Origin of the sequence: Clostridium sp. C1 (assembly GCF_018223625.1) — a bacterium.
Taxonomy (GTDB): Bacteria; Bacillota_I; Bacilli_A; order Erysipelotrichales; family Coprobacillaceae; genus Allocoprobacillus.
In genome coordinates, this window is sequence record NZ_CP073631.1 from 689,718 (window position 1) to 805,060 (window position 115,343).

Annotated in this window: 141 protein-coding genes, 1 tRNA gene, 1 other RNA gene and 1 pseudogene (1 of these 144 only partly in view); 87 read left to right on the plus strand and 57 right to left on the minus strand. The window is 32.3% G+C overall.

The genetic code is table 11. From position 1 onward, the window contains the following. From KEC48_RS03710 to KEC48_RS03780, 15 genes are all read left to right on the plus strand, one after another. On the plus strand, positions 1-107 hold the final stretch of the coding sequence (locus KEC48_RS03710; protein ID WP_211964460.1) for a hypothetical protein. The gene continues 289 nt to the left of window position 1, outside the view; the window shows 107 of its 396 coding nt (coding positions 290-396); its start codon lies off the left edge, out of view; it ends in the stop codon at positions 105-107. A gap of 12 nt (positions 108-119) precedes the next feature. After that, complete coding sequence (locus KEC48_RS03715; protein ID WP_211964462.1) at positions 120-365, plus strand: hypothetical protein; 246 nt, start codon at positions 120-122, stop codon at positions 363-365. Between the two features lie 9 nt (positions 366-374). Beyond that, a complete protein-coding gene (locus KEC48_RS03720) occupies positions 375-695 on the plus strand; it encodes a helix-turn-helix domain-containing protein (protein ID WP_211964464.1) in 321 nt (106 codons plus the stop codon). A 73-nt stretch (positions 696-768) separates the two neighbouring features. Continuing rightward, on the plus strand, positions 769-927 hold the full coding sequence (locus tag KEC48_RS03725; RefSeq protein WP_211964466.1) for a hypothetical protein: 159 nt from the start codon (positions 769-771) through the stop codon (positions 925-927). Beyond that, positions 924-1,091: a hypothetical protein gene (locus KEC48_RS03730; protein WP_211964468.1), complete on the plus strand. Its 168-nt coding sequence runs from the start codon at positions 924-926 to the stop codon at positions 1,089-1,091. The genes KEC48_RS03725 and KEC48_RS03730 overlap by 4 nt, the downstream gene beginning before the upstream one ends. Beyond that, a complete protein-coding gene (locus KEC48_RS03735) occupies positions 1,092-1,358 on the plus strand; it encodes a hypothetical protein (protein WP_211964470.1) in 267 nt (88 codons plus the stop codon). It abuts the gene before it with no gap. Beyond that, a complete protein-coding gene (locus KEC48_RS03740) occupies positions 1,339-1,641 on the plus strand; it encodes a hypothetical protein (protein WP_211964472.1) in 303 nt (100 codons plus the stop codon). Before KEC48_RS03735 ends, KEC48_RS03740 begins: the two co-directional genes overlap by 20 nt. Positions 1,642-1,668: 27 nt before the next feature. Beyond that, a complete protein-coding gene (locus KEC48_RS03745) occupies positions 1,669-3,627 on the plus strand; it encodes an ATP-binding protein (protein ID WP_211964474.1) in 1,959 nt (652 codons plus the stop codon). A gap of 13 nt (positions 3,628-3,640) precedes the next feature. Further along, positions 3,641-4,696 carry a recombinase RecT gene (locus KEC48_RS03750; protein WP_211964476.1) on the plus strand — a complete coding sequence of 352 codons (1,056 nt, stop codon included), beginning with the start codon at positions 3,641-3,643 and terminating at the stop codon, positions 4,694-4,696. Then, the gene (locus tag KEC48_RS03755; RefSeq protein ID WP_211964478.1) at positions 4,696-5,397 is read left to right on the plus strand and encodes an MBL fold metallo-hydrolase; all 702 of its coding nucleotides are present in this window, start codon (positions 4,696-4,698) and stop codon (positions 5,395-5,397) included. Before KEC48_RS03750 ends, KEC48_RS03755 begins: the two co-directional genes overlap by 1 nt. Then, positions 5,397-5,534, plus strand: coding sequence for a hypothetical protein (locus tag KEC48_RS03760; protein WP_211964480.1), 138 nt, complete (start codon positions 5,397-5,399; stop codon positions 5,532-5,534). The genes KEC48_RS03755 and KEC48_RS03760 overlap by 1 nt, the downstream gene beginning before the upstream one ends. Next, the gene (locus tag KEC48_RS03765) at positions 5,524-5,928 is read left to right on the plus strand and encodes a hypothetical protein (protein ID WP_211964482.1); all 405 of its coding nucleotides are present in this window, start codon (positions 5,524-5,526) and stop codon (positions 5,926-5,928) included. Before KEC48_RS03760 ends, KEC48_RS03765 begins: the two co-directional genes overlap by 11 nt. Continuing rightward, on the plus strand, positions 5,916-6,269 hold the full coding sequence (locus KEC48_RS03770; RefSeq protein ID WP_211964484.1) for a hypothetical protein: 354 nt from the start codon (positions 5,916-5,918) through the stop codon (positions 6,267-6,269). The genes KEC48_RS03765 and KEC48_RS03770 overlap by 13 nt, the downstream gene beginning before the upstream one ends. A 5-nt stretch (positions 6,270-6,274) precedes the next feature. Further along, positions 6,275-6,835 (plus strand): hypothetical protein, encoded by a 561-nt coding sequence (locus KEC48_RS03775; RefSeq protein ID WP_211964486.1) that lies wholly within the window; start codon positions 6,275-6,277, stop codon positions 6,833-6,835. Next, positions 6,817-7,110 (plus strand): hypothetical protein, encoded by a 294-nt coding sequence (locus tag KEC48_RS03780; RefSeq protein ID WP_211964488.1) that lies wholly within the window; start codon positions 6,817-6,819, stop codon positions 7,108-7,110. Before KEC48_RS03775 ends, KEC48_RS03780 begins: the two co-directional genes overlap by 19 nt. On the opposite strand, the gene KEC48_RS03785 is transcribed toward KEC48_RS03780, so the two are convergent. Next, complete coding sequence (locus tag KEC48_RS03785) at positions 7,091-7,423, minus strand: hypothetical protein (RefSeq protein ID WP_211964490.1); 333 nt, start codon at positions 7,421-7,423, stop codon at positions 7,091-7,093. The genes KEC48_RS03780 and KEC48_RS03785 overlap by 20 nt on opposite strands. A 72-nt stretch (positions 7,424-7,495) precedes the next feature. On the opposite strand from KEC48_RS03785, the gene KEC48_RS03790 reads away from it, so the two are divergent. The 12 genes from KEC48_RS03790 to KEC48_RS16150 all read left to right on the plus strand — a co-directional run bounded on the left by KEC48_RS03790 (position 7,496) and on the right by KEC48_RS16150 (position 13,357). Continuing rightward, positions 7,496-8,377, plus strand: coding sequence for a hypothetical protein (locus KEC48_RS03790; protein ID WP_211964492.1), 882 nt, complete (start codon positions 7,496-7,498; stop codon positions 8,375-8,377). After that, positions 8,377-8,670, plus strand: coding sequence for a hypothetical protein (locus KEC48_RS03795; protein ID WP_211964494.1), 294 nt, complete (start codon positions 8,377-8,379; stop codon positions 8,668-8,670). Before KEC48_RS03790 ends, KEC48_RS03795 begins: the two co-directional genes overlap by 1 nt. Next, positions 8,671-9,036, plus strand: coding sequence for a DUF1064 domain-containing protein (locus KEC48_RS03800; RefSeq protein ID WP_211964496.1), 366 nt, complete (start codon positions 8,671-8,673; stop codon positions 9,034-9,036). It begins immediately after the preceding gene. A 35-nt stretch (positions 9,037-9,071) separates the two neighbouring features. Beyond that, positions 9,072-10,016: a hypothetical protein gene (locus KEC48_RS03805; protein ID WP_211964498.1), complete on the plus strand. Its 945-nt coding sequence runs from the start codon at positions 9,072-9,074 to the stop codon at positions 10,014-10,016. Between the two features lie 38 nt (positions 10,017-10,054). Then, the gene (locus KEC48_RS03810; RefSeq protein WP_211964500.1) at positions 10,055-10,291 is read left to right on the plus strand and encodes a hypothetical protein; all 237 of its coding nucleotides are present in this window, start codon (positions 10,055-10,057) and stop codon (positions 10,289-10,291) included. Beyond that, complete coding sequence (locus KEC48_RS03815; RefSeq protein WP_211964502.1) at positions 10,288-11,085, plus strand: HNH endonuclease signature motif containing protein; 798 nt, start codon at positions 10,288-10,290, stop codon at positions 11,083-11,085. The genes KEC48_RS03810 and KEC48_RS03815 overlap by 4 nt, the downstream gene beginning before the upstream one ends. An 83-nt stretch (positions 11,086-11,168) precedes the next feature. Next, positions 11,169-11,456: a hypothetical protein gene (locus KEC48_RS03820; RefSeq protein WP_211964504.1), complete on the plus strand. Its 288-nt coding sequence runs from the start codon at positions 11,169-11,171 to the stop codon at positions 11,454-11,456. After that, on the plus strand, positions 11,453-11,722 hold the full coding sequence (locus KEC48_RS03825) for a hypothetical protein (protein WP_211964506.1): 270 nt from the start codon (positions 11,453-11,455) through the stop codon (positions 11,720-11,722). Before KEC48_RS03820 ends, KEC48_RS03825 begins: the two co-directional genes overlap by 4 nt. Further along, on the plus strand, positions 11,719-11,955 hold the full coding sequence (locus KEC48_RS03830; RefSeq protein ID WP_211964508.1) for a hypothetical protein: 237 nt from the start codon (positions 11,719-11,721) through the stop codon (positions 11,953-11,955). The genes KEC48_RS03825 and KEC48_RS03830 overlap by 4 nt, the downstream gene beginning before the upstream one ends. Then, on the plus strand, positions 11,952-12,326 hold the full coding sequence (locus KEC48_RS03835; RefSeq protein ID WP_211964510.1) for a hypothetical protein: 375 nt from the start codon (positions 11,952-11,954) through the stop codon (positions 12,324-12,326). The genes KEC48_RS03830 and KEC48_RS03835 overlap by 4 nt, the downstream gene beginning before the upstream one ends. 168 nt (positions 12,327-12,494) lie before the next feature. Then, complete coding sequence (locus tag KEC48_RS03840; RefSeq protein ID WP_211964512.1) at positions 12,495-12,776, plus strand: hypothetical protein; 282 nt, start codon at positions 12,495-12,497, stop codon at positions 12,774-12,776. Between the two features lie 14 nt (positions 12,777-12,790). Further along, a complete protein-coding gene (locus KEC48_RS16150; protein WP_249191400.1) occupies positions 12,791-13,357 on the plus strand; it encodes a hypothetical protein in 567 nt (188 codons plus the stop codon). A gap of 162 nt (positions 13,358-13,519) precedes the next feature. On the opposite strand, the gene KEC48_RS03855 is transcribed toward KEC48_RS16150, so the two are convergent. Next, positions 13,520-14,770 (minus strand): DNA/RNA non-specific endonuclease, encoded by a 1,251-nt coding sequence (locus tag KEC48_RS03855; RefSeq protein ID WP_211964514.1) that lies wholly within the window; start codon positions 14,768-14,770, stop codon positions 13,520-13,522. A gap of 253 nt (positions 14,771-15,023) precedes the next feature. Here KEC48_RS03855 and KEC48_RS03860 point away from each other — a divergent pair, with 253 nt between their 5' ends. The 54 genes from KEC48_RS03860 (at position 15,024) to KEC48_RS04120 (ending at position 54,990) form a co-directional block, all read left to right on the plus strand. After that, positions 15,024-15,530 (plus strand): hypothetical protein, encoded by a 507-nt coding sequence (locus KEC48_RS03860; RefSeq protein WP_211964516.1) that lies wholly within the window; start codon positions 15,024-15,026, stop codon positions 15,528-15,530. A 384-nt stretch (positions 15,531-15,914) separates the two neighbouring features. After that, entirely contained in the window at positions 15,915-16,478 is a 564-nt protein-coding gene (locus KEC48_RS03865) for a hypothetical protein (RefSeq protein WP_211964517.1), read from the plus strand. Between the two features lie 20 nt (positions 16,479-16,498). Further along, entirely contained in the window at positions 16,499-17,248 is a 750-nt protein-coding gene (locus KEC48_RS03870; protein WP_249191401.1) for a terminase small subunit, read from the plus strand. 76 nt (positions 17,249-17,324) lie between these two features. Further along, complete coding sequence (locus KEC48_RS03875) at positions 17,325-18,605, plus strand: PBSX family phage terminase large subunit (RefSeq protein ID WP_249191402.1); 1,281 nt, start codon at positions 17,325-17,327, stop codon at positions 18,603-18,605. Next, positions 18,606-20,024: a phage portal protein gene (locus tag KEC48_RS03880; protein ID WP_211964522.1), complete on the plus strand. Its 1,419-nt coding sequence runs from the start codon at positions 18,606-18,608 to the stop codon at positions 20,022-20,024. Beyond that, entirely contained in the window at positions 20,024-21,724 is a 1,701-nt protein-coding gene (locus KEC48_RS03885) for a phage minor capsid protein (protein ID WP_211964531.1), read from the plus strand. The genes KEC48_RS03880 and KEC48_RS03885 overlap by 1 nt, the downstream gene beginning before the upstream one ends. Further along, positions 21,705-21,887, plus strand: coding sequence for a hypothetical protein (locus tag KEC48_RS03890; protein WP_211964533.1), 183 nt, complete (start codon positions 21,705-21,707; stop codon positions 21,885-21,887). Before KEC48_RS03885 ends, KEC48_RS03890 begins: the two co-directional genes overlap by 20 nt. A 449-nt stretch (positions 21,888-22,336) precedes the next feature. Then, a complete protein-coding gene (locus KEC48_RS03895) occupies positions 22,337-22,987 on the plus strand; it encodes a hypothetical protein (protein ID WP_211964535.1) in 651 nt (216 codons plus the stop codon). A gap of 9 nt (positions 22,988-22,996) precedes the next feature. Then, entirely contained in the window at positions 22,997-23,857 is an 861-nt protein-coding gene (locus KEC48_RS03900; protein WP_211964537.1) for a hypothetical protein, read from the plus strand. Positions 23,858-23,868: 11 nt separating this feature from the next. After that, a complete protein-coding gene (locus tag KEC48_RS03905) occupies positions 23,869-24,270 on the plus strand; it encodes a hypothetical protein (protein WP_211964539.1) in 402 nt (133 codons plus the stop codon). Between the two features lie 2 nt (positions 24,271-24,272). After that, complete coding sequence (locus KEC48_RS03910) at positions 24,273-24,680, plus strand: hypothetical protein (RefSeq protein ID WP_211964541.1); 408 nt, start codon at positions 24,273-24,275, stop codon at positions 24,678-24,680. Beyond that, a complete protein-coding gene (locus tag KEC48_RS03915; protein WP_211964546.1) occupies positions 24,673-25,065 on the plus strand; it encodes a putative minor capsid protein in 393 nt (130 codons plus the stop codon). Before KEC48_RS03910 ends, KEC48_RS03915 begins: the two co-directional genes overlap by 8 nt. Continuing rightward, positions 25,058-25,468 carry a minor capsid protein gene (locus KEC48_RS03920; RefSeq protein ID WP_211964548.1) on the plus strand — a complete coding sequence of 137 codons (411 nt, stop codon included), beginning with the start codon at positions 25,058-25,060 and terminating at the stop codon, positions 25,466-25,468. Before KEC48_RS03915 ends, KEC48_RS03920 begins: the two co-directional genes overlap by 8 nt. Before the next feature lie 9 nt (positions 25,469-25,477). Then, a complete protein-coding gene (locus KEC48_RS03925) occupies positions 25,478-25,954 on the plus strand; it encodes a hypothetical protein (protein WP_211964550.1) in 477 nt (158 codons plus the stop codon). Next, positions 25,955-26,482: a hypothetical protein gene (locus KEC48_RS03930; RefSeq protein ID WP_211964551.1), complete on the plus strand. Its 528-nt coding sequence runs from the start codon at positions 25,955-25,957 to the stop codon at positions 26,480-26,482. A 30-nt stretch (positions 26,483-26,512) separates the two neighbouring features. Next, positions 26,513-27,055 (plus strand): hypothetical protein, encoded by a 543-nt coding sequence (locus KEC48_RS03935; protein WP_211964553.1) that lies wholly within the window; start codon positions 26,513-26,515, stop codon positions 27,053-27,055. Continuing rightward, positions 27,006-27,596 (plus strand): Gp15 family bacteriophage protein, encoded by a 591-nt coding sequence (locus KEC48_RS03940; RefSeq protein WP_211964555.1) that lies wholly within the window; start codon positions 27,006-27,008, stop codon positions 27,594-27,596. The genes KEC48_RS03935 and KEC48_RS03940 overlap by 50 nt, the downstream gene beginning before the upstream one ends. Positions 27,597-27,612: 16 nt before the next feature. Further along, entirely contained in the window at positions 27,613-30,453 is a 2,841-nt protein-coding gene (locus tag KEC48_RS03945) for a phage tail tape measure protein (protein WP_211964557.1), read from the plus strand. Position 30,454: 1 nt separating this feature from the next. Continuing rightward, positions 30,455-31,261, plus strand: coding sequence for a hypothetical protein (locus tag KEC48_RS03950; RefSeq protein ID WP_211964559.1), 807 nt, complete (start codon positions 30,455-30,457; stop codon positions 31,259-31,261). Then, entirely contained in the window at positions 31,252-32,256 is a 1,005-nt protein-coding gene (locus KEC48_RS03955) for a hypothetical protein (protein WP_211964561.1), read from the plus strand. Before KEC48_RS03950 ends, KEC48_RS03955 begins: the two co-directional genes overlap by 10 nt. Before the next feature lie 18 nt (positions 32,257-32,274). Continuing rightward, complete coding sequence (locus KEC48_RS03960) at positions 32,275-32,826, plus strand: hypothetical protein (RefSeq protein ID WP_211964563.1); 552 nt, start codon at positions 32,275-32,277, stop codon at positions 32,824-32,826. 139 nt (positions 32,827-32,965) lie between these two features. Continuing rightward, positions 32,966-33,298 carry a hypothetical protein gene (locus KEC48_RS03965; RefSeq protein WP_211964565.1) on the plus strand — a complete coding sequence of 111 codons (333 nt, stop codon included), beginning with the start codon at positions 32,966-32,968 and terminating at the stop codon, positions 33,296-33,298. A gap of 174 nt (positions 33,299-33,472) precedes the next feature. Continuing rightward, positions 33,473-33,778, plus strand: a complete 306-nt coding sequence (locus KEC48_RS03970; RefSeq protein ID WP_211964567.1) for a hypothetical protein — start codon at positions 33,473-33,475, stop codon at positions 33,776-33,778. A 23-nt stretch (positions 33,779-33,801) separates the two neighbouring features. Further along, positions 33,802-34,143 (plus strand): hypothetical protein, encoded by a 342-nt coding sequence (locus tag KEC48_RS03975; RefSeq protein ID WP_211964569.1) that lies wholly within the window; start codon positions 33,802-33,804, stop codon positions 34,141-34,143. 81 nt (positions 34,144-34,224) lie between these two features. Continuing rightward, positions 34,225-34,545 carry a hypothetical protein gene (locus KEC48_RS03980; RefSeq protein ID WP_211964571.1) on the plus strand — a complete coding sequence of 107 codons (321 nt, stop codon included), beginning with the start codon at positions 34,225-34,227 and terminating at the stop codon, positions 34,543-34,545. Positions 34,546-34,734: 189 nt separating this feature from the next. Continuing rightward, positions 34,735-35,043 carry a hypothetical protein gene (locus KEC48_RS03985; protein ID WP_211964573.1) on the plus strand — a complete coding sequence of 103 codons (309 nt, stop codon included), beginning with the start codon at positions 34,735-34,737 and terminating at the stop codon, positions 35,041-35,043. A 27-nt stretch (positions 35,044-35,070) separates the two neighbouring features. After that, on the plus strand, positions 35,071-35,454 hold the full coding sequence (locus KEC48_RS03990; protein WP_211964575.1) for a hypothetical protein: 384 nt from the start codon (positions 35,071-35,073) through the stop codon (positions 35,452-35,454). Between the two features lie 129 nt (positions 35,455-35,583). Then, positions 35,584-36,033 carry a phage holin family protein gene (locus tag KEC48_RS03995; RefSeq protein WP_211965390.1) on the plus strand — a complete coding sequence of 150 codons (450 nt, stop codon included), beginning with the start codon at positions 35,584-35,586 and terminating at the stop codon, positions 36,031-36,033. A gap of 46 nt (positions 36,034-36,079) precedes the next feature. Then, positions 36,080-36,205 (plus strand): hypothetical protein, encoded by a 126-nt coding sequence (locus tag KEC48_RS16305; RefSeq protein ID WP_255374724.1) that lies wholly within the window; start codon positions 36,080-36,082, stop codon positions 36,203-36,205. Next, positions 36,205-37,416 (plus strand): N-acetylmuramoyl-L-alanine amidase, encoded by a 1,212-nt coding sequence (locus KEC48_RS04000; protein WP_211964577.1) that lies wholly within the window; start codon positions 36,205-36,207, stop codon positions 37,414-37,416. Before KEC48_RS16305 ends, KEC48_RS04000 begins: the two co-directional genes overlap by 1 nt. A gap of 315 nt (positions 37,417-37,731) precedes the next feature. Then, entirely contained in the window at positions 37,732-37,917 is a 186-nt protein-coding gene (locus KEC48_RS04005) for a hypothetical protein (protein ID WP_211964580.1), read from the plus strand. Between the two features lie 148 nt (positions 37,918-38,065). After that, on the plus strand, positions 38,066-38,362 hold the full coding sequence (locus tag KEC48_RS04010) for a hypothetical protein (RefSeq protein ID WP_211964581.1): 297 nt from the start codon (positions 38,066-38,068) through the stop codon (positions 38,360-38,362). Then, positions 38,352-38,747 (plus strand): competence type IV pilus minor pilin ComGD, encoded by a 396-nt coding sequence (gene comGD / locus KEC48_RS04015; RefSeq protein WP_283092235.1) that lies wholly within the window; start codon positions 38,352-38,354, stop codon positions 38,745-38,747. The genes KEC48_RS04010 and comGD overlap by 11 nt, the downstream gene beginning before the upstream one ends. Next, entirely contained in the window at positions 38,737-38,946 is a 210-nt protein-coding gene (locus tag KEC48_RS04020; RefSeq protein WP_211964583.1) for a hypothetical protein, read from the plus strand. Before comGD ends, KEC48_RS04020 begins: the two co-directional genes overlap by 11 nt. Positions 38,947-39,134: 188 nt before the next feature. Further along, entirely contained in the window at positions 39,135-39,377 is a 243-nt protein-coding gene (locus tag KEC48_RS16155) for a hypothetical protein (protein WP_249191403.1), read from the plus strand. Further along, on the plus strand, positions 39,343-39,744 hold the full coding sequence (locus KEC48_RS04030; RefSeq protein ID WP_211964584.1) for a hypothetical protein: 402 nt from the start codon (positions 39,343-39,345) through the stop codon (positions 39,742-39,744). Before KEC48_RS16155 ends, KEC48_RS04030 begins: the two co-directional genes overlap by 35 nt. Then, positions 39,741-39,896: a hypothetical protein gene (locus tag KEC48_RS04035; RefSeq protein ID WP_162607629.1), complete on the plus strand. Its 156-nt coding sequence runs from the start codon at positions 39,741-39,743 to the stop codon at positions 39,894-39,896. Before KEC48_RS04030 ends, KEC48_RS04035 begins: the two co-directional genes overlap by 4 nt. Positions 39,897-39,980: 84 nt before the next feature. Next, a complete protein-coding gene (efp, locus tag KEC48_RS04040; protein ID WP_087357435.1) occupies positions 39,981-40,541 on the plus strand; it encodes an elongation factor P in 561 nt (186 codons plus the stop codon). A 63-nt stretch (positions 40,542-40,604) separates the two neighbouring features. Next, positions 40,605-41,063: a SpoIIIAH-like family protein gene (locus KEC48_RS04045; protein WP_211964586.1), complete on the plus strand. Its 459-nt coding sequence runs from the start codon at positions 40,605-40,607 to the stop codon at positions 41,061-41,063. Between the two features lie 56 nt (positions 41,064-41,119). Next, complete coding sequence (locus tag KEC48_RS04050; RefSeq protein ID WP_211964588.1) at positions 41,120-41,467, plus strand: Asp23/Gls24 family envelope stress response protein; 348 nt, start codon at positions 41,120-41,122, stop codon at positions 41,465-41,467. Between the two features lie 100 nt (positions 41,468-41,567). Beyond that, entirely contained in the window at positions 41,568-41,972 is a 405-nt protein-coding gene (gene nusB, locus KEC48_RS04055) for a transcription antitermination factor NusB (RefSeq protein ID WP_211964590.1), read from the plus strand. Next, positions 41,972-43,225, plus strand: a complete 1,254-nt coding sequence (gene xseA / locus KEC48_RS04060; RefSeq protein ID WP_211964592.1) for an exodeoxyribonuclease VII large subunit — start codon at positions 41,972-41,974, stop codon at positions 43,223-43,225. The genes nusB and xseA overlap by 1 nt, the downstream gene beginning before the upstream one ends. Before the next feature lie 9 nt (positions 43,226-43,234). Next, complete coding sequence (xseB, locus tag KEC48_RS04065; protein ID WP_087359680.1) at positions 43,235-43,453, plus strand: exodeoxyribonuclease VII small subunit; 219 nt, start codon at positions 43,235-43,237, stop codon at positions 43,451-43,453. Position 43,454: 1 nt separating this feature from the next. Continuing rightward, positions 43,455-44,303, plus strand: coding sequence for a polyprenyl synthetase family protein (locus KEC48_RS04070; RefSeq protein WP_249191404.1), 849 nt, complete (start codon positions 43,455-43,457; stop codon positions 44,301-44,303). Continuing rightward, positions 44,304-46,178 carry a 1-deoxy-D-xylulose-5-phosphate synthase gene (gene dxs / locus KEC48_RS04075; protein ID WP_211964593.1) on the plus strand — a complete coding sequence of 625 codons (1,875 nt, stop codon included), beginning with the start codon at positions 44,304-44,306 and terminating at the stop codon, positions 46,176-46,178. Beyond that, positions 46,159-46,962 (plus strand): TlyA family RNA methyltransferase, encoded by an 804-nt coding sequence (locus KEC48_RS04080; protein ID WP_087359672.1) that lies wholly within the window; start codon positions 46,159-46,161, stop codon positions 46,960-46,962. The genes dxs and KEC48_RS04080 overlap by 20 nt, the downstream gene beginning before the upstream one ends. Before the next feature lie 9 nt (positions 46,963-46,971). Continuing rightward, positions 46,972-48,621 carry a DNA repair protein RecN gene (gene recN, locus KEC48_RS04085; protein ID WP_211964594.1) on the plus strand — a complete coding sequence of 550 codons (1,650 nt, stop codon included), beginning with the start codon at positions 46,972-46,974 and terminating at the stop codon, positions 48,619-48,621. A gap of 61 nt (positions 48,622-48,682) precedes the next feature. Beyond that, positions 48,683-49,675, plus strand: a complete 993-nt coding sequence (locus KEC48_RS04090; RefSeq protein ID WP_211964595.1) for a SpoIVB peptidase S55 domain-containing protein — start codon at positions 48,683-48,685, stop codon at positions 49,673-49,675. Between the two features lie 209 nt (positions 49,676-49,884). Continuing rightward, positions 49,885-50,709, plus strand: a complete 825-nt coding sequence (gene spo0A / locus KEC48_RS04095) for a sporulation transcription factor Spo0A (protein ID WP_211964596.1) — start codon at positions 49,885-49,887, stop codon at positions 50,707-50,709. A gap of 24 nt (positions 50,710-50,733) precedes the next feature. Further along, positions 50,734-51,948, plus strand: coding sequence for a DNA polymerase IV (locus KEC48_RS04100; protein WP_205088776.1), 1,215 nt, complete (start codon positions 50,734-50,736; stop codon positions 51,946-51,948). A gap of 38 nt (positions 51,949-51,986) precedes the next feature. Further along, positions 51,987-52,556, plus strand: a complete 570-nt coding sequence (locus KEC48_RS04105; RefSeq protein ID WP_087359663.1) for a hypothetical protein — start codon at positions 51,987-51,989, stop codon at positions 52,554-52,556. A gap of 58 nt (positions 52,557-52,614) precedes the next feature. After that, the gene (gene xerD, locus KEC48_RS04110) at positions 52,615-53,538 is read left to right on the plus strand and encodes a site-specific tyrosine recombinase XerD (protein ID WP_087359660.1); all 924 of its coding nucleotides are present in this window, start codon (positions 52,615-52,617) and stop codon (positions 53,536-53,538) included. Further along, positions 53,525-54,709 carry a phosphopentomutase gene (locus tag KEC48_RS04115; RefSeq protein WP_211964600.1) on the plus strand — a complete coding sequence of 395 codons (1,185 nt, stop codon included), beginning with the start codon at positions 53,525-53,527 and terminating at the stop codon, positions 54,707-54,709. Before xerD ends, KEC48_RS04115 begins: the two co-directional genes overlap by 14 nt. 11 nt (positions 54,710-54,720) lie before the next feature. After that, positions 54,721-54,990: a hypothetical protein gene (locus tag KEC48_RS04120; protein ID WP_087359654.1), complete on the plus strand. Its 270-nt coding sequence runs from the start codon at positions 54,721-54,723 to the stop codon at positions 54,988-54,990. Positions 54,991-55,130: 140 nt separating this feature from the next. On the opposite strand, the gene KEC48_RS04125 is transcribed toward KEC48_RS04120, so the two are convergent. The 5 genes from KEC48_RS04125 to KEC48_RS04145 all read right to left on the minus strand — a co-directional run bounded on the left by KEC48_RS04125 (position 55,131) and on the right by KEC48_RS04145 (position 60,157). Beyond that, on the minus strand, positions 55,131-56,840 hold the full coding sequence (locus tag KEC48_RS04125) for a GNAT family N-acetyltransferase (protein ID WP_211964602.1): 1,710 nt from the start codon (positions 56,838-56,840) through the stop codon (positions 55,131-55,133). After that, on the minus strand, positions 56,837-58,066 hold the full coding sequence (locus KEC48_RS04130) for an ATP-binding protein (protein ID WP_205088771.1): 1,230 nt from the start codon (positions 58,064-58,066) through the stop codon (positions 56,837-56,839). The genes KEC48_RS04125 and KEC48_RS04130 overlap by 4 nt, the downstream gene beginning before the upstream one ends. 44 nt (positions 58,067-58,110) lie before the next feature. Further along, positions 58,111-59,475, minus strand: a complete 1,365-nt coding sequence (locus KEC48_RS04135; RefSeq protein WP_205088770.1) for a PFL family protein — start codon at positions 59,473-59,475, stop codon at positions 58,111-58,113. An 11-nt stretch (positions 59,476-59,486) separates the two neighbouring features. Next, positions 59,487-59,759: an ACT domain-containing protein gene (locus KEC48_RS04140; RefSeq protein WP_087359643.1), complete on the minus strand. Its 273-nt coding sequence runs from the start codon at positions 59,757-59,759 to the stop codon at positions 59,487-59,489. An 83-nt stretch (positions 59,760-59,842) separates the two neighbouring features. Beyond that, entirely contained in the window at positions 59,843-60,157 is a 315-nt protein-coding gene (locus KEC48_RS04145) for a PTS sugar transporter subunit IIB (protein WP_087244016.1), read from the minus strand. A gap of 174 nt (positions 60,158-60,331) precedes the next feature. On the opposite strand from KEC48_RS04145, the gene KEC48_RS04150 reads away from it, so the two are divergent. Beyond that, positions 60,332-60,868, plus strand: coding sequence for a YfcE family phosphodiesterase (locus KEC48_RS04150; protein WP_211964605.1), 537 nt, complete (start codon positions 60,332-60,334; stop codon positions 60,866-60,868). A gap of 29 nt (positions 60,869-60,897) precedes the next feature. Here the strand turns inward: KEC48_RS04150 and KEC48_RS04155 are convergent, their stop codons facing one another. The 8 genes from KEC48_RS04155 to yqeH all read right to left on the minus strand — a co-directional run bounded on the left by KEC48_RS04155 (position 60,898) and on the right by yqeH (position 67,954). Next, entirely contained in the window at positions 60,898-61,239 is a 342-nt protein-coding gene (locus tag KEC48_RS04155) for a helix-turn-helix transcriptional regulator (protein WP_087360053.1), read from the minus strand. Positions 61,240-61,343: 104 nt separating this feature from the next. After that, positions 61,344-63,668: a U32 family peptidase gene (locus tag KEC48_RS04160; protein ID WP_211964607.1), complete on the minus strand. Its 2,325-nt coding sequence runs from the start codon at positions 63,666-63,668 to the stop codon at positions 61,344-61,346. A gap of 33 nt (positions 63,669-63,701) precedes the next feature. Further along, a complete protein-coding gene (locus tag KEC48_RS04165; RefSeq protein WP_211964609.1) occupies positions 63,702-64,397 on the minus strand; it encodes a 5'-methylthioadenosine/adenosylhomocysteine nucleosidase in 696 nt (231 codons plus the stop codon). After that, positions 64,394-65,113: a class I SAM-dependent methyltransferase gene (locus KEC48_RS04170; protein ID WP_211964611.1), complete on the minus strand. Its 720-nt coding sequence runs from the start codon at positions 65,111-65,113 to the stop codon at positions 64,394-64,396. Before KEC48_RS04170 ends, KEC48_RS04165 begins: the two co-directional genes overlap by 4 nt. Beyond that, positions 65,110-65,457 (minus strand): ribosome silencing factor, encoded by a 348-nt coding sequence (gene rsfS, locus KEC48_RS04175; RefSeq protein ID WP_087360041.1) that lies wholly within the window; start codon positions 65,455-65,457, stop codon positions 65,110-65,112. Before rsfS ends, KEC48_RS04170 begins: the two co-directional genes overlap by 4 nt. Then, a complete protein-coding gene (locus KEC48_RS04180) occupies positions 65,458-66,558 on the minus strand; it encodes a nicotinate-nucleotide adenylyltransferase (RefSeq protein ID WP_211964612.1) in 1,101 nt (366 codons plus the stop codon). It abuts the gene before it with no gap. Beyond that, positions 66,555-66,842 (minus strand): ribosome assembly RNA-binding protein YhbY, encoded by a 288-nt coding sequence (yhbY, locus tag KEC48_RS04185; RefSeq protein ID WP_211964613.1) that lies wholly within the window; start codon positions 66,840-66,842, stop codon positions 66,555-66,557. Before yhbY ends, KEC48_RS04180 begins: the two co-directional genes overlap by 4 nt. Positions 66,843-66,853: 11 nt before the next feature. After that, complete coding sequence (gene yqeH, locus KEC48_RS04190; protein ID WP_211964614.1) at positions 66,854-67,954, minus strand: ribosome biogenesis GTPase YqeH; 1,101 nt, start codon at positions 67,952-67,954, stop codon at positions 66,854-66,856. Positions 67,955-68,053: 99 nt separating this feature from the next. Between yqeH and sigK the strand changes: the two genes are divergently transcribed. After that, the gene (gene sigK, locus KEC48_RS04195; protein ID WP_205088765.1) at positions 68,054-68,737 is read left to right on the plus strand and encodes an RNA polymerase sporulation sigma factor SigK; all 684 of its coding nucleotides are present in this window, start codon (positions 68,054-68,056) and stop codon (positions 68,735-68,737) included. A gap of 2 nt (positions 68,738-68,739) precedes the next feature. On the opposite strand, the gene parC is transcribed toward sigK, so the two are convergent. Continuing rightward, positions 68,740-71,271 (minus strand): DNA topoisomerase IV subunit A, encoded by a 2,532-nt coding sequence (parC, locus tag KEC48_RS04200; RefSeq protein WP_211964615.1) that lies wholly within the window; start codon positions 71,269-71,271, stop codon positions 68,740-68,742. A gap of 11 nt (positions 71,272-71,282) precedes the next feature. After that, positions 71,283-73,211, minus strand: coding sequence for a DNA topoisomerase IV subunit B (gene parE, locus KEC48_RS04205; protein ID WP_211964616.1), 1,929 nt, complete (start codon positions 73,209-73,211; stop codon positions 71,283-71,285). A 160-nt stretch (positions 73,212-73,371) separates the two neighbouring features. On the opposite strand from parE, the gene plsY reads away from it, so the two are divergent. Beyond that, a complete protein-coding gene (gene plsY, locus KEC48_RS04210) occupies positions 73,372-73,980 on the plus strand; it encodes a glycerol-3-phosphate 1-O-acyltransferase PlsY (RefSeq protein ID WP_087360021.1) in 609 nt (202 codons plus the stop codon). 28 nt (positions 73,981-74,008) lie between these two features. Here the strand turns inward: plsY and KEC48_RS04215 are convergent, their stop codons facing one another. From KEC48_RS04215 to KEC48_RS04295, 17 genes are all read right to left on the minus strand, one after another. Further along, complete coding sequence (locus tag KEC48_RS04215; protein ID WP_205088762.1) at positions 74,009-74,650, minus strand: histidine phosphatase family protein; 642 nt, start codon at positions 74,648-74,650, stop codon at positions 74,009-74,011. A 24-nt stretch (positions 74,651-74,674) separates the two neighbouring features. Further along, positions 74,675-74,875 carry a YneF family protein gene (locus tag KEC48_RS04220; protein ID WP_087360015.1) on the minus strand — a complete coding sequence of 67 codons (201 nt, stop codon included), beginning with the start codon at positions 74,873-74,875 and terminating at the stop codon, positions 74,675-74,677. A gap of 65 nt (positions 74,876-74,940) precedes the next feature. Further along, positions 74,941-75,291 carry a hypothetical protein gene (locus tag KEC48_RS04225; RefSeq protein WP_087360012.1) on the minus strand — a complete coding sequence of 117 codons (351 nt, stop codon included), beginning with the start codon at positions 75,289-75,291 and terminating at the stop codon, positions 74,941-74,943. A 71-nt stretch (positions 75,292-75,362) separates the two neighbouring features. After that, entirely contained in the window at positions 75,363-77,336 is a 1,974-nt protein-coding gene (gene tkt / locus KEC48_RS04230) for a transketolase (RefSeq protein WP_211964618.1), read from the minus strand. A gap of 77 nt (positions 77,337-77,413) precedes the next feature. Further along, positions 77,414-77,641, minus strand: coding sequence for a DUF896 domain-containing protein (locus KEC48_RS04235; RefSeq protein ID WP_087359493.1), 228 nt, complete (start codon positions 77,639-77,641; stop codon positions 77,414-77,416). Between the two features lie 17 nt (positions 77,642-77,658). Continuing rightward, positions 77,659-77,819: non-coding RNA, 6S RNA (gene ssrS / locus KEC48_RS04240), on the minus strand. Positions 77,820-77,889: 70 nt separating this feature from the next. Further along, a complete protein-coding gene (locus tag KEC48_RS04245) occupies positions 77,890-79,176 on the minus strand; it encodes a pitrilysin family protein (protein ID WP_211964620.1) in 1,287 nt (428 codons plus the stop codon). Then, positions 79,163-80,437 carry a pitrilysin family protein gene (locus KEC48_RS04250; protein ID WP_211964622.1) on the minus strand — a complete coding sequence of 425 codons (1,275 nt, stop codon included), beginning with the start codon at positions 80,435-80,437 and terminating at the stop codon, positions 79,163-79,165. The genes KEC48_RS04245 and KEC48_RS04250 overlap by 14 nt, the downstream gene beginning before the upstream one ends. Before the next feature lie 84 nt (positions 80,438-80,521). After that, complete coding sequence (locus tag KEC48_RS04255) at positions 80,522-81,484, minus strand: ABC transporter permease (RefSeq protein WP_087359487.1); 963 nt, start codon at positions 81,482-81,484, stop codon at positions 80,522-80,524. After that, entirely contained in the window at positions 81,481-82,590 is a 1,110-nt protein-coding gene (locus KEC48_RS04260; protein WP_087359486.1) for an ABC transporter permease, read from the minus strand. Before KEC48_RS04260 ends, KEC48_RS04255 begins: the two co-directional genes overlap by 4 nt. After that, the gene (locus KEC48_RS04265) at positions 82,580-84,094 is read right to left on the minus strand and encodes an ABC transporter ATP-binding protein (RefSeq protein WP_349291055.1); all 1,515 of its coding nucleotides are present in this window, start codon (positions 84,092-84,094) and stop codon (positions 82,580-82,582) included. Before KEC48_RS04265 ends, KEC48_RS04260 begins: the two co-directional genes overlap by 11 nt. Before the next feature lie 85 nt (positions 84,095-84,179). After that, entirely contained in the window at positions 84,180-85,274 is a 1,095-nt protein-coding gene (locus tag KEC48_RS04270; protein ID WP_211964624.1) for a BMP family ABC transporter substrate-binding protein, read from the minus strand. Between the two features lie 136 nt (positions 85,275-85,410). Further along, complete coding sequence (locus KEC48_RS04275; protein ID WP_211964626.1) at positions 85,411-87,663, minus strand: DNA translocase FtsK; 2,253 nt, start codon at positions 87,661-87,663, stop codon at positions 85,411-85,413. Between the two features lie 76 nt (positions 87,664-87,739). Then, on the minus strand, positions 87,740-89,434 hold the full coding sequence (locus KEC48_RS04280; protein WP_283092211.1) for a ribonuclease J: 1,695 nt from the start codon (positions 89,432-89,434) through the stop codon (positions 87,740-87,742). Between the two features lie 216 nt (positions 89,435-89,650). Continuing rightward, a complete protein-coding gene (locus tag KEC48_RS04285; RefSeq protein WP_211964629.1) occupies positions 89,651-90,229 on the minus strand; it encodes a dipicolinate synthase subunit B in 579 nt (192 codons plus the stop codon). After that, on the minus strand, positions 90,222-91,019 hold the full coding sequence (locus KEC48_RS04290) for a hypothetical protein (RefSeq protein ID WP_211964631.1): 798 nt from the start codon (positions 91,017-91,019) through the stop codon (positions 90,222-90,224). The genes KEC48_RS04285 and KEC48_RS04290 overlap by 8 nt, the downstream gene beginning before the upstream one ends. A gap of 51 nt (positions 91,020-91,070) precedes the next feature. Further along, positions 91,071-91,391: a hypothetical protein gene (locus tag KEC48_RS04295; protein ID WP_211964633.1), complete on the minus strand. Its 321-nt coding sequence runs from the start codon at positions 91,389-91,391 to the stop codon at positions 91,071-91,073. A 93-nt stretch (positions 91,392-91,484) separates the two neighbouring features. On the opposite strand from KEC48_RS04295, the gene KEC48_RS04300 reads away from it, so the two are divergent. Continuing rightward, a complete protein-coding gene (locus KEC48_RS04300) occupies positions 91,485-92,060 on the plus strand; it encodes a hypothetical protein (protein ID WP_211964634.1) in 576 nt (191 codons plus the stop codon). Here the strand turns inward: KEC48_RS04300 and KEC48_RS04305 are convergent. From KEC48_RS04305 to KEC48_RS04355, 11 genes are all read right to left on the minus strand, one after another. Continuing rightward, complete coding sequence (locus KEC48_RS04305; RefSeq protein WP_211964635.1) at positions 92,028-92,384, minus strand: diacylglycerol kinase family protein; 357 nt, start codon at positions 92,382-92,384, stop codon at positions 92,028-92,030. The genes KEC48_RS04300 and KEC48_RS04305 overlap by 33 nt on opposite strands. Before the next feature lie 295 nt (positions 92,385-92,679). Further along, positions 92,680-92,756: transfer RNA gene (locus KEC48_RS04310), tRNA-Arg, on the minus strand. 131 nt (positions 92,757-92,887) lie between these two features. Next, a complete protein-coding gene (locus KEC48_RS04315; RefSeq protein ID WP_211964637.1) occupies positions 92,888-93,814 on the minus strand; it encodes a hypothetical protein in 927 nt (308 codons plus the stop codon). A 56-nt stretch (positions 93,815-93,870) separates the two neighbouring features. Further along, a complete protein-coding gene (locus tag KEC48_RS04320) occupies positions 93,871-94,341 on the minus strand; it encodes a metallophosphoesterase (protein WP_087359465.1) in 471 nt (156 codons plus the stop codon). A gap of 34 nt (positions 94,342-94,375) precedes the next feature. Beyond that, positions 94,376-95,260, minus strand: coding sequence for a GerMN domain-containing protein (locus KEC48_RS04325; RefSeq protein WP_211964638.1), 885 nt, complete (start codon positions 95,258-95,260; stop codon positions 94,376-94,378). Positions 95,261-95,331: 71 nt separating this feature from the next. After that, a complete protein-coding gene (gene murI, locus KEC48_RS04330) occupies positions 95,332-96,117 on the minus strand; it encodes a glutamate racemase (RefSeq protein WP_087359461.1) in 786 nt (261 codons plus the stop codon). A 2-nt stretch (positions 96,118-96,119) separates the two neighbouring features. After that, positions 96,120-97,268: a M15 family metallopeptidase gene (locus KEC48_RS04335; protein ID WP_211964639.1), complete on the minus strand. Its 1,149-nt coding sequence runs from the start codon at positions 97,266-97,268 to the stop codon at positions 96,120-96,122. 70 nt (positions 97,269-97,338) lie between these two features. Next, positions 97,339-97,542 (minus strand): LuxR C-terminal-related transcriptional regulator, encoded by a 204-nt coding sequence (locus KEC48_RS04340; RefSeq protein WP_211964640.1) that lies wholly within the window; start codon positions 97,540-97,542, stop codon positions 97,339-97,341. 33 nt (positions 97,543-97,575) lie between these two features. Then, positions 97,576-99,351, minus strand: a complete 1,776-nt coding sequence (gene uvrC, locus KEC48_RS04345; RefSeq protein ID WP_211964641.1) for an excinuclease ABC subunit UvrC — start codon at positions 99,349-99,351, stop codon at positions 97,576-97,578. Further along, on the minus strand, positions 99,351-101,660 hold the full coding sequence (locus KEC48_RS04350) for an endonuclease MutS2 (protein ID WP_211964642.1): 2,310 nt from the start codon (positions 101,658-101,660) through the stop codon (positions 99,351-99,353). Before KEC48_RS04350 ends, uvrC begins: the two co-directional genes overlap by 1 nt. A 4-nt stretch (positions 101,661-101,664) precedes the next feature. Continuing rightward, entirely contained in the window at positions 101,665-102,441 is a 777-nt protein-coding gene (locus KEC48_RS04355; RefSeq protein WP_211964644.1) for a CvpA family protein, read from the minus strand. A gap of 96 nt (positions 102,442-102,537) precedes the next feature. On the opposite strand from KEC48_RS04355, the gene rnhC reads away from it, so the two are divergent. Further along, entirely contained in the window at positions 102,538-103,446 is a 909-nt protein-coding gene (gene rnhC, locus KEC48_RS04360; RefSeq protein ID WP_087359449.1) for a ribonuclease HIII, read from the plus strand. Positions 103,447-103,540: 94 nt separating this feature from the next. On the opposite strand, the gene KEC48_RS04365 is transcribed toward rnhC, so the two are convergent. From KEC48_RS04365 to KEC48_RS04380, 4 genes are all read right to left on the minus strand, one after another. Then, the gene (locus KEC48_RS04365; RefSeq protein WP_087360120.1) at positions 103,541-104,005 is read right to left on the minus strand and encodes a dCMP deaminase family protein; all 465 of its coding nucleotides are present in this window, start codon (positions 104,003-104,005) and stop codon (positions 103,541-103,543) included. 3 nt (positions 104,006-104,008) lie between these two features. Further along, entirely contained in the window at positions 104,009-104,929 is a 921-nt protein-coding gene (locus KEC48_RS04370) for an RluA family pseudouridine synthase (RefSeq protein WP_211964646.1), read from the minus strand. After that, positions 104,905-105,411 (minus strand): signal peptidase II, encoded by a 507-nt coding sequence (lspA, locus tag KEC48_RS04375; protein ID WP_087360126.1) that lies wholly within the window; start codon positions 105,409-105,411, stop codon positions 104,905-104,907. Before lspA ends, KEC48_RS04370 begins: the two co-directional genes overlap by 25 nt. A 71-nt stretch (positions 105,412-105,482) precedes the next feature. Then, a complete protein-coding gene (locus KEC48_RS04380) occupies positions 105,483-106,133 on the minus strand; it encodes a hemolysin III family protein (RefSeq protein WP_087360129.1) in 651 nt (216 codons plus the stop codon). A gap of 128 nt (positions 106,134-106,261) precedes the next feature. Between KEC48_RS04380 and KEC48_RS04385 the strand changes: the two genes are divergently transcribed. Then, positions 106,262-106,816, plus strand: a complete 555-nt coding sequence (locus KEC48_RS04385; RefSeq protein ID WP_087360131.1) for a DUF1836 domain-containing protein — start codon at positions 106,262-106,264, stop codon at positions 106,814-106,816. A gap of 178 nt (positions 106,817-106,994) precedes the next feature. Here the strand turns inward: KEC48_RS04385 and KEC48_RS04390 are convergent. The 8 genes and pseudogenes from KEC48_RS04390 to KEC48_RS04425 all read right to left on the minus strand — a co-directional run. Continuing rightward, positions 106,995-108,359 (minus strand): annotated as a pseudogene (locus KEC48_RS04390) (IS1182 family transposase); the annotation flags it as partial. A gap of 222 nt (positions 108,360-108,581) precedes the next feature. Beyond that, complete coding sequence (locus tag KEC48_RS04395) at positions 108,582-109,229, minus strand: hemolysin III family protein (protein ID WP_087360134.1); 648 nt, start codon at positions 109,227-109,229, stop codon at positions 108,582-108,584. Positions 109,230-109,244: 15 nt separating this feature from the next. Beyond that, positions 109,245-111,005 carry a hypothetical protein gene (locus tag KEC48_RS04400; protein ID WP_211964647.1) on the minus strand — a complete coding sequence of 587 codons (1,761 nt, stop codon included), beginning with the start codon at positions 111,003-111,005 and terminating at the stop codon, positions 109,245-109,247. Further along, the gene (locus tag KEC48_RS04405; RefSeq protein ID WP_087360140.1) at positions 111,002-111,484 is read right to left on the minus strand and encodes a GNAT family N-acetyltransferase; all 483 of its coding nucleotides are present in this window, start codon (positions 111,482-111,484) and stop codon (positions 111,002-111,004) included. The genes KEC48_RS04400 and KEC48_RS04405 overlap by 4 nt, the downstream gene beginning before the upstream one ends. 44 nt (positions 111,485-111,528) lie before the next feature. Then, positions 111,529-112,380, minus strand: coding sequence for an undecaprenyl-diphosphate phosphatase (locus KEC48_RS04410; RefSeq protein ID WP_211964648.1), 852 nt, complete (start codon positions 112,378-112,380; stop codon positions 111,529-111,531). A 272-nt stretch (positions 112,381-112,652) separates the two neighbouring features. Further along, positions 112,653-114,458: a recombinase family protein gene (locus KEC48_RS04415; protein ID WP_211964649.1), complete on the minus strand. Its 1,806-nt coding sequence runs from the start codon at positions 114,456-114,458 to the stop codon at positions 112,653-112,655. A gap of 213 nt (positions 114,459-114,671) precedes the next feature. Further along, entirely contained in the window at positions 114,672-115,028 is a 357-nt protein-coding gene (locus KEC48_RS04420) for a type II toxin-antitoxin system PemK/MazF family toxin (RefSeq protein WP_138269475.1), read from the minus strand. Then, positions 115,015-115,233: a hypothetical protein gene (locus KEC48_RS04425; RefSeq protein WP_211964650.1), complete on the minus strand. Its 219-nt coding sequence runs from the start codon at positions 115,231-115,233 to the stop codon at positions 115,015-115,017. Before KEC48_RS04425 ends, KEC48_RS04420 begins: the two co-directional genes overlap by 14 nt. Positions 115,234-115,343: the final 110 nt, after the last annotated feature.

A 115,343-nucleotide genomic window follows, 5' to 3' on the forward strand; every position in this document is an offset into this window, starting at 1 on the left:
TTCCAGATTATCAAGAAGGATTTTTGAACTGCTCATTCATCTACAGTGAGGAAGAATGGAAAGAAACAAACATGAAGAATTCAGTCTGTCATGAAATCATTATCTAGGAGGTGATACAGATGCAGGTCAATGTTTCAGAAAAGCTTGAAAGAATTCATGTGATTCTTGAAAAAGGTGTTGATTTTGATGAGGGTGATCTTGAAAGAAAGTATCAGACGTCACTTGGCCATCGCAGATTCACGAAAAAGTTTATTGAAGAATTTCCTAAGACTGTTGGCTATGATGAAATCACAAAGATTGGGATGTGTTCTGAAGATCATATCTTCGTCAATGCAACGTTAATTAGATATTTGCAGGAAGGGTAGGTGAATGAAATGCAAAGACCAACAATCAACCAGATACTCGCGGAACGTCTGGAAGAAATGAATAACGCCATAGCCATGCAGGACCCATTAAGATACTTCACAGCCGAGGAAGTGGCAAATTATTTTTTGAACACTGGAAGCAGAAAGCTTGTTGATTACGCTAGAGAATTTGGACTCATAAAGGCAACAAGAATAGGACAGTCATTTTTATACAATCGCAAGGCAATAGAAGATTTCTTAAAGGTTGCTGATGGGTGTGAGATGAGAAATCGTGATGACATGAGAAAAATCGCAGAAAAAATAAAAGGACCATGTGATTGTGCCACATGATCCAGCGAATTGATTAATTAAAAGTGAAAAATTAATCGTCTTAATTATAGACGATTGGAGAGGAGAATTCAAGATGAGAAAAGGAATCTATAAAAGTGATGTGGTTTTTATTCTGATGCTCATTGCTGCCTTGATTACAGTTGTAAGTGGATATTATAACGGAAATCTATCTCTTATGTTTGGAACAATTACATTTTTACTGGCACTGTTGCTTGGGAGATTTGAAGAATGAAACAACAAAATGTAAGAAAAAGAAACATTCAAAGACCTGACCTTATTGTTCCGTACTTTAAGGAACCACTCATGCATAGAGCATTACCATATCTTATTTTTGGTGGAATTATAGCAATCACAATCATAACCATAGTTGTGATCAGCATGAAAGGAGCAAGATAGATGGAAGATAGATTCAAGAAAGGGCAGCTTGTAGCTTACTGTCCAACAGACTCAAGAGGAAAGATTTATAAAGTTGAGATTGGAGTTTTTAGCAAGTATACAAAAGACAAAAGAGGTGCATTCATCTGGTATCACATGGATGGAACATGTGCATGTACACCATTGCAACATTTATATCCAGTAGAAAATGACAACTATATTGTCATTGGGCACACATTCAATAGTTTAGACAAGGAGGGAAATGAAAATGGGAATGAAAACACTTAGTGGTAAAAAAGCGGCAAGAACGCTTGAAAGCATGGAAAAAACAGAATTGATTAATTTCACTTTCTTCATAACTGAAAATGGGTACGCTGCTCAAATTCAGGTTGAAGATGAATTTTCGATGATTCTCAGTCACTTGGAGAACCGCAATGAAATAAAGGAAAAGCTAAGAATAAGCAGTGAGTTCTTTACAAAACAGCTTGAGGACATTGTTGACAAATTTGTCAAGCAAGCAACAGATGAAATGGAAAGAGAAATCGAAAACAGAAAGAAGTCTGTTTCGTAGATTTCATAAAAAAGAGGAGGAACTGTAATGAAACTAATTAACATGAAATTAGAAAATTTCAAGGGAATCAGACATCTTGAAATTTCTTTCAATGGACTCAACAGAGTCTTTAGAGGAACGAATGGTGCTGGTAAATCAACCATTGCTGATGCACAGAGCTGGCTTCTTACTGGAAAAAAGTCTGATGCAAATGAAAATCTAGATCCAAAGACTATTGGACCAGAAGGGTATATACATAATCTTGAACATTCAGTGGAATGCAAATACGAGCTTGATGATAGATCGTTAATTACATTAAAGAAAGTATTCAAAGAAAAATATACGAAGAAAAGAGGATCAACAACATCGGAATTTAGTGGGCATGTCGTTGAATACTACATGGATGATGTGCCTGTCAAACAAAAACAATTCGATGAATACTTGGCCAATATTTTCAAAAGTGCAGAAAACATTCTCATGCTTTCAAACATCAATTATTTTGCAAACATGGACTGGAAAAAGAGAAGAAAGATCTTGCTGGAAATGTGCGGTGATTACAGTGATGACTATATCATTGCTAACAATCCAGAACTTATTGAATTGAAAGGCGTTCTTTTGAAAGATGGAACGAACGATCAATATTACACTGTAGACGAATTCATGAAGATGACAAAGGAAAGAATGAAGAAAACAAATGCTGACATTCAAATGATTCCCGCACGAATAGATGAAGCCAGTCGTGCAATACCTGATGTTTCTTCACTGGATAAGGATTCAATTCAAAACCAAATTGATGGTATTGAGGCTAAAATCAATGAATTAAACATTGAAAAATTATCATTGTCTTCTTCTGATCATGAAAGAATGAAGCAGGAACGCATTCATGAAATTCAGATGGAAATCAAGGATGCACGTATTGCTTTTGCTGATGAACAGTCCAAGAAATCAAGAAAGGCACAGGAAAATATCAATCTTCTTTCTTCAAAGATAAATGATCTTCAGATTAGACTCAGCAGTATAGATTCAAGAAAGAGAAATGCTGAGAATGATATGAACTATATGATCAATCAGCGCAATAAACTTCTTGAGGAATATAAAGAGGTTCAAATGAAAGAATGGGATACCTCCAAAGAGGTGTGTCCAACATGCGGTCGTGAACTTCCTGCAGAGCAGATAGATGAGCTAAAAGCAAAGTTCAATTTAGATAAGCATAATAAATTAACTGAAATCAATAAAAGAGGACAATCTGTTTCTAAGGGAGCCATTGAAGAACAGAAGGCAGCCATTGCTAAATTAGACAAAGAAAAGGAAATTGCTGGATCTGAAATCATTCTATATAAAAAGCAATTGTCTAAACTTGAAGAATCAAAACCTAAGGCTGAATTGTTTGAAAACACTGAAATGTATCATGTTCTCAATCAGAAGCTCCAGGAAGCACAGAACATGATTGTTGATGATTTGAACATTGCAAGAAAACAGGAATTAGAAGATGATATTTCAAATCTTAATGAAGAAAAGAAACTTCGTGAAAAGGAGCTAAGCTTATTTTCAACTGTTGACTATCAAAACAAACGCATTGATGAACTCAAGAAAACACAGAAGATTCTTTCTGAAAATTACGAAAATATGGAATTCGAAATCCATCTATGCGAAGAGTTCATAAAGACAAAGGTCAACATGATTACTGAGAATATCAACCAGTATTTCAATAATGTAAGATTCAAGCTATTTGAAACACAGATCAATGGTGGCCTTAAGGAATGCTGCGATGTCATGGTACCTGCAAAGGGTGGTGCCTATGTTCCATTCAATAACGGGTCAAACAGGGGTGCCAACATGAATGCTGGGATTGAGATGATCTCTGTATTAAGCAGATATATTGGAGCAGAGCTTCCTGTATTTGTAGATAATGCGGAATCAGTTGTGGATTTAAATAGCTATGACAACATGCAGATTATCAAGCTTGTGGTTGATGGAAATTATAAGACTTTAACAATGACAGAATAGGGAGGAACAATTTATGGAAAACAAGAAGAACACAATCGTAAAAAGCAATAGCGAGGTATTTACCAATACAGTCATGAGAGCATTTGCTACAGGTGGGATGGAAATCGATCCTACTCAAAAGCAAAAGGAGCTTGTACAAGGTTATTTTATTGTAATAGATAAAATGCTTGCTGATACAGAGGAAAAAAGAATTCAAAAAAATAAGAATAACAAGGATCATGCATATGATAACAATCTTCCATATACATGGGACAATGTCAACCTAAAGCAACTTGCTTTGGATGTCATGCATTATTCAAAGATGGGCTTGGATATTCAACAAAAGAATATGATTCATGCTATTCCATTCAAGAACAATAGAACTGGCAAATATGACATCAATTTAATGGAAGGATATAACGGTATCAAATTCAAGGCAGAAAAATATGCTCTTGACAAGCCTAAGAATATTGTGCTCGAACTTGTATATTCTTCAGATACATTCAGATTGATCAAAAAGGATTCACTTCACCATGTTGAAGGTTATGAATTCCAGATTAATAATCCTTTTGAGAGAGGAGAGTTCTTAGGTGGATTTGGTTACTATGAATTTGATGATCCATCTAAAAATAAAGTGGTATTCATGACTAAGAAAGATATTGAAAAACGCAAACCTGATAAAGCGGCAGCTGAATTCTGGGGTGGTACTAAAACTGAATATGTAAATGGTCAAAGACAGCAGGTGGAAACAGATGGATGGTATGAGGAAATGTGCCTCAAGACACTGAAAAGATTTGTCTACTCAGAAGCCAATCTTCCTCTCGATCCGATGAAAATTGATGATCATTATCTTTACATAAAAGAACGTGAAATGCAGATGGAAAAGCAAAGCGTTGATCAGGAAATCAAAGATAATGCTAACAAGGAAGTATTTGAAGCTGATTTCACAGAAAAGAAGGAACCAGAAGCAATCGAAGAAGCTTCGTCTTCTCCAACAGTTAATATCAATACTGGAGAGATCATTCAAGGTAAGATGGCCGAGAATTCTCTTAAAGCTGAAGAAAAGGTAATGGGAGGACCAGATTTCTGATGAACATCAAATGCGTTGGTTCGGGTTCTAAAGGCAATGCCTATCTTGTAACTGATGGATTTACCACACTCCTTATCGAGTGTGGACTTCCATTCAGAAAGATACAGGAAGCTTGCAAATTCAAGACATCACAGATTGTTGCATGCTTGATTACACATGAGCATAAGGATCATTGCCTTTGTGTTAAAGAAGTCCTGAAGCGTGGAATTGAAACAATTGCAACATGTGGTACATGGCAGGCTCTTGATATAGATCCATTTCATACACCATATACTTCAATGGTCATTCCATATAAGACAATCAGAAAACGTGGAACATTTGAAATCATGGCGTTCGATACGCAGCATGATGCAGCTCAGCCATGTGGTTATCTAATCTATAGCATCGAAACAGGAGAAAAGCTTCTTTATCTTACCGATTCATATTACTGCAAGTATAGATTTGAAGGTCTAACCGACATCATAATTGAATGCAATTATGATGATCAGACGTTGTTCAATAGCAATGATGTTGCTTCACTGAAAAAGCGTGTCCTTCATTCTCACCTGTCTTTAGATAATTGCATTGAATTCCTGAAATCAAACGATATTAAGGGAGTTGACTGCATTCATCTCATTCATTTGAGTGACAGAAACAGTGATGAAGAAAGAATGAAATCAAAGGTGGCCGAAGCTACTGGCAAAAGGGTGGTGGTGTTCTGATGAAATATAAATTTGTGAAGGAGTATGAACATTTTAATCTTTGGATCAATACAAGAAACGGATGTCATGAGTGCTTCTGGAAAGAGATTGATCCAAACAAGAAGCCTATAAAGAAAGAGAGTGAAAATGATGGATAAAATATACAATAACGTATTAACTGGAAAACTCATTGGCTGTGGAAAACACAAAGGTTTTAAATACTACATAGTAACCTTTGGCACTCATCCATGTGCCTATGTAATGATACATCCAGGAAATGATCTATATGGAGTTGACTATACATATATCAACAGAATTGCCTGTCATGGGGGACTAACTTATTCCGATAACTTTGTCCAGATTAAAGATATGAAATTGGTAGGTGGATGGTTCATTGGATGGGATTATGCTCATGCAGGCGATTTTGTCAACTGTACTCCTTTTTCCGAAGAAATTGGTGGAAAGAAATGGACAATAGATGAAATAAAAATGGAATGCATTAGTGTTATCAATCAGATTATTAGAGGAGATTATGAGATATGGAAGGATTAGAAAGAAGAATATATTCACCTTGGGCTTTTACAGAAAATGAGTTTGAAAAAGGACGTATGAATCATGATATTTATAACGAGCTAAAGTCAAAATATATAATTTTTAGAAGTGATTTTAAAAACAAAATAATTGATGGTGTTGATATTTGTTTCGATGACTATGACATTGTCATTGGAAGAAAGCCTGGATATCATCATTCTGTGTATTATGTATATAAAAACGCACCTAAATTAAGCGTAGCTGAATTAGCGCTGATTTGTGATGGTGGAAATCTATGCTTTGGATATAGCCTTGAAGGTAACCATAACGGCATCATGATAATACGTGTTTCAGAGGATTGATATTTATGTGTTACACAATCAGCAATCACGCAAAGGAAAGATACGCTCAGCGCATCATGAGTCGTGATAACATAACCGACATCAGAAAGTTTGTCAGTGATCATGACACTGATATAGAAAAATGGATCAATGAGATGATTGAGCATGGAGAAAGCATTTATACTGGGTCTCTTCTAAAAAACAACTATGTTGAGGTTTTCATGAATGGCTATTGGGTTATAGTTACAGGTCCAACAAAGAAAATCGTTGTCACTTTATACAAGATTGACTTTGGAGATGATGAATTCAACGAACTATTTGTCAAGAAGATGAGAGAAAAGATTGATCAATCACATAAGGATATCGAAGCTGCAGAAATATCGTCATCAGGACTTGTAAGCAGTTATCAGGATGTCATTGATCATAACAATGAAGACATTTCATACATGAAAAAGCAGATAAGAAATCTTGAAGAAATCAATGAGGCATATGAAACATTGAAGAATAACTCTTTAATAGATTTGTCAGATGAAAAGAGAAACCTGAGAAAGCTGGTTGAACAGCTCATATGCAAGCAGGAGTTTTAGAGGTGGATGTAATGATGAAAAATTATTCATATTTAAGAAAGAAATCAGTTATGGAATTATGTGAAATTTATGATTCCGTAAACAGCAAATGTAATGCTACCGTTGAGGAAATGAATATGCTTAAAATCATCCACTATATTGTTGGTGACAGAAATATTTCATATTACTATGCTGTACATAAATACAAAGAGATAAAAGAAAAGGATTTTGATGAATGGTACTCACAAAATCCAACAAAATTAACAATCGGGGATGTTAAAGCAAACCTATTATAGCAATTATTACAGCTATTATTGAAAATATCAGAGTAAGAATGCTGATTATATAGGTTTTATGATTTAACTTTCTATCTTTAATATCTTGCTCATAATTTGATATGTATTCATAACCTTGAAGAAGTAAACAATATGCCTGTTTTGTTTCACCGTTTATTGTTTTAGATCCTTTGGTTATATATCTATCAAAATATATAAGGTCATTATCGGTTATCGTTTTTCCTAGCGAAGAAGATATTTCATCGGCAGTAACTAGAGTATCAAATGAAGAATTGATATTTTGAATAGCTTTTAAAACTTTATAGGTGTCCATTTTATTCCCTCCTATATTGAAATTATATAACCTTTTCAAAAACAATCAAACAAAAAGAAAGGAGTCAGCGTAATGAACAGATACGATAAGGGCTACATATCACTGTATCGAAAATTTAAGAATTGGCGTTTTTACAAGAATGATAATATCAAATCCGTGTTCATTCACTGTCTTCTTTCAGCTTCCTGGAAAGATGAGGTCATAACTGAATATGATGGAAAACCTATACAACCCATCAAAATAAAGGCCGGAAGCTTTATAACTTCAAGACCAAAAATGGCTAGAGAACTTGGTAAGACTGAAGGTGAAATTCAACAAGCATTAAGAAAGCTTTCGGGTTATAAAAGATGCACCAACAAAAGCACCAGGTCTTACACCAACAATGATGGAGAAGAAATTTCACTACTTTGCACCAACAAATATACTATAGTTACAGTCAATAATTTCAACGATTTTCAAGAGTTTTTAAATAGTGTTGCACCAACAAAAATAAAACATGAAAATAATGATATTGCACCAACAGTTGCACCAGCTCGTGTACCACATATAAATAATATAAATATAAATAAAGATAAAAAAGATATAAAAGATATAAAAGATAGAAGCACTGGCGTGCATTCAAATTTCAATTCTTTAACATTTAAATTATTAAAAAATGGATTCATCAATGATGATGATATTCCTGAAGTCTTTGATGAGATGATAAATGAATTTCTTGAGGAATATTCATTCAATCATGTTGCTGTAGTTCTTAATTATGTTCTTCGCAAGACAAAGAACAAACAGATCAATCATAAATATACATATCTCAAGAAATCTCTTACGGATAATCTAGCCAAGATGCAGAAGATGATTGACCAGGAAAATGCATCTGAAGAAAGTCAGGCACCAATCAAAATGAACAATGAAGAATTAAACGATCTTCTGGATCAGCTAAGGGAGGGAAAACTATAATGGCAAATGTAACTCTAGCAACAAGGAGCTTATTTAATGACCTTAAAAAGAATATAGAAGACTGCCAAAAGGGCATTGTAAAACATGATGAGATGCTTGATGCACAGTTAGAATTTATTCGCAAACTACATTCAAATGACAAAATGTTTACATCAATCATAGCAGATATTATAAACGTTCAGAGAAAGCACATGAGAGAAATTAAGTTATTGAAAGGTTTTCTTCTCTTAAATTTCATAATTCTAGCAGCTGTCTTTGGAGTCCTGATGCTTATTATGTTGGAGGTGTTATAGATGAGTGGATACTTCAACTATCGCGGCCAGAGACGCTATAGCAAGTACAGAAATGAAAAAGTCTATCTGGATGGCGTCAAGTTCGACAGCAACCGCGAATGCCAGCGCTACATTGAACTCAAAACAATGTTAAATGCCGGCCTCATAAAGGACCTGGAACTGCAGAAGAGGTTTGTCCTTCAGGATGGATATGTAATGCAGGGAAAGAAAATCAGACCAATTACATATGTTGCTGATTTTGTGTACTTTGATATCGAAAAGAATAAGACAGTTGTCGAGGATGTCAAAGGAATGCGTACAGATGTTTATAAAATGAAAAAGAAGATGTTCGAGTATAGATATCAGATACCAATCACTGAAATATAAAAACTAATAAAAAACAGAAATGGAGGAACTTAAATATGAAAGGATTAAAGGAAGCAGTCAAGATTACCGTCAGAAAAGCGAACAGAGAGCTTTACAATTTCTGTGATCTCGCGTTCAAGATTATGAAAGATGATCATACAGCCAAGATCATCAACATCAACAAGCAGCTTTATGTCGTTGGATATAATCATGCTATGAAGTTGTACATCAATCGTGAAAGCAAGTTCATGGATGAAGTGCTGTTCGAAAGTGCAGGATACTACCATCTTTCGAAGAATGCAGACAACACATATGAATTAACTCTGGACAAGGTCATTGTGTACGAGGCCATGCTAGGAAAGTATTCTAAATTCAATGAAGAACTTATCATCGAGAAGATTGATCATGTCATTCAGAATATGTCCAGTCCACAGACATGTCAGTTTACAAAGGTTAGCGATTTGAAGGTAGCAACCATTGCGACAATCTTAGGACTTTGGGTAAAGGACAATGATGTCAAGTATCTCAATGTTCTTTCACCAGTGGAGGGATTCAAGTATGAAAACATGCTTATCCTTGAACACAGTATTGAAACAGGACCTGCAGAGGTTACACATACATACTTTATCATGAACTTTGACAATACGCCTGTCGTTCCAGAAGTGAACTATGAGGAACAGATGCAGCTTGCTCTTGATGATCATCCGGAAGAAAATCTTCAAAGCGAAGAATACATCAAGGAAGTTGAAGGTGAAAGCGTTCAGTATGAATCCGATGAAAATGTAGACTATCCGGAAATGAATGATGACCAGGAGGAAACATTCGATGATCAACACAATATCGATGATGCTGAAGACATTGCCGACATGATGAATCAGCTTGAATATGATAGTAATACGGATTCCATTTCATTCGATGATGGACCTATGGATGATGACATTGCTCAGCCATCAATATTCAACGACAGTCTTGATCCATTCATGGATGGGCCAACGTTTTAAGAATTGTTAATTTTTTGGATGAAAGGATGGTAGAATTGATGAAAAACAATCTAGAGGCACTGAATAATCACTTGTTTGAAGAGATGGAAAGATTAAATGATGATGATCTTACAGCTGAGCAGCTGCAGCAGGAAATCGAAAGATCCAAGGCAATGGCCAATATTGCAACCAAAATCATTGATAACGCCAATCTGGGGCTGGCAGCTGAAAAATTAAAGGTTGAATATGGAAGAAGAGATATCGTTCTTCCTGTCATGCTGGAGCATAAGGAATGATGCGATATACGCAGGAGATGTGTCAGTATATAAGAGAGATTGCCGGGGGCAGATTGTGCAAGGAAATTGCTGATATGTTCAATGAAAGATTTGGGACAAATGTTACTGCATCTCAAATCAAGAACTTCAAGTCAAATCATGGAATCATATCTGATAGATCAAACATCGACTATAAAAAGAAGGTCTACTACAATAGAATTCTTACCGATGAGCAGATTGCCTATCTGAAGTCCATTTATAAAGGCATAAGCAATAGGGAGTGCACCAGGATGATGAATGAAAAATTCAATCTCAACCTAAGCTGCGATCAGATAAAGGCTCAAAAGGCTAGATTGAAACTTAATTCAGGACTTAGTGGAAGATTCGAGAAAGGATACAAGTCTGATTATCGTTTCAAAAAAGGTGAAAGAAACTCTATAGATACAGAATTCAAAAAAGGGAACAAGCCTCATAATTGGTGTCCTGTTGGAACTGAAAGAGTAAAGGCGGATGGCTATGTTTATGTAAAAGTAAAAGATGAACGCGGAACGAAAAATGGCCATAAGATTAATTGGAAGCAAAAACATATAATCCTATGGGAAGAAGCGTATGGACCTGTTCCAGAAGGATCGTGTTTGATATTCCTGGATAACAATAAGCTGAATGTTAGTCTTGATAATCTTGCCTGTGTCACACTCGCTGAAAGATTGATAATGTGTAAAAAGCATCTAATATATGATGATCCTGATCTAACAAAAGCTGGAATAAGCATAGCAAAACTACTTTCAGCGACCTATAAGAAGCAAAAGGATTAAGGAATTAAGGTTAATGAACGCTAACAACCTCTCACTAACCTTTCTTCTACCTCGCATTATAATGAAAGGAATGGGGAAGATAAATGGGAATTTGGATTAGAAGTCAAGACAAAGATGATTTATTTTATGCTAAAACAGTAGAAATTTGCAAACGCAAAAATGATTATGCTGTTTTATTGAATGGCATTGAAAAAGGAAGATACTCAAGCAAAGAAAAAGTAATAAAAGTGATTGATATGATTAACGAGAAAATAGAAATGAACGAAGCAATTAAAATTATAGGAAATATTGGTTTGAATTATTTGGAATCAAATGGCATTCATTATAACTTTGTTTTCCAAATGCCACAAGATGATGAGGTAAAAGTATGAATGAAATCATTGAAAGATTAAGACGTTTAAGTAAAAGTTTAAAAGAAATGAAATGCATTGATCATATTGAACAATTAGATAAAGATATTGATGAAATAGAAAAGATATTTGATAAAACAACACCAAAGAGAGCTATTATTATTTCAAATGATAAAAATATATTGATATTTGATTGTCCAAAATGCGGCAAACGAACGCATACAAATTTTCAAAGAAATTATTGTGGCGAATGCGGACAGAAATTAGATTGGAGCGATGAAGAATGAAAGCCGAAGAAATGTTTGAATCGTTAGGCTTTAGAAAAAATAAGTCAGCATGTTATAACAATGGACATATTTTATATGAAAAATCTGTTATGAATGGAACGGATATATTTACTGTTGAATTCAAAGATGGTTATGTTGTTTATACAGATTTATGCATGAGATGTATCAAGATGAGTGTAGAACTTTTAAAAGCAATAAATAAACAATGTGAAGAATTGGGGTGGATTGAATGAAGATGTTGACTAAAGAAGAATATGAAAAGGCATTAAGTAAATTATGGGATAACACTTTTGGAACTGATTGCATAACAGGCGAAGATTTAGACAAATATGTAGATATAATTGATGGTTTGATTCAATACGTATTTAATCCACAACCATACAAATTTGAATACCTTCATAAAGGTATGTGGGTGTGGGACGATAAATCAAAATGTTGTTTTAAGTGTAATCCTGCAATAAGCACAGATATGGCTCAATGTGTAACTTATAATGCTTTTTGGTATAACTGTGGAGAAGATGAAGATGAATTCTTTGAAGAATATGATGAATTTGAAGAAGGGCGTTTCTTCCCATTAACAAAAGCTATGGAGCATCAAGAATGACAGAATTATATACAACATTTTATTCTTTGATAATTATTATATGTATTGTATGGTTCATTGTTGCAATAGTTTTATTATTTGCAGGTTGATTAATCCTATATGAATTACTGATTGAACCAATATATGAGATAATTCGTGAATATTTAGATAATAAAAGGAAGTGAAAGAATGACGAAAGAACAGTTTGAATTTTATAGGAAAATAGAAAATGAAATTGAAGATATTAGAAAATTCTTATTTTGGTGTGGAAAAAGGTATCATGGAAAATGTGTATCAAAATTCGGATTTAATTTTCTAACAAAAGGTAAAGAACTGTTTATTCATAGAAATAGCAGTTTAAGCACATCAGAGGAAAACACTTTTAATATTCCAATAAAATTACAAGAAAGAATTATAGAAGTGGTTGAAAATTATCTAGATGAAAAAGAAGAAGAATTAAGAAAAATATAAGGAAGTGAAAGATCATGAAGTACAGAAAGAAACCAGTAGAAGTTGAAGCTATCCAATGGAATGGTATTAATTTAACGGAAATAAAAGAATTTGTAGGAAATGATTTGGACTGTATAATTTTAGATGATGCATGGAAAGTTGGTCATGGTATTCCTCATGTTATTATGCATATTCATACTCTTGAAGGTGATATGAAAGTAAGCAGAAATGATTACATTATTAAAGGTGTAAATGGGGAATTTTACCCGTGTAAACCAGACATATTTGAAAAGACTTATGAGATATCTTCGGACACTGTAAATTATAGTAATATTTATGAAAAAGCAATTAATACATATGGTGAAAACGCTCAATTGGACATGGTTATTGAAGAAATGTCAGAGCTTATAAAAGAAATCTGTAAAAAGAAACGTGGCAAAGACAATCATGATGCTATCGTTGAAGAAATAGTGGATGTAGAAATTATGTTGGAGCAGTTGAAGATTATATGTGATATTGATAATGTTGATTTAGATAATGCTAAAAAATATAAGATTAATCGCCTTATGGCAAGATTGGAAGTGCATGATAAAAATGAATAAGCAAGAATTGATGAAACAACTCATTGATCTGTATCAACAGAGAGAATTTGTAAAACTTCCATGTACCCAAATTATCATTGATCAGTACATAAAGAAACTTGAGCTAAAATTAAAAGCATTGCTGTAAAAATAAAAAAATCGAGAGATTACTCTCGATTTAACTTAGAAGCATTTACTGCATGGCTCAAATCCTCTTGATTTAGCTTCACTTAAACTTATCTGTCTGGCTTTATTAGGATCCATTCTTCCGCAGTTTGGTTTGTTGTGATATTTAGAACCAGTAGCAGAAATCCAAACCTGTCCTCCAACTGGAGTGCTTTCTACACTGCTGTTAGAAGAACTGTTGCTTTTTGATTTATTTGAATTACTGCTTTTGTTTGATGATGAGCTTGATTTTGAAGTATTGCTTGACTTCTTGCTTGAACTTGATGATTTTGAAGAGTTTTTCTTATTGCTTGTTGAACTGGATTTAGATGAACTCTTGTTGTAAAACTCAGTCTTTACGACCTTTCCATTTAATGTGTATGTATAAGCATAGTGACTTGGTGTCATTGTACTTGTGTTTGGATATGTAATAATTGCAGTGAAGTCTGTGCATCCACCAGCGTTTCTGATTGATTCTTCCATGTCTGCTTGCTTTCCAGTACGATTTAAGGTGCTGTTCTGTGGCGTTATGTTATATGCGTTTGAGACACCACCTAATGAATCGGCAATGACATGGCCTTCATCAAGATCAGATGCTTCAACCCCAGGAACTTTTGCTTCATCTCCACAATACCTTCCTGAAGAGTTGACATCTTCAGTATTATCGTTCTGTGGTACTATCTTTTTTGCAACAACCTTAACAAGCTGTCCGTGTTCATTTGTGAAAGCCCAGTATTCTCTATCACCGTAGCCGATGTCAACGGCCACGTTTGCCTGTCTGCCTCCAGAAAGGCTGCAGTAATTCACGTCAACGATTTTATAACCATCAAACATATCATCGTTTGAAGTCGTACTATTTGATGTTGATTTATCAGATGATGTTGCATTGTCTGCAGAAGAGTTCTTTGTAGATTCTGTTTTCTCCTTAGCATCCTCTGTATTGTTGCTTGTTTTATCTTCCTTATCAACAGAAACATTTTCAGTCTGAGGATCATCTGCTGTTGTGATTTCAGTGGCTTCAGGAGTCCATGGACTTACACCAACAAAAACTAGAGAAGCTACAACAATTGCTGATAATATCCCATACAGTTTCTTTCTTGAAAGAGCTAAAATATCTTTCTTTTTAGCGTATACAAGAACCGCAACAGGGACAAACAGGCATCCAATCATAAGGATTGGCTGATTCAATCCCATAGAAATGCTTGTGACAATCAATAATAATAGAAAAATTGTTATGATTGCCCTTAAAATAACCTTTAATTTTCTCATGAATATTCCTCCCATACTTTCACATGATAGCATGGATAGAATGAAAATAAAAGAAATATCAAAAATTGACAAAGGAGTTGAATTCATATATGAATCATTTTGTTTTATATGCTTTTGCTGCATTAGGCATTATCGAAACGGCAATCTTGGTCGTTGGTGGAATCATCATAGTCGCTTCTATAAAGAATGCCAAAGAAGAATAAAATCATCTGTTTCATATCTAATTAAAATATAGAATCCAGGAGGTAGTGGAATGTCAAAGTGGTATAGTGATGAAGAAAAACAAATCATTGAAAAGGTAAAGGAATATCTTAAATGCATTAGAACTCTAAAACAGGAGAGGCTGTCACTGAAGTACGAATATGATGATATTCCATTGCCTCAGTCACCGAATATTGGTGATGAAATGTTTGGAGGTTCTATCAGATCAAAAGATCATCAGTTGAATTCGAGAATAATGCGACGAGAGCTGCTGCTAAAACGTATAGAAATGTTTGATGAAGTGATTGATAGATTTACATATACGCTCTATCTTCTGAAAGGTGGGCAGAGAACCATCATCAACTGTTTTGTTGATTCGAGGGGATATGGTGAGATGATTCAAAAGCTGGAAGAAATGTATTTTATAAACGAACGAGCATATTCGAGAAATATTAATAACATATGTTTGGAACTATCAAAGTATATCGATTATGAAAATCCACCTAGAATTGAAGATTTGAATAGGAAATTTAATGAAATGATATGGGAGAAAAAATAATACAATTAAACAGAATCTTTTTTACATATATAGAATTTATGAATAGGTTTTCTTTCATTCGTAAGAAAAATGACTCATTTTGTCCGTACTTTGTCCGTAGATTGTCCGTAAAATGTCCGTAGTTTGTCTGTAGATTGTCAGTGCTAAAGTATGCTATTATGCTATTGTAGAAAAAATTCTACAGGACAGTTCCTCTCATCTGTTCCTAAGAGATCATCATAATATCGATGATCTTTTTATTTTATAAGACGACATCACTTTGAGCAGTAAATAAATTACATGCAACAATTAAAAATATGTCATTTTTCCAACTTAAAAACAAAATTAATATTTATTTCGCATGTGGTGTCGTTTTATAATATAAGAAGCATTGGAGGAATGACTATGGATAATTTGAAAAGAAATTACGGAATAGCAGATAGAATAGAGGAAATATATAAATGTCTTGATTCAAAATTATGGCAAAGTGCTCTAGCTTTATCTTTAACGATTCCTGATATATGTGGACAGATTGAATTTAAAGAAATGAAAACAAAAGATGGGAGAAGGTTAGTTGGTAAACAATATAAAGCATGGTTTGAAAAATATGTATTAGATTATTTTTGTGTTCATAACGAATCGATTAACCCTAAATATTATTTTACAGAAGAAATGTGTTGGGAATTGAGAAATTCTTTTCTGCATTCTGGAATGGATGATATTTCCAAGGTGGAATATAGATTTACTTTAAGAATTAATTCATGTGATAGCTATAGTATAAAAGATGATAATGCTATAACTCATGTGGATGTTGATATTGAAAAATTATGTATGTCTATATGTGAAGGAGCAAGATGCTTTTGTGAACAATGGGAAGATAAACATGAATTGCTTGATAAAAGTTGTTCATGGGAGGATGTTAAAGAGTATACAAAGATGTTGCAATCATTTTATGATGAAAACAAATGATCAGGAGGTGGTGATATGACTTGAAAGACAAACAGGAGATGGCGTATGAAGATTACATAAATGGGATGAAGTATAAAGATATCGCCAAGAAGTATGATGTTTCTATAAGTGCTGTTAAGTCATGGAAATCACGATACTGGAAAGATAAAAAGTTGCAACCAAAAAAGCAAAGGTTGCAACCAAAAAAAGTTGCAAAGAAACAGGCTGAAAAGATAGCCGAAAACATGGTTTATGAAAATGGAGAGCTGGATGAAGAACGCCAGCTCTTTTGCATTTACTATCTGAAATATTTCAACCAGGTAAAAGCTCTGCTTAAGATTCGACCGGATTATAAATATGAATCAGCATGCGTCATAGCCAACAGACTTATGAAGGAAGAAGCAGTTCAAAAGGAAATCAGGAGGCTTAAAAAGGAAATGTTCACGGAAGCACTTCTTGATCCGCACGACATTGTTCAAAAATACATAGATATTGCATTCTATGATGCTACTGATTACGCAACTTTTGATGGAAACAAAGTAAGGCTTAAAGATAGTTCTAAAGTTGATGGAACAATCATCCAGGAAGTGAAACAGGGTCGTGATGGTATTTCAATAAAGTTTGCTGACAGGATGAAAGCATTGGATTGGTTAACCAAGCACCTGGATATGGCCAATGACGAACAGAGAGCCAAGATTGAACTGATTAAAGCACAAACTGAGAAGCTCAATCGTGATTCATCAGGTGATGATCCAGAAGATGATGGAGTGATTATTATCAATGACATCTAATGGTAGTAAAAAAACAGTAAGATTATCTGACATTATCATTCCCAAGTATCAGCCACTTGTAAATGATAAGGAGCACATGCACAAAATCATTGATTCAGGACGTGCAGGTACAAAATCTTCTTTCATTGCCATTCTTGCCGTATGGATGATTGTTTCAACGCCACAGACAGCTGTTATCTTCATGCGTAAGCATCACAACAAGTTGAGAAAAACAGTCTATAAGGAAGTCATTCGTGCAATCAAGCGTCTTGGATTGAGCAAGAAAATGTTCATCATCAAGAAAAGCCCGATGGAAATTACTTACAAAAAGAATGGCAACACAATCTACTTTACTGGTTCCGATTCTATTGATGACACCAAAGGTATGATTGATGAAGAAAGAGTCATTCGTATGGTTTGCTTGGATGAGCTTACAGAATTCTTCGACAGTGGTGAGGGAGAAGATGAATTATCTAATATAGAAGCTACATTCGTTCGTGGTAATGATGAGCATTTTGACATGTATTATCTTTTCAATCCGCCAAAAAATGCCAATGCACCTATCATGAGATGGGTCAAGAGAATGGAAAAGCGTGAAGACTGCATTCACATTCACAGCGATTATAGAGATGTTCCGATTGAATGGCTTGGTAAAAAGCTGATTGCAGCTGCTGAAGCAATGAAGAAAGCTAATCAGACACTTTACGAGTGGATTTGGTTGGGATTGTGTTCTGGATCAGCTGAAACAGTATATTACATGTTTAAAAAAGAGATGATCATCAATTCAAAGAGTTTTGAAGATCTCATTCATGTTGGAATTTCTATTGACTATGGTCAGCTGAATGCAACAACATACCAGGCATTCGGATTAAATCAATCAACAATGAAAATTGAAGGCATGGATGAATACTATCACAGTGGTCGTGAAAGTGGAACACAGAAGCCACCAAGTGAATATGCCAAAGATTTTGTATCATTCTATAAATATATTGAAGATCTCATGAATGGTGGAAAGACTGGTGGCCAGAGAAAGAAGATAGAGGCAGTATTCATAGATCCATCAGCAAGAGGACTTGCTGAAGAAATAAAAAGAATACTTCCTGAAGCAAGAATTGTTCCAGCAGACAATAGAGTTGCTTTGGGAATCGAGAGAACACAAAAGATGTTTTCTTTTTTTAAGCTCTTTTTAAACAGGACTCAGGAGCATCTTATTGATGAGATGGACCTGTACAAATATAACAAGGATTTGCTGGATAAAGGCAAGGAAGAAGTCATCAAGCAGAATGACCACTGCTGTGATGCACTTAGATATTACATCATGGGTATGTGGAAATATCTTAAGATGCTGCTTCCATACACGGAAAGGGGTGATAAATAGGTGAATATAAAAGACAGTACTAAAAAAGACTATCTAAAGGAAAGAACAGGAATCCAAATGGCTGTTTCATCAAAAATGATGGAAGCCCTGAGAAAATGGAAAAAAGCTTATATAAATGAATCAGAATGGGTCAGTGAGAAAATTCCAAGTCTTGAGCTTCCGTCCTCTATCGCAAGCGAAGTTGCTCGTCTTGTGACAGTGGAAAGCGAAGTCAATCTATCTGGATCAGCAAAAGCTGACTATATTAGTTCTTGCTTGGAACAGTATACAAGCAATAAAAAGAACATTATCGAAACAGCCTGCTCAATTGGTGGGATGTATTTCAAGCCATTCTTTGATGGAGATGAAGTTCTTATTGATTTTGTTTACCAGGATGAAGCTATTCCTTTCAGATTTGATGGAAAAGGAAATGTAACAGGAGTCATATTTCCAACGTTTCTATTCAAGAACAATAAGCGCTATACAAAACTTGAAATTCATGACTTCCAAAAAGATAAATATATTATTGAAAATCGTGCATTTGTATCCAAGGAAAAGGATATTACAGATCTGTTTGTTGGTGACCCAGGACATGAAATATCTTTGACGGATGTTGAAGAATGGCAGAATATAGAGCCTAAGATACAGGTTAATGGTACAGAACATCCGTTTTATTCTTACTTCAGGGTCCCTCTGGCAAACAACACTGATAGAAAATCACCTCTTGGTGTATCTGTTTATGCAAGGGCATTGAAAGATATCAAAAAGGCCGACATTCAAATGTCACGACTCGACTGGGAATTCGAGAGCAAGGAAACTGCTATTGAACTGGATGAAAGCTATCTGCAGCAAGATATTTACGGACAGACATTTCTTCCAAAAGGAAAGGAGAGAATGTTCAGAACATATCAATCACAAGATGGTTTTGATAAAGAAAAGTTATTTGAACATTTCAGTCCCGAAATTCGTGATCAGTCATTTATCAATGGTTTGAATAAATATCTTCAGCAGATAGAATTCAAGTGCGGGTTAGCATATGGAACTCTTAGTGATCCACAACAGGTTGATAAGACTGCAGAGGAAATCAAAACATCTAAACAGCGTTCATATCAACTGATCAGTGATATACAGGGTTCATTGGAGAATGCGCTTAGGGGATTGATCAATTCTATAGATGATCTTTGCATTGCTAATGGACTCTTTGATGGTGGTGAAATCAACGTTGCATTTACATGGGATGATTCAATTATCATCGATGCCGCTAAGGAAAAGCAACAGGATATCCAGGATATCAATACTGGTGTATTGAACAAGTACGAATATCGCATGAAATGGTATGGTGAAGATGAAGAAACAGCAAAGGCAAAGATTGCAGAAATGAATTCATCTCGACCTGGAATAACATCTGCCTTCATGAGGGATGATGTCGGTGAAGAATAATGCTTGATCCAGATTATTTGAAGGACTGTACTCATGATCTAGAAAATTACTGGTACAATCTTGAAACGCAGATACTTTGCGATATTGCTGAAAGAATCAAGCTCAATGAAAATAAGTTGACTTCTACTGCCAATCATGAAATAGCCATTGCTCAAAACATGGGGGTCACAATTGATAGACTTAATACATATCTTTCTGAAGCATTGGATATCACAACCGAAGAGGCTTCAAGATTGATTGAAGATTCTTCATATATGTCCGTTGAAAATGATAATAAGCTGTTTGAAGAAGCCTATGAAAAGGGATTAATTGATCATTTCAGTTATGACAAAGAAAGCTTTAAAGGCATTATTAATGAAGGAATAGCTTTAACTGTTAATGATATAACCAATCTATGCAATACGACTGCCCAGACTGCTCAGGAAAAGCTATACGAATCACTCAATTCTGCCTACATGATGGCGCAGAGCGGAGCATTTGGGAGTGATGTGATTGTTGATAGGGTTGTATCGAAACTCTCGCGAGAGGGTCTGGAATGGGTTGATTATGACACAGGAGTTCATAGAAGATTAGATACTGTTGTAAGAATGGCAGTAAGAACTTCAATTAATCAGACTGCTGCAAAATGTCAGGAAAAGAACCTGGATGATTTGGAATGCAATCTTGTAGAAACAAGCGCTCACGCTGGTGCCAGACCAAGTCATGCCGAATGGCAAGGTCAGATATTCTATCGAAACAAGCCATATAAGGATTATTCAAACTTCTATGATGCAACTGGGTATGGAACAGCTGGAGGATTATGTGGAGTAAACTGTAGACATAGCTTCTATCCCTATATCGAGGGAATAAGTACACCGTCGTTTGAAAAAGTTGATTCCAGAGAAAACAACGAGCTTTATGAAAAGCAGCAGGAACAGCGATACAATGAACGTCATATCCGTGAATGGAAAAGACGTCAGAAAGTCGGTGAAGCTGCTGGAGTTGATGTCACAAAGGAAAAAGCAAAGGTTCGAGAGTGGACCAAGAGGAATCAGGAACTTATCGCATCAGATTCAAGACTTAAGAGAAATTATGGCAGAGAACGTATCAACGTCAATTCAAAATCAAGAACATTCAATCAAGAGTCTTTCAAATCAAATAAAGTATTCTTTCAGGATATAATTCCTGATACTTTTAAATTTTCAGAGAAAAAAGAAGAAAATATGATAAATACTTATATTGCTATTGATAAAGCATATCTGAGCGATAAAAAAGAACATCTTTCATTAAATGATGCACAAACCGGAAAACAATTGTTCAATTTATTTTCATCAGGAAGCGAAAACTATGTACAACCTTCAAAAAAAGCTATGCAGTATATTGAAAGTGCTCTAAAAAATAGCATAACAACAGTACATAATCATCCCAAAGGTGGAACATTCTCTGTAGGTGATATCATTACTCAACTAACTACAGATTCATTCAAGGAATCAATAGTTATTACAAAAGATGCAGAAGTATTCTTTTTTTCACAAGGTAAAGGTGATAGAATACCATTAAGTAATGAAAGACAGGAAAAAGTGTTTGCAAGATATGTAAATTTAGTACGTTTATCAATAAAAAATGATAATCCTGAATTACCTACTAAAGAAATTAGACATATGGCATGGATTGAAATATGCAAGAAAAGAGGATGGGAATATGGCTATAAAAAATTTTGATGATTATATTAAAATGAAAAGAAAACATCCATATGCATTTATAGAGTATGATGGTGATGATTCATATGAGAATGATGATGAAGACATTGATATACCTTCAAACAAGGAAAGCCTATTTGAAAAGTATAAAAAAGAGTTAGATGCTAAAAGTAATAAAGAATAAACTATGGAAGTGAAATGATATCCAGCGAGTAGAAATACTCGCTTTTATTATGCCAAAAAACAGGAGGTGAGACTATTGTCTGAAGGGTTGAAACCACATTATCATCAATATTACCTTTATGATATCAAACGATATTTTGATAGATATAAGAATTGCATGATAAAGCATGTGACTTTTAGATGCATGATCTGTGGCAAAGAATATCATGAAAGATATGAGTATAAGCCACCTCCAAGAAAAGAAAAAAATAAAGATAAAGTCCTATGCAAAAATAGAAGAAAACATAGCAACCGAAATTAAGGTTGCTTTTTATTTTGTCCAATCGCAGTTACGACATGAAACTGTCCTGAAGAACATGGTGAGACACACCTAAAACAGGAATATAGTGAGCTACACTCAAAACTTGAAATATTATCGTGTGACACACGTAAAACAGGAGGAATTTATTTATGACACAAGACTTTTTGAAATACCCATTGAATATTCAGTTGTTTGCAAATCCTAGCAATGATGGCGGAGACGGAGGGGATGGAACTAATCCAACTGTTGTTGATACAAATCCATCTCAATTGAATTTTGACTATGACAAATTAGCCGAAGCAATTGCAAAGAGAAATGCTTCTCATGAAACAGCTGTTCTAAAAGGTATGCTGAAGGAACAGGGGCTAACTAAAGAAGAGGTCGATGAAGCCGTTAAGCAATATAAGCAAAATCAGGCAAACAAAGCAAAAGAAGAGCAAAAGAGAATTGATGATATTCTTGCAGAAAACCAACGCTATAAGGAAGCTGAGATTGCTAAGCAAGTTAATGATGAAGCTTCAAAGATTGCCAAAGAACTTGGTGTGCGTGATGATCGAGTTGAAACGCTTATTGCATTATGTGACAGAAGCAAATTCACTGATGACAAAGGAGCTATTATCAAAGAAGAAATGAAAAAGGAACTTGAAGCAAAATTGAATACCGTTCCTGAATTTAAGAACAAAAAGCAGGTAACTATTCAATCAGTCAAAGGTAGTAGTCAAGTATCGCATGAAATGACTGATGAAGAAGCATATCTTCAAAGAAAATATGGTAAAAATAAATATTTCAATAAAAACTAGGAGGTAATTATGAATTACGGAAATACTAATGTTGATGAAAGATATAGTTCAATCGTTGAACCAAACTTATATTTTGATAACATCTTTGAACCAGGAATCACTTATAACGATACATATCAAGGTGATGCTAATTCTGGATTAGTAAAAATCTATAAAGAAGAATCAGATGGTGCGGTTGGTGCTGGTACACCAGCTGGTGATTTTACTGATGAGGATACTAAAAACTCTTTATTAGATTTACGCTTGAACAATGCATTCAGAAAATCTAAAAAAATCTATAAAGTAACAGCCAATGCAGTTTCATATCAGCTAGGTGATCAAACGCTATCTACTGCTATCAAGGACTGTCAACAGGGAGAAATGGCAGCTGGATTAGCCTGTTTAACACATGAAGGAACTGATTTAGGAGATACAACTTCAATCACTTCTAAAAACGTGAAATCAATGATCTTGAAAGCGCGTGTGAAAGCAAGAAAAGGAAAAGCTTCACCAAACGTAGTATTAGCAAGCGTTGATGTATTTTCTGCAATGCTCGAAGCTGCAGGTGATCAATTCACTCCAGTGTACAATGATGAAACTGTTAGAACTGGGCAGGTTGGTTACTGGTTAGGTATGTTATGGAAAGAAGCTAACGCAATGGAAACAACTGAAGCTACTTATTATGATCACGCAGGTACTAAGCAAACTGAAGATCTAACAAAAGTAGATTTCATTATGTACGACTGGAAAGCGTTCCATAAAGTTGACAACTTGGAAGAAATTCGTGTAATTGATTCAGAAAGATTTGTTGGATCATTAGCACAGGTTGAATTCAATGATGGGTTCCGTGTATCAAATGCCGCTCGTGTTATTGTAAAAAAAAACAGCTAACTGAGGGTGAAATGAAAGACAATGCAGGAATTGCTTCTAATCTATCAGCTGTTGATGCAGAAACTGACTGCTACGGGAAGCAAGCATCAGAACTAGGTACTGTTACATTTGATGGTAAAATCCTTTCAGGAACTTTAAACAAGGTTACTGGATATACAGGATTTAACTCATCTGTCGTAGAAGAACAGTCTGGATACTATTTGCCATTCCTTTATGATGGAACAGACAACTTGAAAATGTATGTCAAGACTGCTGAAAAGCAGGCAACAGTAGATAAGGCTCCAACAGTCAATGTTGCATTCCTAGGGGCTGATAAAGCCACTGCAGAAAAAGCTATCCTTCATCTTGTGAAGGAAGATGGTGCCATGACTGAAGTGTACATGACTGGAATCACATTCAATGAAGGTGAGTAGCCATGATTAAATATGATCAATATACAGAAACTTTTGATGATGACATTGATAAAGGGGAGTTTGACTCCCTTTTATTGAATGCCACGACTTTTCTGCAAAGCTATTGTGAAGAATTCATATTTCAATTCAAGCTGAAGGATAATTTCGAGGACTATGGATTGAATATCGATGATGCAATCATGCAGCAGATTCATTTTTCGTTCGAGAACGGTGGCGATGCTATCTATTCAGGACAATCAGACATGGATGTTACACAGGTTTCAACTTCTGGGTTTTCCTTTTCCTATGGATCAGGAGGCAATGAGAAGATTACATTCTTTAACGGAATACCAGTTTCACCTATGGCCAAGATGTTGATCAACAAAGAGCTTAGAAAGAAAGGATATCTAAATAGGTGGGTATATGCCTAGAAGTCCAAGATTTTTAAGACCACATTCTGTAATCGTTAGACATAAGCTTGGTGAAAACGATAATTTTGAACCTGTTTATGAAGAAACGACATTGAAATATGTCAAATTTGAAAATGACAAGTCCTTGAATCAGTCTGATCAAGGAAAAGAAGATACCGCTACTTCATTATTGGTTATTGATTGCAATGATCTATATGCTAAGAAAAATGGCCTAAAATGCAGATATATCAATTCAAATAAATACGTTCCTGAAGATGGAAAGTTTTCTATCTTTGTTGGTGATACGATTGTATTTGACGGAATTGAATATGTCGTGACATCTGTTAAGGAAATAAAGCCTTTTGGAAATAGACCAGAGTTTATTGAGGTTAACTGCAATGGCTAAGGACAATAATGTAAAAATTGATATTGACTTTTCTGCCGGTGCTGTAACAAAAAGATACAGAAACAAAGGCAACCTGGCTTTGACAACTTTGAAAAATGAAATCATCAAGGATACAGATCCATATGTTCCAATGCGTGATGGTGGCTTGAAAAAATCTGTATTAAGCAGTACAGGAACGAAAAAGATGCAGATTGTATATCGAAAAGTATATGCAAAATTTCTATATTACGGAAAGGTCATGGTAGGTATTACAACACGTCGTTCCTGGGCCAAAAAAGGCGAAACAAAGGAAACAATCAATCGAAATCTGACATATTCATATGGTGGCCCAGAGTGGTTTGAAAAATCGAAGAAAAAGAATCTGAATAAATGGATAGATATTGCAAAAAAACTGTTCAAGTAGGTGAAAGAAATGGGCGAAAAGAAATTTGTTGATTCAGCTGAACTCACTCAGCTGGGAATTGACCTTTACAATTATGTGAGAAAGCTAGATGTTGGTACAAAAGCAAAGTGGCATAACGAATATCTGGAAGCAAATGAAATTCCATGCATTGCTTTTAAGAAGGAATCAGCAACTGTTGAAAAATTGAACGCAAACATTAAGGGAGGATATGAAGCGGAAATACCTTTTGTTGTTTACTATCGTGACGAGGTAAAGGATACGAAGGCGACGCTTAACATTGTTCAGCCATTGAATATGCTTGCGGATTTGTTTAATGAGGAAACCGACAATGGTTTTCCTAATCTAAAAATAACAAATGAAAAGATAGAGCCAGTATCATTGGAGATGACAGCCACTCCAAGTGATGCAACTGGTGTTGAAAATAATAGAGCTACATTTGTAGCGTCTTATAGATTTACTTATAGAAAGAAAGGAGATTTTGAATAAATGGCAGTTACATTACCAAAAAGAGAATTGAAAACAGAAGAAAATCTTCATTATGTAAAGCCTTTGACTGAAATTACTGGTGTAACATTTGAATCCTATGTATTGGCCGGAGATGGATTGACTGACTGGACACAGTCATCTAATCCAAATACAGAAGACGGACAATACATCCATGAAAAGACTCAGCATTCAAACATGCTGGGATATGCTGGATCAGTATCTTACTCTGGGATTGCATATCCGTCTGATCCATTCAACTATTGGATCTATTTAATCGGTAAAAACGAAATTGTCGGTGCTCAGTTTGAAGAAATTGAGATTGAAACATGGAACAGCACTGAAACAGGCAAATATAAGGCTTATAAGCACATCTATGAAGTGCAGCCTGATAACCCAGGATCAGGAGAAGGTGGAGCAAAACTTGCAATCGAAGGAACTTTTGCTCAACAGGGCTCAGTTGTTCCTGGAGTTTTTGACATCAGCACAAAAACATTTACTGCTGATAGTGAACAACAGGATGAATTATAAAATTTAAAGAAACAGTAGGAGGAATATGAAATGAAAGAGAATACTCAAGAGATGAATCAAGTTGAAAATCAGAAAATTGATGAAACTATCACTTTATCACTTAGCAAGAATGTTAAGACCATCGTTATTGATGGTATTAGATTTGAAATGGATCTAGATGATCCAGATGTGTTCAAGGCATTATTGGAATTCAAGGAGAATCACAATGATCATCCTGCCAATATCGAAACTGATGTTGACGGATTACTGGATGACTGTGCAGATGTCATTGATACTGTTCTTGGTGAGGGAACTTGCAGTAAGCTTTTCAAAGGTCCTGACATGAAGATGTATCTTCTTGTTAATGAGTTGGCCAAAATCTATTTGGATAATTTCATGAAAGAAGAGCGTGAAGCAGCCGAAGCAAGAAACAAAGAAGAAATGGAGAGACTAAAGGAAATCATTAACTCCATGACCAAGATTGCTGACATGGCCAAATACGCTGACAACAAATATGGAAATAAGAATAGAGGTATGAGAAATTATGTCCGCAATAAGAAATCTTCCCAGAAGTATAAGAATAAAAAGAAATAGTTATAAATTGAGGACTGATTTTCGTACATGGATTGACGTTGAGAGAATTCTCATGGATGATAACATTCCTCCAAATTTTAAGATATATGTTATGTCGAATAATCTTGATTTGTTCTTTGGAAATGAAAATATATTTGATGAACCAATGGATGCCATAATGTCTGGCATCCTTTCTTTTTGGAGACTTTTCAAAAACGATGATAAATCGACTGAAACCAAGAAAACCAATACCGATATTGCCTATGACTATGATGAAGATTACGACCTTATCTGTGCTGCGTTCATGCAGCAGTATGGCATAAACCTAAGACGTGCGCGACTGCACTGGTTTGAGTACAAATCGCTTTTTGATGGTCTTACTAGAGAGACACAGTTTGTCAAGATTGTCGGATATCGAACAACCGATATCAATAAACTTCCAAAGGAACAGAGAAAAGAGGCTCGACATCTTAAGGAACTCTATGCAATCAGGAAGAATCAGCCTCCAAAAAGAACGCAAAAGGAGATTGAAGCTGAACTGCTTGCAAAACTAAAAGAGTAGAAAGGCAGGTGGATACATGCCTAGTAATACGGCTGATGGTTATATTTATATAGACCTTCAGTTGAGACAAGATGAGTTTGAAAAAAGATTAGCGCAAGTTGAGGGTAAAACTTCAAGCTTCGCTTCTAAAGTTAAAAAGACCTTATTAGCTATTGGAATCGGAGCAATGGCTAAGCAGGCAGCGGGATACATTTATAACGTTGGTGCAGAATTCGAAGCAGCAATGTCAAGAGTGCAGGCTATCAGTGGTGCTACTGGTAAGGATCTGGAAGCCTTGACTGAAAAGGCCAAGGAGCTTGGAGCTAGCACAAAATATAGTGCTCCAGAAGTTGCTGCAGCCATGGAAGAAATGGCAAAGGCAGGATGGAACACTCAGCAGATACTTGAAGGTATGGAAGGTGTCCTTGATGCTGCAGCTGCAAGTGGTGAGGGACTCGCTACAACATCAACTATCGTTGCCGATGCAATAACTGGTTTTGGTCTAGCAGCTAAAGACTCTACAAGAGTAGCTGACTTGCTTACTCAAGCAGCAAATGCAGGAACCATTGATATTGCTGATCTAGGCGAAACATTCAAATATATAGCTCCTGTTGCCAGAACGATGGGTCTATCAATCGAGGATGTCACAACCGCTGTATCTGCTATGTCAATGGCAGGTATCAAAGGGTCACAAGCAGGTACATCATTAAGAACAGTTCTAACGAGAATGGTTAAGCCGACGGAATCTGTTTCAGTCGCAATGAATGATCTTGGCATAAGCCTTACTAATCAAGATGGATCATTCAAATCTCTTGATCAGATTGTAAAGGAAATGCGTAAATCATTCAGTGGATTGACTGATGAACAGAAAACATATTATGGAGCAATTCTTGCTGGGCAGGAAGGAATGTCAGGACTTCTTGCATTGCTCAACCTTTCGCAAGATGAGTACGATGCAATTGCAGAAAGCATGGATAACTGTAATGGTGTTGCAAAGGAAACAGCGGCAGTCATGCAGCAGAATCTTTCATCGGCAATGGAACAGCTTGGTGGTGGATTAGAAACAATCGCAATAAGCATCTACGAAAAGGTAGCTCCAGCATTAACAGAATTCGTAAATTATATTACTAATAATGTCTTACCGGTTATTAATGATTTCATTGTCAATATCGAAGAATGGTATCCAACCATCAACAGAATAATTGGAATTTTAGCTGGTCTGACATCTGGTTTTATTGCATTCAAGTCGGCTCTGGCCGTCAAGGGTGCTATAAAGAATGTCAAAACCTTATACAATACATTCAGTGGTTTAAGAAGTCTTGGATTTTCTAATATTACTTCATTTTTAGGAATATTGGAAAAAGGAAAAGGAATATTCGCAACTCTTGCTGCAAACGCAATAAGTGCGGGTGGCGGATTAAAAGGATTAGGATCTGCACTTGTATCAATGGCAGGTGGTCCTGTCATGATAGCCATTGCAGCTATTACAGCTATAGTTGCAGCAATCATTTATTTCTGGAATACTTCAGAAGACTTCAGAAACTTTGTTATCAGCTGCTGGAATTCGATACTATCTGCGTTGGGTTCTGCTGCTACGGCAATTGCAGGATTCTTTACAGAAACCATTCCAAGTGCATTTTACTCATTCGTGGAATTGCTAAAATCATTTGGAAACAGTATAGCCTCTTTTTTCACACAGACAATTCCAAATGCGTTTAATTCTGTAGTCACGTGGTTTTCTCAGCTTCCTGGTGTAATCGGAACGTGGTTGACAAACACATGGAGCAACATAGTTTTATGGGGCCAGAATTTATTAGCAAAAGCCATAGAAATAGGGTCTAATTTCCTAAATGGAATTATTAATTTCTTCAATCAACTTCCATACATGATCGGTTATGTAATCGGTCTTGCATTAGGACAGATCATTCAATGGGGTATAGATCTTTATAATTTTGCTACTGTTGATATACCAAACTTTATAAGCATGGTGGCTGAATGGTTTGCACAGCTTCCAGACAAAATAAAGGAAACAGTAGATATTATGATTGCCACTGTAACAAAATGGCTGACTGATATGTATAACTCAGCGGTGCAGTGGATTTCGCAAACTGTAAATTCTATTATTAGTTGGTTTAGTCAGCTCCCAGGAAAAGTCGCTACATGGTTATCTAATACATACACAAGAGTGACAACTTGGGGAAGCAATATGCTGAATAAGGCAAAAAGCATTGCCTCAAATTTCATAAATGGCATTATCAACTATATCAAGCAGCTACCTGGTAAAATTGCCACATGGCTAACAAGTGCAGCTTCTAAGGTTGTTTCTTGGGGTTCTAGCCTTGCAAGCAAAGGAAAGGCTGCAGCTACAAAATTATTGAATGCTGTTGTTAATGGTGTCAAGTCTATTCCATCAAAGATGGCATCTATCGGGTCTGACCTTGTCAAAGGTCTATGGAACGGGATCAATGATATGGTTGGATGGATTGGTAACAAGATCAAGTCGTTTGGAAAAGGAGTCCTTGATGGAATCAAGAGCTTCTTTGGAATCCATTCTCCATCTAAGCTTATGGCCGATGAGGTCGGTAAATATCTTCCTAAAGGTATTGCAGTTGGATTTGAAGCAGAAATGCCTAACACAGAAAATGAAATGGTTTCTAATACTAGAAGAATGGTAGACAACTTCAAAAACGAAGTTAATACTAGCGTGAATAGAAATCAGGGCAATGGTCCATATAACCCTGGTCTAGGTACACCTGGAAATGATCCAATAGATTACACAAGGCTAGGAAATGAAATGGTCAATGCATTCAGTAAGGCCGGAATAACTGTTTCGTTGAACCAGAGAGAATTTGGAAGAGTCGTCAAGGAGGTGCAATAGAATGAGCAATATTTACTATATCAATACTGCCAATCAGAAGGTTGACTTCATCGAGGACCTTCCACTTACGAATATTGATGATATGTTCAGCAATACATTTACGAATGTTACCACTGATGACAGCATTACTTCCTTCAAGACCGCGATAACAAATTATACTCTCGAGGGAGATATTGATGTAAACAAATTCGATGAAGCAAGTGATGTGTTTGATTATGATGTCTATGCAAATGAGAGAGGAAGATTCTATATTGGGGAATACTTCCTCTTTTGCAATATTATTGCTGTTGCTAACAATGATGTAAATCTGAATAGAAAGAGACTGAAAGTTAAGCTTACGGTTACCACTGATTTTCCACTATGGAGAAGAGAACTAAGCTATACATTGAATCAACAGCAGATTGATGAAAAGAATACAGGCATCAAGATGTATGAATACAAATATCCATATATCTATAGCAACAATAGAAGTTCGCTCAGCATTAATAATGATGTTGCAATATCTTCTGATGTCATCATCCGTATGTTCGGCCCTGCAGTCAATCCGTTCGTGAAGATTGGAGATATCATCTATCAAATTATGTCATCAATCAGCAACAGCGAGTATTTTGAAATAAATACTGAAACCAAGAAGATTACAAAAGTTTCTTCATTTGGAACTGTAACGAATGCTTTCATGTATAGATCCAAGGAACGTTCTGATTTCTTCTCTAAGATTCCTCCGGGAACAGTACAGGTGACATGGGATGGAATTGATACTGGTGAACTTATATTCATCGAGAAAAGGAGCAAACCGAAATGGCTATAGAATTTACTTATACAGATAGAAACTACACTGAACTCGGCTATATATCGAAGGGATCTATTGATATCGAAAACGGTAAATATGAAGTGGCAAGCAATGATTTCGAGATTACACTGAACAAGTTAAATTGGGATAATCAATTTAATAAAGGATCTATATTCTTTGGCAATGAATCAGAATATGGTGGTATAGTTGATTCATTCAAAATTGAAACATCGAACAATGAAGTTGTATTAAAGGGGCCTACATTTAGAGGACTTCTGGAAAAGGAATATATCCAGCCACCAAATGGGCAATCCTATCTGGTACTTAACAAGGAAGCGAATACTGCTATCCAGGAACTTATAAGTGGGAGATTTGATGATCTCTATGTTGTTGACAATGTTGGTCTAAGTGACATAACCGTGAACTATCAAATAAGGGATTATAATTTGCTTGAGGCACTTGAAACTATGCTGTATAGAGCTAACATTCCTTCGAGGCTGGATATTAAGTTTTATGACGGAAAGGTACATCTTCAGGCATTGCCTATCATTGACCTTTCTGAATTGCTTCAGGTTGATGACAGCTACGGTCTATCAATGACGGTTGAAACACCTAAAAGATCATACAATCATATTTTGTGTCTTGGAAAAGGTGAAATGACAGAAAGACTTAGAATTAATCTTTATCTAAAATCTGATGGTACATGGACTACTACAGAATCTGAAGCAGCATATACTGGCCTGAATCTAAACACCTACAAATATGAAGATACAAACCAGGAAAATGCTACTGAATTGACTAACAGTGCAATAAAGAAAGTCGCTGAAGAAAATGGTACAGATAGTGTTTCTATCAATTTCACATCCGACGATGCTGAATTGTTTGATATCGTTGGTGCAAAAGAAGAAATAACTGGTATTTCATTCAAGGAACAAATTACAAAGAAGATATTAAGAGCAACGCTGAATGATAATATTCAGTCTGTGAAAATAGAGTACAAGGTAGGTGATTAAATGCTAGAAGCTATTACATTGGATGGCAGCAACGTCAGTGCGGAGATAGATGCTTATCTGCATCATCTTACATGGGGATACGATGGAGTGTTTAAATATGGCAATCAATTAGATGCGGAAATCGTAACCAACAATCTTATTAAAATTAAAGATGGATTGCTAATAAATCAGGGGCGCTTCATGCGAATTGTTCCAGGAAGCTATGAAGAAATTGCAATAGAAAACGGTCTTACTGGTGTGAATCGTACAGATCTTATTGTTGCGCATTTTGAAACGGATGGAATAACTGAAACATTTGACATTCGTGTCATAAGAGGAACAAATGATGCTGGAGAACCTGATTATACAACAGGAGATACATTCACAGGTGCGACAGTGAATGAACTTCCTTTGTATGCTGTCAATATCGAAGGAATCAACATCACTTCGATAAACAAGAAATTCAAATATATTCAGTCGCAGAAGGAGACGAATGATGCATTGATTGCATTACAGGAAAGAATGCCTTTCTTCTTGCAAAATGATGCAGACAGTCTTTTAGATGATTTAAATCCTAACAGAGAGGAGTAATAAACAATGAAACTTAACATCAAAAAATTCATCGGGGGGGTACAAAATCTAGTAGAAATTCTAGTGCTTGTATTCTCCCAAAAGAAAGGAGGGAAGATTGCTTAATCTTCTCTTCTTTCTTAGAAAGAGATGATTGGCTATGAGTCAAACTGTATATGATAAAAACGGAAATTTAAGTGCTATTGCAAATATAAAATTAATTGAAACAGATTTGTCAAAAGGTGAATCCATTGATTTAAGAAATTATGGCATTCCAGAAAATAACCAAAATAAAATCATATTTGTATTTGGAAAGTTATCATCAAACGAGATATTTAAAGGTGTTATTGGTGGTTTTACAGGAGGATATGTTTTAAATCATAGTGATTCTCTAATTAATTTAGAATTATCATATAATAATGTTTTAAAATATGTTAGTAATAGCATAAATGATAATTCTCTGCTTATTCAAAAGATAATTGTCATTTATTAAAACCATAGCCAAGCAATCGAAAAATTTGAAAAAACAAAATATTAAATTTTACGCGGGGGGGGGTTGCTTTTTAGCAATTACCCTTATAAAGAAAGTAGGTGTTCTATTAGATAGAGAGCACCGTGATGATTATTGAAAACGGTCTGTGAAAAGAATGGAAACACTGTTAATTTGTTGCAGGATAGTGATATTAAAGGCGATAGAGGTTATGTACAATATCCAGATGGAACAATGATTTTATATGGTGTTGGAAAAATTGAGAATACAGGTGAAGCATCGATACATATAAATTTTCCAAAAAATTTTATAGATTCTGGATACTCTGTATCAATACAGAATATTTTCTCTTATAATTCGGAAATTATATATAGCATTGCTGGTATTAATACAAATGGATTTGATTTATATGCCAGTAAAGCAATAGATGTAAATACAAAGTCTATAGATTTCAAATGGATTGCCATAGGTCGTTGGAAATAATCTCTCTATTTAATAGAGAAAATATGATAAATGTTTTTGATAAATTAGGCAACAAAAAAGAGTTGTTGGAGGATGACGATATACAAAGTGGAAATAACTATATCAAATTTCCAGATGGAACAATGATATGTTGGTTTCATGTATATTTAGAAGCTGGAACAGAATTAAAGAAATGTTCTTTCCCAGAACCATTTATAAGTGCACCTGAATGTTTTGCTTTCCATGAGTATGCACATCAGGCGTATGGTTTTGCAACGACTGGAGCAGCAACGAATGTAAGTGTTAATGTTTACTTAAAGGATGAAACTGAAGGATTCAGGTTAGAAAGAAATGGATCTGTAATAGCAATCGGACGATGGAAATAACCTACTTTCTTTTATTGCTTTAAAGCGTAAAAAATGAGAGTTTTCAATAAAAATGGAAATGAAATAAATCTAATACAAGGCATGAAAGATATAGTTATAACTCCTAATCCTGGATATGAATTATTGTATAATTATAGTTATGCAACAGATGAATTAGCGTTTATTATTGCAGGTATAAAAAAGAATAATGGAGTTTTTACTGTAGAAGATGACTATGTTGCATACGCAGATAATAATTTTATATTAGGCACTAGTTACTGTGGATTAGGTAATGCAACAAACTGGAATGTCAATTCTATTGGCTATACATTTGTTAGTTCAAATTCTATTATTGTAAGTGATAGAAACGAATTAGGAACGCAAGACAGGGCATATATAAATCTTGTATGTAGATTAAGTTGATACAAGCACAAAAAACTGGATTTTGTATTCTTTCCGAATAAATGGAAAGGAGAATAAAAATGTTTAACAAGAAAATGTGCGGGGGGGTACAAAAGTACCTCTCTATTACAAAATCCTTACGAAGGGAGGCTACAGATGTAGTTTCCTTGAAAGGTGGTGTCAATCTTTAGATTTGGCACGTGATTGGTTATGTTAGAAGTATATGGTAAAGATGGAACATTAAAGCAAATTGTAGAGAAAGAAGAGGTAGATTTAAAGCTTGGTAAAAATGCAGTAACGATAAGCGAATTGCCTCTAAATTATAATGATTCAAGTCTTTTCTTTTATGTTGGAAAGGATATAACTATTGAATCAGTTACAATTCCTGTATTTAGTAGAGGTGTTTTAATAAACAATGGAGCATCAAACGATATGGTTTTATTGGCTGTTGATCCACTAAAAAATCTATATATTGGTTTTAGAAATAATTTGAAATGGACATCTATTAGAAAAATATAAACAATCACAAAACAATCTAAAGTTCTTATGGAGAATGTATATAAGAAAGATGGCACTGAACTTAAAATCATGACGGAAGAAGATGAAAAGTTAATCGACATAAAAGATAAATTAAATCTTAATGATTGGTATGATGTGCATAATGCATATTGTTCAAATGGAATTGTGTATATAACTTTAATGATTCGTAGTGGTGATAGTTCTAGTGAAAAAGAATCTCAACTTATAAATGATAGTCGATATTATCCGTATGGAAATGCATATGGATTTGTGAGCATTCAATCATCCGAATCAGATGTTAATAAAATAATGAATACAATGATAAAGAGTTCGGGAAAAGTATATGCATGGATTCCAAAAGTTTTAACTTATGGAGAGATTGTCACTTTCATCTATCCTCTTAAGTCATAAGCTACATCGAAATAAGATGGAAGTATTATTGCTTTTACTATTATCTGGTTAGAAAAGAAATAATTAGTTCTCATGCACTTTATTTTTAATAGAGTGCTTTTTATATATAAAAATAAGAAGGTGAGGTATATGAAGAAAATGAATTACATGGATACATACAATGCCATTGTTGGTGGTATTGTAGCAGTTCTAAGCTTTGTGTTTGGCGAACATTGGATTTTGTTCGCTATTTTCTTGTTGTTTAATATCGCTGACTGGATAACAGGATGGATGAAATCCAGAATGGCTGGAAAAGAAAATAGCATGAAAGGGTGGCAAGGAGTATTAAAGAAGCTAGGATACTGGTTGATGATCCTTGTTGCCTTTGCAGCAAGTGCAGTCTTTATCGAGATTGGTAACACTTTAGGAATGGACCTAGGCGTTACAACATTATTAGGTTACTTTGTTCTTGCTTCTCTGTTGGTTAATGAATTGAGAAGTATTCTAGAAAACTTTGTTGAGGCAGGATACAATGTCCCAACAGTATTAGTTAAAGGGTTAGAAGTTGCTGATAAAGTTGTTAATCAGGAACAAGAGTAGTCGATTTGACTACTCTTTTAAATTAGAAAAATTAGGAGGAAATTGTATGGCAGAAAATTACGAATTTATTGAAGAAGAAGTTGAATTTGATGAAGAACTTTATCATCAGAACATGCAGGAAAATGACTTCTCAGCTTGGGATGATGAAGTTGGTAAAGGAGATGATCAATAATGGCTAAAACTATTACATGGACTAAAATGCTTGTACCAAGTTCAAAATATGATATTAAATGTCCTTACTCGATGAATCCTAGTGCAGTAACACGTCATGATACTGCCAATGATGCATCTGCAATGTCAGAAATTTCATACATGATTGGTAATAGTCTTGAAGTTTCTTATCACGTTGCTGTAGATGATTACAGAGCTGTTCAGGGGTTGCCATTTAATAGAAATGGTTGGCATGCTGGAGATGGTTCTAAAGCTACTGGTGGTAATAGAACATCTATCGGAGTAGAAACTTGCTACTCAAAATCAGGTGGAGACAGATATGTCAAGGCGTGTGATAATGCATTAACAGTTATTGCTAAGATCTGTCATGATGAAGGTATTCCAGTAACTCGTGTTTTCTATCATAAACATTGGAGTGGAAAGAACTGCCCTCACAGATTAATTTCTCAAGGAGTTAGTGAATCTGAATATAGAACATTAGTACAAAACAGATACAATGAAATGTATGGTGGTGGGAATGTAGTCAATACAAGCAAGCCATCTACTTCTGCATCAGGATTAAAACATAAGGTGGGTGAAACTGTATCATTCAAAGGACTTGCCACTTCATCTACTGCAAGCTCTCATACAACTAATATTGCAGTAAAGAAAGGTAAGATTACAAGAATTGTATCAGGAGCTAAATATCCTTACTTGATTAATGGTGGTACAGGATGGGTTAATGACTCATTAATTACTTCTGGATCATCATCAAGTACTAGCTCATCTTCTACTTCATATTACAAAAAATATACTGGAAACAGTACATCATTGGATACTATTCTTAAAGATATTGGAGTACCAAGTACATACTATGGTAATTGGGAAAAGAGAAAACCTTTAGCAAAAGCTAATGGAATTAGTAATTATTCTGGTACTGCAAGCCAAAATGAAAAATTAAAATCCTTAGCTAAGACTGGAAAGCTTAAAAAAGTAGGCTCTTCTAGCTCTAGTAGTAATGGATCATCTTCTTACTACAAGAAATACACAGGCAGCAGCAATTCATTAAATGCCATTTTTAAAGCTATTGGTGTTCCAAGCAGTTATTATGGCAGCTGGGAAAAACGTAGACCAGTGGCGAAAGCCAACGGTATTTCTAATTACACTGGTACTGCATCACAGAACGAAAAACTTAAATCACTTGCGAAATCTGGCAAACTCAAAAAGGCTTAAGATATGGTAAAATACATTTTTGTAAAGATAGAATATCTAGCTCCAACAGTGGATGGAGATCATATGGAATTATGGTTATACTCTCGTCCATTGTATGTTATCAAAGAGACACCAGATACTGTCATTGTTAGATACAATAATTCCGCATTTTATACCTACGAATTCGACAAGAAATATATAGAAAAAAGCCTCTAGCCATTGTGGTTAGAGGTGTTTTTTTGTGTTTTTAAAAATTTTTAAACTTTTTTGCAAATAAAAAAAGAAAAATGAAAAATTTTTGCGTATATAAATAGTAGAGGGGAGGTGTAGACTACTATGAATATATATGTTCAGGAACTTCAGAAGATAAGCAATGAGTTACAATTACATAATTCTATTTTAAACTTAATTTGCAATGTAAAAGATGATGTAGAAGTAGAAGATATTCAAATTGTCTTAGACTACTTTGCAGATCGTCTAATGTGTTTAGATGATGAAGTTCAATCAGTATTAGAGTTCTAGCTAGTGCTAGAACTTTTTTGTCATCACAAACGTTTTTTTGTCATCAATTTGTTAACAAATTATATTTATATCATATTTATACCAAGATACCATAGCATTACAAAAGCTATGTATATCAAGTAGAATAGGGAAATATATTAATATCGTATTGCTATCAAAATACAATGCACAAATTCTTTTTTGTATTAGTGTTATACTTATTATTTTATTACTTGTTATTCCTAATGTGACATCTAAAAATACAGTTGTCAAAAATAAAGGATGTGATGCTCAAATTGAAGTTGTCAATTCACAAATTTTACTTTATGAAATTGAAAATGGTAAATTACCTAGAAACATCTCTGATTTAACAAGTGGCAGTCAACCCTATCTGACAGAAAAACAAGGTGTCTGTCCAAATGGCAAAAAAATCGCTATTAAAAATGGTCAAGCCTATGTTAAATAAAGGTGGTTTTACAATGATTGAAACACTTTTTGTACTTGTTATTATCTGTATGATGTTTTGTATTTCAATGCGTATTCATGTTCCACAAAAAAGTGATACTATCAAAATCAATGAAATGATTCAATTTCTTTATCAGGCAAAACTCACAGCCATGACGCAAAAAACACAGGTTGATGTTTTATTTTCAAAGCAAAATATTGTTTATAGATGGAATCAGTCAAAAGAAACATTACAGCTTGATGATAATGATTCATTTGAATCACATCAATTGAGTTTTAATGAAAATGGAAATATTCAAGGTGCAAAAACATTGATTTACTACTGTGGAAGTCAGCGTTATGAATTTGTTTATCAGATTGGAAGTGGAACTTTTTATGTCCGATAATCATGGAGCAACATTAATTGAGAGTTTACTGGCGTTTGAAATTTTTATTACTGTTATTATCGTTTTTGTAGGATTATTTTCTGTTTTATATCAAAAAGAAAGGCATATTCAAGACAATTATCAAACGATTTTAGAAAAGGAGAGTGAGTACACATATTCTCAAGATTACATCAGCATCATAGAAATGGTTTTACGTTAGTAGAGGTATTATTATCACTGTCTATTACGCTTATTATTCTTTTATCATTAACAAGTCTTTTTCAGCTTATACGATATGCCTATACACATCATACGCAAAATAATGAAGATATTTACATAGCTGCAAAACAATGTAGTCAATATACACTAGGGTGTGCATATTTAGAAGCTGGTGATACTTTTCGTTATATGAATTTTGAAGAAGAAGAAACATCTTTACAGTTGGATCAAAAAAGACTGGTTAAAAAACCTGGATTTGAAATATTATTGTTTGATATTGATGATGTTTCTTTTTCTGTAGAAAATGATTTCGTTTATATACATATGACAAGAGATCATCAAAATTACACATTTTTACTAACATATGCCAATATGCATCAAGAAGCAGAGGAAACAGATGAAAATATATCAGAGATTATTCCAGAATCATAGTGGATCTGTTTTGCAGATTGTTTTAATTGTTTTCATGATGTTGACATTCGCATTATCTATAACAGCATTTTCTATTTTGCAATCAGGTCGTAATTTGAAATCTATTGATACACTTATGAAACAAAAAAATCTAGAAATATTTCTTGTGAAATATTATAGTGACAGTGTTCAAAATGATATTTTATTAAGTGATGATTATTCTTTTCAAAATTATCAAATTGAAACAACGGTAGATGATTTGGGTGATCATTATGAAGTGGTTACCACTATTGAAACAATAGATTATCAGTATCAATTTTTAACAGAAATTGAAGTAGAAACAGGCACTGTCTTGAATTTTGAATATATTGAGGGAGGTTACATATGATTTATTATATTGTTTTTGGTTTATTGATTTTATGCTTTTTATTAACCTGTTATCGTGAAAAAGCACCTATTGATGATCATAAGAAACAAAAGCTGAAAATACTTGTTTATTGTCTATTGGCTTTTGATTTTATGATTGTCTTATTCTGTTAAAAGATGATATTCCCATATGATTTATTTACAACATGATAGAAATTTGCTATAATTCTAAAGAATAATAGCAAAGGAGAGAAAATTATGGCTGTTAATATCAAAGAATTAAAAGCAGGAAATGCATATACAGAAAATAATGATTTATTTTTATGTATTTCTAATGAACAGAATAAACAAGGACGTTTATCAGGAAAATATATGGTAAAAAGAAAAAACTTGAGAACAAGTGCAATTACAGAAGTTTCTTATAATCCTACTGCCAAAGTTGATTTAGCGATGATTGAAAAAAGAAAAATGCAATATCTTTATGATTCAGGAGATATGCTTGTTTTCATGGATAATGAAACTTTTGAACAAATTGAAATTCCTGGTAGTCGTCTGGAATGGGAAAAGAACTTTTTAAAACCATCTGATGAAGTTGAAGTTACAAGTTATCAAAGTGAAGTTTTGGGTGTCCAATTACCAGTCAATGTGGCTTTCCAGATAACTGAAACAGAACCAGCAGTGAAAGGTGATACAGCAACAGGGGCAACAAAAAATGCAACAATTGAAACAGGATATCAAATCAAAGTGCCTTTATTTATTAATGAAGGTGAAATGGTTCTTGTCAATACTGTAGATGGGAAATATCAAGGAAGAGCGTAAGCTCTTTTTTTTCATAATTAAGTCTGTTTGTTCATATAGTATATAGAAAAAAGGAGAATGAATATGAATAAACAGGCTTTTACATTTTTAACATTATTTAGTCTTATTCTTGTGTTATCCATCTATTATATTATGTTGCCACCGACATCTGAAAATGAGGTTGTACAAAATGATATATCTACCATTGAACAATTACAGAATCAATTAGATCAAAAAAGAGAAGATATTATTACAAAGAACAATGAAATTATTGCAAAAGAATCAAGTACATCTGAATCTATTAATGAGGCTTTAGAAACAATCAGTGAAACGAAGAATGTAACTGAAAAAGAAAAATCAATTGTATCAAAACTTAAAGAAATGGGCTATGCGGAAAGTTATGTTGAAATTGATCAGCAGACAATTAAAATAACAATTTTAAAAAAAGATGCAACTCAAACGGATGCCTCAAAGGTTATCAAAGAAGTATTGAATTTAGTTGGTGATTCTTATCAGGTGGAAGTTAAATTTATTGAAGAATAAAACTTGTATTTTTGTCACTTTTTATATACAATAGTAGATAGAAAAGAGGTAATGTTATGGCACATAATGAATATTATACTTATACACAAGGACGCGTTAATGGAAAAATTCTTATGAATGTTCAAGTGTTTGATGAAATTACAAAAAGAACTGTTAATGAAATGAGAAATGTTTCTTTAGATACATCTAAGGGGATTCAAATTCCGGGTACAAAGAAAGTTGTGAATTGTACAATTAAGGATAATGAGGTTTATATTTGTATCCATGTACGTATTAAATATGGTGTCAATATTTCATCAATTACAAAAGAAATTCAGGAAAAAATAGCTGTAGCTATTAAACAGATGACAGATGTTGATGTTCAACACATTAATATTGAAGTTGATAATATTGAATTTGATTAAACAAGTAAGAAATGATTTTCTTACTTTTCTTTTGTTTATTTTTAGCACTAATTGTGGTAGAATGTAATATATTTGAAAATTGTGGAGGCAACTTATTAATATGGAAAAAACACATCGTAAAATAGCAAGAGAAATTGCGACAATATGTATTTATCAAAATTTATTAGTTGGAGCATCTCTTGATGATATGCATACTTATATATCAGAAAATAAAGAACTTTCATCAAGTGAAGATTCTTTGAAATTTACATTATGGCTGGTAGAAACTACTTTACAAAATAAAGCATCTTATCAGCAATTATTAGAGAGATATTTGAAGAAAGGTTGGACATTTGAACGTTTAAGTGTCATGGAAAGAGCAATCCTCTTTATCGCAACATGTGAACTGCTGGAATCTGATTTACCTAAGACAATCGTTGTGAATGAAGCTGTAGTGAATGCGAAAAAGTTCTGTGATGATGATTCCTATAAATTTATTAATGGTATTTTAGGAAATGTTGGATAATGGATATACAAAAATACATTAGTGTTCAAACTTTAAACAAATATATAAAAGCCAAATTTGATCAGGATGCTTCGTTAAGAAATGTCTATATTACAGGTGAGATTTCAAACTTCAGACCACATCCTAGTGGTCATCTTTATTTCACTTTAAAAGATGATCATGCAAGAGTTTCAGCCATCATGTTTTATTCAAATGCAAGAAAACTTTCGTTTCAGGTTGAAAATGGAATGAAAGTCTATATTCGTGCATATGTTTCTGTCTATGAACCTTCTGGGGATTATCAGTTATATGTACAATCAATGGAACAGGATGGTTTAGGAAAGCTATATGTTGAATTTGAAAATTTAAAGAAGAAGTTATCACAAGAAGGATTATTTGATGCCCAGCATAAAAAATCAATTCCTCCATTTCCTAAAGCAATAGCTGTTTTATCAGCTAAGAATGGAGATGCTGTGCAAGATTTTATTAAAATTTCACATGATCGTTTTCCTTTTACGAGAATTGTTTTATTTCCTATTCCAGTACAGGGAAAAAATGCATATTTGAAGATTATCCAGACGTTATCTCAAGTTGATTCACTGGGCTTTGATTTCATTGTGATAACACGTGGTGGTGGAACTATTGAGGATTTATGGAATTTTAACGAGGAAGCTTTGGCTCGACAAATTTATGCTTGTCAAACGCCCATTATAAGTGCTGTTGGACATGAAATGGATTTTACTATTTGTGATTTTGTTAGTGATGTTCGTTGTGCGACACCTTCTGAAGCAGCCATGTTTGCGACACCTGATCAAAAAGAATTAAAGAAACATCTTTATGAATTACAGCAACAGCTGACATATCGTATGAAACAATATTTACATATTCATCAACAAAAATTGGATCGACTGAAAAATTCTTATTTCTTAAACACGCCAGAAGCTCTGTATTCTCAAGAAATATTACGTTTAACGCATTTGAAAGATCAACTGTTTTATCATTTTAAGGTTCTTGATTTGAAAGTTTATCAACAGTTGTTAGAATATCAAAAACTTTTAAAACAAAAGATGGATCAGAAAATTCAACAACAAAACTATAAAACACAACAACTGATTGTTCAACTTGATGCATTCAGTCCTTTAAAAGTCATGCAAAGAGGTTATACTCTGATCAAAAAGGATCAAAAACTAATGAAATCAAAAAATGATGTTCAAACAGATGATATTGTTGATATACAATTTTATGATGGAGTAAGAAAAGCACAAATAAAGTAGGTGAGAAAAATGGAAAAAATGACATATGAACAGGCAATTTTGCGTTTGGAGGAAATAGTGAATAGTCTTGAAAATAATGAAATACCATTGGAAGATAGTATTGCTTTATTTCAAGAAGGAGTGACACTTTGTCAATATTGTGATAATAAATTAAAGAACATTCAAGAAAAGGTTGCACAAATCTATGAAGATGGACAGTTAAAGGATTTTAAAGAGGGAGAATCTTAATATGAAAGAAATGAAAGAGGAAATTAATCAACGCTTACTGGAATTATGTCAGCCTCTTAAAGAGGGAAAAGTCAAAGATGCTATGATTTACTCTTTATTGGCACCGGGTAAACGTTTAAGACCAATGCTATTTTTAACCGTTTTAAAATCTTATCAGTTAGATTATCGTTCTTATATGGATGTGGCATGTGCCATTGAAATGATTCATACATATTCATTGATTCATGATGATTTACCAGGAATGGATAATGATGATTTAAGAAGGGGTAGAAAAACTTGTCATAAGCAATTTGATGAAGCAACAGCTATTCTTGCAGGAGATGCTTTATTAAATTTAGGTGTTAATGTGATTTTACAGACAACATTGAATGATTCATTGAAAGTTCAACTGACGAATTTGCTTTATCAGGCAAGTGGTGTCAATGGTATGATTTATGGTCAACAACAAGATTTATATTTTGAAAATCATCAAGCCTCTTTAGAAGAACTCCAAGATATTCATTATCATAAAACAGGAGATTTGATTTCCGTCAGTCTTCAAATGGCTGCCTGTATAGCAAAAAAAGATGATTTGGAACATTGGAAACAGCTAGGATATGATTTAGGATTGGCTTTTCAAATTCAAGATGATATTTTGGATATCACATCGACAACTGAGCAGTTAGGAAAAATGGTAGGAAGTGATATTGAAAATCATAAATCTACTTATGTGTCATTGCTGGGAATTGAAGCTTCACAAAAGAAAGTGGATGAATTGTTTAAAAAATGTTATGAAAGAATATATGCTATGCAGATTAATCATGGCTTAATTTTAGAATTATTGGTAAAAATTTTGAAAAGGGTGAGTTAAATGAAGCTAGAACAAATCAAAGATCCTCAATTTTTAAAACAAATGAATATTGAGGAATTGGAAGAATTAGCTCAAGATATCAGAACATTTATAATTCAAAATGTTTCTCAAACAGGGGGACATTTTTCCAGTAATTTGGGGGTCGTTGAACTAACGATAGCTTTACATTATATTTTTAATTCACCAACAGATAAAATTATTTTTGATGTTGGACATCAATCATATGTTCATAAAATTTTAACTGGTCGTGCCGGACAATTTTCGACATTAAGACAGTTTCATGGATTAAGTGGTTTTCAAAAGCGTAAAGAAAGTATTCATGATGCATGGGAAGCAGGACATTCTTCAACGGCTTTATCAGCTTCAGCTGGAATGGCTGTTGCTAGAGATTTAAATCATGAAAAAGGAGAAATCATTTGTGTTGTAGGAGATGCCGCTTTAATGAGTGGTGAGTCTTTTGAAGCATTGAATTATTTAGGATCCATATCTTCTAAGGTGATTATTATCTTGAATGATAATAATATGTCTATTTCTAAAAATGTAGGTGGTTTAAGTAATTTCTTTTCTGATGTGAGAATGTCTACTCAATATAAAAATGCTCGTAATAATTATATTTCTTTTTTAAGTAAATCAAATTTAGGAAAAAAAGTTTATAAAATGACTAAGAAAATCAAAGATCAAATAAAAAATAATGTGATTAATGATCATATTTTTGGAGAATTTGGTTTAGATTATATTGGTCCGATTAATGGACATGATTTTCATGATCTTTTGAGTGCTTTGGCTCTGGCCTCTGAAATGGATCATAGTGTTGTTATTCATGTACATACAGTCAAAGGAAAAGGTTATCCACTTGCTGAAAATGATTACTATGGTGTTTATCATGGTGTGCCTCCTTTTGACTATCGTGAAGGGATTCGTCATCAAGAAAGTTCTACAATCAGCTGGAGTGAAGTTGTAGCCCGTCACATTGAAAAATGGATGCATAAAGATGAAGATATTGTGACAATCACACCAGCCATGATTTCTGGAAGTTGTTTACGTTCGATTTTTGAAACCTTTCCTGATCGTTCTTTTGATGTCGGTATCGCAGAAGAACATGCGATGACATTTGCTGCAGGTTTATCGAATGCACAAAAAAAACCATTTATTACTATTTATTCATCATTTTTACAACGCTGTTATGATCAGATTAATCATGATATTGCAAGAATGAATTTACCATGTCTGATTGGTGTTGATCGTAGTGGCTTGGTTGGGGCTGATGGTGAAACGCATCATGGTGTTTTTGATATAAGTTTTTTATCAGCCATTCCTCATCTTGTAATTATGTCACCCAAAGATGCTCAAGAGTTAAAAAAGATGATCAATACAGTTTTTCATCATTTTGATTCTCCTTATATTTTAAGATTTCCTAAAGGATCAACGGAAGATATGAATGTAGATTTGGATAAGGAAATTGATATAGGAACATGGGAAAAAATCATTTTCAATGATAATAATCCTTTAACTATTTTAACTTATGATGCTAAAGTGTATCAGGTTTCTCAATTTTTGATACAGGAAAAATTGCCAGTGAATCTGATTAATGCCAGATTTATCAAACCTCTGGATGAAAAAATGTTAGATGAACTTTTTGATTTACATCAGCATTTACTCATATATGAAACAGATCTGATGACTGGATCATTAGGAAGTTTAATTGCTTATTATTATTCTCAAAAACATATGCCTATAACCATTGATTATATGGGTATTGATGATCATTATACGCCACAGGGACAATTAGATGAATTATTAAAATTAGAACATATTCATATTGATGATTTAAAGCAAAAAGTAAAGGAGATACTTCATGAAAAAAGAAAGAGTTGATGTTCTTTGCGTGGAACAGGGTTTATTTGATTCACGCGAAAAAGCCAAAAGAGCGATTATGGCTGGCATTGTACGTGATGATTATGATTATATTGATAAACCCGGAACCAAAATACCGATTGATTCACATTTATATATAAAGGGTGAAAAGTTACGTTATGTATCACGAGGTGGATTAAAATTAGAAAAAGCATTACAGGTTTTTCATTTGCAATTAGATCATCTCTTGATGCTGGATATTGGTTCTTCGACAGGAGGTTTTACAGATTGTGCTTTGCAACATGGAGCTAGAGAAGTTTATGCATTGGATGTGGGCACAAATCAGCTTGTCTGGAAGTTAAGGAATGATCCACGTGTTCATGTTTTAGAACAAACTAACTTTCGTTATGCTTCATTGGAATTGTTTCAATATGGACAACCTGAATTTGCCAGTATTGATGTATCCTTTATTTCGTTAAAACATATTTTTCCAGCATTATCAAAAATTCTTAAAAAAGGGGCTTACTGTGTTGCTTTAATCAAACCACAGTTTGAAGCAGGGAGAGATGATGTGGGAAAACACGGGATTGTATCTCAACCAGAAATTCATCAACGTGTAATACAAGAAGTCATTAAATATGCTCATGAACATGGTTTTTCTTTACAGGGATTAACTTATTCACCGATTACGGGTGGGGAAGGAAATATTGAATTTTTAGGTTGCTTCCTTTATGAGGACAAGGCAGATTTGGATATTGATATTGAAGCTGTTGTCAATGAAGCACATAGTCATTTTCAAAGGTAGGTGAAATAGATGTTAAAAAGTTTATATGTTTCATCATTTGTTATTATTGATAAAATCAAAGTAGATTTTTCTGAGGGTATGAGTGTTTTGACAGGAGAAACAGGAGCCGGGAAATCCATTATTATTGACGCTATTGGCCAATTATGTGGTCAGCGTTCTTCTGCTTCATTTGTCAAAAAAGGATGTCAAGAAGCCATTATCGAAGGAGTCTTTGATGTGGAAGTGACCTCTCAATTAGAAGAAGTCTGTCAACAACTACATATTGATGCTGAAAATGAATTTATTATTACAAAACATATTCAAAGCAATGGAAAAAGCCAAGTGAAGATTAATTATCAATCTGCCACACATAATGCTTTAAAATTATTAATGCCTTTTTTCATTGATATTCATTCTCAGTTTGAAACACAAAAACTTTTTGCTGAAAAGAATCACATTCATCTTTTAGATGAATATGCCAAAGAAGATTTGCAATTCCTTTTAGATGATTATCAAAAAGAATATCAAGAATATAAACATATTCAAAATCAACTCCAACAGACTATTCAAGAAGATATGTCTGATGAACAATTAGAATTTTTAAAAAGTCAGTTAGAAGAAATTGATGAATGTCCTTATACTGATGAAGAAATTGATGGATATGAAGAAGAATTAAAAATTTTACAAAATTATGAAAAAATGAATGAACATATTCAAAATTTTGAACAATTAATGAATAATCATCAAGGCGTTTTGCCAAAATTAAAAGAAGCGACTTTTGAATTACAGTCATTATCTTCTTATAATGAATTTGAAAAACATATTGAACAAATTCATAATATCTATTATAACCTGTTAGATGAAGTTGAAAGTATTTTAGATGTTTATCGTTCTTTTCAATTTGATGAATATCGTTTTAATGAATTGCAGGACCTTTTATTTCAAGCTAATCGTCTAAAAAGAAAATATGGTTTTACAATGGCCAGTATTCAAGATTACCGTGAAGAACTGCTGCAAAAAATCAATGCCATTGAAAATCGAGAAGAACATATTTTACAGTTACAACAACAATTAACGCAACAAGAAAGGAAAGCAAAAGAACTGGCTTTGAAAATGCACAAAGTACGTATACAGTATGCTCATCGATTTGAAAGTGAAATTCAAAAAGAATTAAAAGATGTCTATTTAGACAAAGCTATATTTAAAGTTGAAATCAATGAAACATCACTTCAGCCATTGGGATGTAGTGATGTGAAATTTAAGGTCGCAATGAATCAAGGACAAGATTTAAGCCTGTTGAATGAAACAGCCAGTGGTGGTGAAATTTCACGTTTGATGCTTGTAATAAAAACAACAATATTAGAATATAATCATATTGATACTGTTATTTTTGATGAAATTGATACAGGTGTCAGTGGTAAAGTCGCAACTAAGATTGGTGAAAAAATGAAAAAAACAGCTTTGAAAAAACAAGTCATCTGTATTACACATTTACCACAGGTTGCAGCATTGGCTGATCATCATTATAGCATTGAAAAACAATCGCTCAATGATGATACAGTCACTTCTATTCGCCATTTAGATACAAAGCAAAGAGTGATGGAAATTGCTAAAATGTTATCGGGAGAAGTCATGACAGAAGAAGCTATTGCTAATGCTAAGAAATTATTGAACGTATAAAATCAAGCATATATGCCAAAATAAAATGTAATCATTTAGATTACAGGGAGGTGTATATGCTTTGCTTTTGAAAAAGTTGAGTATATCACTCATCACTGTCGTTTCTTTATTATGTCCATCCTTTCAAGTTTTTGCAGCAGATGTTATTCTTGGTGGTCAATCCATTGGTATTGAACTTGATTATGAGGGTGTAATGATTACCGGTACTTATGAAATTTCTATTGACAATCACCCTTATGATCCAGCCAGTGATGGTTTTATGTCAGGTGATTTGATTACAAAGGTTAATCATCAGGATGTTGAATCTATTCAGGAATTAATGGATGAAATCAAAGCCTGTGTTGAAAAGAAACAAGAGATTATTTTAACACTTCAACGTCAAAAACAAACCTTTGAAAAAGAACTCAAATTTCAAACCAAAGATCATCAATTTACAACGGGTTTATATGTTCAAGACGGTTTAACGGGTATTGGAACAATGACTTATTATAATCCTCAAAATCATCATTTTGGAGCATTAGGACATATGATGTGTGACACTTCATTATCAAGTGATATAAGTGTTAAAAATGGAACTATCTATCATTCTTATGTGAAAAATATTAAACCTTCACAGAATGGAAATCCGGGTGAAAAAATAGCTGATATTGGTTCCATTGAAATAGGAACATTATTCGATAATAATAATTATGGAATATATGGTCAATATACAAATCTTTCTGGGAAAAATCAGACAATTTCTACTGCTTCCATTGATGAAGTAGAACTAGGAGATGCTTATTTTTTAACAGTTCTCGATGGACATACAATGAGTCGCTGCTCTATTCGTATTACTCATCTTAAGAAACAAAGTGAACCTGATATTAAAGGAATAACATTTGAAATAACCGACAACGAAGTTCTATCATTAACAAATGGGATTGTTCAAGGAATGAGTGGTTCACCAATCATTCAAAACAACAAACTGATTGGGTGTGTAACCCATGTGGATATGAACAATGTTCATCAAGGTTATGGCTTATATATTGATTGGATGCTCAAAAACGACAAATAGAAAGAGAATCCTTCTTGATTCTCTTTTTCTTATTTCAACACAATTAGACTTTTTAATAAACTTTCTGTCGAAAAAGACAGTGAGAAATTTGACGAATAGGTGTAAATTCATTTTTTCAAATTTATTTTTTGTAGAAAGACTAGGAATATCGTTTTGACACATATATAATAAATTTGCTGATGAGAATAAATCAAAAGGAAATATTGGAAATGATGAAAACATTTATTGCGATTGATCAACCAGATTTATTGGAAAATATAAAATTCAATTTAGAAAAATCAAATAAATTTACAATTGTTGGTTCAACAAGCAATGGAACAGAATGTTTGAATTTCTTTAATCAAAAGAGTTGCGATTTACTTATATTGGACTTGATGTTATCAGAAATTGATGGACTTGGTGTCTTAAAAAGATTAAAAGAAATGAACAAACAGACTTTTCAAAAAGTCATCTGTATTACACAATTTACAAATCAGACAATTTGTAATATGTTAGAAGAATTAGGGGTGACTTATTGCTTTAAATATCCTTTTGATATACATCATTTTGTTCAATCTACTTTATATATTGCAGCTTCAGAACTTCAAAAACCCGATTTAATGGATCAGGATGAATCTGAAAAATATAAAAAAGTAAAAATAGAAAATGAGATTACAGAAATCTTACATGAAGTGGGAATTCCTGCTCATATTAAAGGTTATATGTATTTAAGAACAGCCATTTTAACGACTTACTATAACATTGAAATTTTAGGACAGGTCACTAAGGTTTTATATCCCGACATAGCAAGAATGTATAATACGACTTCATCTCGTGTGGAAAGGGCGATTCGTCATGCTATTGAAGTGGCATGGAACAGAGGCAATACAGATGCTATTGATGATATCTTTGGCTATACTGTTTCGGCTGTTAAAGCAAAGCCTACCAATTCAGAATTTATTGCAATGATTGCTGATAAATTAAGACTTGCTCATAAAACTGACCATGTCAAGAAAGAAAGTCTTTATAACTATAAAAATTATATGTTAAAATAGGGGTGGAAAGTTGAGGTGATATCTTTGCAGATTATATTTCATATTGATTTAAATGCTTTTTTTGCCAGTGCAGAGATTTCTCAAAATCCTCAACTTGTTGGCAAACCTATTGTCGTTTGTCGTGAATCTCGACGTAGTATTATTACAACAGCTTCCTATGAGGCTCGAAAATATGGTATTCATTCTGCTATGCCTTTATTTCAAGCCAAAAAACTCTGTCCACAGCTTATCACTGTACCCCCACATTTTGCTTTATATAAAACATTATCTCAAGAATTTTTTCAAATCATTTCTACTTTTTCTAAAAAACTTGAAGTTGCCAGTATTGATGAATGTTATGTTGATATGACTGAATATATTCAAGAACATCATTTACAGCCTTATCAGGTTGCTCAAAATATTCAAAAAAAGGTTTATAATACATTAAATTTACAATGTTCTATAGGTATTGCTCCTAATAAATTTTTAGCCAAAATGGCAAGTGATATGAAAAAACCAATGGGGATTACGATATTAACAAAACGCAATTTTAAAGAAAAACTCTGGCATCTTCCGGTCGGTCAGATGCATGGTATTGGAAAGAAAACAGTTCCTAAGCTAGAACAGCATGGTATTTATACTATTGGTGATTTAGCAAAATATGAAAACTATGAGAAAATAAGAACAGTTTTTCAAAAAAATACTTTTATTATATATCAAAGGGCTAATGGCAAAGATTTTTCAAAAATTAATTATGAAAAAAATGAATTAAAGTCAGTAGGTAATTCGACTACCTTTGAAAATGATAGTCATGATGAGGAATTTATTAAATCTGTTTTTCATTCTTTATCAAAAGAAGTTTCTGCCAGAGCTAAAAAAAGAGATCTTGTATCCAACTCTATTTCGATTACATTAAAATATACACGTGAAAAATCTAAAACAAAACAGACAGTTATCGATCAATATACAAATGATTTTGATATTATTTATGCAACGGCTTTGTTGTTGTTTGAAAGTATTTATCATGGTGAAAATTTAAGACTTGTAGGTGTCAGTTTGAACAATGTTGTGCATCTTCAGGATATTAATATCCAATTATCTTTATTTCACTCCACACAAAGTCAAATACAAAAAGAAACTCCAACTGATCAACTGATTTCACAATTGAATGAAAATCTTTCTGATACAAAAGTCATGAAAGCTTCTTCACTTATTAAAAATCAAGATATTCAAAAAAAATATCTTAAAAATAATGAATAACTTTAAAGAACGCTCATATGTTTTATAGAGGTGATAACATGAGTGTTTTTTTACAACGTTTTATTCAAGATAAGAAGTATTTCCTTATAGTGATAACGACAACTATCATAATGGGATTTTTATTTGGTTTTTATCAATATAAACATACACAGCCTATGATTCAACAATTCTTTCATTCTTTCTTTTATTTTAATATAGAAAATTATCAAAATCATTATCAATTATATCTTATTCAAAGTGGTATAATGATTTTTATATGTACATATTTAAGTACAAGTTATATGGGTCAAATAGGTTTATTATTTATTTGTTTTCTAAAAGGACTTCAGATTTCTTTTTCAATGCAATATGTTGTTATGAATGTTCAAATCCAGTTTATGATTGTTTTATTGATGTTATGTGAAATGATTTTAGAATTGATGATAGTATATGTCATTACTTATATTGGATTATATATTTCTAGTTATGTTACTTTGGTGAATTTTTATATCGAACAGAATTTTCATATTCAAAGTATTTTAAATTATAGACTTAATTTTATAATAGCAACACTTATTCTTTTAACGCTTTCACTAGCTTTTCGATTATATGTTGTTCCTCTATTTTAAAGGTATCTTTAGTGGTTTTTTATGACAAAAATTGTTATAATATGAATGGTGATGTATTTTGAAATGCAAGGATGCCCTGAGAGAATATCATGAATATATGATTGTTGAAAAAAATTATAGCCAACATACTGTAGCTGCCTATCAAAGAGATATCAGCCATTTTCTTGATTTTGTTTATCAGACCTATCAAATTCAGTCTATTGAAGATGTCACTCAAGATCATGTTTATGCCTATTTGAAACGACTTCATCAAAAACACAGTGATACGACGATTGATCGACATATGATTTCATTAAGACAATTTTATCAATTTTTGATGAAAGAAAAAATAATTTCTAAAAATATGATGAGTGCTTTTGATATGCCTAAACGTAAGAAATATCTACCACAAGTTTTAAGTGAAAAGGAAGTCATGGCTTTATTAGATTCAATAGAAGTTAAAGATGCTACTTCATCTCGAAATCGCTGTATGGTAGAAATTTTATATGCCTGTGGTTTGCGTGTGAGTGAAATGTGCCATTTAACATTGCAAAATGTCAATATTCAAAAAGGCTTTGTCAGATGTATAGGGAAAGGAAATAAAGAAAGAATTGTGCCAATGAATAATCAATGTTGTGTTCTTTTAAAAGAATACATTGAAAATTATCGTGATACATTATGTTTATATGGTTCAAGTCCTTATCTGTTTCTAACTCAAAAAGGAAAACCAATGACAAGAGATGATTTTTATCATATCCTGCAAAGAATTGTACAAAAAAGTCCTTTATCAAAACATATTAGTCCTCATACATTACGACATACTTTTGCGACACATTTGCTTGAACATGATGCAGATTTACGTTCTATTCAAGAAATGCTTGGACATAGTGATATTTCAACAACAACGATATATACACATGTTTCTCAAAGAAAAACTATCGAAGACTATCGACAATTACATCCAAGAATGCAAGAAAGGAATAAGAAAAATGAAAAAATATAAACGTGTATTTTTAATTGTGTTAGATTCATTAGGTATTGGTGATGCACATGATGCCCAACAATTTGATGATTTAGGAGCCAATACACTTGGTCATATTTGTGAAAAAGTAGGGGGATTGGATGTTCCCTGTTTAGAAGGTATGGGATTAGGAAATATTGGAAACTTTAAAGGAATTCATGCTTTAAAGAATCAACTTGCCTATACAGCCCGTCTTGAAGAAGTATCTAATGGGAAGGATACAATGACAGGTCACTGGGAAATGATGGGATTACATATTACAAAACCATTTAAAACATTTACAGAAACAGGTTTTCCTAAAGAATTCATTGAATTATTTGAAGAAAAGACCGGACGTAAATGTGTTGGAAATTATGCAGAAAGTGGAACAAAAATTTTAGATGACTGGGGTGAACATCAGATTCAAACAGGGGACTGGATTGTTTATACATCTGCAGATTCTGTTTTTCAAATCGCTGCTAATGAAGATATTATTCCATTAGATGAACTTTATCGTGCCTGTGAAATTGCAAGGGAAATTGCAATGGATGAAAGATGGAAAGTAGGACGTATCATTGCTAGACCTTATGTAGGAAAAAAGAAAGGCGAATTTGTGAGAACGGCAAATCGCCATGATTTAGCTTTAAAACCTTTTGGGAAGACTGTTTTAGATAGCTTAAAGGAAAATCAGATTGAAGTCATCGGAATAGGAAAAATACCAGATATTTTTGTGGATCAGGGAATTACACGTAAAGTCAAAACTGTTTCTAATCATGATGGTATGGAAAAGGCAATAGAAATTGCTAAAGAAGATTTTACAGGGTTAGCTTTCTTGAATTTAGTTGATTTCGATGCGGTTTATGGACATCGTAGAAATCCTGAAGGATATGGACAAGCTATTGTAGAATTTGATCATCAATTAGAACAGTTGTTATATCATTTGGATAGTGATGATTTACTTATGATTACAGCAGATCATGGTAATGATCCAACTTATAAAGGAACTGATCATACACGTGAAAATGTACCACTCATTATATATAGCAAATCATTACAAATGCCAAAACACTTAGGATTGCTCAAAAGCTATGCTGTGATAGGTGCAACGATTGCTGATAATTTCCAAGTTGAAAATCCTGGAATTGGTGATTCACTTCTAGATCGAATTATTTAGAGGATTAAAAAATGAATATAAAGGAAATCAGACGTGCCATCATGATAACTCTTGGTGGCACTTTAATAGGAACATTACTTTTTATTTTTGGATTATCATTGAATAATCTGTTCTTTATAACAATACAATATATTATTGCTTTATTGTTATATATCTGTTCTTTTTTAGCTGCATATCGTCAATATCAAAAGAATCATAGCTATATCTTTATATATATTGTTTTACTTATCATTATTATAACAATAATAACGACATATGCTTTCATTATGAAATGTCTATAAAAATCACATAATATATATTATGCGAAGTTATATATATTTTAAAAAGTCTTAACAAAGACTTTTTTTTATTATGTTCCAAATAACTCCCCTAAATAAGTAGACTTTACATAAAAAAAAAGAAGCATTTTTTTGCTTCTTCATTAGTATACTTCGTTAATATAATAATGTGAGTCTTGTCTATCTTGATTCAAATGATTATTCATCATTGTTATGATATAACGAGATTTACATGGTAAATCAACAGTTAAATCACATTCTAATTCTATATTTTGTGATGATCCTTTAAAATATGATAACATTTGAATTAATGCTTTTTGATGAAGATAAATAGCTTCACTGATATAAATGGTTTCTTCACTCTTATGATATATTAAATATCCTAAATCTTTAAATATAATCACATGATCTTCAAAACTTTCACATCTTTTGATAAAAAGATTCCAGTATGATTCATCACGAATACGATATTCATCAAAATGTTTGGTAAACTGTCTGTAATAGTCTTCTAATAAATGGTAATCATGGCTGATATTCCATTTTTCTTGATCTTGTAAAATGTCTTGATCAATAGTGATAATCTGATGATAATGCGATGCATTAAAGCCAAATGGACGATAAATTTCTGGATGATAAGCTTGTAAGTAGATATCTTGATTATCATATTCCTTTAAAACATATTGCATTAACTGCTTCATCATTCCTTGTTTTTGGTATGCAGGATGTGTACAGACTCCTAATATAAAATAACAATTCTTTGGCGTATTGTTTTTCATAATTGGCATAGGAACAATCTGTAAAGCTGATATAATTTGTGAATTGTTTTTTAAAATATAAGTATGATTTTCGTTATATAAATACTGAAAATAGAAATATGTAGATTTTTCTGTTTCATCTAAAAAACATGTTTTCCATAAGTCTATAATTTGTTGCTGATCTTCTTCTTTGGCTTTCTGAATTGTTATATTTCTTTCATATATTCGATATTTTTTCACCATTTTTACAGGATGAAGTGATTGCTTAGAACGTCTTAAATTTTCTAATCCCATATCTTCTTCCCTATTTACCCATTTTTCTTCATGATAATGATGTTCAAGAAGCTCTTTTAATATGGCTGGATATAAACCTCTTATATCTTTATTGGCTTTTTCAACATGAATTTGTATTGTTGAATGATTTAATCGAGAAGCAATAATAAATGCTTCTAGTTGATGATTAATAAAAATGCCACCAATATGTATTGGTAAAAGATGTTTAGATGAAAGTAATGACATAATTCCTCTGACTTCACTTGTCATTGATTCACTGATTCCTTCTTTTTCCCCTTCCCATCTATTCAAACATGATAAAATAGTATCAAAATCATTCGTCATATCTAAATCACGGTATTCATAATCAGGATAATTTTTGAGGAAAGCATTATAATGATTACGTCTTTTTTGCATTTTCTTACCAGATAAAGTTTGAAGCATTTCTTTATCATAAATGTAATCATCATTATAGGGTGTTCTTTCAAATAAATATTGTAAAGAAAAATCACTGTTTTGAATGGTTGAAACAAAACTTTCTATAGCACAGTCAATCATCAAAGGAAAACCATGATCATGACTATATTGTTTCATATATTCCAAAGCTTCCTGATAATATTCAGGGGTCGTAAAAGGCATAGCCCAAAAATAAGTATCTTTATAATGATGCAGCATGACTAAAAAATGCTCATGGATTTCATATTGAATATGATATTCGTGATTCCACATCATCATCGTTACAAAATTAGAGTTATAACCTTCATAATTGGCTTTATCTAAATAAGGTTGAATAATTGCATAATCTTCTAATGTTAATTGTTTCATGATTGTTGAGAAAGTAGCATATGAATAAATTGTTTTGCTGTTCTTCCTGAAAAACCTCCGTTTCTTATTTCCCATTGTAATGCTAATTCATGTAACTGGTCAACAGGCATGTTTAAATGATATGCTTGAGCTAAAGCATCTATAATATCTAAATAATGCTGTTTGTCTGGGTGAATATACATAATTTGAACACCGAATCGAGAAACTAACGATAATTTTTCCTGCATAGCATCATTGTTGTTGATTTCCTGATCATGTTGACGGTCATTCCATGTTTCTTTAATAAGATGTCTACGATTGCTGGTTGCATAGATGAGGATATTATCTGGCTTCTTCTCCAATCCCCCTTCAATAACAGCTTTTAAATATTTATACTCAACTTCAAATTCTTCAAAAGACAAATCATCCATAAAAATAATAAAACGATAATGTCTGTTTTGTAATTCATTAATAATTTGAGGTAAAGATATAAACTGATGTTTATAAACTTCAACCATTCTTAAACCATCTTTATAATAACGATTTAAAAGAGCTTTAATACTGCTTGATTTCCCAGTTCCACTATCACCATACAATAAAACATTATTGGCTTTATGTCCTTTTAAAAATGCTTCTGTATTTGCTGTTAAACGTTCTTTTTGACTTTCATAGCCAATTAACTGTTCTAAAGTATTATTGCCAATATGATCAATTGGTATAATTTGATTATTTAAATAACGAAAGGCTTTATTTAAACCATATTTTCCAACACCATATTGATAATAATGATTATATAATATCTGGTAAAATTCTTCCACTGATGTGCTTTGTGAAAGCTGTGTCTGAAGATGAGATAACAAATCAAAGATTTCTTGATTGATAATATGAGAACTATTTATAAAATGAAAAAATAAATCTTTATATAATGAATCTATATGTGAAAAATCATAATGAAAAATACGGAAAAGATATTCAAAATCATGACAAACGACTTTTTTTAATGAATCGGGTATCTCTTTTTTTCTTTCTAATGCTAAAGTAAATGTATTTTCATGATAAGCCAATAAATATGTTAATAAACTTTGAAATAATTGTCCATGTAATTCATACTTTTCAGCAAGGATCAAAAGTTGAGATATAAATTCAGATTCATTAATAAGTGATTCATCTTCTACAAAAGATAAGCATTTTAAAACATCAACATCCTGTGAAATATTTTTATAAATAATCAATTGATCTATTTGCATTATTAATCCTCCTTGTAAAAAAAGACGAAATTATCGTCTTTTTGTTAATTTTTAAAACTATGAATAGGTGCAGGAATGCGTCCACCTCTATCAATAAATTCATCACAAGAAAATGGATTGACAGGCATAATAGGTGCATATCCTAGCAAACCACCAAACTCAACTTTTTCTCCAACATCTTTTCCAATCACAGGAATAATACGAACAGCTGTTGTTTTTTGGTTGATCATTCCAATAGCCATTTCATCTGCGATAATACCAGCAATAGTCTTGGCAGAAGTTTTACCGGGAATAGCAATCATATCTAAGCCTACAGAGCATACACAAGTCATAGCTTCTAATTTTTCTAATGTTAATGCTCCGGCTTCTACAGCATCAATCATTCCCTGATCCTCACTGACGGGTATAAAAGCCCCAGAAAGTCCACCAACGTAAGAAGATGCCATGACTCCACCTTTTTTAACTTGATCATTTAAAATAGCTAATGCTGCAGTTGTTCCGGGTGCTCCTACTCTTTCTAAGCCCATTTCTGTTAAGCAATCCGCAATACTATCTCCAATGGCAGGAGTAGGTGCTAAAGATAAATCAATAATCCCAAAAGGAATATTTAAAGAAGCAGATGCTTCTCTGGCAACAAGTTGACCTACTCTTGTAATTTTAAAAGCTGTTTTTTTCACAATTTCACATAATTCTCCAAAATCTTTTCCTTTTGCACTTTGAATAGCTTTTCTAACAACACCAGGTCCACTGACTCCAACATTAATAATAGCATCTGTTTCACTGACACCATGAAAAGCTCCAGCCATAAACGGATTATCATCAGGAGCATTACAGAAGACAACAAATTTAGCACAACCTATAGAATCCTGTTCTTTTGTTAATGAAGCAGTTTCCTTAATAATCTCACCAATTAATTTCACAGCATCCATATTGATTCCTGTCTTAGTAGAACCTACATTAACAGAACTACATACAAGTTCTGTTTCTTTCATGGCTTGAGGAATAGATTGAATGAGTAGCTTTTCAGCTTTTGTCATTCCTTTAGAAACAATAGCACTATATCCCCCTATGAAATTCACACCGACTTGACGAGCACATTGATCTAAAGTCTTAGCGATTTTTACAAAATCATCTGTTGTCTGACATGCTGCAGCACCAATGAGTCCAATTGGTGTTACAGAAATTCTTTTATTCACAATGGGAATACCATATTTTTTTTCAATATCCTCCCCTGTTTTTACCAAATCAGCAGCAACACTTGTAATTTTTTGATAAATATTGTGACATAAAACATCTATATTGGCATCTATGCAATCAATAAGACTGATTCCAATTGTAATGGTACGAACATCTAAATTTTCTTGTTCAATCATCTTATTTGTTTCATTTACTTCAAATAAATTAATCATCTTATGCCTCCTTAAATTCTATGCATCTTATTAAAAATATCTTCATGCTGTAATTTAATATAAACCCCAATATTCTCTCCTAATTTTTCTAATTGTTCACTAACATTTGCAAAGGGTTCTTTTGAAGAAGACATATCTACAATCATCATCATATTAAAATAACCATCTAATATTGTTTGTGAAATATCTAAAATATTGATATTTGTTTGTGCCAAAGACTGGCAAACTTGAGCAATAATCCCCACTTGATCTTTTCCCACAACTGTTATAATTGCTTTTTCCATTTTTCATCCTCCTAATTTTAAACATTATAGCAAACTCTCCATAAAAAAGAAAGAAAAAAAGGAGCCTATGCTCCTTTAAGGGATTATTTTAATAAAGATAAAGCTTTTTCAAATACGGCTTTACCGTTCATTGTTCCATAATCTCTCATATCGATGACATCTACAGGGATAGGTCCAGCTTTTCTTCCAGCAGCTAATTTTTCAATAGCAGCTTTTTGGAATCTAACTTGAGGCCCAAGTAAGATGCAGTCAACTTCTTCTAATACTCTTGGTGCATCAGAGAATGGTAATGCAAAGATTTTGCATTCTACACCAGCATCTTTAGCAGCAGCTTCCATTTTTGTAACTAATAAACTTGTAGACATTCCTGCAGAACATACTAATAAAATAGTTTTCATATTTCTTACTCCCTTTCTTATTATTACAATATATATTGTAACAATTTTTATGCGAATTGTAAACACTTACGAGCAAAAAATTTCTATTTCAGAAAATCGCTTGATTTTATCAATATAAATATGTATTTATAAAAAGAATATGCTAAAATAATCATAAAGAAAGAGATGATCGAAGTGAAATTATTAGTTGTTAGTGACAGTCATTTGTATGCTGACCATTTGCAAAGAGTTGTTAATCATTACATGACAAAAGTCGATTATATGATTCATTGTGGTGATTCTTCACTGCCTCTCAATGATTCATATATTCAAAAATTTGATGTCGTTGTCAAAGGCAATCATGATGATGCACCCTTCCCTATTTATCAGACATTCCAGCATATATGTGTCACTCACGGACATTATTATGGGGTATATTATGGATATGAGCAGTTAATTCACCTTTGTCAAGAAGAAAACTGTTATTTATGTCTTCATGGACATACTCATGTACCAACGATTCAAAAACATCAGGATATTACATTTGTCAATCCCGGAAGCTTAATGATGAATCGAGGAAGCTATGGATATGGAACATATGCTTTGATTGATGTCAATGGTAAGGATATCCATGTAGAATTCCATCATTGTATCACGGATGCATTATGTCAACAAGATATTCTGGATGAAGGTATGGAATTATTAGAAGAATTTAAACAATTATTGAAATAAAAAGAAATTAGTCAAAAGCTAATTTCTTTTTATTGATGATTTTTATTTTTTTCTTCTACTCTTTTACGCTTATACTCAATAATAAACATAACCTCTTTTAAGTCTTCATCTGGTAGTTCAGTGAGTAAACGGGCAATATTTGCAATATTATAATAATCGTATTTTTTACCACTCATAATTTCTTCAACACTTCGTCCATAAAGATGAGAAAGTATTTTCAATTCACTAACAGTGACATCTCTTTTTCCATTTTCTATATCTGAAATAGCGGAATGTGGAACATTTAAATGTGAAGCCACTTCTTTTTGAGTCAGGTGTTTAAAATTACGATAGACTTTCAATCTTTTTGCCAAATCCATATCTATTGCCATAAATTCACCTCCATAATTTTATTATATCATGAATAAATAACGATAGCAATTTAGAGTATGAAAAAAATATTTTTGTGAAAGACATAAATATCAATATTTAAACATTATTCTTTAAAATAACCTGAAGTTAATTTTGCTATTTGTCGAATCTTGTCTGGAGATGACTGAAAGATAAAATGTTCCATGATAATTTGAACCTTTTGTAAATCTTCATGAGTCAAGTTAATCAAATAGCCTCCTACTGGTAATTGCTTCCATTGATCATAAAACAATGTATGAGCATTTAATAGATGCATACGACAATGTTCATCAACCATAATGTCAAACACTTCTTTTTTACGATCTTTTAATGCAAAATGTCCTTGTTGACACATTTGACAATGTTTATTTTGATAACCAAAATAATACTGTGAAATTGGACAATAATCACTAATCATATTTGTTGTTTTTCCAAAGACTTGAACAATACATTTTGATAAATCAGTTTTTAAGTTTTTGATTTCTTGAGCAGACATTTCTAAAGATGTTAAAAATAATTCATGATAATGATGAGCAGCATAGGAATTATGAATATTTAAACCATGACCAATGATTAACTCTTTCTTTTGAAAGGCTCTATAAGTTCCATAATCATTAACTAAAATTGTTTGTATATCATTATAGATTTTAGAATGAAGAATATCTTTTATTTCATCATCTTTGATAACTGGTGATGTCATCATCACCATCTTTTTATGATATTTCAAACACATCTGATAAGCCATTTCAATATCCTTTTGATAAGGATAAATAATAACTTCAACAGGATATTGAAGAACAGCTTCTAATTGTTGAAGGGAATGCACACAAACATAGAGTTGAGAGTGAAATAATGATTGATGAATTGTAAGTTGTGGAATATCATGTATTATCTGATGATGAATCTTTTGATGAGAAAGTATCTCTATGAATTGATTACAGGCTTTTCTTCGCATTTCATTAATGTCTTTGATAGGCATAGATATTTTTTCATCACTGTCAATATACAGATTGTTGATGATAAATGGTGTCGATCCTAGTTTTGATAATTGCTGTGCTATACGATTATCATCTAGTGGTGTTTGATGTGCTATTTCAACATCTTGACTAGATTCGACAATCACACTATGATCTTCTTTTTGAATTTTTAATTTTGCTTTTTTTCCTATTTTTGCTTCAAAAGACATATCAATTTCAATTTTTCTTGTTGATATCTGATATGTTTTTTGCATTCTCTCAACAACTTGTTTATCCAATGTTTTTCTTACTAAGCCACGATCCACATAATAATCAAATTCTATCTCTATGATATCTTGAGGCTGACCTGTTTTGACCAGTTTATGCTTATGATAAATCTTATTGACTGGGCGTCCTTTATCAATATCTTCAAAAACAATACTATCACCCTGTAAAAGTGGTTGTGTTAAACGAATACCAACTCTCTTTTGTTTTTTATGATAATATACAACTTCTCCAATAATATAACCTTTATGACCGGGATAATCTCCATCAACAATTTTTAAATCATGATGTAAATATCCAGATGTATAATTACGATTAAACATAGCTGACATATCTTGAATATAAGGTTGAAAATCTATTTTTTTATTTTGATAATAGGCATCTATAGCCTCTCGATAAGCTCTTGTTACACTTGCGACATACTCTGGTCTTTTCATTCGCCCTTCTATTTTTAAAGAAGATACTCCTGCTTCAATGAGTTCACCTAAATATTCAATGGTCATGATATCTTTAGGTGATAATAAATATGGATGTTTTTCTGGTAAGGATTGACCATCTTTAAGTAATTGATATTGTAAACGACATGGCTGAGCACATTGACCTCTGTTTCCACTACGTTTACCAATCATACTACTCATTAAACATTGTCCAGAATAACAGACACACATTGCTCCATGTACAAAGACTTCGATTTCTAAGTTTGTCTGACGACATATGTTTTGTATTTCTTCTAAAGTGTTTTCACGTGCTAGAACAACACGATGAGCGCCATTTTCTTCAAAATAACGTGTTCCATAGCTATTCATCACAGATGCTTGAGTACTGATATGAATTTCAAAATCTGGATACAATGTGCGAATCAAATCAAATAAACCAATATCTTGAACAATTAAAGCATCAACTTGCAGTTCATATAATTTTGTCACATAAGATGTCAAAGCATTCATTTCTTTATCTTTATATAATGTATTTATTGTGACATAAACTTTAACTCCATATAAATGAGCATATGAAACAGCCCATTGCAAATCTTCATCATTAAAATTTTTTGCATTGGCTCTGGCACTAAATAATGTTCCACCTAAGTAAATCGCATCTGCTCCATTTTGCAAGGCAGCAATAAATGATTCTCGATCTCCAGCGGGAGCTAATAATTCAATTTTTTTCATAATGATCCTCCAATAAAAAAGCAATAACGTTTGTTATTGCGATAATGTAGAAACAAGACGATAACACATCTTCGCAGAAGATTGACTTGCATGTTTAAGATATTCATCAAACTGAATATGATTTTCTCCTTTTCTATAAATATCACTTAAAGATCTTGTGATAATGAAAGGAATATCAAAAACATGGCAGACCTGAGCAATCGAAGCTGCTTCCATCTCAGCACAGACAGCGTCTGGAAAAAAATCTAAAATTTGTAAGACCTGATCTTCACGACATATAAACTGATCTCCAGAAACAATCAAACCAAGATGATAAGGTTGTTTTGAATCTTTTAAAATATCTTCAACTTGTTTTAAAGCTACTGCATCTGGCTGAAAAACACATGGCATACCGGGCACTTCTCCACGTTGACGTCCAAAAGCAGTAACATCAACATCATGATGTAAAACACCCGTTGAAATGACAACATCACCAACATTTTGATTTAATGAAAGCCCTCCAGCCGAACCAATATTAATCACGAAATCAATAGGATATTGTGTTAATAATAAAGTTGTTGAAATAGATGCATTGACTTTACCAATACCCCCTTGAACAAGCACAATGTCTTTTTTTGCCATTGTTCCTTCATAGAAAGTATAACCATGATTCATTTCTTTTTTATTGATCTCCATCAAAGCTAAGATTGCTTCAACTTCTTCTTCCATAGCACCAATAATCCCAATCATGAAACTTCCTCCTTTCGACATACAAAAATAATTCTTTCACAATCATCATGATATGTTGTAAAATCACTATAATATTCAATGTTTTGAAAACCGGCTTCATGAAGCCAATAAAGATATTGTGATACAGGATAAGTCTTTTGATAATGATCTTCGTCCACAATATCATGTTCTTTTTTATCTTCAATATAGACATGATGATGAATATAACCCTCTGAAATATTTTCAACTGACCAATCAAAAATAAATTCTTCATCTTCTTCCTTTTCATGATAATCTTTTAAAATAACATCCATTTTATAAAGACTATCGACATCAAAAATAAATGTTCCTCCATCCCCTAATGATTGAAAAACATTCAAAAATGTTTGAGTCATCTGTTGAGGATCAGTCAAATAATTCAAAGAATCACATAAACATAAAACTAAATCCACAGGACGAGATAAAGTGAAATCACACATATCCACTCTTTGTAAAACAAGGTTGACTTGTTGTTCTATTGCTTTTTGTTTAGCAACTTCTAACATATCACTGGAAATATCTGAAGCGTAAACCGTTTTATTGCTTTTAGCCAAACGAATAGCCATTTCGCCAGTCCCACAGCCTAATTCAAAAACTTCATCAAATTGACAATGTTGCAAAATGAACTGGTAGTAATCTTCATAAAACTGCTCATCCATTAAACTATCATAGTAATAGGCAAAATTTTCATAACTCATTTTGCTAACATTCCTTCCACATTGATACGTGGCATATCTCCCCATAGTTTTTCTAAATTATAACTTTCTCTTTCAGAACCTTCAAAAATATGGCAAACAATATCTCCTAAGTCAATTAAAATCCACTTAGAATTTCTTAAACCTTCAATGCTTTTCACCTCAAAGTTATGTTTTGCACATTCTTCCTTAATATTTTCTGTAATGGCCTGCATGAGTCTTTCATTGCTGGCTGTACATAAAACAAATGTATCAAACATTGGGCTGACATCACGCATATCAATTGCGGTAATATGCGTTGCAAGTTTATCATCCATTGCTTTAACCACACATTCTAATTTTGTCATCTATTTTTCTCCTTTCACGACATAATAATCATAAATTTCATAAAAGCAATCATCTATTTCACGATTTTTTCTCTTTGAAAATTCATAAAAATCAATTAAAGAATTTCTAAATCCTTGATGAATATCTTTTTGACATGTTTCAATTTGTTGCGAAGAATCATATCCCCTTAAAGGATCGAGCTTATCAGCAACATATAAACATTTTCCAATTGGTGAAATACCAACTGAAGCAGTTGTATGATCCTCAATGGCTTTTAATACCACAGGATCATCAATTAAAAACTCATGTTCACTGACATAACGTGATAGCCATTGGTGCCAGATAGGATAAGGTTTAGATAAATATTCTGGAAAATAGCTTTCCATTATTTTTTGAGCTTCTTTTTGATCCATCTCTTTGGCGACATCATGCATTATTCCTGCAATATAAGCTTGTTTTTGATTTAATTGATTTGCTTTGGCTATCTTTTTAGCCAGTTTAGCAACACTGCAAGTATGTTTCCAGCGTTTTTCTTTCATTCTTGAACGTACCATTGTATCTAAATATAATCCCTGAGATGATATATATCTTAAAACGTCTTGATCCAACATTTCTATATGACCATTTCTCACATCACTGCTTGAGGCATAAACAGGCTGATTATTTAATAATTGGAAATGATATGTATCTAATATAGAATAATGGGGCTTATATCCACCTCTTTGAAAAGCAATTAATTGAACAAGTTGAGATATTTTTTTTGCTTTTTTCCATTGATCAAAAGCATTAGCTTGATCCATTCCCATAATATAGTAATAATGTACTTGAGGATTTTGTTGAATTAATTTTTCAATTGTATGAATGGTATAATTTTTTTGCTCATCTTCACTATCAATTTCAATGGTATTTATAGAAAGTAAAGGATGATTTTTGATAGCAATACGAATCATCTCGACTCTTTCTTTAGCACTAGCAAGATTTTTATTTTTCCAAGGATTATGGCGTGTTGGAATAAATTGTACTTCATCCAAATGAAGCTGTTCAATGGCACACAAAGCAACATCTACATGTGCTTGATGAATGGGATCAAAACTCCCACCGAATAGACCTATTCTTTTCATGGTAGACGATAAATTCTTTCATCACTTTGTTTATACAAAACAATTGTACGGCCAATGATTTGAACAACTTCTGCCTTTGTATGCATACTTAAATCTAATGCCACATGATGTACATCCTCTGGACAATTATCTAAAATTTTTACTTTTATGAGTTCTTGAGCTTCTAATGCTTCAAGAATACCTTTGATTTGATTTGCAGAAACCCCATCTTTTCCGACTTGAAAAATAGCCTTTAAGTGATGAGCTTCTCCTCTTAAATATCTTTTTTGTTTACCTGTTAGCATTATTTTCCCTCCTATATAATGGCTTCTCTTATTGTGACAGAAATCTGTGGTGGAACATGAACCTTTATTTTTCCGCCTTTAGAAGAAATGGTTATAAATCCTAAACCAGAAATGACAATATCACATTTTCCCGACTTTAAAGTAAAGTCGTATGTTTTCATGTCATGAATCGATTGCATTCCATCAATTTCAAACTGAAAAGTTTTATGACGATCATATAAGGCATCTGCATTAACTGTTTTGGTACGATGAATCTTAAGTTGACGAGAAAAATACGTTATAAAACTTGACTGCCCCCCACTGATATAATCAATTCTTCCTAATCCATCAAAATAAATCGTCTGTTTTTCTTGTAATTGGAATCCAATAGGTCTTAATTCACTTTGTGGAATTATCTTTTTTAAAATTTTTGGATCTACAAAATGAGTCATCTGACTTTCATTTACAATACCGGGTGTATCATAAAGATAAGTCTGTTCATCCAAAGGTATTTCTATAAAATCAAGCGTTGTTCCCGGAAATTCAGAAACAGTAATCAAATTTTGTTCTTCTACTTGAGCGTAATGTTTCAATAAAGCATTAATAAATGTTGATTTGCCAACATTCGTTGCTCCTACAACATAAATATCACGCTGCTTACGATAAGTCATCATGGCATCATAGATCTTATCCATGTTCATATTTTTCTTACCACTCGTTACTATAACATCTACAGGCTTCATTCCTTCTTCTTTTAATCGTCTTCTGACCCAATGTTCCAGCTTACGCTCTTTAACGGATTTTGGCAATAAATCACGCTTATTCGCAAGAACCAGAACATCATTATAACCGATATGACGTAATAATCCTTGAATACGACTTCCTTCAAAATCAAATAGATCAATCATATAAACGACAAGACAATTTTTTTCACCAATATGATCTAAAAGATTTAAAAAATCATCTTTTGTGAGTGATGTTGTTTGTAATTTATGATAGTTTTTTAGTTGAAAACAACGTCTACATAAAATATGATCTTTTGTAGTGGCATCTTTTGGAACATAACCAATATGTTTTTCATTTTCACTTTGAATAATGGCTCCACATCCATAACATCTTTTTATTTCTTTCATATATACCTTCCTTCTTGACTATTGTATACTATTTCTATTTTGATGAAAAGAGATAAACATAAACATCGACAAATTTCATATAATATTTTGAGGTGACTTATGTTTACAGCTATTTTTGCATTATTACAACAATTTTTATTTGTATCTTTTATTAAAACACAGGCTTTTAAACCCGCTCTTACAAAACAACAGGAAAAAGAATTATTAGAAAAATATTTTCAAGGTGATCAGAATGCCAGAAATAAGCTCATCGAACATAATCTAAGACTTGTTGCGCATATTGCTAAAAAATACGAAAGTGCAAAAGACTTACAGGAAGATCTCATCAGCATTGGCACAATTGGACTTATCAAAGCAGTAGATAGCTATAATGCGACAAAATCCACAAAACTGGGAACTTATGCTGCAAAGTGTATAGAAAATGAAATCTTAATGCATTTGCGTCAACATAAAAAAACAGCTTTAGATGTTTCGTTAAATGAAGTTTTAGGTGTTGATAAAGATGGAGGAGAAATGACGCTACTGGATATTATTCCATCAAAAGAAAAAGATATGATTGATCAGATTCAAACCAATGATCAGCTCCAGCAGCTTCAAGATTACTTTTCTTTACTAACACCACGTGAACAAGAAATACTCATCTATCGCTATGGTCTTAATCATCACCGTATTTATACGCAAAAAGAAATTGCCAGACATATGAATATTTCTCGTTCCTATGTATCACGTTTAGAAAAACGTGCTTTAATTAAACTTTTAAAAGCCTATATGCATACACAATAAGTTTAGAAATCTTCTTTAAATAAGTCATCGAAAGAAATAGGTTCAAAATGTTTATCCTGTTGTGATGTTGTTTCTAAAGGTTGAGATTTTTCAACCTTTTCATCTTGATTAGAAATATATAAATCCGTCGATAAAGAATGACGATCATAAACATGCATAATCGTTTCATTTTTCATTGATTGAATTACACTTGGCTTTTGTCCAATTTGTGATAAAGAATAATCTTTGATGTATAAATTTTCTTTTTTCTGTTCACTTTCAATAATCAATTGATCTTGAGTATCTAATACAAAAGCATCTAAAGCATGAATTGGATTCGTTTTAGGAGATTTAAAAATAGATGTTCCTTTTGTCGCACGATTACAGCTTGGTATATCCGAAATACGCATACGTTTGATACCCGGTTGATCACTAATTAAAACATAAGAATAAGAATGAAGTGGATCAAATGTATTCATTGCTACAAGATAATCATCTTTTAAATTCATGGCTTTGATTCCTGCAGCTTTTAATCCCAAAATAGAAATCTCATCTTCACTATATAATGAAACATATCCCAAAGATGATGTCAGAACAATCGCCTGATTGGTATCAGTTAAAGCAACCTGAAGTAACTGATCATCTTTTTTCAAATTCATACATTTTAAAGGTTTTGTATAACGGGCAACTTCAAATTCTTTTAATGGAACACGTTTGATTTGTCCTAAACGTGTTGTTAGAAGAACGTACAATGGTAAAACAAAAGACTTCACAAGAATGGAACCAATCATTTTTTCTTCTGGAGAAACTTTAATGAAATAACTGATATGCTTTCCAAGTTCTTTCCATTTAAATTCTTCTAATTTATGAATTGGAATGAATAAATAATTCCCTTTATCAGTAAAAATCAGCAATTTATCTAAAGTGCTTGCAAAATGTAAGTCCAAAAGCACATCATCATCTTTCTTTCCAAAAGCAATATTTTCACTGGCTTTATAAGATCTTTGAGAAATTCTTTTGACATAGCCATCTCTAGTGATTGATACATAAATGTCTTCTGGAAGAATCATTGCTTCTTCATCAATGACAATTTCTTGAACTTCATGTTTAATTTGTGTTAAACGAGGTGATGGATATTGCTTTTTAATCTGTTTTAATTCATCAACAATGACTTTTCTTAAAACTTGATCACTATTTAAAATATCATTCAATGTTTGAATCAATGTTTCTAATTCCTGCTTTTCCTTTTCTAAAGAAACAATATCGGTATTCGTTAAACGATATAACTGTAACATGACAATGGCTTCAGCCTGTTTTTCTGTAAAATGATATTGTAATTGAAGATTCTTTTTAGCATCTTGTTTATCATGAGAATGTCGAATGGTATGGACAACATCATCTAAAATAGAAATGGCTTTGATTAATCCATCAACAATATGTTTACGTTCTTGTGCTTTTTTTAAATCAAACAACGAACGTTTGGTAACAACATCAATTTGATGATCAATATAACCATCTAAAATTTCAACAATTCCCATACATACAGGTCTTTTGTTTTTAATAGCAACCATATTGTAATTATAGTTCTTTTGAAGATCTGTATTCTTATAAAAATAATTTAATGTATTTTGTACATCAACATCCTTTTTCAAATCAATAACAATACTTAATCCATTACGATCTGACTCATCACGGACTTCTATAATGCCATCAATATTTTTTTGAAAACGTATTTCATCTAATTTTCTTACCAATTCTGCTTTATTGACTTCATAAGGAATCTCTGTCACCACAATTTTATTCATGTTTTTTTCTTCAACGATTTTCGTTTGAGAACGAACAACAACTTTTCCTTTTCCTGTTTCAAAAGCTTTTCTTATACCATTGATTCCTTCAACAATAGCTCCTGTTGGAAAATCCGGACCTTTGATAAATTTCATCAAGTCATCCAAAGAACAATGAGGATGTAAAATACGATAAATCGTAGCATCAATCACTTCTTCTAAATTATGTGGAGGAATATCAGTCGCATATCCAGATGATATACCCGTTGCTCCGTTGACTAATAAATTAGGATACTTTGCAGGTAAAACAGTTGGTTCATATTCCGTATCATCAAAGTTCAATGCCATTTGAACCGTTTCTTTATCAATATCTTTTAATAATTCAGATGCAATAGGTGATAACCTTGCTTCAGTATAACGCATGGCTGCAGCCGGATCATTATCAATCGAACCATTATTTCCCTGCATATCAATCAATGGCATACGCATTTTCCATTCTTGGGATAAACGGACCATTGCTTCATAGACAGAAATATCTCCGTGAGGATGATAATTACCAATGACATTCCCTACTGTTTTTGCTGATTTACGATAAGGTTTTAAATGTGTATTCCCATCTTTGTACATAGCATAAAGAATACGACGTTGCACTGGTTTCAATCCATCTCTAACATCGGGTAATGCACGATCTTGAATAATATACTTAGAGTATTTTCCAAAACGATCACCCATAATATCATCTAATGATTGTGTTATGATTTTTTCTTTCATGATAGACCTCCTTACTGATTAATAAAGAATGAATCTTCCAAAGAAAATTGCACATTATCTTCAATCCATTCACGTCTAGGTTCTACTTTATCTCCCATTAAAACAGATACTCTACGTTCTACTAAAGCAGCATCTTCAATGGATACTTGAATGAGTGTACGTGTTTCTGGATTCATGGTTGTTTCCCATAACTGATCCGCATTCATTTCTCCTAAACCTTTATAACGTTGTACAGCATAACCACGACCTATCTGTTTTTTAGCTTTTTCTAATTCATCATCATCCCAAGCATAAATAACTTCCTCATGTTTTCCATTCTTTTTAGATACTTTATATAAAGGTGGTAAAGCAATATAGACTTTTCCAGCTTGAATCAATCCACGCATATAACGATAAAAGAAAGTTAAAAGAAGAACTTGAATATGAGCACCATCCGTATCAGCATCGGTCATGATAATCACTTTTGCGTAATGGGAGTCATCCGCATTAAAATCCGCCCCTACTCCTGCACCGACTGTATTAATAATTGTGCTAATTTCTTCATTTTTTAATATATCAGACATGGCAGCCTTTTCAGTATTGATGACTTTCCCTCGCAAAGGTAAAATAGCCTGATATTTACGATCTCTACCTTGCTTTGCACTTCCTCCAGCCGAATCTCCTTCGACAAGATAAAGTTCTTTTCTCTTTTTATCTTTGGATTGTGCCGGTGCTAGTTTTCCACTTAATATTTTTTCAACTTTTTGTCCTTTTCCTTTTCGTGCTTCTTCACGTGCTTTTCGAGCAGCATTTCTGGCTTGTGAAGCTTTAATCATCTTTTTAACTAATTCATTTGCTGTTTCTTTATTTTCTTCTAGAAAATAATTCACTTGTTCATAAACAACATTTTCAACAATATTTCTTGCTTCAGGCGTTCCTAATTTTGATTTTGTCTGTCCTTCAAATTGTAGTAATGACTCAGGTATTTTGACAGAAATAATAGCTGTTAAACCTTCTCTTACATCGCTACCTTCCAGATTTTTATCTTTTTGTTTTAGTAAACCATATTTTCTGGCATATTCATTAAAAACTTTTGTGAATCCCGAACGAAAACCAGTTTCATGAGTTCCCCCATCTCCAGTTCTCACTAAATTGACAAAGGAAATCAAATTTTCTTGATAGCCATCAGTCATCTGAAAAGCCACTTCAACTTCAATAGGATGAGATACATCATCAAAGGAAACAGTTGTATGTAATGTCTTTTTATCATAATTCAGATATTCAATAAAGGCTTCTAAACCATTATCATATTGGAAAGATTCATGTTTTCCTGTTCTTTCATCTATAATATTCATTTCAATACCTTTTAATAAAAAGGCACTTTCTCTTAATCTTTCACAGATAGTAGAATAATTAAATTCTGTTGTAGAAAAGATATTTTGATTAGGTTTAAAATGAATCGTTGTTCCAGTTTTTGAAGTCTTACCGATCTTTTTTAATGGAGAAATGATTTTCGCTCCGTCTTCAAAACGTTGTTGATGAATCACTCCATCACGATAAACAGTGACCTCCAGCCATTCACTTAAAGCATTTACAACAGATGAACCGACACCATGTAACCCACCAGATGTTTTATAACCACCATCTTCACTAAACTTTCCACCAGCATGTAATATTGTTAAAATGACTTCAGTCGTAGGTTTACCAGAAGCATGAATACCCGTTGGCATTCCACGTCCTTCATCTGCTACACGAATACTATTATCTTTTCCAATTGTTACTGTGATTTTTTTACCGAATCCAGCCAATGCTTCATCAATAGAATTATCAACAATTTCCCAGACAAGATGATGTAAACCTCTTGAATCTGTTGAACCAATATACATACCCGGACGCTTTCTTACGGCTTCCAGTCCTTCTAGAATTTGTATATTAGACTCATCATAATGATTTGCTTTCATATCTGATTTCCTCCTTTTCCAATTTTATAATTATATCAAAAACATTGATATATTGCTAGAGAATTCATATCATACCAAATTTCTTGAATTTTCGCAAATCTTTTAAAAAAATTGATTTTTCTTCTTTTTTATGTATAATAGGTGACGGGGAAGTGAAAAAATGGATATATTGATATATTGCTTATTAATAGTAATGGGTTATTTATATGGATCTATTCCTTTTGCATTAGTGATTGGAAAATTATTTTATCATACAGATGTAAGAAATAGTGGTTCAGGAAATTTAGGTGGCACGAATGCTGGACGAGTGCTTGGAAAAAAAGCAGGATTATCAGTCATTATTTTAGATGCTTCTAAATGCTGTATTTCTATACTGATTGCTGGAACAGTTGCTAAATACATGAAACTTGATATGAATATTATTTATCCATGTGCTTTAGCTTGTGTGATTGGTCATTGTTATCCTCTATTTGCTGGATTTAGAGGTGGAAAAGCTGTATCTGTAGCAATTGGATATGCTTTAATGACAAATATCTATGCTTTTGTTGTAGCTTTAATTATCTTTATGGTGACATTAAAGATTTCTAAATATGTTTCATTGGCTTCGATTTTAGCAGCTATTTCTATTGCTGTAATCTCTCCATTTATTGGTTATAGCATGATTGGTATAATTACAAATATATGCATTGTTGCCTTGCTTGTTTATAAACATCGCAGCAATATTCAAAGATTAAGAAATGGTACAGAAAATAAAATTACATGGATGTAAAAACCTGAATGTTAAAACACTCAGGTTTTTATTTTGCAAAACTGGCATTCATGACATGGGGTAAGAACTGGTGTTCATTGTATGAAAGAATCTGGTATGAACCATGATTTTCTTCAACACATGTAAGAGAGCATCCTTCAACAATTTGTTGATTAATGGAAACCAGTTCTTTTTGTGTTAAGCCTAAAAAAACAGACATAAAAATAACAAAGCACATTCCATGCGTTACAATCATAACTTGACTGTCTTGAGGTAATTGTTTTAAATCTTGTAAAAAACTTTTAACTCTTTCTATGACTTCTTGATAGCTTTCACCATGAGGAATGCGATCAAACTGTTCTGGATGATTCCATAACTGATCATAGAGTTTATGGTGATAAGTTAATAAATCAACGATTTTCTGTCCTTCAAAATCACCAAAATTCATTTCCATTAAACGTTCATCCATGGTAATATTCTGCTTATCAAAGAGTAGACAAGCTGTCTGATAAGCACGAGGAATAGGACTTGAATACACATAATCAAATTGAAACGAATGTTCTTGAAGATAATTTTTTAAAGCCAGAGCATTTTCTACTCCATCTTGAGTCAGTGGAGAATCTAAACGCCCCTGCAGTCTTTTTTCTTCATTCCAGACTGTTTTAGAATGACGTGTGATATATATCTTCATATACGAAAAAATAAGGGAATCCCCTTATTTATACTGATCATTAATGCTTTTCATAATTCGTTTGATTTGTGTTTCATTTGGTTTACGTCCCATTTCCATGAACATAGCACGAATCATTTTTTCATTAATTGGTGGATTCTTTCTTAAGTTCTTCTTGAAGAAATAACGGGCAGCAAAGAATCCTATAACAAGACCTATTAAAAGTCCTAAAACGCCATATAACATCTTTCTATCCTCCATTCAACTACCAAAATATTATAGCATAATTTTATGCTTTTTGCAAAATGATTTCAATATATCATATAAAAGTTTTTTGAAAAAGACGATATGATATTAAATAAATCATGACGTTCTCCTTTTTCTTCAATATTTAAATCAAATTCATTCATAGTCATCAACATTTTTTCACCTGTAATAGGATTTGTGAGCTGATGTATTCCATGATAATAAGAATAATCTTCGCGTGATTGAATAGCGTGAAGAATTTTTTCTTTTTCATCAGACATATTAGAAAAAATAAGTTCCACTTGTTTTGTTTTATACATATTATCCTGATTTTGATAGATTGCCATTAAAAAAGAAGGATATTTTTGAGCTAAATCAATATATTGTTCTTTAATACATACAATTTTATATTTCATTTTCATCACCATATCAATTATAACTCATATCCATAGCAAATCCTGTCAAAAAAAGAACCTGTATCAGGTTCTTAAAGCGATAAATAAGTTTCTACAAGATGATCAACAGTAAATCCATATTTTTCAATGACCACAGCTGCTGGAGCACTTGCTCCAAACTGATTAACAGAAATCACTTTTCCATCTAAACCAGCATATTTATGCCATCCAAAATCACATGCCATTTCAATAACTACACGTTTTCTGATATTTGATGGTAAAATCATTTCTTTATAGGCTTCATCCTGCGCATCAAAAAGTTCCATTGAAGGCATAGAAACCACACGAACATCATGACCTTGTTGATATAAAGCTTCCTGAGCTTTCATTGCTAATTCCAGTTCACTTCCTGTTGCAATCAAAATACCATCTAATTGTCCCTTTTCTTTAGAAACAATGTAAGCGCCATGACAGACATCATCATATGTTGCATGAGTAAAGTTTGTTACATTTTGTCTTGTTAAAATGAGTGCTGTTGGTCGATCATTTGTTTCTATTGCTTTTTTCCATGCTGCACACATTTCATAAGCATCTGCTGATCTGATCACTTGAATATTTGGAATTGAACGTAACATTGCTAATTGCTCTACAGGTTGATGAGTAGGTCCATCTTCTCCTACAGCAATTGAATCATGTGAAAGTGGTAAAATAATTGGTAATTTCATCAAGGAAGACATCCTTAATGCAGCTTTAAAGTAATCACTGAAAACCATAAATCCACCAGCGGCTACTTTTATTCCTTTATGCAATGCCATTCCATTCATAATAGCAACCATTGCAAATTCACGAATACCAAAGAATAAATTACGTCCACCATAATTTTCACAGCTGAAACGTTCAGCATTTTTTATAATTGTTTTTGTTGAAGAAGCTAAATCAGCTGTTCCAGATAAAAATGTTGGGTTCTGTGCCGCAATAGCATTAATGAGCTTTTCACTTGTGACACGTGTTGCTTCACTTATTCCATCCTGATATTCTTGCATAAACGCTTCTTCATCAAAAGCATATTCATCATTGATATTTTGAAATAATTCATGATACAAATCTGGATATGCTTCTTTATATGAATCCATCATTTTATTCCATTTATTGTAAGCACGTTTTCCACGATTGAAAACATTCTTTTGAAAATCTTTATAAACTTCATCTGGTATGAAGAATGGGTCATATTCATAACCATACTGCTTCTTTGCAAATTGTCCATCTTCTTCACCAAGAGGTGCTCCATGAACTTTACTTGTTCCTTGATTTTGAGAACCAAAACCAATAATCGTATTCACAATAATTAAAGATGGTTTATAAATTTCTTTTTTAGCTTTTTTAATTGCTTTTGCGATGGCTTCATAATCATTACCGTCTTCTACCTTAATGACTTGCCAGTTCATCGCTTCATAACGTTTTTTGACATCCTCGCTAAAAGAGTAATTCAAAGGTCCATCTAAAGTCACATTATTAGCATCATAAAGAACAATCAGTTTACCTAAAGAAAGATGTCCTGCTAAAGAAGATGCTTCATAAGTTACACCTTCTTGCATATCACCATCACCACATAAAACATAGGTATGATGATCAATCACATCATAATCTTTTCGATTGTATCGAGATGCTAAAAAAGCTTCAGCCATTGCCATTCCTACTGCCATAGGAATACCTTGTCCTAAAGGCCCACTAGAAGCATCCACACCATCTGTTAATTCCACTTCTGGATGTCCTGGTGTACAGCTTCCCCATTGTCTAAACTGTTTTAAATCATCCATTGTTAACTGGAAACCAGATAGATGTAATAAACTATATAATAATGAAGATGCATGTCCACTTGCTAAAACAAAACGATCACGATTAAGCCATTGAGAATGTAATGGAAAGACTTTTAATTCTTTTGTAAATAAAGAATATAAAGCAGGAGCAGATCCCAGCACCATTCCCGGATGCCCAGAATTTGCTTTATTAATCATATCTATCCCAAGTGACCTAATTGCTGCAATTGATAGTTCAGATTGATTCATTATCTCATTTTTCCTCCTTATAACACACTAACATTATACACAAAAACATATGAATATCAAACAAGTTTTGACATATTCTAACATTTCTTTGTTTTTTGACGTAGAGAAGGTGTGACATCATGTCCTTGAGGATCGACAACTTTAACATTTTGAAGTTGTTGTTGAAAACCTTTTCTAAACAAACGCAAATATTCCTGGCGTAATTCCTGCTGTCTTTTTTTCTCTTTTTCGCTAAGACCAACTGTTTTGCTTTTTCTGGCAAGTTCATTAATTTCATGAATCATTTCATCAGTTATTTTTTCCATGCTTTCCTCCTCAAAAAGAAAAACCTAAGAGTTTTTTAGATTAATCCCTGGTATATGCAGGTGGGTATCTTGTGTCCAATTTTAGGATCCCTATTCGTGACAGGTTTTCAACACCATTAGACAACAGTCAGATTCCCTTATCTATCGTGTAGGAAATACATATATCTCTTAGGTCAATCACATTATAACATAAAATTTGATTGTGTAAATAGTGAAATCTTTCATTCTATGAAATGTCTTTTATTTCTTTATTGAATTTGTGGCAAAATAGTAAATGAAGTCGCATAATGTTCATCAAATAAATCCCTTAAAGACATTAAATCATCCATTGTTAAAGCATTTAAACAATCAATAAGATCAAAAATCATAATTCCTTCAAAATAATAACGACTAAACATATTCGCAATACTTTCAGGACTATTAAATAAAGATATCATGATACCCATTGTTTTTTTCTTTAAACGTAAAAAATCTTCTTGACGAATATCATATTCATGAATATGTTCTATAAAATAAAGAATCTTCTCTTTTAATTGTTCTGGGTAAAGTGTATCTCCCCCAATTTGTAAAAAACAATAATCTCTTTCCTGGGTAAATTGAGCACTAAAACTATCATTAATTAATTCTTCATTTAACCATTCATCATATAAAGATGAACTTTTTGCAAAGAAAATATCAAGGAATAAATTCATAGCCAGTTCTCTTTTTAAACGTTCTTGAGGCTTTGTTAAAATCGTGTTGATTTTCATGGACACAATGATTTTTGGCATTGTTACATCTATATGTAAAACAGCCTCTTTTTGAGCAACATCTAAAGGTTCGTTCACAACAGCTCTTTGGATTGGATTTTCCTTAGAAAAATGTTTTTGTTGTTGATTGTCTTGAATCAGCTTCATGATTTCATCAGGGTTAATATGACCAACCACAAATAACATCATTTGACTAGGATGATAGAACGTATGATAACATTTTTCTAATGTTGCTTTATCAATAGAAGCAACTGTTTCCACAGTTCCTGCAATGTCAATTTTAACAGGATGATGCTGATATAAATTTTGAATACTTCCAAAATAACAACGCCAATCTGGATCATCATCATACATTCCAATTTCTTGGTTAATAATTCCTTTTTCTTTTTCTACATTCTCATCTGTCAAATAAATGTCTTGTACAAAATCAAGTAATAATTCAATACATTCTTTTTCATGACTAGTTGTACTAAATAAATACGCTGTACGTGATGATGATGTGAAGGCATTCGTACTTGCCCCAAGTTTAGCAAATGCTTCACTGGCATCACCATCTTCCATCTCGAACATCTTATGTTCCAGAAAATGGGCAATACCATCTGGAACCTTTATCATGTCTTGTTCATGCAAAGGAACAAAAGTCGTATCTACAGAGCCAAAGCGTGTTGAAAATAAACCATAAGTTTTGGAAAAACCTACTTTAGGTAAGAGATAAACTTTTAAGCCATTAGGCATTTCTTCAAAATAAAGTGTTTCTTTAAGTGTTGGATATTTAATGACTTTCATGGAACTCCTTTCCTGTAAGGAAGTAAATTGTATCTAATTTCACCTTTTTAGCAACATCTACAATTTCTTCTAAAGTTACATTCATTAATTTTTCAATATATTCTTCACTTGTTTCACGAATATGTGTAATATCACGATTATAAGCTAAAGCAATCATGCTTCCTGCTTCATCATTTGTTTTTTTCAAGGCATTGACAAGCATTATTTTAGCCAGATACAGCTCATCATTATTAACATGACCAGCTTGGATATCGGCTAATTGCTCTCCAATAAGATGTAATGTTTTACGATAATCATTGGCTTCAATACCTGCATTAACAATCATCATTCCATTAAATGCGTCATAGCTTGAAGACACATAATAACATAAACTATGTTTCTCCCTTACAACCTTAAAAAGGCGTGATTGTGAAAAACCACCAAAAATAGCATTAAATACTGTAAAGGCATAATGAAATGGTGATGTAAAATCACATTGAATCTGATAACCTAGATTTAATTTTGATTGTGTAATATCCTGTTTTTCAATGACTTCAAGTAAATCTTGACGGGGACTTTCAAAAATATAAGCTGAAGGATAATCATGACAATGAGAAGGAAACTTTAAAATACGTTCAAAAACATTGACAATGTCATCAGGTAAACCTCCTACCACATAGACATGTTTTTCATCTTCTTTAATACATTTTTGAAGATATTGATAAAGTTGTTGAGATGTAATGTTTTGAATTTCTTCTTCATATCCTGTACTTGGAATACCTAGCACTTGTCCTCTACCCATGTATTCAAATAATTTGTCTAATGAATAAGAAAATTTATCATCCTTGTTAGCCTGTAGTTTTTCTTGAAGTTCTTTTTTCTTTAATTGCACAATAGATGGATGAAAACCATCATTGTCAAGATAAGGGTGATAAAATAGGTCACTGATTAATTGTAACTGTTTTTCCAGAAGATGTTCTGGTGATGGTAAATAAGCATCATTAACAAAACTTGTCGCAACATTGATAATATGTGATTGCCCTTTCGTTGTAATATGTGTTGATAAACTTGCCCCATAATTTTCATCTAAATAAGTCGCTAAAGACTGTGTCGATGGATAATCTTGAGTGGCTGCCATTAAGACAAATGTCAATAGTGTTCTTATTGTTGTTGTTTCTTTCAATAATGGACTTTGTAATCTTAATGAAATGGTCATTGTTTTAAATTTTTTTGTTGGGATAAGATGTAAAGTATATCCCGCCATTTGATAGACGTTTTCCATAAATAACCTCCAATTCTTATACACATATATTATACTCAAATTTCTACAAATTAAAATAAAAAAGACCAAGAGATTCTCTTGATCTTAACGTTTTCCTTTATCAAACGGTTCTCCCTCAGCACGAGGTGCTGCAGAATGTTTAGAAGTAAAGGCTAATAAAATAAGCGTCGCTACATATGGTATTAATTTATAAGCTGTTGCTGGTAGTGAAAGTGTTGCTAAAAAAGGAATAGATGTATATGTATATGCAATCGTTTTTGTTGCTCCAAAGAAGAAAGCAGCACCTGCAATACGCCAAGGCTTCCAATTCCCAAAAATCAACACAGCTAATGCCAAGAAACCATATCCAGCCACATTACAGTTAAATTCGGTACTAATTGGTAAGATATAAATTAATCCCCCAACTCCAGCTAGAAAACCAGAAATCACAACACCTAAATAACGCATTTTATATACACTAATACCAGCCGCATCAGAAGCCTGTGGATTTTCTCCACATGATCTCAGTCGTAAACCAGTCTTTGTTTTCATTAAGAAAACATAAGAAATCACTAAAATCAGTAAACCAATAAAAGTTGTTAAATAACAATTTTTAAAGAATAAATCTCCAAGAATTGGAATTTGTGATAAAATAGGAACTTCTACAATTCTAAATTGATTTTCAAACATGACACTTTGAACACCATCTTGAATTGTCTTTGCAATAAATAAACCAAATGCAGGAGCAAACAAGTTTAAAGCTGTCCCACTAATTGTCTGATCTGCTTTAAGATGAATAGAAGCAAAAGCATGAAGAAGTGAAAAGAGTGCTCCTACAATACCTGAAATAAGTAAAGCGACTAACAATAATGCCTGACCACTCATGATTTGATGTGTCTGCATATAATTCATAAAGAAAACACCAAAGAAACCACCAAGAATCATAATTCCTTCCAGAGCAATATTAATAACCCCACTGCGTTCTGAAAACATACCACCCAAAGCAACAACTAATAACGGAATAGCAAACAATAAAGTTTGGGCAAATAAGAAATAAACAATACTCATGATTCATGCCCTCCTTCTGTTATTTTTTCTTTTTTATTTTTTAACTTACTAAAAATCATTTTAATAAATAAAGTAAACGAACTGAAGTAAATAATAGAAGCTACAATAATATCAATGACTTCAATAGCAATATTTAATGATTGCATGTAGTTTCCACCAACATTAATATATCCAATAAATAAAGCTGCAAAAATACATCCTATTGGATTATTAAATCCTAATAAAGCAACTGGAATCCCATTAAAACCTTCAGCTGGTAATGCTTCGGAAATAGCTAAAGTTTTTCCTGTCCCAGATAAATAAGCAATAGCTCCTCCAACACCAGAGAAAAAACCAGCAATGGCCATTGACATAATAATACATTTTTTCTCATTCATACCAGCATATTTAGCGGCATTTGGATTATAACCACAAGCTTTTAATTCATAACCAAAAGTTGTCTTATTCATGATAATATAAGCAACAACACACAATAAAATGGCAATGATAATTCCAAAGTTAATATTAGAATCAGGGAATATTTTATCAAGACCAAAAGCAGGAATCGCTTTATCGGCAGGGACAGAATAAGATTCAGCACCAGCAGGATTATAAATTGTTGCTTTAATACCTTCAATAACAAGTAACATACCAATATAATTACACATAATACATGAAATAACGACATTGACATTACGATAAGCTTTCAAGACACCAGGAATAACAGCCCATAAAGCCCCAGCAATTCCTGCAGCAATAATACAAACAAGCCATAAAATAGACTGTGGAATAAAAGTACATTTTAATGCAATGAAAACAGCAGTAAAAGCACCAACAATATATTGTCCCGGAGTTCCAATATTAAATTCACCACATTTAAAAGCAAAGGCTACAGAAAGTCCAGTCATCATAATGGGCACAGCCAAATAGAAAACTTGTCCTAAACTTTTTGCACCACGATAAAAGCCACCTGTTAAAAGTAATTTCAATCCTTCAAGAGCATCTTGTGGATTGGCAATTAAAATAATAACAAATCCAAAAAGAAGTCCTAAAGCAATAGCAATCAAAGATGAAGCAAAAGATTTTGAACCTTCTTTTTTCAATAATAATGAAATTTTATTTTTCATATCCTTCACCTCTCTTTGATCCAGCCATATAAAGTCCTAATTCTTTCACATCAATATCTTTTGGATTTAAATCAGCTACAATTTCACCTTCATACATAACCAAGATACGATCACTGATATTCATGACTTCATCTAATTCCAAAGACACTAATAAAACAGCTTTTCCATCATCACGATGTTTCACTAATTGTGAATGAATAAATTCAATTGCTCCTACATCCAAACCTCTTGTTGGCTGAACAGCAATCAATAAATCAGACTGGCTATCAATTTCTCTAGCAATAATGGCCTTTTGCTGATTTCCTCCAGACATGCCTCTAGCAATAGATTTTCCACCTTCACCAGAACGCACATCAAATTTTTGAATCAGTTTATCAGCATAGGCCTTCATTTTATCAAAACGAATAAAGCCATGTTTTTGAAATTCTGGTTTATCATAATTTCTTAAAATCATATTTTCAGCTAAAGAATAATCAAGCACAAGTCCATGTTTATGTCTATCTTCTGGAATATGTGCCATTCCCATATCACTACGTTTACGAATAGAAGCCTTTGTGATATCTTCACCCTTCAAGAAAATATGCCCTTTTTGAATAGGAACCATTCCTGTTAAAGCATAAACAAGTTCACTTTGACCATTGCCATCAATACCGGCAATACAGACAATCTCTCCTCGTTGAACATGGAAGGATATATTCTTAAGTAAATCTTTATGTGCTGTCTTTGGGTGATAAGTCAGATTTTCTACTCTTAAAACTTCATCTCCTAATTGAGGTTCGGCTTTTTCTACATTAAAATTGACTTTTCTTCCAACCATTTTTTCAGATAGTTCTTCCTTAGAAACCTCACTGACATTTACAGTATCAATGTATTTCCCCTTACGTAAAATTGTACAACGATCTGCCACAGCTTTAATTTCGTTTAGTTTATGAGTAATAAAAATAATAGATTTTCCCTCTTTGATAAGTCCCTTCATAATATGCATTAGCTCATCAATTTCCTGTGGTGTTAAAACAGCTGTTGGTTCATCAAAAATTAAAATATCATTATCTCTAAATAACATTTTTAAAATTTCAACACGTTGCTGCATACCAACTGTAATATCTTCAATATAAGCATCAGGATCAACATTGAGATGATACTTCTGTGATAGTTCCATGACTTTTTTACGAGCATCAGCAGTTTTCAGGAAACCAAATTGAGCATCCTCTACGCCTAAGATAATATTCTCTAAAACAGTAAAGTTATGAACAAGTTTAAAATGCTGATGAACCATTCCTATAGCATATTTATTTGCATCATTAGGATTATGAATTTTCACTTCTTGACCATTAATTTTAATTATCCCTTCATCGGGTTGATACAGACCAAATAAAATACTCATCAAGGTTGATTTTCCAGCACCATTTTCCCCTAATAATGCATGAATTTCACCTTGTTTGACTTGTAGATTAATATGATCATTGGCCTTAATACCGGGAAATTCTTTTGTAATATTTAACATTTCTATTGCATAATCCAAAACTCTCACCTCTTTTATATTTACAATATTTTTTAAAAAAGAGTAGGCACAAACCTACCCCTTTCCACTATTTTTCATAAGATACAGTTACATTTGTTAAAACATCTTTTAAAGTTTTTGTATTTGGATCTCCTTGAGCATCCTTTTCAACATCATCATTTGTAATGATTTTAACTGTTTCATTTTTTACAGTTTCAAAAACTTTTTCATAATCAGTTTGTGTGAATTTTTTAAATCTTGAAAAATCATCAGATAATCCTACATAGTCACCTTCAGCATTTAAAATATGTAATCCACCTTCAAAAGTTCCTGCATAAACAGCAGCTATTTCATCAGCAACAGTTTTCTTAACACCTTTCATAGCTGAAGTTAATACAGTCTGACTTGCATCTTTTTGATCACTATCAACACCAATAGTCATTTTATTTGTTTGTTCAGCAGCAGCAAAGATTGAGTTACAGATTTGTCCACCACAAGAGAAAATAATTTCAGTTCCTGTGTTATACCATCCAGCAGCTTTTGACTGAATATCTGGAGATTCATTAAATGAACCTGTATATGTATATTTCACTTCTACTTGAATTCCTAATTCTTTAGCAGCATCATTTGCACCTTGTAAATAACCATAACCATAGTTAATAACAGCAGGTAAACTAATACCACCCATGAAACCTAATTTTGTATAACCTTCTTTAACAGCAGCATATCCTGCTAAATATCCCGGTTGTGCTTCTTCATATTTTGCACAGTAAACATTTTTAGCTGGTTCAGCAGGTGTTTCTTCTGCTTCAGCAGGTGTTCCATCAATTAAGATAAAGCTTACATCTGGATATTCATTTTGAATATTTGCAATTGTCTGATTAAATTTGTAACCAGGACAAACAACAATTTTTGCTCCATTTTCAATTGCATTTTCAATTTGTTGAGTATAACCTGCTGTATCAAAACTTGATGGTTTATAATATTTTGTACCCACCTTATTTTTATCACCATATTCCTCAACCGCTTCCCATGCAGATTGATTAAATGATTTGTCAGAGATTGTTCCCTGATCAGTAACAAGTGCGATTTCTGGAGTTTTGTCTTCTGAATCTCCTCCACCACTACCACATCCTACCAGCACCATAGATAATGCCAATAAAGACGCAAACATTTTCTTCATACTTTTTCCTCCTTTAACATTCTACCCTTATTTTAACATCATTTTCACAAAATAAAAAGAGAAAACGACAAATATCTTTGTAATCAGTCATTTTCTCTTAATGATAAAATAAAATTATATTGATAAAATCAATGTTTTATAGATCTTCTTCATGGTATTGTCGAATATAAACTTCTCGTGGTTTACTGCCAAGTTGTGGTCCAATGACACCATCTTCTTCTAAACGATCGATAATACGTGCCGCTTTATTATAACCAATTCTAAATTTTCTTTGCAATAAAGAAGTTGATGCTTTTTGAGCCTGTATCACAAATTCTCGACACATTTCATATTCTTCATCTTCTTCATCAAAACTATCATGACTTTGTGATGAAGACAACGATTTGACATTAACATATTTATCTTCATAGACAGCTTCCTGTTGCGAAGATACATAATGGACAATAGCTGCAACTTCTTCATCAGTGACAAAACATCCCTGTACCCTTGTCGGAGATGATGATCCCATTGGTGAAAAAAGCATATCACCTTTTCCTAATAGTTTTTCAGCTCCAGATGTATCAAGAATAGTACGTGAATCAATGCTTGAAGAAACAGCAAAAGCGATACGTGAAGGGATATTCGCCTTAATGACACCCGTAATAATATCAGTTGAAGGTCTTTGTGTTGCGACAATCAAATGAATACCAGCCGCACGTGCCATTTGTGAAATACGCATGATACAATCCTCAACATCTTTACTGGCCACCATCATCAAATCAGCAACCTCATCAAGAATAATCACATGATATGGCAATATTTCTTTTTGATCGTCTTCATGTTCATGATTATATTTTTTAGCAAGTTCGTTATATCCTTGAATGTTTCTGGCATTTACACTGGCGAATAAATCATAACGTCTTTCCATTTCAGCAACAACTTCACGTAAAACAGCTGCTGCCTTTTTAGGATCAGTCACAACCGGTGCCAATAAATGTGGAATACCATTATATACAGATAATTCAACCTTTTTAGGATCAACCAGAATCAGTTTAACTTCATCCGGTCTGGCACGCATTAATAATGATGATATAATCGTATTGACACAAACAGATTTTCCAGAACCTGTTGCTCCAGCGATTAAAAGGTGGGGCATTTTATCTAATTGGGCAAAAACTGGTTGACCTGACACATCTTTCCCTAATGCAACAACAAGAGGATTATGTTGAAATTTGGATTGAGATAATAAATTTTTCAAAACATCTTTAAATCCAACAACTGCCCCACTTTGATTAGGCACTTCAATACCAACATAAGGTTTACCCGGTATAGGGGCTTCAATTCTGATATCCGCAGTTGCAAGGGCTAATTTAATATCATCTTGTAACTGTAAAATTTTATTGACTCTTGTGCCGATTTCCAGCTTGAGTTCATATTTTGTAATGGTTGGACCAATAAAGGCATTTTCAATTGTAGCATTCACACCAAATTGTTTAAGTACAGTTGTTAATCTTGTCGCATTCTTTTGAGCTGCACTTCTTTCTTTATTGGCATTGTGTGTTGATTTTGTTGACAATAATGATAAAGGTGGCAACTGATAATGGGATAAATCTGTTTGAACAGGTGTTTCCTCAACAGGTTCTTCTAATTTTTTTTCTTTCTTTTGGAGAGTTTTTTTCTCTTTAATATCTATTTTCATCTGATCTTGATCAAACTCAAAAGCACTCGTTATTTCTGGATCTATTTTTTCTTCATGTTGATCTTCAAAAGCAGAATCAGGGAAAAGAGGAATTTCTTCATCTTTAGACATAAAGTCAAAAAAGTGTGATTTTTTCTTTAAAACAATAGTCTGTACAGGAGGTTCCTGTGGTTCCTTCTTTTTTTGTTTCTTTTTATCTTTTTGATGCTGAAAATAAAGCTTACTAAAAATCAAAGCCAACCCAATTATCAAAATAATAACAGAAAAAATCAAAGCACCTAAACTTTCAAACAAGGCACTCAACACACCATAAAAACATGTTCCAATCAAGCCACCTTTGTTCATTTGCTGACTTTGAATATATGTAGAAATGATCCCTAGTCCACTGACCTTGGATTGTCCCGGAATAGAAGCCATCGTCAAAACACTAGCAAATACAGCATAAATACCAATTGCTTCTGGTCCATTGAAACGTGGAATCTGTGCTTTCCATAAAATATAAAAGCAAAGGATAAGCAATGCCAGATAAACAACACCATATAAATGACCTGTTAAAAAAGCAAAACAATTATGCATTCCCTGTCCAATAAAGCCTAAACGTAAAGCTGATACAACAATAGCAAATATACCAAATAATACAATAATTCTTAAACGTAGTTTTTCCTCTAAAATCTGATTTTTAGATTTTTTAGAACGTTTTGATTTTGCCATCATGCTCACCTTCTTTCAATTTTTCATTATAACAAAATCTCCCATTAATGAAAAGAAAAAGCAAGATTTCTCTCGCTTATATTTCAACAACAACACCAATAAAAACAGGTTTCTTGCCAGTTTCTTTCATAATATATTTCATTGATTGTTCTTTCATCATACTTCTAATTTCAGCAATTTCCATGTCTGGATTATCTTTTAATTGTCCTACAACTTTCTCACATATTTCAATCACATGTTTAATCACATATTCTGAATCTTTAAGATAAACAAATCCTCTTGTCTGACAATCTGTTTGAGCAACAATATCCTTTGTTTCTCTTGATATTGTTAAACCAACAACGACAACACCATCATTAGCAAGTTGAATACGATCATCAATGACCTTTTCTCCAACATCTCCAATACCAATACCATCAATCATCACATCATCTATTTCAAAGACATCTCGTGTATCTAATAAACGTCCATCTTCAAATGTGATACGTTCACCATTATCCATAATGATAATACGTTCATCTGGAATATCCATATCTTTGGCTATTTGCTGATTAAAGATAAAATGCTGATATTCACCTTTCATTGGAATATAGTATTTTGGTTTAAAAATCTGAATAATAACTTTAATATCTTCTTTAGAAGCATGCATTGAAAATAAATCTTTATTTTTCAATAAATGCACATGAGCATCTGTTTTATATAAACCATTATGTGCTTTATTGGCAATCTTTTCAGTTCCTGGTAAAACTGGAGAAGCGACAATAAATGTATCCCCTTTTCTTAATTTTAATAAATCATCGCCACCATCAATAATATCACAAATATCATGATAAATACGTCTAGGACTTCCGCTTAACAAAATAACATAGTTACTATCATATTGAGGCTGTCCAATCTTATCTTTATCTCCCAATAAATGATCTTCAACATTCAAAACAGGTTTTTTAGATCTTTGAGCAATTCTCAATAAAGTATTCGTATTATCATATTTATCACGACCATAAAAGACAATCTGGCGTTTGTATTTTTTTGTCAGCTCAATGATTTCCTGTGTTCTAAAAACATTTTGAGCATAACTTGAAATAATAATTCTTTCATAACTATCTTCAAAAATACGATCAATTTTATTTGTTAATTTGTGATTTGGTGAAGTATAGCCATCATGTTTTGCGCCAGAAGATTCTACTAATAAAGCCAGAACCCCTTTCTTCCCTATTTCCATCATTTTTTGAATATCACATTGAAATTCCTTAGGAGCTCCAAAATCAATAATAAATTCACCACTATAGACAAGATAGCCATGACTTGTCCATAAAGCAACACCAACACTTCCCGGAATAGAATGTGTCACTGGAAAAAATTCAACAGGAACACCTTGAATATCAATCGATGCATTACGATGAACAGGTTGTAAATCCAAATCAATTTTGACACGATTATGACGTTGAAAACGTTCAATCATTTGTTTGATAAGAAGTGCCGTTAAACGTGTTGCATAAACTGGAGCATGAATGATCTGCAATAAATAAGGTAATGCCGCCATAGCATCATCATGACCATGTGTAATAATAATGGCAGCGACCTGACCAGCTCTTTCTTCTAAATATGTAAAACTAGGAATGATGACATCAACACCTAGTTTATCAGAATCAGGAAAACGAAAACCTGAATCGATGATAAAAATCTTATTATTAATTTCAAAACAATACATACTTTTGCCCATTTCGGCTTGTCCGCCCATAGGTATCAATTTTATGACATCATTTTTCATTCTTTCACCCTTTCATTTCATATTGACTCTTTAATATCATTATACATTTGTTTTGCATTTGTGTATAGATTTTTTCAAAAAGTATGAATATCATAACATATTCTCTTTGATGCTTCAAATCATTTTCTGATATTTTTCAATAAGCAGGTTTCATTTTCACTTTAAAATAACGATTTCTCACAATAATGCTCTTATTTTGATATATAATATCATTCATTAAACTTTTTTATATCCCAAGATAAAAGGCTGATATTGTTGATGTAAGAAAGCAGCTTTTAATGTATTGACGACTTTATTCTTATCAGCAATCATACTCTGTGGTTTCTTTTGATAATGATCTTGAAACATCGGAACAAAATAATAATTTTTCTTATTAAACAGAGATAAAAGATGAACACCACTACTAGAAAGAATGTCATTTGAATAAACACCTAAAACAATAGGAATCTGATTACGAACACAAGATTTGACAAGCATCGTTACACAATTATCATTAATCCCCAAATCTATCTTATTCAATGTTGTGGCATCACAAGGATAGACAACAACAGCATCAAGTTGAGGATGAGGACCATAAATTTCGGCTTCTTGAATTGTCGTATGCACTTTTTTACCTGTTATATTCTGAATATGTGATATTAACTCAGAATGTGAATAAAAACGTGTATCCATCTTATAAACATGCGGTGTTACAAATACCTCTACCTCATAGTTTTGACAAAGTTGTTTTAATACATCAAGCATATCATCCATACTACAAAATGAACCCGTTACAGCAAATCCAATTTTATTCATGATTGATTTCCCTTTCTATTTGATCTGCCATCATTTTTCCAGCATAACCATAGGCATATTTACTGGGAATAGATGGTAAAATAATACTGTTGAAACCTTTAGTTAAGGCATAATGATGATCGACCCCATAAGGATAGGAAGCTATATCTAGAATCATCATATGAGAATGTGCCTGATCCAAATGCTTAGGAGTGACAATTTGTGATGGAACGGTATTAATCAAAATTTCACAAGACGATAAATCCATATCTTGAAGACAATACGGCTTTGCATGAGCTTTTTTAATATCGTCAAATAACTGATTATTTCTTACACCGACATGAACACAAGCCTGTAAAGCCACTAGTGCTTTGACAATTGCTTTGCCACAATGACCATAACCTAAAACATGAACTTGACTTTGATATAATGGAAAACGACGATGTGAAATCAAATAAGCAAGCATACCTTCAGCTGTTAATAGACTATTTTGATTGATGAAATATTCATCATCCAAAAATGCTTCATATTCAAAATGATATTGTTTACCTAATTCCTCCAAATAACGATTATGCACGATTGTAAAGATTTTTGTATGTGGTTGCAATTGTTTCCATATACTGTCTTCTACCACAATCGTTTCATGATGCAAGAAAAGATGATTTTTGCAATCAACACCCTTCATTCCTAAGTAAATCATCTGACAAAAACGCAAATCACTCCACTCATCTGTGACATAATAACCTTGACGAATCAATTCTTCCATTAATTCCTGTCCACGTAAATCATCATGATTAACAAAAACAAGCATTCCTAGTCACCTCATTTTAAAATATGAATTCTTTTGAATTTGGTGATAGTTTTATGAACAAAAAATATTTTTTTGATTTTCAATCTGTTCATCTAATATTTGCATAAACATAGATAAATGTGGCAAAATATAATCAGATGCTTTCCATACTAATTCCTTTTCATCCTTGATTTCATCTGTTATTTCAAGCTGATAATGGACAACCATAAGATAGTTGTATGTATCTTCATGAACCCCTACTTTGGCTTCCACAATAACATCCTTTATTGTTTGAGATTCTGTTGGTAAAAGATGGCATGTCATATGAATCTTCTTTCCAAAAACTTCCATATCATTCATTAAAATATTCATTTCTTTTAAATTAACTTTCATTTTTTTATCCTCCTACTATTTATATATACATTTTTTATGGATTTTTCTTTTTATTTTTGAAAAAAGTATATAATTTTTTCAAGAGGTGTCATTATGTCTTATTTTTTCATTTTTCTTTTTACTTTTTTTATTGCAACAAGAAAAGATATTATCTACAACAACATTACTGGTGTTTCAACCATTCCCGAATATCACTTTGTTGTGATGGTTTATACCATCATCTGTGCTATATTTTTTGCTTATCAGACATATCGCCATTTTCATTATTTATATCATTATCCTTTGTATATTCCTTTTCTTATTGTATTCGCAACACTATCTATGTGTATTGGAAGTTTTTGTCCTTATACGGATACGCCAACATGGTTATCATCTGTCCATGTATATGCTTCTATGTCAGCCTCCATTCTTTTTATCATTCTCTTACAAATCTATACCCATGAACTCTCACTTCAATTTCCAGATATCTATTTACAGACACATTGGATTTTTCATGTCGGTCTACAGGTTCTTGTTCTTTTGTTTCTTGTCAGTGGAGCTATTACTGGCATGATAGAAATATTATATGTCTTTTTTATCTGTTTATATCTTTATGCCATTGATCGACAAATGAAAAAAGTAAGTCATATGACTTACTCAGTTAAACAATTTTGGAATAAAAATCATTAAACCAATAATAACAGAAGCCATCGCACTTACCAGCACAGCCCCTGCCGCTGTGTCTTTTGCTGTTTTGGCAAGTGGATGAATTTCATGTGTACATAAATTCACAACTGCTTCAATAGCAGTGTTCACTAATTCTAAAGAAATAACTAAAGCAAACAAAAGAATACAGATAAACCATTCCATAACAGATAAATGAAATATGAAACCACATATCACAACAAACAACATAAAGAGAATATGAATCTTGATATTTCTTTCTTTTTGAATACAATGTATAATTCCTGAAATAGCATAACCTAAACTTTTATAAAATGGATCTTTATGCATAATATTTATATCAAGTTTATGAACTTGATACTTTCCTCCTTCTACAAAAACAATTTTTTTGATATTATCATCTTTTCAAATTATAGCATAGAAAGACAATAGGCTCTAGTTGTTTTACAATAAAAAACTTTCAAATTGGATGAACTTTATAAAATCATTTATGATAACATATATCATCTGCTTTCTATTTTAATAATATATCTTATTTAATGATTCTTATAAAACATAAAAAAAGAATCAACTCATTGAAGAAAGTTGATTCTATAAACCTTGATAAATCAAGGCAATTTACAAATGGCGTCCACGGAGGGATTCGAACCCGCGACCGCACGCTTAGAAGGCGTGTGCTCTATCCAGCTGAGCTACGTAGACATCTGTTTTTCGACTGCTCATATATATTAGCATAACATTTTAGAACATGCAAGAGTTTTTTTACTTTTTTATAAAAAAATTCATATAAAAAAATCAGTATCTCCATGATAGGAAAACTGATTTATCAAAACTTAGTTTTTATGTGTCATTTTCTGAATGAGATGATCCATAACATTACGAGAAATACCTAATCGATGACAAAAATAATCTTTTATGTCTTCCATTGATTTCCCTGCCAGTTCTCTTTCATCAATACCCAATTGAGCCATTGCATCTTTCACTTGATCATACATTTGTGTATTTCCTTGCTGATATTGATTAACCATCTCGTCATAAAATGCTTGAGCATCATTTATTTTTTGATCATCAATTTGATGAAGACGTTCAAATTCTTCGTGAATCTTGTATAATTCATCAACTTCTTCACTATCTAATCCCAGCTCATCAAAAAATTCCCATGCTCTTGAACAAAGATGTTCCAATTCATAACAATAATTTTCTTCATCCAATCCTTCAATGATTTGGAGTTCTTGGCTCAATTCATTCATGAAAGTTTTTTCTTCTTGATTCAATTCTAGATCCTCATAAACATCTCCTGCAAGATCATTAAGAACAATCGAAATATAATAAGCTACTTTTTCATGAACGGTCATCTTTAAATCAATATGTAAGCCTGTCACTTGCGAAAGGATATCTAGAAAAACTTCTGGATCAATGGTTTGACGTCTAAAAGCAAAACCTCCTTGTGCAGTTTTCACAATTGCTTTCACACTAGGATTTTGATGATGTTTTTCCAACTGTAAACTTTTAATCTCATCAAAGTGAATATGTCCAGTTTGTCCTAACTGAAAATAAAGTGCTTCTGGTGTGATTATCATTCCCTGACTGCCATCCTGTTCCTGACTGGCATCTATAAAAGCAACAACATTCAAGATATCTGGACTTCCATAAGCGTATATAGCAAAACTTATTTGAGGTGGCAATTGATCTTTTAAATATAATTGACCATTGACAACTAATTTTTGATCTATATCAAAAGCTAATTTTTCATCTGACATCATGATTCCTCCCATACATTTCATTGAGATGTTTTTATACCTCAATGAAAATCACTTTATTTTTGTATCTTTTTTAGACGAAAATCAAGTTTTCCATTATCAATCAATAAAACACCATAACTTCTATCACTACCACCACGTGGTAATGTTGTTGAACCGGGATTAATGTAGTAAAAATCTCCATCCTTTTCAAACATAGGCATATGTGTATGTCCTGATATCAATACACGACAATGATGTCTGGTTAGAAGATCATTCATTACCAGTTCCCTGTTAAAATATCCAAAATACTGCCCATGTGTAATAAAAATAGGAACTCCTTCTACATTTAAACGCGCTTCTTTTGGCAAATCTAAAGACCAGTCATTATTTCCTTTAACACAAATAAAACCCTCAAGGACTCTGATATCATATGCCTCACTATCGCCACAGTGAACGAAATAATCAGCCCCCTGTTCCTGTTCTTTCACATAGTCTATCATTGATTGATCACCATGATTATCTGACATAATTACAATTTTTTTCATTTTCATCACCTAGACTTTATTATACCAAAAAATTTCACATTTTAATATAATTAGAATGAATTTGTGATGTTTCCTGACTTCTGACATTTTCTCCATTAATATAAATTTGCACATCTTCAACATCGTTTAATGATTTTAATGACAAAATCATTAATTCTTCTAAAGTACGATCAATCGTTTCATTATCTAATAAAATGTGTGAATCCAATTCGAGTGTTAAAATATGATCTTTTAATGTTGCATCTAACAGATGAATCTTACTATTAATATGATTTAAAATTGTTTTCACTTGAAGAAACAAATCAGCTTGTTCATGAATTCTTAATATTTTAGGAACATAATAAAGATAATCACCTACAGTCTTTTCTTGATAAACCATGACAGGAATACTTTCATGTAAAAAAGTAGATGCATCTTCAAAATTATTCAATCCTAAATCTTTGGTTAAATGATTTAAAGGAATTGTACTATTAGGTAAATGAGAAATATCTTGACCATCAATCTGTAGATATAACTGCTCAACTTGATCATAATCAGTCAAAACATAAGTCAATGCTTCAATAACGTTGAAATCATTATGCTGGGTATATAAAAAATCATTAAAACTGACAGTTAAAATATGATTATTGAGTTCGATAGATTGAATTTCCAACTGTGCATCAAGAACCGGATATAATCCATAGGTCTGTAATTGGGAAGATTGCATCAGATCTATCTTATTTCGTATATCTGTTTCCATCTCCATTTGATTATGCAGATTAATACTGACTGGTATCAAATCATGATCCTGATCTTGGAAAATAACAGTTTGTATATAAGTTTCATTCGCTTCCTGTTTTTGATCTTGATTTAAATAAAACCATGAAAATGTACTTAAACAAACAATCAAAAGAGCTACGACAACAACCTTCTTATCCATGTTTCCACCTCAAAACAGAATATGATGAAGCCTTTAAAAATATGATAAAAAAAGATTCTCGAAAGAACCTTTTATAAATCAAGATGTTTGACTATAAAATTTTGAAAATCAAAAAAGCCATACGAAGATTGAAAAAACTTTTGAGGATCTCCTGTTGTATATATTTGAATATTTCCAGTACATGATGATTGATTTTCTAATTGATGATTTTTCAAATAAGATGCCACTTCTTGGCAAATAGAGGCACTACTGGAAATATAATCAACATTTGGAAACACTTCTTGAATCTGATTAAGTAAAACAGGATAATGAGTACATCCTAAAATAATCGCATCAACTTGTTTTTTATAAGCAGATAAGTACTGATTCAATAAATCATGGACACCTGCTTTATATTGTCCAGATTCAATGACTGGAACCAATTGAGGGGTTGCTAATTCATAAACAACAGTATCGGGATTGTATTGTAAAATCATCTGACGATATTTATGAGAGTGAATCGTTGCTTGAGTCGCAATTACCAAAACACGTTGATGATGACGAGCCAAAAATTCATGAACAGTTGAATGAATAACACCCACAATAGGAATACCTTTATATAAATTTTGTAATTCTTCTAAGACATTGGCACTTGTTGTATTACATGCCAGAATAATCATTTTGACATTTTGACTGACAAAATAATCACAAATACGCTTCGTATATTCTAAAAGCTGTGCCTTTGTTTTGTCACCATAAGGACAATGTGCATTATCACCAATATAAATCATATTTTCCTGTGGAAATTGGTGTAGCATATAGTCTAAAACTGTGAGTCCTCCAACTCCTGAATCAAAAACACCGATTGGATTATCCATATTTATTCTCCTTCATTTTGTAATTGATATTCTTCTAAAGTTAATTGGGAATCATGTAGTGATTTGGCTAACGATTTGCCAACATATCGATAAATATGGGCGTCATAGGCATGGTTAGTAATGGATGCTTTACGTTGAGGATATCTTAATATAAATCCATACTCATAAGCATGTTCTTCTAACCACTGTGCCATTTCTGTTTGAGCAAATTCCTGATAAGGCAATTGTGATTGAGTCACTTCAATTGTTAAACCAAGTTGCGCCTCACAATATCCCATTTCATCATCTTTCAATGTTTGTGGTGATTGATAGGCACCACGTAATAAGAAACCTTTGTATTCTTTACTTAAGTCATTATAAAGTTTTAAAAGTGCATTATAGGCATCTTTTTGTAGATACATTGTATAATTGATTCTTGGAATATCTTGTACCAGAATCAATTCTTTAGGTTCATATTGACCAATATAATTTTGTTTATTCACTAAAGTATCCAGTTCATAAGGATTAAAAACAATATGCACATCAGATGGCAAAGTTGTTGTCAATAAGTTCATTAATGTCTGTTGATTATAAGCTTGTGTCAACATCTTCATGATTTGACTGATCTGCTGTAAATCTTCATAACCTTTGCTTTGTAGATAGAGAATATATTCTTCACTATCTTGGACAAAAGAGTAATCATTTTGTTGATATAATGTTTTTACAGAAGTATAAATATCAATATAATCAAAATGAAAATTATCTGTATTTAAAAAAGCTTCTTCTAATGCATTATGTACAAGTATTTTAGCCTGATCATAGGCTTGTTGATGATAGAGATATTCTAAACGTGTTGCAAGAGAGTTTCCTGTTTCTAAAATATCTTCAGTATTATCATAACGATTTGCCCCTTTTAATAAATTATAATATTGATAATTGACAAGTTGAAAATCATCATACTCTATATATTGAATAAACAAATCAATAGATATTTGATTATCTATTAAATATTCCTGTTCATCTTCACTTAAATATTTTTCTATTAAAACACGATTGTCATTATTAACTCCATTGACACGATAAAATTTGTCAAAATGAAGATTGACTACATAAAAAGAACAGCTAAATAAAATAATAATTACAAGAAATAAGTGCCATGTTTTTAATTTCATGCCATCACCCTTTCTGGACTATTATAATACATATTGTTTTATTTTTAAAGGAAAGAAAAGAAATTGATTTCTAAAAATCAATTTCTTTCATTTTCATCAATTCTAAAACCGCTTGTATACGTGATTCTACTCCCAACTTTTGAATAACATTTGAAATATGATTACGAACTGTCTTTTCACTAATATATAGTTTTTCAGCAATATCCTTTGTCGTATAAGATTGTATCAAGAGTGTAAAAATTTCTTTTTCACGTTTTGTTAATAAGGAATGCATTATATCCCTCCCACAATAATATATGTCAAAGGGCTATGAGCTGTGCTCATCTGGGTGTAAAGATTGAAAAAGTTCTTGAGCCACCTTATCAGGTAAAACTTCTTTAAGCTGTTCTAAAGAAGCTTCTTTCATACGTTTTACACTTTTAAAATGATGCAATAATTGTTGTTTACGTTTAGGACCAATACCTTCTATTTGATCTAAAGTTGATGCAAACAATGATTTAGAACGTACATTTTTATGGAAGCTAATAGCATAACGATGCACCTCATCTTGCATACGTGTTAATAAAAAGAATAATTCACTTTTAGGATGAATAGAAATAGGATGTCCTTCTGTATCTAATAACATTGCTGTTGAATGCTTATCATCTTTAGCCAAACCATAAACAGGAATAGACATACCTAAAGCATCTATCACTTCTTTAGCTGCATGAATCTGTCCCAGTCCCCCATCAACAATAATCATGTCCGGTGGTGTCAGATTTTCCATAAGCACACGATAATAACGTCGATAGATTACCTCACGCATACTGCCATAATCATCTGGACCTTCTACTGTTTTAATTTTAAACTTACGATAATCTTTTTTAGAAGGTACACCATCTTTAAAACAAACCATTCCTGCCACAGCATAAGCTCCTTGAATATTTGAGTTATCAAAGAGTTCAATGATATGAGGAGGATGAGGCATTTGTAATAACTCTCCTAATTGTTGAATAGCTCCTAAAGTTGCGGCTTCATTTTTTTCCATAAGCTGAAATTTTTTTTCTAATGATTCTTTTGCATTTTCAATAGCCATCTGAACTAATGAAGCTTTATTTCCTTTTTGAGGTTTTAAAATTTTACATTCAATAATTTGTGACAATAAATCAATATCCATATCCAAAGGCACTAAAATTTCTTTTGGAAGTGTGTTATTTTGATAAAAAGATACTATAAACTGTTGTAAACTTTCTTGAACATGGTCTTCAATAGGAATCAGATTTAAATCTCGTGATAACAGTTTTCCATGACGCATGAAAAATAACTGTATACTCAAATAGCCATGATCTACATAATAACCAAGAATATCTCGATCAACCTGATCATTAAATTGAACATGCTGTTTGGCTGTTACATAACGAATATGAGAAATGAGGTCACGATACTCTTTAGCCTGTTCAAAATTCAATTGTTCACTGGCTTGATTCATTTTTTCTGTCAATTCATTGACTTTTTCTTTGATATCTCCATTTAACAATTTGGTAATTGATTTTTTGATATCATTATAAATTTCAACATCTACCTCCTGAATACAGGGAGCCAGACATTGTCCTAACGAATAATAAAGACAAGGCTTCTTAGGAATGTGATTACATTTACGTAATGGATAAAGACGATTGAGTAATTTATATGTTTCTCTGGCTGCTGTCGCATCTGGAAAAGGTCCAAAATGTTTGGCTTTTCTTTCTTTAGCATTACGTACAATTCTTAATCTTGGATGAGTTTCATTTGTCATTTGAATATATGGATAATAAGTATTATCCATGAACATAATATTGTATTGTGGTGAATAGTCTTTAATTAAATTAATTTCCAATAATAGAGCTTCTTTTTCACTATCCGTCACAATATAATCAAAATCTACAATTTCACTCACAAGTTTTGTTGTTTTATAATTATGTACACCTACAAAATAAGAATGGACACGATTTTTTAATTTTTTAGCTTTACCAACATAAATAACTGTCCCCTCTTTATTTTTCATAAGATAACATCCAGGCGAAGATGGTAATAAAGAGAGTTTATTTTTAATTAAATCATTCATTATTCAAAATACACCAACGTAGCTCCTAATCCGCCTTCATTAGGACCCCCATCACGATATGAAACGACATGCTTGTTTTTATCCAATAAGCGACGCACCCCTTTACGTAATGTTCCTGTTCCCATACCATGAATAATACGTACATGTGGATACCCTAAAACAAGAGCATCATCTAAAAACTTATCAACCAGACTCATCGCTTCCTCATATCTTTTTCCAATAATATTCAATTCATAAGCTCCTGTTTTCGATACTGTTGATTTTTTTACTTTAGCCTTTTCGACTTTTTTAACCTTTGTTTGAGGATGTAAATAAAGTACCTCATCTTCATGTAATTTCACATTCAACCCAGATAGAGAAACCATAATCATATGGTTCTTTAAGATTTCAACAATATCCCCTTCTCTATTCATTTTCAAAACACGTACATGATCACCAACATGTAAGGCATGTTGCTGCTTATAAACAACATCTTGTTGAACATATTTTAACTGATCTAAATCATGTTTTGTTTGAATGATTTCATGTTGTTTCATTGTCGATTGCTTCATTGTATCCAAAATATCTTGAACATCTGTTTTGGCTTTTTCAACAATATCATTGGCCTCATCTTTTGCCTTTTGCAACATCTGATCTTTTTGATGTTCCCATTGATGCAAAGCATGTTCATATTGTTTTTTTAGCTGCATTGCTTCTTGCATACTCTTTTGTAAATCTTGATCTTTTTGTTTTAAAAGAGCTTCTTTTGACTGCAATACTTCCATCAGTTTTTCATGTTCACTCATCGCCTCATTTTTAATTTCTCGAGCTTTTTGGATGATTTCATGATCTAACCCTAATAGTTCAGCAATCTCAATTGCATAAGATTGTCCAATACTCTCTAATTGAAGATGATATGTGGGTTTCATGGCCTGTAAATCAAAATCAACCGCTGCCATTAAAATTTCAGAATGTTCACTGGCAAAAGTCTTTAAACGTCCATAATGGGTTGACGTCAAAACAAAAGAATGTATATCTATAAAACGTGATAAAATAGCTTGAGCTAAACTCTCCCCTTCCTGTGGATCTGTTCCTGAACCAATTTCATCTAAAATGACTAAACTTGAAGATGTCGCCTTATGAAGAATATCAATCATCTTCATCATATGACTAGAAAAAGTGGAAAGCGACTGTTCAATAGATTGTTCATCACCCAAGTCGACATAAATTTGATCAAACAATGGAATTGTTGCTTCACGAGCCGGAACAGGTAAACCACAAATAGCCATAAAAGAGAGTAACCCCGCTGTTTTTAAGGTCACCGTCTTCCCACCTGTGTTACTTCCGGTAATTAATAAGACACGATGATTTTTTAAAATAATATCATTGGCTACAACTTTATCCTGATCAATACAAGGATGTCGGGCTTCTAAAAGAGAAAGTTCGTTTCCATCTTTTTGAATAACAGGACGAACACAATGATAGAGCACGCCAAATTGAGCTTTCGCAAAAATAAAATCAAGTTCACTCAATAATTCTAAATTAAAATGAAAATGATAATAATGATTTTTAACAAGCTGTGAAAGCTGATAAAGAATACGTCTGATTTCTTCTTTTTCCTGAGCTTCATATAAACTGATTTGATTATTCATTCCAACGACTTCAGCCGGTTCAATATAAACCGTCTGACCAGTAGCACTTTGAGCATGAATAAGACCCTGTATCTGATTTTTATGGTTTGACTGCACCGGCAAGACCAGACGATTATTACGTGTTGTCATCTGATCAATGGATAAATAATCACGACTTTCTTTTACGAGATGTTCCATGCGTGAACGCATTTGACTTTGTAAATTTTTAATCTGACGTCGAATATGTAAAAGTTGCACACTGGCATGATCATTGATTGTTCCATCTAAAGCGATGCATCTTGTGATTTCATCACGAAGATGCGGTTGATCAACCAAACCTTCATAAAGATCTTTTAAAAATCGCACGGTTATTTCACTATTTTGAAAATAATTCTGGACATGCATGACGCATTCAAGATGAGCTTGAACCAATAAAAGTTCTTCACCTGTCAATGTTCCATCACGATTGGCTTTTTTTAAACTTGAAGTCATATCAGTAAGACCACCTAATGGCAATCGACCAAGTCGTTCAACAAACTGCATTGCTTCTTCAACTTTATCCAATGCTTCTTGAAGTTCTTCTTCATCATCAAACATTTGTAAAGATTGTATTTTATCTTTTCCAAGTGTTGAAGCACAGTAATGAAGCAATTGTTCTTGAATTTTGTTCATTTCTAATGTTTCATAGATTGTTTTCATATTGTCACATCCTTATCTGAGATAAAAAATCTTGAATTTGCTGAGGTGAATAATGGGCATTTTCTAATAAATTTTTGAGTTGTTCAAACTGCGATGCATTAAGCTCAATAGATTGTCCATTGGATTGAAAAATATGTTTTTCAAAAATCTTTAAAGCCTCCTGTTCATCAATTATATCAAAAGTTAAAGCCTGTAATGTAAGCCTTGCTAGAATATCTTGTGAGTAGGTTTCCATATTTTGATTTTCTTGTAATAGATCAGTCATATCTAAAACAGTCTGACTGACACTTGGAACCATGTCTACAATCTTTTGAGCCAAAAAAGATTGTTCGATCATTGTTCGTCCCTGTGGATAAAAAGGAACAACAAGAAAAATAAGAACCAGATAAAGTGTGATAATCCCTTCTAAAACATGGCTGATAAGGCCAAGCAAACGATCAAGTAAAGATGTCAAGGCTAAAGAATGCATGATTCCTTTGAGTGCTGGTTTAACAAAGACACCAATCACTTTTTTGATGATCATCAATGCAATAAAAAGAATAAATCCAACAATCAGACGATTAATCATATTACCTATCATGGACGCAATAAAATCACTTTGATCACAAGAATAGATGGTCCATATGGAAGCCAATGGTTCACTTAATAAATAAACCAGAAACAAAACTAATAAAAAACTGATAATATCATAGAGCTGTACAATAAAACCTTTTCTATAGCCAAAAATCGCACATATCAGTAAAAAGGCGACACAAAGTATATCAATAAAAGAAAAATCCAAGAAAAACCCTCCTTATAAACGCCGATATTATAACATTTGAAAAATGTTCTGTCAAAATTAACAAAATTATGTTAAAATAATAATGAGGTGATTAACGTGGAGCCAATTATACTAAAAGTTGAACAAAGTACATTGGAAAAAATGAAAAAATATTATGATAGTCAAATGGTTCCAGTTGATGACACAGACCTTGTATTTAAAGCCCACGCTATTGGTTGTGATATTATTGCCAAAAATAATCAGACGGTTGAGTTTTTAGGTTCTAATGCTATTCAGGAGGCCAAACACTGGTCTAAGAAGATTGCAAAAAAATTAGCCACTATAACCACAGATACTGATGATGTCTTTCCATACCATCATATTGGATGTGCAGAAACCGGCTCAACAGATTATTTAGGTCCTATATGTGTTGTATCATGTTATGTTCAAGAAAAAGATATTGCCCTATTAAAAGAATTAAAAATAGATGATATAACAACTTTAAGTAATCGAGAAATCATTCAATGTGCAAAACTTATTAAAGACCAGCTCATCTATAGTTTATTGATTTTAGATAATTCTCATTATAATAAAATGATTAATGATGGTTTTAATCAGGCTAATATTAAATCTAAACTCTACAATCAGGCAACTGTCAATGTCATGCAAAAAGTGAAACAGAATGTAAAAGTAAAAGTCATCAATCAGTTTGTTTCCCCAAAAACATATTTTAATTATTTAAAAAATGAAGTGATTGTTGTTAAAGACTTAATGTTTGTGACTGAGGCTGAAAAGAAATACATGGCAGTGTTGGCAGCTGAAATTTTATCACGATATGCTTATTTACAATATTTTGCCAATATGTCAAAAAGTTTAAAGATGAACTTAGTTCGTGGTACGAGTTCTCAAGTCGATCTAGTGGCTGCAAAAATTGCAGCAAAATATGGTCAAAATATTTTAACAAAAGTCGTCAAGCTTAATTTTACAAATACAAAACGTGTCAAAGCGTTGTTGAAAGAACAGTAAGAATGGGTGACCATTCTTTTTTATTATAGTCAAAAACTAAAAAGATATAAGAAAAAGCTATTTGTTGATATAAACACACAAATAGCTTTTTTACTTATTTGATTTCAATATCAAATGGAGTCATCTTTTGATAAACAACTCCTGCTGCATCCAACATACGTTTAGCTGCACGGTCACTTGGCGTATCATTATATTTATCATCTTCATAGATGATTTTTTGAATACCACTTTGAATAATAGCTTTGACACATTCATGGCATGGAAATAAGGATACATAAATACGACAACCTTTTAAATTCTGAATACTATTTAAAATAGCATTTAATTCAGCATGAACAACGTATGGATATTTGGTATCATACATATCCCCTTCTCTGTTGCCCCAGGGAAACTGCGTATCTTCACATCCCCAAGGCAATCCATTATAACCGACACCGACAATTTTATTTTCAGCATTCACAATACATGCACCGACTTGCGTATTAGGATCTTTAGAACGATAAGCAGATAGTTTTGCAATTCCCATAAAATACTGATCCCAGCTGATGACTGTTGACATTCATTATCCCTCCATTTCTTGACGTAACTGTTCTAATTTTTCTACAAAATAATCTGGAAGATCACTTTCAAAATACATTTCTTTTTGTGTTCTCGGATGAATAAAACCTAAAATTTTAGCGTGAAGATATTGCCCATGTGATGTATCATCACGTTTTAAACCATATTGAGGATCACCATAAACAGGATGTCCAATGTATTGCATATGAACACGAATCTGATGTGTACGTCCTGTTTCCAGACGACATTCAACTAAACACATATCACGAAAACGCTCAATAACCTGAAAATTCGTAATGGCTTCCTTCGCATTTTTATCAGTACATGTCATTTTTTGACGATCATGAGGATCACGTCCAATAGGGGCTTCAATACGTCCAAATTCATGTGGAATGAAACCATGTACCAATGCCTGATAACGTCTGATAACCGTATGTTCCTGTAATTGTTCACTTAAACTCTGATGAGCCATGTCATTTTTAGCAACCATCAATAAGCCACTTGTTTCCTTATCAATGCGATGAACAATACCGGGACGCATAACACCATTAATACCAGATAAATCTTGACAATGGTACAACAAAGCATTGACCAGTGTTCCTGAATAAATGCCTGGTGAAGGATGAACAATCATACCACTTGGTTTATTCACAACGATAACGTCCTGATCTTCATAAACAATATCTAATGGAATATTTTCTGGTAAAACATCCATATTCTCTGGTTCAGGAATTTCAATGAGGCATTGATCACCTGTTTCAACTTTATAACTTGCTTTGATAACACAATCATTGACACGAACATGGTTTTGACGAATAAGCTGTTGAATTTGAGTTCTTGACATATCTTTTAAATACAACATCAATAATTTATCAATTCTTTGTCCCTGATTGGTTTCATCTACTGTGATTTTGATAATTTCCATGCTTTATACTCCTCTATACCTATTTCTAAAATAACCAGTGCCATTCCTATTGTAATTGCCATATCTGCAACATTAAAAATAGGAAAGTTATATCCAAAAATAATAAAATCAATAAAATCTCTGACATAGCCAAAAGCCAGACGATCAATCAAATTACCAATCAATCCGCCAAATACCAGAACCAATCCAAAACGTGTTAATTTTTGATAAGATTCAGATTTCATAAAATAATAAATAATACCTATGGCAGCAACCACTGACACAATTAAAAATAAACTGATTTTTCCTGCTAACATTCCCCATGCTGCTCCTGTATTATGAGCATATGTAAAATAGAAGAAATTATCAATAATCGCATAACTACCACCTAAAGATAATGTATGATCGACAATAATCTTTGTCACCTGATCACCTATGACAATCACTAAAAATGCAACAAGATACAATATGAGAGTCTGATATGTTAATTTCATTTTTTTCATTCTTTATCACCAACAACTATTATAAGCAAAATTCATTCATAAAGCAAAGAAAAAAAGCATAGATATGCTTTTTAAAGAATAAAAATAACAATTGCCAGATAATGGAATAAAGACCCCATAATCACAAAGATATGAAAAAGTTCATGAAAACCAAAATGAATCGTTAAATTAGGCTTTTTAAAAATATAAATAAATGCTCCTATAGAATAAGCAATACCACCACAAGCAATCAAAATCAGACAAGGCAAAGAAATACCTTGAAATGACTGAAAATCAAAAAGAATAGACCATCCAAGTATTAAATAAATAGCTGTTGCGATAGCTCTTGGAGCATTCAACCAGCAGATTTTTAAAATAATTCCAATAATCGCAACACTCCACAAAACAGCTAAAAAATAATAAGCATGGGGTTGTGGCATACAAGCCATGACAACAGGTGTATATGTGCCAACAATTAAAACATAAATCATAGAATGATCTAATTTTCTTAAAATCGTCTTGATTTTTTGATGACCACTAAAAAAATGATAAATGGAACTTGCGCTATATAACGCTATTAAAGATAATCCAAAAATAATTGCTGCCCATAATATAGCTGGTGACGTTTCTTTTTGAATACCAATCACAATCATGACTAATAATCCAACCAAAGAAAGACATGCACCAATAAAATGTGTTTCACTACTAATGGGATCCATAGCTTTTTGAAACAACTTATTCATAATATCAACTCCTTTTAATATAGTATTTAATACTACTTTATATATTTATTATATTTTATTTTGTTCATTTGTCAACGAGATATTGTTATTTTCTATAAATTCATGTATAGTATTTATGAGGTGATTTGATGAATAACGAAAAACTTAATGAAATTTTAAATCAAATTGAACATATGAGTCATTTAAAATCAGAGGACATTCCTTCTTTAGATCTATATATGGATCAGATTATGACTTTATTTGATGTCAATCTCGCTGATAACAAACGACATGAAGATGATAAACTTCTAACCAAGACAATGATTAATAACTATTCTAAAGAAGGATTATTAAAACCAATCAAAGGAAAGAAATATTCAAAGAATCATATTTTACAGATGTTATTGATTTATTCTTTAAAAAATACTATTTCTATTCAAGAAATAAAAAAAGTATTACAGCCATTTCATGATCATATGGAAGAAATTGAACCTATATATAATGATTATCTTAACATCACTAAAGAACTCTTTCATGATGTCACAACATCCACAGAAAAACTTATTGAACAGCATCAGATGAATTTAGATGATTCCCATCATATGGTTGTCTTATTATTATTGATTTGTTCTTTAAGCAATCAATATAAAATGATTGCTGAAAAAATGTTAGATACATTTTATAATGATGATGAAGAAAAATAAAACCAAAGGTGAACTTACCTTTGGTTCAGACTGTTGACAAAGTGGTAGAATTTTTTATTAAATCTACCACTTCTTTTATTTTTTATGAAAATTGATAAATTTGTATTGTTTTCCTTATATTTCCTTCTTTTTTATTGGGTGAGGGAATATTTATGAGTCCTTTCCTTTTCTTCATTCTCGCTAATTTGCCTAAATTATGGCAGCCAAAAATAATCAACGATTCCTGTTGATTTTTCTTCAGTCCTTTTAATCTTGTGAATCTTAGTCCATGCTTTTCTTTGCAATCTGCATAGACTCTTTCTATCGTCTCTTTTCTTAGTGGATAGATATCTTTCCATTCTGGTGTATATCTATTCTCATCTGCTATTTCTCTATATTCCTCCCATACATGTCTTGTGATGACCTTCTGATGATTTTTGCTCTGTGTACATTTCTCTAAAAATGGACATCCTTCACAGTCCTTTGGATTTGATTTGTATTCCCTGTATCCTGATCTGTTTGTTGTAGTATATTTCAAATCCTTGTTATTGGGGCATATATAAATATCCAACTTTTCATCATAGACATATTCATATTTCTTGAAGTATCCTTTTTTTGTCATGGGTCTTTTATATGGCATATATGCTCTGATTCCATCTTCTATGATTTCTCGACATATTGCTGGTGTCATGAATCCTGTATCCAGACTGATGTTATGTATTAAATCTCCATAGGTATTCAACAGCTTTCTATACGCATCATGAAAAACAACACTATCGTGCTGATTGCCTGGTGCCACTGTATTATGCAGTACAAATCCGTGTCTATCACAGAATGTTAGATTTGTATATGCAAAGCATTTCTGTTTTTCTCCCTTATGAAAGCATCCGCTTTCCGGATCTGTCTTGCTTACCTTTATTGATTTTGTTCCTTTTCCTTCAATGAGTTCACCTGTTTCTTCGTCATATGCAAGTTCTATATCCTTTGTTTCCTTTATTGGCTTTTTCTCATGGGCTTTTCTATCCTTGTTGATTTCCTCCAGAAGTTCATCATCATAGTATTTCTTTACTATTTCTACAACCTTATTTTCATGTTTTCTATTATTGGCATTGGCCTTTCGATGTGTTCCATCTCCAAATACCGTATCAAGATCCACAAAATCATATGCGATGGCTTCTTCAATAATTTTTTTGAAAATCTCATCGAAAACTTCTGAATCTCCATATCTTCTGATATAGTTCTGTGACCATGTTGAGTAGTTTGGAACCTCATCATCAATGGACAACCCTAAAAACCATCTGTAGGCAAGGTTCACCTTTGTTTCTTCACATGTTCTTCTCATGGAATGAATACCAAATGCAAAGTTGATAAAAAGCATTTTAAAAAGTACCACCGGGTCAATACTTGGTCTGCCAAAAGAACTATATAAAGGTCTAACGAGAGGATATATGAAATTCCAGTCAATAGCTTCTTCAAGCTCTCTTACCTTGTGATCCAATGGTACTAATTCATCTATAGTACTCAAAATCAAGCTGTCATTTTTTCGATTGTTTAAACATGTCATTGCCATAATATTTTACCTCCAAATATGCATTTACATTATACCATATTTTCATGATATAGTGGTAAAATAAAAAGTCGTGGAGCCTCAAAATTTGCATATTTGGAACGAAGTCATCCACGACAATAGATATAATACCATATATTTTTTTATTTGAAAACTAAAAGCTGTTGACTTTTTACTTTGTCAACAGCCTGAACCAAAGGTGAACTTACCTTTGGTTTTTTACATCAAAAAGACAATTGCGATAAAATGTAAAATACTGGCACAGTTAATAAAGAGATGCCATACAAAATGGAAAAACTTTTTATGTTTTGCATAAAAGAAGACACCAATTGAATACATAACGCCTCCCAGTACAATGAAAAAGAGAAACCAGAATGAGGAATGAATTAAAAAAGGAATAAAAATAACTGCAATCCATCCCATCACAAGATAAATAGCTGTTGATAGAATAGGAAAAGCCCTTTTGGAAATAGCCTTCAACAAAATACCTGCTAGAACAGCTGACCATTGAATGACAAGAATCAAGATACCAACCCATCCTTTCACGACACATAAAGCAACAGGTGTATAGCTACCAGCAATGGCAAGATAGATACATATGTGATCAAGCTTTCTAAAAATATATTTTTGCTGAGAATCATATGCCATACTATGATAAATGGTTGAAATTAAAAACATTAAAAATAAACAAATGATAAAAATAGAAACACCAACACTACGAACGACACCACCTCTTAAATAGGAATAAACTGATACAAATGGTAAAACAAATAGACATAACAAAGCCATAACCCCATGACTGACAGCATTTCCTACTTCTTCTCCAAAAGTCAGTTTAAACATATCTTTCATCGTTTTTTCTTTCATTGCAATCACACTCCCCTATTTATCAAGAATACCTACCTGTTTTAATAAAAATTGTCCATTACTAGACTGAGATACCCCTTTTTTGATTTTATAGTCAAAACATATGTGTTCATCTTGATAATATTCATCAAAATGATAGTTTTGTTTTTTCAGTTGTCCCAGTTCTAAATCATGCGTTGTTAAAAAGGTATAGGCATAAGGTAAGGACAATTTTTCAATTGTTGCTTTTGCTCCGGCTATACGATCCAAAGAATTCGTTCCTTTGAAAATCTCATCAATAAAACAAATCATAGGCTGTTGTTTTTTAGCATATTCAATCATTTCCTTAATACGCAAAAGTTCTCCATAAAATGTGGAAATTCCTTCTTCTACATTATCTTTCACACGCATAGATGTCATCATATGCATAGGTGAACAGCTTAACGACTTTCCAAAAACAAAGCCACCTGCATAAGCCAATACAAGATTTAAGCCGATGCTACGCATAAATGTTGTTTTACCAGACATATTAGAACCAGTAATGACACATAAGGAATCACTCATTTCAAAATCATTGCCAACAACTTGTTGAGGATCAATCAAAGGATGACATAAATGGGTAAAAACGAGTGTTTTTTCTTTTTGTATTTCTGGCAAGACAACATCAAATTGATCTATTTTTAAAACTGATAAACTCATTAAAGATTCAAATTTTGCTAGTACCTCAAACCATACCGGAATAGCGTGTTGATATTGTTTAAGCCATTGTGCATATTGATAATGAATGTAGAAATCAAATAAACCTAATCCATTCAAGATGATAAAAGCAAAAATATTATGACGATATATGACTTTTTGACTAATACTTGAAAGCTGGTGAATTGCAAAAACAACATCTTCCTGTTCAGTTAACTGTTTTTGTAGTTTTTGTAAATAACCTGATGTGAATAAGTTATTCACAATTTGTGCATAACATTGTGCATAACTTTCTAAACCTGTGGATAAGTATGCAATGGGTTCAAATAATGCCTGATGCCTAAAGTAAAAGAAAAAAGCAATACATAATTGTAAAACAACACCTGCTTCTAAAATAATCTGACTATAAGGCATGAACCAGTGAAAACAGACACAAAGCAAACTTAGACAGACAATCAATGGAAAAAGGAATAAAAAAGGTGATATAGAACGAACCGACTGATTTTGAATACTGTACAACCAATTTTCGATACTATCCTTTTTTTGACGTGGAATCAATGATCCCAGTGTTTCTAGCTGAATCACAAATTCTGGATGATTAGCTAATTCCTTTACTGCCTCTTGACGTTCTTTCATATCTTCATAACAATGATCATTTATCAGGTCACTAGCAAGTTGTTTTTTCCCTTGCGATGTAAAAGCAAGACATATCATCTGATATAAAGAATTTTTTCCTAATATATCTAAATCAAAACTCTTGTAATCATGTTCATCTAGAAATGTATTACCACATTCTTCAAAATCTTTCCATTTTCCTTTTTGACGCTGAAGATGTTTTAAATAAACCTGTTGGAGAGCATCGATATAAACATCCTGCTTTTTATAATGATGATGCACCTTGACAACAATCAAAAAAGCGATCAAAGCAACTCCTGCTAATCCATAACATACATTTTGCCAAAAATATCCTAGTAATAAAAAAACAATAACCAAAATAAACAATAAAAACCGAATCAATGATAAAATATTACAACAGTGATGTATATGCATACTTTTTTTATGTGTTATATCATATTTTGTTTGAAAATCTATAAAACTCATAATTCCTCCTTTGCTTGTTTTTCCAATATTACAACTTCTTCATGACCCCAATATGAACATGCTATTTCTTGAAATCCCATCGCTTTCCAAAAAGATAACCCATTTTTATTTTGTACTAAACAAGCCAATTGCAATGTATGCGTTGGATATTGCTTACAAAGATGTGTAATGATTTGTTTTCCATAATGACGATGCCATAAACTTTCTTCAACCATAAAAAGACCAATCCATAAATAATGAGAATCATGTTTCATAGAAAAACGATAGCCAATCATATAATCAAGATATGCAATCATTTGATGATTTTCATATATTTTACAATGATAGTGATCATCTTCACAAAATCCTTCTGGTCCTTGCATATCTTCTTGAATAAATTGATAAGTAATGTCTTGATGAAAAAGTGAGAAATAAGATTTTTGACGTTGATAAAAATGATAAAGTTCTTCATCACATTGATTGATAAACTGATAATGCATAAAATGAATCCCCCCTAAAAAGAAAAAACACGATTTATATCGTGTTATCCTAAAAATATGAAATATAATAAAACAACAATACCTAAAACAATACGATACCATCCAAAAACTTTAAAATCATGTTTTTTAATATAATCCATTAAAAACTTAATCACAAAAACAGAAACAACAAAAGCAACAATCATGCCAACAACCAAAATAATAGCTTCATACATTGTAAAGGCAAAACCAAATTTCACAATTTTTAATAAAGATGCTCCAAACATAACAGGAATAGCTAAAAAGAATGTAAATTCAGCTGCCACTGTTCTTGACACCCCTAATAACAAGGCACCAACAATTGTTGCTCCAGAACGAGATGTTCCTGGGAAAATAGCTGCAATCAACTGAAACACTCCAATTAATAAAGCAGTCTGTATTGTAATATTACGTAAAGAATGTATACGACTACGTTGATGGGCATTACGATTTTCAATGAGAATAAAAGCAATCCCAAAAACAATCAAGGCAATGGATACAGTCTGATAATTATAGAATATAGCTTCCAACTGTTCATCAAAAAGGACACCTACCACAGCTGCCGGAATACAAGCAACAAGTATCTTAATCCATAATACAACTTTATCTACTTTTACATAAGATAAAATTCCTTCTTTGGCTAAAGGATATGGGTTATCCTTTTTCCCAAATGGAAAGAAATCATTCCAAAACAAAATAACAACAGCCATAATTGCCCCTAATTGAATAACGACCTGAAACATGCTATAAAATTCGGGACTGACATCTAATTGAATAAATTCATCTAATAAAATCATATGTCCAGTACTACTGATTGGTAACCATTCTGTGATTCCTTCAACAATACCAAACAATATCGCTTTTAAAATTTCAATCATTACTCACCCTCCTGATTGATTCACTATACCTGTATTACTATATATGAATTCTTCACATTTGTATATGCTTTTTGTTAAAATTTATGAAATTTTGTATAGAAATGAATCATGAAACACGAGATAAAGAAATAAGTGATTCAATATGTGTCATCTGATTATAACTGCAATGTATAGTTAATGTCGTATGCCTTTTTATAATATATTAACTATGCTACAACAAACTATGTTCTCTGTATGTTAGTGACAAGTCTTTTCAGTGTAATTATATCACATTACCTTTCTAATTCCAATCTAACTCGAATATTTTCTATTGTTTTTCTTACTCTACTTCCATTTTTATCTTTTTCAAAAATATTAAATCTTTGATTACTTATAACATCTAGTATTGTAATATAATTATCTGTATTGTTCAAATTATTATTTTTCTTAATCATTTCTTTTGTAATATCTTTTTTAGGTGTAAAATTGAATGATTTTTTGCATATAAATCTTATTAAATAAGAATCTTTTTCATCTTTCTCATTATATCCACCAATAATTACATAATCTATTAGTGCATCAAATATTTGTTCATCAAACTTCTCTATATTAAAAATTTTATCACTATTTAACATTTCTTTAAGTTTAATAATTCCTCTCTCAATTTCATCATCATCTTCTTTTACTAATTGTAGTTGTTCTATTTCTTTATCCATTTTCTCTATTTTATTCAATAATGTTGCTTTTTTGCTTTTAAATATTTCAGAATCAATAGTACCATCTACCATTAAATCTACCAATTTTGAAATTTTGTTTTCATATTCTATTTTATCTTCTTTTAATTTATCTAATTTTTCTTTAGTTGTTCCATTTCTCATTGAATTTTTAACAATGTTAGAAATATTATCAATTATGTTATTTCTATTATTTGCTAATAACTGATAAATATCAATAAAAGCATTTTCTATTATTTCTTCTTTTACAATTTTTCCATCAGGACAATTATACTTTCCATTTTTTGAAGACTCAATACATTGCCAAGCAGCAACTTTTTTAGATTGATTTACAAACATTGTCCTTCTGCCCAATGTTTCGCCACAAAATCCACAGCGAAGTCTCGAACTCATTGTATATTTACCTCCAACATTTCCCAATCTTCTTCCTGTTGCTCTTGCTCCACACTTTGCTTTTAAAATTTCTTGAACTTTATCAAAATCTTCAACTGAAATAATTGCTTCGTGATGATTTGATATATAATATTTATCTTCTTCTCCATAATTAACTAATCTCCTGTGAGATATTGGATCTTGAGTAAAGGTTTTTCCTTGAAGTACATCTCCTTTGTATTTTTCATTTGTTAATATTCCTCTTACCGTTGTTGCTCCCCATACATCTTTTCCTTTTGGACTTTTTATTCCCATTTTAGTTAATTGTTTTGCAATATAATCAGCACCCCTACCATCTAAATACATTCTAAACATCATTTTAACAATATCTGCTTCATTTTCTTTAATTATCATTTTATTATTATCTGAATCATATACATAGCCGTAACAATTATTAAATCCTATTAATTCTCCACGTTCTTTTTTCATTTTCAACCCTAGTTTAACGTGAGATGAAATAGTTTCGCTTTCTTGTTGGGCTACAGAACTTAATATTGTTAATAATAATTCTCCTGACATTTCCAATGTATTAATATTTTCTTCTTCAAAAAAAACTGCAACATTATTTTCTTTTAGTTTTCTCACATATTTCAAAGTATCTACAGTATTTCTCGCAAATCTGGATATAGATTTAGTAATAATCATATCAAATTTACCATTTATTCCATCGTGAATCATTTTCATAAAATCGTTTCTTTTATAATCCAAAGTTCCTGAAATTGCTTCATCCGCATACATATCGATATATTGCCATTCATCATTTGAAGATATTTTTTCTTTATAATATTTTTTTTGAGACTCATAACTATTTAGTTGTTCTTCATTTCCAGTACTAACTCTTGCATAAGCAGTAACCCTTAATCTTTCAGTTATTAATAAACCAGTATTTCTATCTACTCTACCATCTTTCTTTTTAATTATTTTTATATCCATAAACATTTCCTTTCTTGTTCGAACAATGCCATTTTATAAGAATAATCAATTAATTACAATTGTGCGATTTATTTAATTGCACAATTGACTTTTTATAAGTTATCTCATCAATTATTTTCTTATTTTTTACAAGATTTAGAATTCGTAACTGTTCAAGATAATCAACAAAATCTTTATTAAATGAAGAAGTTTTATTAACAATTATTTTTTTTATCATTTTATATCAAAAGTATCCTTTAATGATTTATTGACTAAGTTGATTTCTTCTTCATTCAAACTACATAAAAATGATATTAATCTTGTTTTATCTAAAACTCTTACTTGTTCCAATAGAATAAGTGAATCGTGTGTTATTTTTTCATTTGATTTTATTTCTATATGTGTAGGTAGATAATTTTTCTTTTTTGATTTACTTGTTAAAGGAGCAATTAATACAGTTGGGCTATATTTATTACCTAAGTTATTTTGAACAACCACCACTGGTCTTGTACCGTTTTGTTCACTTCCTATAATAGGATCTAAATTAGCATAATAAATATCTCCTTTTTTTATTACCCTATCTTCGTTCATTTTTATTAATCTCAACTTTATAAATAGTATGTGGTGTTTCATTATTAATTAGATTTCTAATATCTAAATTGTTATTTTTTCTTAAATAGTTATCTACTAGCCCTTTAACATCTGCTTTTGCTCTTTCCATACTTGTTTGCGTATGATCCATTGTTATAATATATTCTAATTTTACAGTTACTCTGTATCTTTTACTTTTCTTCATATTAAAAATTTTTCCTGGTATATTATAATTGACTCATTTATCAGTCATTAAAATATACCTTTTCCTTTCTATCAACTTTATTAATACGTAGTTGATGACGTTTAGGTTTA

Coding starts and splice junctions, on each gene's coding strand:
- KEC48_RS03715 (WP_211964462.1), top strand. CDS start 120: ATGCAGGTCAATGTTTCAGAAAAGCTTGAAAGAATTCATGTGATTCTT.
- KEC48_RS03720 (WP_211964464.1), top strand. CDS start 375: ATGCAAAGACCAACAATCAACCAGATACTCGCGGAACGTCTGGAAGAA.
- KEC48_RS03725 (WP_211964466.1), top strand. CDS start 769: ATGAGAAAAGGAATCTATAAAAGTGATGTGGTTTTTATTCTGATGCTC.
- KEC48_RS03730 (WP_211964468.1), top strand. CDS start 924: ATGAAACAACAAAATGTAAGAAAAAGAAACATTCAAAGACCTGACCTT.
- KEC48_RS03735 (WP_211964470.1), top strand. CDS start 1,092: ATGGAAGATAGATTCAAGAAAGGGCAGCTTGTAGCTTACTGTCCAACA.
- KEC48_RS03740 (WP_211964472.1), top strand. CDS start 1,339: ATGGGAATGAAAACACTTAGTGGTAAAAAAGCGGCAAGAACGCTTGAA.
- KEC48_RS03745 (WP_211964474.1), top strand. CDS start 1,669: ATGAAACTAATTAACATGAAATTAGAAAATTTCAAGGGAATCAGACAT.
- KEC48_RS03750 (WP_211964476.1), top strand. CDS start 3,641: ATGGAAAACAAGAAGAACACAATCGTAAAAAGCAATAGCGAGGTATTT.
- KEC48_RS03755 (WP_211964478.1), top strand. CDS start 4,696: ATGAACATCAAATGCGTTGGTTCGGGTTCTAAAGGCAATGCCTATCTT.
- KEC48_RS03760 (WP_211964480.1), top strand. CDS start 5,397: ATGAAATATAAATTTGTGAAGGAGTATGAACATTTTAATCTTTGGATC.
- KEC48_RS03765 (WP_211964482.1), top strand. CDS start 5,524: ATGATGGATAAAATATACAATAACGTATTAACTGGAAAACTCATTGGC.
- KEC48_RS03770 (WP_211964484.1), top strand. CDS start 5,916: ATGGAAGGATTAGAAAGAAGAATATATTCACCTTGGGCTTTTACAGAA.
- KEC48_RS03775 (WP_211964486.1), top strand. CDS start 6,275: ATGTGTTACACAATCAGCAATCACGCAAAGGAAAGATACGCTCAGCGC.
- KEC48_RS03780 (WP_211964488.1), top strand. CDS start 6,817: ATGCAAGCAGGAGTTTTAGAGGTGGATGTAATGATGAAAAATTATTCA.
- KEC48_RS03785 (WP_211964490.1), bottom strand. CDS start 7,423: ATGGACACCTATAAAGTTTTAAAAGCTATTCAAAATATCAATTCTTCA.
- KEC48_RS03790 (WP_211964492.1), top strand. CDS start 7,496: ATGAACAGATACGATAAGGGCTACATATCACTGTATCGAAAATTTAAG.
- KEC48_RS03795 (WP_211964494.1), top strand. CDS start 8,377: ATGGCAAATGTAACTCTAGCAACAAGGAGCTTATTTAATGACCTTAAA.
- KEC48_RS03800 (WP_211964496.1), top strand. CDS start 8,671: ATGAGTGGATACTTCAACTATCGCGGCCAGAGACGCTATAGCAAGTAC.
- KEC48_RS03805 (WP_211964498.1), top strand. CDS start 9,072: ATGAAAGGATTAAAGGAAGCAGTCAAGATTACCGTCAGAAAAGCGAAC.
- KEC48_RS03810 (WP_211964500.1), top strand. CDS start 10,055: ATGAAAAACAATCTAGAGGCACTGAATAATCACTTGTTTGAAGAGATG.
- KEC48_RS03815 (WP_211964502.1), top strand. CDS start 10,288: ATGATGCGATATACGCAGGAGATGTGTCAGTATATAAGAGAGATTGCC.
- KEC48_RS03820 (WP_211964504.1), top strand. CDS start 11,169: ATGGGAATTTGGATTAGAAGTCAAGACAAAGATGATTTATTTTATGCT.
- KEC48_RS03825 (WP_211964506.1), top strand. CDS start 11,453: ATGAATGAAATCATTGAAAGATTAAGACGTTTAAGTAAAAGTTTAAAA.
- KEC48_RS03830 (WP_211964508.1), top strand. CDS start 11,719: ATGAAAGCCGAAGAAATGTTTGAATCGTTAGGCTTTAGAAAAAATAAG.
- KEC48_RS03835 (WP_211964510.1), top strand. CDS start 11,952: ATGAAGATGTTGACTAAAGAAGAATATGAAAAGGCATTAAGTAAATTA.
- KEC48_RS03840 (WP_211964512.1), top strand. CDS start 12,495: ATGACGAAAGAACAGTTTGAATTTTATAGGAAAATAGAAAATGAAATT.
- KEC48_RS16150 (WP_249191400.1), top strand. CDS start 12,791: ATGAAGTACAGAAAGAAACCAGTAGAAGTTGAAGCTATCCAATGGAAT.
- KEC48_RS03855 (WP_211964514.1), bottom strand. CDS start 14,770: ATGAGAAAATTAAAGGTTATTTTAAGGGCAATCATAACAATTTTTCTA.
- KEC48_RS03860 (WP_211964516.1), top strand. CDS start 15,024: ATGTCAAAGTGGTATAGTGATGAAGAAAAACAAATCATTGAAAAGGTA.
- KEC48_RS03865 (WP_211964517.1), top strand. CDS start 15,915: ATGGATAATTTGAAAAGAAATTACGGAATAGCAGATAGAATAGAGGAA.
- KEC48_RS03875 (WP_249191402.1), top strand. CDS start 17,325: ATGCACAAAATCATTGATTCAGGACGTGCAGGTACAAAATCTTCTTTC.
- KEC48_RS03885 (WP_211964531.1), top strand. CDS start 20,024: ATGCTTGATCCAGATTATTTGAAGGACTGTACTCATGATCTAGAAAAT.
- KEC48_RS03890 (WP_211964533.1), top strand. CDS start 21,705: ATGGCTATAAAAAATTTTGATGATTATATTAAAATGAAAAGAAAACAT.
- KEC48_RS03895 (WP_211964535.1), top strand. CDS start 22,337: ATGACACAAGACTTTTTGAAATACCCATTGAATATTCAGTTGTTTGCA.
- KEC48_RS03900 (WP_211964537.1), top strand. CDS start 22,997: ATGAATTACGGAAATACTAATGTTGATGAAAGATATAGTTCAATCGTT.
- KEC48_RS03905 (WP_211964539.1), top strand. CDS start 23,869: ATGAAAGACAATGCAGGAATTGCTTCTAATCTATCAGCTGTTGATGCA.
- KEC48_RS03910 (WP_211964541.1), top strand. CDS start 24,273: ATGATTAAATATGATCAATATACAGAAACTTTTGATGATGACATTGAT.
- KEC48_RS03915 (WP_211964546.1), top strand. CDS start 24,673: ATGCCTAGAAGTCCAAGATTTTTAAGACCACATTCTGTAATCGTTAGA.
- KEC48_RS03920 (WP_211964548.1), top strand. CDS start 25,058: ATGGCTAAGGACAATAATGTAAAAATTGATATTGACTTTTCTGCCGGT.
- KEC48_RS03925 (WP_211964550.1), top strand. CDS start 25,478: ATGGGCGAAAAGAAATTTGTTGATTCAGCTGAACTCACTCAGCTGGGA.
- KEC48_RS03930 (WP_211964551.1), top strand. CDS start 25,955: ATGGCAGTTACATTACCAAAAAGAGAATTGAAAACAGAAGAAAATCTT.
- KEC48_RS03935 (WP_211964553.1), top strand. CDS start 26,513: ATGAAAGAGAATACTCAAGAGATGAATCAAGTTGAAAATCAGAAAATT.
- KEC48_RS03940 (WP_211964555.1), top strand. CDS start 27,006: ATGTCCGCAATAAGAAATCTTCCCAGAAGTATAAGAATAAAAAGAAAT.
- KEC48_RS03945 (WP_211964557.1), top strand. CDS start 27,613: ATGCCTAGTAATACGGCTGATGGTTATATTTATATAGACCTTCAGTTG.
- KEC48_RS03950 (WP_211964559.1), top strand. CDS start 30,455: ATGAGCAATATTTACTATATCAATACTGCCAATCAGAAGGTTGACTTC.
- KEC48_RS03955 (WP_211964561.1), top strand. CDS start 31,252: ATGGCTATAGAATTTACTTATACAGATAGAAACTACACTGAACTCGGC.
- KEC48_RS03965 (WP_211964565.1), top strand. CDS start 32,966: ATGAGTCAAACTGTATATGATAAAAACGGAAATTTAAGTGCTATTGCA.
- KEC48_RS03975 (WP_211964569.1), top strand. CDS start 33,802: ATGATAAATGTTTTTGATAAATTAGGCAACAAAAAAGAGTTGTTGGAG.
- KEC48_RS03980 (WP_211964571.1), top strand. CDS start 34,225: ATGAAAGATATAGTTATAACTCCTAATCCTGGATATGAATTATTGTAT.
- KEC48_RS03985 (WP_211964573.1), top strand. CDS start 34,735: ATGTTAGAAGTATATGGTAAAGATGGAACATTAAAGCAAATTGTAGAG.
- KEC48_RS03990 (WP_211964575.1), top strand. CDS start 35,071: ATGGAGAATGTATATAAGAAAGATGGCACTGAACTTAAAATCATGACG.
- KEC48_RS03995 (WP_211965390.1), top strand. CDS start 35,584: ATGAAGAAAATGAATTACATGGATACATACAATGCCATTGTTGGTGGT.
- KEC48_RS16305 (WP_255374724.1), top strand. CDS start 36,080: ATGGCAGAAAATTACGAATTTATTGAAGAAGAAGTTGAATTTGATGAA.
- KEC48_RS04000 (WP_211964577.1), top strand. CDS start 36,205: ATGGCTAAAACTATTACATGGACTAAAATGCTTGTACCAAGTTCAAAA.
- KEC48_RS04005 (WP_211964580.1), top strand. CDS start 37,732: ATGAATATATATGTTCAGGAACTTCAGAAGATAAGCAATGAGTTACAA.
- comGD (WP_283092235.1), top strand. CDS start 38,352: ATGTTAAATAAAGGTGGTTTTACAATGATTGAAACACTTTTTGTACTT.
- KEC48_RS04020 (WP_211964583.1), top strand. CDS start 38,737: ATGTCCGATAATCATGGAGCAACATTAATTGAGAGTTTACTGGCGTTT.
- KEC48_RS16155 (WP_249191403.1), top strand. CDS start 39,135: ATGAATTTTGAAGAAGAAGAAACATCTTTACAGTTGGATCAAAAAAGA.
- KEC48_RS04030 (WP_211964584.1), top strand. CDS start 39,343: ATGAAAATATATCAGAGATTATTCCAGAATCATAGTGGATCTGTTTTG.
- KEC48_RS04035 (WP_162607629.1), top strand. CDS start 39,741: ATGATTTATTATATTGTTTTTGGTTTATTGATTTTATGCTTTTTATTA.
- efp (WP_087357435.1), top strand. CDS start 39,981: ATGGCTGTTAATATCAAAGAATTAAAAGCAGGAAATGCATATACAGAA.
- KEC48_RS04045 (WP_211964586.1), top strand. CDS start 40,605: ATGAATAAACAGGCTTTTACATTTTTAACATTATTTAGTCTTATTCTT.
- KEC48_RS04050 (WP_211964588.1), top strand. CDS start 41,120: ATGGCACATAATGAATATTATACTTATACACAAGGACGCGTTAATGGA.
- nusB (WP_211964590.1), top strand. CDS start 41,568: ATGGAAAAAACACATCGTAAAATAGCAAGAGAAATTGCGACAATATGT.
- xseA (WP_211964592.1), top strand. CDS start 41,972: ATGGATATACAAAAATACATTAGTGTTCAAACTTTAAACAAATATATA.
- xseB (WP_087359680.1), top strand. CDS start 43,235: ATGGAAAAAATGACATATGAACAGGCAATTTTGCGTTTGGAGGAAATA.
- KEC48_RS04070 (WP_249191404.1), top strand. CDS start 43,455: ATGAAAGAAATGAAAGAGGAAATTAATCAACGCTTACTGGAATTATGT.
- dxs (WP_211964593.1), top strand. CDS start 44,304: ATGAAGCTAGAACAAATCAAAGATCCTCAATTTTTAAAACAAATGAAT.
- KEC48_RS04080 (WP_087359672.1), top strand. CDS start 46,159: ATGAAAAAAGAAAGAGTTGATGTTCTTTGCGTGGAACAGGGTTTATTT.
- recN (WP_211964594.1), top strand. CDS start 46,972: ATGTTAAAAAGTTTATATGTTTCATCATTTGTTATTATTGATAAAATC.
- spo0A (WP_211964596.1), top strand. CDS start 49,885: ATGATGAAAACATTTATTGCGATTGATCAACCAGATTTATTGGAAAAT.
- KEC48_RS04105 (WP_087359663.1), top strand. CDS start 51,987: ATGAGTGTTTTTTTACAACGTTTTATTCAAGATAAGAAGTATTTCCTT.
- KEC48_RS04115 (WP_211964600.1), top strand. CDS start 53,525: ATGAAAAAATATAAACGTGTATTTTTAATTGTGTTAGATTCATTAGGT.
- KEC48_RS04120 (WP_087359654.1), top strand. CDS start 54,721: ATGAATATAAAGGAAATCAGACGTGCCATCATGATAACTCTTGGTGGC.
- KEC48_RS04125 (WP_211964602.1), bottom strand. CDS start 56,840: ATGAAACAATTAACATTAGAAGATTATGCAATTATTCAACCTTATTTA.
- KEC48_RS04130 (WP_205088771.1), bottom strand. CDS start 58,066: ATGCAAATAGATCAATTGATTATTTATAAAAATATTTCACAGGATGTT.
- KEC48_RS04135 (WP_205088770.1), bottom strand. CDS start 59,475: ATGATTAATTTATTTGAAGTAAATGAAACAAATAAGATGATTGAACAA.
- KEC48_RS04140 (WP_087359643.1), bottom strand. CDS start 59,759: ATGGAAAAAGCAATTATAACAGTTGTGGGAAAAGATCAAGTGGGGATT.
- KEC48_RS04145 (WP_087244016.1), bottom strand. CDS start 60,157: ATGAAAACTATTTTATTAGTATGTTCTGCAGGAATGTCTACAAGTTTA.
- KEC48_RS04155 (WP_087360053.1), bottom strand. CDS start 61,239: ATGGCAATAGATATGGATTTGGCAAAAAGATTGAAAGTCTATCGTAAT.
- KEC48_RS04160 (WP_211964607.1), bottom strand. CDS start 63,668: ATGAAAAAAATTGAATTATTAGCTCCCGCTGGAGATCGAGAATCATTT.
- KEC48_RS04165 (WP_211964609.1), bottom strand. CDS start 64,397: ATGATTGGGATTATTGGTGCTATGGAAGAAGAAGTTGAAGCAATCTTA.
- KEC48_RS04170 (WP_211964611.1), bottom strand. CDS start 65,113: ATGAGTTATGAAAATTTTGCCTATTACTATGATAGTTTAATGGATGAG.
- rsfS (WP_087360041.1), bottom strand. CDS start 65,457: ATGACAAAATTAGAATGTGTGGTTAAAGCAATGGATGATAAACTTGCA.
- KEC48_RS04180 (WP_211964612.1), bottom strand. CDS start 66,558: ATGAAAAGAATAGGTCTATTCGGTGGGAGTTTTGATCCCATTCATCAA.
- yhbY (WP_211964613.1), bottom strand. CDS start 66,842: ATGCTAACAGGTAAACAAAAAAGATATTTAAGAGGAGAAGCTCATCAC.
- yqeH (WP_211964614.1), bottom strand. CDS start 67,954: ATGAAAGAAATAAAAAGATGTTATGGATGTGGAGCCATTATTCAAAGT.
- sigK (WP_205088765.1), top strand. CDS start 68,054: ATGTTTACAGCTATTTTTGCATTATTACAACAATTTTTATTTGTATCT.
- parC (WP_211964615.1), bottom strand. CDS start 71,271: ATGAAAGAAAAAATCATAACACAATCATTAGATGATATTATGGGTGAT.
- parE (WP_211964616.1), bottom strand. CDS start 73,211: ATGAAAGCAAATCATTATGATGAGTCTAATATACAAATTCTAGAAGGA.
- plsY (WP_087360021.1), top strand. CDS start 73,372: ATGGATATATTGATATATTGCTTATTAATAGTAATGGGTTATTTATAT.
- KEC48_RS04215 (WP_205088762.1), bottom strand. CDS start 74,650: ATGAAGATATATATCACACGTCATTCTAAAACAGTCTGGAATGAAGAA.
- KEC48_RS04220 (WP_087360015.1), bottom strand. CDS start 74,875: ATGTTATATGGCGTTTTAGGACTTTTAATAGGTCTTGTTATAGGATTC.
- KEC48_RS04225 (WP_087360012.1), bottom strand. CDS start 75,291: ATGAAATATAAAATTGTATGTATTAAAGAACAATATATTGATTTAGCT.
- tkt (WP_211964618.1), bottom strand. CDS start 77,336: ATGAATCAATCTGAACTATCAATTGCAGCAATTAGGTCACTTGGGATA.
- KEC48_RS04235 (WP_087359493.1), bottom strand. CDS start 77,641: ATGGAAAAAATAACTGATGAAATGATTCATGAAATTAATGAACTTGCC.
- KEC48_RS04245 (WP_211964620.1), bottom strand. CDS start 79,176: ATGAAAGTCATTAAATATCCAACACTTAAAGAAACACTTTATTTTGAA.
- KEC48_RS04250 (WP_211964622.1), bottom strand. CDS start 80,437: ATGGAAAACGTCTATCAAATGGCGGGATATACTTTACATCTTATCCCA.
- KEC48_RS04255 (WP_087359487.1), bottom strand. CDS start 81,484: ATGAGTATTGTTTATTTCTTATTTGCCCAAACTTTATTGTTTGCTATT.
- KEC48_RS04260 (WP_087359486.1), bottom strand. CDS start 82,590: ATGAAAAATAAAATTTCATTATTATTGAAAAAAGAAGGTTCAAAATCT.
- KEC48_RS04265 (WP_349291055.1), bottom strand. CDS start 84,094: ATGTTAAATATTACAAAAGAATTTCCCGGTATTAAGGCCAATGATCAT.
- KEC48_RS04270 (WP_211964624.1), bottom strand. CDS start 85,274: ATGAAGAAAATGTTTGCGTCTTTATTGGCATTATCTATGGTGCTGGTA.
- KEC48_RS04275 (WP_211964626.1), bottom strand. CDS start 87,663: ATGGCAAAATCAAAACGTTCTAAAAAATCTAAAAATCAGATTTTAGAG.
- KEC48_RS04280 (WP_283092211.1), bottom strand. CDS start 89,434: ATGAAAAATGATGTCATAAAATTGATACCTATGGGCGGACAAGCCGAA.
- KEC48_RS04285 (WP_211964629.1), bottom strand. CDS start 90,229: ATGAATAAAATTGGATTTGCTGTAACGGGTTCATTTTGTAGTATGGAT.
- KEC48_RS04290 (WP_211964631.1), bottom strand. CDS start 91,019: ATGCTTGTTTTTGTTAATCATGATGATTTACGTGGACAGGAATTAATG.
- KEC48_RS04295 (WP_211964633.1), bottom strand. CDS start 91,391: ATGAAAGTTAATTTAAAAGAAATGAATATTTTAATGAATGATATGGAA.
- KEC48_RS04300 (WP_211964634.1), top strand. CDS start 91,485: ATGTCTTATTTTTTCATTTTTCTTTTTACTTTTTTTATTGCAACAAGA.
- KEC48_RS04305 (WP_211964635.1), bottom strand. CDS start 92,384: ATGCATAAAGATCCATTTTATAAAAGTTTAGGTTATGCTATTTCAGGA.
- KEC48_RS04315 (WP_211964637.1), bottom strand. CDS start 93,814: ATGTCAGATGAAAAATTAGCTTTTGATATAGATCAAAAATTAGTTGTC.
- KEC48_RS04320 (WP_087359465.1), bottom strand. CDS start 94,341: ATGAAAAAAATTGTAATTATGTCAGATAATCATGGTGATCAATCAATG.
- KEC48_RS04325 (WP_211964638.1), bottom strand. CDS start 95,260: ATGGATAAGAAGGTTGTTGTCGTAGCTCTTTTGATTGTTTGTTTAAGT.
- murI (WP_087359461.1), bottom strand. CDS start 96,117: ATGGATAATCCAATCGGTGTTTTTGATTCAGGAGTTGGAGGACTCACA.
- KEC48_RS04335 (WP_211964639.1), bottom strand. CDS start 97,268: ATGAAATTAAAAACATGGCACTTATTTCTTGTAATTATTATTTTATTT.
- KEC48_RS04340 (WP_211964640.1), bottom strand. CDS start 97,542: ATGCATTCCTTATTAACAAAACGTGAAAAAGAAATTTTTACACTCTTG.
- uvrC (WP_211964641.1), bottom strand. CDS start 99,351: ATGAATGATTTAATTAAAAATAAACTCTCTTTATTACCATCTTCGCCT.
- KEC48_RS04350 (WP_211964642.1), bottom strand. CDS start 101,660: ATGAAAACAATCTATGAAACATTAGAAATGAACAAAATTCAAGAACAA.
- KEC48_RS04365 (WP_087360120.1), bottom strand. CDS start 104,005: ATGTCAACAGTCATCAGCTGGGATCAGTATTTTATGGGAATTGCAAAA.
- KEC48_RS04370 (WP_211964646.1), bottom strand. CDS start 104,929: ATGGAAATTATCAAAATCACAGTAGATGAAACCAATCAGGGACAAAGA.
- lspA (WP_087360126.1), bottom strand. CDS start 105,411: ATGAAAAAAATGAAATTAACATATCAGACTCTCATATTGTATCTTGTT.
- KEC48_RS04380 (WP_087360129.1), bottom strand. CDS start 106,133: ATGAATAAGTTGTTTCAAAAAGCTATGGATCCCATTAGTAGTGAAACA.
- KEC48_RS04385 (WP_087360131.1), top strand. CDS start 106,262: ATGAATAACGAAAAACTTAATGAAATTTTAAATCAAATTGAACATATG.
- KEC48_RS04395 (WP_087360134.1), bottom strand. CDS start 109,229: ATGAAAGAAAAAACGATGAAAGATATGTTTAAACTGACTTTTGGAGAA.
- KEC48_RS04400 (WP_211964647.1), bottom strand. CDS start 111,005: ATGAGTTTTATAGATTTTCAAACAAAATATGATATAACACATAAAAAA.
- KEC48_RS04405 (WP_087360140.1), bottom strand. CDS start 111,484: ATGCATTATCAGTTTATCAATCAATGTGATGAAGAACTTTATCATTTT.
- KEC48_RS04410 (WP_211964648.1), bottom strand. CDS start 112,380: ATGATTGAAATTTTAAAAGCGATATTGTTTGGTATTGTTGAAGGAATC.
- KEC48_RS04415 (WP_211964649.1), bottom strand. CDS start 114,458: ATGGATATAAAAATAATTAAAAAGAAAGATGGTAGAGTAGATAGAAAT.
- KEC48_RS04420 (WP_138269475.1), bottom strand. CDS start 115,028: ATGAACGAAGATAGGGTAATAAAAAAAGGAGATATTTATTATGCTAAT.
- KEC48_RS04425 (WP_211964650.1), bottom strand. CDS start 115,233: ATGAAGAAAAGTAAAAGATACAGAGTAACTGTAAAATTAGAATATATT.